The 115,343-nt window shown below is 43.4% G+C and carries 83 protein-coding genes and 1 pseudogene (1 of these 84 cut by a window edge); 36 read left to right on the top strand and 48 right to left on the bottom strand.

The window, feature by feature from the left end; translation table 11 throughout:
* The 5 genes in view from BACINT_RS06135 to BACINT_RS06155 are tightly spaced (at most 47 nt apart) and all read right to left on the bottom strand, a layout consistent with a single transcriptional unit that may run on beyond the window.
* Positions 1-1,596, bottom strand: the 5' portion of a protein-coding gene (locus BACINT_RS06135; protein WP_044154906.1) for a glycosyl hydrolase family 28-related protein. It extends 1,383 nt beyond the left edge of the window; 1,596 of the gene's 2,979 nt are visible here — the first part of the coding sequence; the start codon lies at positions 1,594-1,596; the stop codon falls past the left edge of the window.
* A 10-nt stretch (positions 1,597-1,606) separates the two neighbouring features.
* Positions 1,607-2,656, bottom strand: coding sequence for a DUF4466 family protein (locus tag BACINT_RS06140; protein ID WP_007661429.1), 1,050 nt, complete (start codon positions 2,654-2,656; stop codon positions 1,607-1,609).
* 37 nt (positions 2,657-2,693) lie between these two features.
* A complete protein-coding gene (locus BACINT_RS06145) occupies positions 2,694-3,098 on the bottom strand; it encodes a hypothetical protein (RefSeq protein WP_021967871.1) in 405 nt (134 codons plus the stop codon).
* Between the two features lie 47 nt (positions 3,099-3,145).
* Positions 3,146-4,915 carry a RagB/SusD family nutrient uptake outer membrane protein gene (locus BACINT_RS06150; RefSeq protein WP_007661431.1) on the bottom strand — a complete coding sequence of 590 codons (1,770 nt, stop codon included), beginning with the start codon at positions 4,913-4,915 and terminating at the stop codon, positions 3,146-3,148.
* A gap of 26 nt (positions 4,916-4,941) precedes the next feature.
* Positions 4,942-8,010 carry a SusC/RagA family TonB-linked outer membrane protein gene (locus BACINT_RS06155; protein WP_007661432.1) on the bottom strand — a complete coding sequence of 1,023 codons (3,069 nt, stop codon included), beginning with the start codon at positions 8,008-8,010 and terminating at the stop codon, positions 4,942-4,944.
* Positions 8,011-8,430: 420 nt separating this feature from the next.
* Between BACINT_RS06155 and BACINT_RS06160 the strand changes: the two genes are divergently transcribed.
* Positions 8,431-11,304, top strand: a complete 2,874-nt coding sequence (locus tag BACINT_RS06160; protein WP_007661433.1) for a ligand-binding sensor domain-containing protein — start codon at positions 8,431-8,433, stop codon at positions 11,302-11,304.
* On the opposite strand, the gene BACINT_RS06165 is transcribed toward BACINT_RS06160, so the two are convergent.
* Genes BACINT_RS06165 through dapB form a run of 4 tightly spaced genes read right to left on the bottom strand, consistent with a single transcriptional unit; the run spans position 11,296 to position 15,180 of the window.
* Positions 11,296-11,928, bottom strand: a complete 633-nt coding sequence (locus BACINT_RS06165; protein ID WP_007661434.1) for a WbqC family protein — start codon at positions 11,926-11,928, stop codon at positions 11,296-11,298. The two genes, BACINT_RS06160 and BACINT_RS06165, sit on opposite strands and share 9 nt — an antisense overlap.
* 45 nt (positions 11,929-11,973) lie before the next feature.
* A complete protein-coding gene (lepB, locus tag BACINT_RS06170) occupies positions 11,974-12,909 on the bottom strand; it encodes a signal peptidase I (RefSeq protein WP_007661440.1) in 936 nt (311 codons plus the stop codon).
* Positions 12,910-12,918: 9 nt separating this feature from the next.
* A complete protein-coding gene (gene lepB / locus BACINT_RS06175) occupies positions 12,919-14,391 on the bottom strand; it encodes a signal peptidase I (protein WP_007661441.1) in 1,473 nt (490 codons plus the stop codon).
* Between the two features lie 27 nt (positions 14,392-14,418).
* A complete protein-coding gene (dapB, locus tag BACINT_RS06180; RefSeq protein WP_007661442.1) occupies positions 14,419-15,180 on the bottom strand; it encodes a 4-hydroxy-tetrahydrodipicolinate reductase in 762 nt (253 codons plus the stop codon).
* Positions 15,181-15,276: 96 nt separating this feature from the next.
* Between dapB and BACINT_RS06185 the strand changes: the two genes are divergently transcribed.
* Positions 15,277-16,551, top strand: a complete 1,275-nt coding sequence (locus BACINT_RS06185) for a DUF2851 family protein (protein ID WP_007661443.1) — start codon at positions 15,277-15,279, stop codon at positions 16,549-16,551.
* Between the two features lie 73 nt (positions 16,552-16,624).
* Here BACINT_RS06185 and BACINT_RS06190 read toward each other — a convergent pair whose 3' ends face one another.
* Positions 16,625-17,263, bottom strand: a complete 639-nt coding sequence (locus BACINT_RS06190) for an HU family DNA-binding protein (protein WP_007661444.1) — start codon at positions 17,261-17,263, stop codon at positions 16,625-16,627.
* Between the two features lie 342 nt (positions 17,264-17,605).
* Between BACINT_RS06190 and BACINT_RS06195 the strand changes: the two genes are divergently transcribed.
* On the top strand, positions 17,606-18,943 hold the full coding sequence (locus BACINT_RS06195; RefSeq protein WP_007661446.1) for a VapE domain-containing protein: 1,338 nt from the start codon (positions 17,606-17,608) through the stop codon (positions 18,941-18,943).
* A gap of 260 nt (positions 18,944-19,203) precedes the next feature.
* On the opposite strand, the gene BACINT_RS06200 is transcribed toward BACINT_RS06195, so the two are convergent.
* The 5 genes and pseudogenes from BACINT_RS06200 to BACINT_RS06220 all read right to left on the bottom strand — a co-directional run bounded on the left by BACINT_RS06200 (position 19,204) and on the right by BACINT_RS06220 (position 24,286).
* Complete coding sequence (locus BACINT_RS06200; RefSeq protein ID WP_130069980.1) at positions 19,204-19,719, bottom strand: hypothetical protein; 516 nt, start codon at positions 19,717-19,719, stop codon at positions 19,204-19,206.
* A 7-nt stretch (positions 19,720-19,726) separates the two neighbouring features.
* Entirely contained in the window at positions 19,727-21,271 is a 1,545-nt protein-coding gene (locus BACINT_RS06205) for a hypothetical protein (RefSeq protein ID WP_044154803.1), read from the bottom strand.
* Between the two features lie 11 nt (positions 21,272-21,282).
* A complete protein-coding gene (locus tag BACINT_RS06210) occupies positions 21,283-21,690 on the bottom strand; it encodes a hypothetical protein (RefSeq protein ID WP_157448647.1) in 408 nt (135 codons plus the stop codon).
* A 778-nt stretch (positions 21,691-22,468) separates the two neighbouring features.
* Positions 22,469-23,278: pseudogene (locus BACINT_RS24825) on the bottom strand (O-antigen ligase family protein); the annotation flags it as partial.
* Between the two features lie 3 nt (positions 23,279-23,281).
* A complete protein-coding gene (locus BACINT_RS06220; RefSeq protein ID WP_007661459.1) occupies positions 23,282-24,286 on the bottom strand; it encodes a hypothetical protein in 1,005 nt (334 codons plus the stop codon).
* 229 nt (positions 24,287-24,515) lie between these two features.
* Between BACINT_RS06220 and BACINT_RS06225 the strand changes: the two genes are divergently transcribed.
* The 4 genes from BACINT_RS06225 to BACINT_RS06240 all read left to right on the top strand — a co-directional run bounded on the left by BACINT_RS06225 (position 24,516) and on the right by BACINT_RS06240 (position 30,331).
* Positions 24,516-25,031, top strand: a complete 516-nt coding sequence (locus BACINT_RS06225; RefSeq protein WP_007661463.1) for a hypothetical protein — start codon at positions 24,516-24,518, stop codon at positions 25,029-25,031.
* 103 nt (positions 25,032-25,134) lie between these two features.
* Positions 25,135-25,827, top strand: coding sequence for a DUF6250 domain-containing protein (locus BACINT_RS06230; protein ID WP_007661465.1), 693 nt, complete (start codon positions 25,135-25,137; stop codon positions 25,825-25,827).
* A 42-nt stretch (positions 25,828-25,869) separates the two neighbouring features.
* Positions 25,870-28,935, top strand: a complete 3,066-nt coding sequence (locus BACINT_RS06235) for a chondroitinase family polysaccharide lyase (protein ID WP_085930020.1) — start codon at positions 25,870-25,872, stop codon at positions 28,933-28,935.
* 28 nt (positions 28,936-28,963) lie between these two features.
* Positions 28,964-30,331, top strand: a complete 1,368-nt coding sequence (locus BACINT_RS06240) for a sulfatase family protein (RefSeq protein ID WP_007661467.1) — start codon at positions 28,964-28,966, stop codon at positions 30,329-30,331.
* 9 nt (positions 30,332-30,340) lie between these two features.
* On the opposite strand, the gene BACINT_RS06245 is transcribed toward BACINT_RS06240, so the two are convergent.
* The 6 genes from BACINT_RS06245 to BACINT_RS06270 all read right to left on the bottom strand — a co-directional run bounded on the left by BACINT_RS06245 (position 30,341) and on the right by BACINT_RS06270 (position 45,399).
* On the bottom strand, positions 30,341-31,282 hold the full coding sequence (locus BACINT_RS06245) for a tRNA-dihydrouridine synthase family protein (RefSeq protein ID WP_007661468.1): 942 nt from the start codon (positions 31,280-31,282) through the stop codon (positions 30,341-30,343).
* 236 nt (positions 31,283-31,518) lie between these two features.
* Positions 31,519-34,419, bottom strand: coding sequence for a chondroitinase family polysaccharide lyase (locus BACINT_RS06250; protein ID WP_007661469.1), 2,901 nt, complete (start codon positions 34,417-34,419; stop codon positions 31,519-31,521).
* A gap of 130 nt (positions 34,420-34,549) precedes the next feature.
* Complete coding sequence (locus tag BACINT_RS06255; protein ID WP_007661470.1) at positions 34,550-36,130, bottom strand: RagB/SusD family nutrient uptake outer membrane protein; 1,581 nt, start codon at positions 36,128-36,130, stop codon at positions 34,550-34,552.
* Positions 36,131-36,153: 23 nt separating this feature from the next.
* Entirely contained in the window at positions 36,154-39,333 is a 3,180-nt protein-coding gene (locus tag BACINT_RS06260; protein WP_007661471.1) for a SusC/RagA family TonB-linked outer membrane protein, read from the bottom strand.
* A gap of 165 nt (positions 39,334-39,498) precedes the next feature.
* Positions 39,499-41,058, bottom strand: coding sequence for a sulfatase-like hydrolase/transferase (locus BACINT_RS06265; protein ID WP_007661472.1), 1,560 nt, complete (start codon positions 41,056-41,058; stop codon positions 39,499-39,501).
* A 267-nt stretch (positions 41,059-41,325) separates the two neighbouring features.
* Positions 41,326-45,399 carry a hybrid sensor histidine kinase/response regulator transcription factor gene (locus BACINT_RS06270; RefSeq protein WP_044154805.1) on the bottom strand — a complete coding sequence of 1,358 codons (4,074 nt, stop codon included), beginning with the start codon at positions 45,397-45,399 and terminating at the stop codon, positions 41,326-41,328.
* A 198-nt stretch (positions 45,400-45,597) separates the two neighbouring features.
* On the opposite strand from BACINT_RS06270, the gene BACINT_RS06275 reads away from it, so the two are divergent.
* Positions 45,598-46,683, top strand: a complete 1,086-nt coding sequence (locus BACINT_RS06275) for a phosphotransferase enzyme family protein (protein WP_007661476.1) — start codon at positions 45,598-45,600, stop codon at positions 46,681-46,683.
* A 201-nt stretch (positions 46,684-46,884) separates the two neighbouring features.
* Positions 46,885-47,535, top strand: a complete 651-nt coding sequence (locus BACINT_RS06280; protein WP_394330155.1) for a carbohydrate-binding family 9-like protein — start codon at positions 46,885-46,887, stop codon at positions 47,533-47,535.
* Here BACINT_RS06280 and BACINT_RS06285 read toward each other — a convergent pair whose 3' ends face one another.
* From BACINT_RS06285 to BACINT_RS06305, 5 genes are all read right to left on the bottom strand, one after another.
* The gene (locus BACINT_RS06285; protein WP_007661485.1) at positions 47,536-48,387 is read right to left on the bottom strand and encodes a DNA/RNA non-specific endonuclease; all 852 of its coding nucleotides are present in this window, start codon (positions 48,385-48,387) and stop codon (positions 47,536-47,538) included. It lies immediately after the preceding gene.
* A gap of 82 nt (positions 48,388-48,469) precedes the next feature.
* Positions 48,470-49,237, bottom strand: a complete 768-nt coding sequence (gene lpxA / locus BACINT_RS06290) for an acyl-ACP--UDP-N-acetylglucosamine O-acyltransferase (protein ID WP_007661487.1) — start codon at positions 49,235-49,237, stop codon at positions 48,470-48,472.
* Positions 49,238-49,256: 19 nt separating this feature from the next.
* On the bottom strand, positions 49,257-50,645 hold the full coding sequence (locus BACINT_RS06295) for a TolC family protein (protein WP_007661489.1): 1,389 nt from the start codon (positions 50,643-50,645) through the stop codon (positions 49,257-49,259).
* A 57-nt stretch (positions 50,646-50,702) separates the two neighbouring features.
* Positions 50,703-53,915: an efflux RND transporter permease subunit gene (locus BACINT_RS06300; protein ID WP_007661491.1), complete on the bottom strand. Its 3,213-nt coding sequence runs from the start codon at positions 53,913-53,915 to the stop codon at positions 50,703-50,705.
* 51 nt (positions 53,916-53,966) lie between these two features.
* The gene (locus tag BACINT_RS06305) at positions 53,967-55,139 is read right to left on the bottom strand and encodes an efflux RND transporter periplasmic adaptor subunit (protein ID WP_007661493.1); all 1,173 of its coding nucleotides are present in this window, start codon (positions 55,137-55,139) and stop codon (positions 53,967-53,969) included.
* A 578-nt stretch (positions 55,140-55,717) separates the two neighbouring features.
* On the opposite strand from BACINT_RS06305, the gene BACINT_RS06310 reads away from it, so the two are divergent.
* Both BACINT_RS06310 and BACINT_RS06315 read left to right on the top strand, forming a co-directional pair.
* A complete protein-coding gene (locus tag BACINT_RS06310) occupies positions 55,718-57,640 on the top strand; it encodes an Ig-like domain-containing domain (RefSeq protein WP_007661497.1) in 1,923 nt (640 codons plus the stop codon).
* Positions 57,585-58,463, top strand: coding sequence for a DUF3108 domain-containing protein (locus tag BACINT_RS06315; RefSeq protein ID WP_007661499.1), 879 nt, complete (start codon positions 57,585-57,587; stop codon positions 58,461-58,463). Before BACINT_RS06310 ends, BACINT_RS06315 begins: the two co-directional genes overlap by 56 nt.
* Positions 58,464-58,484: 21 nt before the next feature.
* Here the strand turns inward: BACINT_RS06315 and BACINT_RS06320 are convergent, their stop codons facing one another.
* Positions 58,485-58,889 (bottom strand): PaaI family thioesterase, encoded by a 405-nt coding sequence (locus tag BACINT_RS06320; RefSeq protein WP_007661501.1) that lies wholly within the window; start codon positions 58,887-58,889, stop codon positions 58,485-58,487.
* Positions 58,890-59,044: 155 nt separating this feature from the next.
* On the opposite strand from BACINT_RS06320, the gene BACINT_RS06325 reads away from it, so the two are divergent.
* On the top strand, positions 59,045-60,244 hold the full coding sequence (locus tag BACINT_RS06325; protein ID WP_007661503.1) for a glycoside hydrolase family 88 protein: 1,200 nt from the start codon (positions 59,045-59,047) through the stop codon (positions 60,242-60,244).
* Positions 60,241-61,788 (top strand): sulfatase family protein, encoded by a 1,548-nt coding sequence (locus BACINT_RS06330; protein ID WP_007661504.1) that lies wholly within the window; start codon positions 60,241-60,243, stop codon positions 61,786-61,788. The genes BACINT_RS06325 and BACINT_RS06330 overlap by 4 nt, the downstream gene beginning before the upstream one ends.
* An 80-nt stretch (positions 61,789-61,868) precedes the next feature.
* Here BACINT_RS06330 and cysS read toward each other — a convergent pair whose 3' ends face one another.
* Together cysS and BACINT_RS24715 are read right to left on the bottom strand one after the other, a co-directional pair.
* Entirely contained in the window at positions 61,869-63,344 is a 1,476-nt protein-coding gene (gene cysS / locus BACINT_RS06335) for a cysteine--tRNA ligase (protein WP_007661505.1), read from the bottom strand.
* A 117-nt stretch (positions 63,345-63,461) separates the two neighbouring features.
* Entirely contained in the window at positions 63,462-63,587 is a 126-nt protein-coding gene (locus BACINT_RS24715) for a hypothetical protein (protein WP_007661506.1), read from the bottom strand.
* 68 nt (positions 63,588-63,655) lie between these two features.
* On the opposite strand from BACINT_RS24715, the gene mnmA reads away from it, so the two are divergent.
* Positions 63,656-64,708 (top strand): tRNA 2-thiouridine(34) synthase MnmA, encoded by a 1,053-nt coding sequence (mnmA, locus tag BACINT_RS06340; protein ID WP_007661508.1) that lies wholly within the window; start codon positions 63,656-63,658, stop codon positions 64,706-64,708.
* Positions 64,709-64,804: 96 nt separating this feature from the next.
* Positions 64,805-65,686: a DUF3078 domain-containing protein gene (locus BACINT_RS06345; protein ID WP_007661510.1), complete on the top strand. Its 882-nt coding sequence runs from the start codon at positions 64,805-64,807 to the stop codon at positions 65,684-65,686.
* Between the two features lie 105 nt (positions 65,687-65,791).
* On the opposite strand, the gene BACINT_RS06350 is transcribed toward BACINT_RS06345, so the two are convergent.
* A complete protein-coding gene (locus BACINT_RS06350) occupies positions 65,792-67,303 on the bottom strand; it encodes a GH3 auxin-responsive promoter family protein (RefSeq protein ID WP_007661512.1) in 1,512 nt (503 codons plus the stop codon).
* Positions 67,304-67,495: 192 nt separating this feature from the next.
* Between BACINT_RS06350 and BACINT_RS06355 the strand changes: the two genes are divergently transcribed.
* Positions 67,496-68,506, top strand: a complete 1,011-nt coding sequence (locus BACINT_RS06355; protein WP_007661514.1) for an ATP-dependent 6-phosphofructokinase — start codon at positions 67,496-67,498, stop codon at positions 68,504-68,506.
* A gap of 15 nt (positions 68,507-68,521) precedes the next feature.
* On the opposite strand, the gene rnc is transcribed toward BACINT_RS06355, so the two are convergent.
* Genes rnc through BACINT_RS06370 form a run of 3 tightly spaced genes read right to left on the bottom strand, consistent with a single transcriptional unit; the run spans position 68,522 to position 70,925 of the window.
* Positions 68,522-69,397, bottom strand: a complete 876-nt coding sequence (gene rnc, locus BACINT_RS06360) for a ribonuclease III (RefSeq protein ID WP_007661516.1) — start codon at positions 69,395-69,397, stop codon at positions 68,522-68,524.
* Between the two features lie 6 nt (positions 69,398-69,403).
* On the bottom strand, positions 69,404-70,669 hold the full coding sequence (gene fabF, locus BACINT_RS06365; protein WP_007661518.1) for a beta-ketoacyl-ACP synthase II: 1,266 nt from the start codon (positions 70,667-70,669) through the stop codon (positions 69,404-69,406).
* 19 nt (positions 70,670-70,688) lie between these two features.
* Entirely contained in the window at positions 70,689-70,925 is a 237-nt protein-coding gene (locus tag BACINT_RS06370) for an acyl carrier protein (RefSeq protein WP_004291965.1), read from the bottom strand.
* A 149-nt stretch (positions 70,926-71,074) separates the two neighbouring features.
* Here BACINT_RS06370 and purN point away from each other — a divergent pair, with 149 nt between their 5' ends.
* Positions 71,075-71,650, top strand: a complete 576-nt coding sequence (gene purN, locus BACINT_RS06375) for a phosphoribosylglycinamide formyltransferase (RefSeq protein WP_007661531.1) — start codon at positions 71,075-71,077, stop codon at positions 71,648-71,650.
* A gap of 103 nt (positions 71,651-71,753) precedes the next feature.
* Here the strand turns inward: purN and pdxB are convergent, their stop codons facing one another.
* Positions 71,754-72,797, bottom strand: a complete 1,044-nt coding sequence (gene pdxB, locus BACINT_RS06380) for a 4-phosphoerythronate dehydrogenase PdxB (protein ID WP_007661533.1) — start codon at positions 72,795-72,797, stop codon at positions 71,754-71,756.
* A gap of 145 nt (positions 72,798-72,942) precedes the next feature.
* Here pdxB and BACINT_RS06385 point away from each other — a divergent pair, with 145 nt between their 5' ends.
* Both BACINT_RS06385 and BACINT_RS23595 read left to right on the top strand, forming a co-directional pair.
* Positions 72,943-73,659 (top strand): hypothetical protein, encoded by a 717-nt coding sequence (locus BACINT_RS06385; protein ID WP_007661534.1) that lies wholly within the window; start codon positions 72,943-72,945, stop codon positions 73,657-73,659.
* 7 nt (positions 73,660-73,666) lie between these two features.
* On the top strand, positions 73,667-75,148 hold the full coding sequence (locus BACINT_RS23595; RefSeq protein WP_007661535.1) for a glycosyltransferase: 1,482 nt from the start codon (positions 73,667-73,669) through the stop codon (positions 75,146-75,148).
* Between the two features lie 23 nt (positions 75,149-75,171).
* On the opposite strand, the gene BACINT_RS06395 is transcribed toward BACINT_RS23595, so the two are convergent.
* The 11 genes from BACINT_RS06395 to BACINT_RS06445 form a co-directional block, all read right to left on the bottom strand.
* Positions 75,172-76,041 (bottom strand): capsular polysaccharide synthesis protein, encoded by an 870-nt coding sequence (locus BACINT_RS06395; RefSeq protein WP_232288747.1) that lies wholly within the window; start codon positions 76,039-76,041, stop codon positions 75,172-75,174.
* A gap of 135 nt (positions 76,042-76,176) precedes the next feature.
* Positions 76,177-77,061 carry a beta-1,6-N-acetylglucosaminyltransferase gene (locus BACINT_RS06400; RefSeq protein WP_007661537.1) on the bottom strand — a complete coding sequence of 295 codons (885 nt, stop codon included), beginning with the start codon at positions 77,059-77,061 and terminating at the stop codon, positions 76,177-76,179.
* Between the two features lie 4 nt (positions 77,062-77,065).
* Positions 77,066-77,983 (bottom strand): glycosyltransferase family 2 protein, encoded by a 918-nt coding sequence (locus BACINT_RS06405; RefSeq protein ID WP_007661538.1) that lies wholly within the window; start codon positions 77,981-77,983, stop codon positions 77,066-77,068.
* Between the two features lie 114 nt (positions 77,984-78,097).
* A complete protein-coding gene (locus BACINT_RS06410; RefSeq protein ID WP_007661540.1) occupies positions 78,098-79,003 on the bottom strand; it encodes a glycosyltransferase family 8 protein in 906 nt (301 codons plus the stop codon).
* 115 nt (positions 79,004-79,118) lie between these two features.
* Positions 79,119-80,093 (bottom strand): glycosyltransferase family 2 protein, encoded by a 975-nt coding sequence (locus tag BACINT_RS06415; RefSeq protein WP_007661542.1) that lies wholly within the window; start codon positions 80,091-80,093, stop codon positions 79,119-79,121.
* Positions 80,094-80,104: 11 nt separating this feature from the next.
* Positions 80,105-80,980, bottom strand: coding sequence for a glycosyltransferase family 2 protein (locus BACINT_RS06420; protein WP_007661544.1), 876 nt, complete (start codon positions 80,978-80,980; stop codon positions 80,105-80,107).
* Positions 80,977-82,101: a glycosyltransferase family 4 protein gene (locus BACINT_RS06425; RefSeq protein WP_044154912.1), complete on the bottom strand. Its 1,125-nt coding sequence runs from the start codon at positions 82,099-82,101 to the stop codon at positions 80,977-80,979. The genes BACINT_RS06420 and BACINT_RS06425 overlap by 4 nt, the downstream gene beginning before the upstream one ends.
* Positions 82,102-82,117: 16 nt before the next feature.
* A complete protein-coding gene (locus BACINT_RS06430; protein ID WP_007661548.1) occupies positions 82,118-83,089 on the bottom strand; it encodes a hypothetical protein in 972 nt (323 codons plus the stop codon).
* 127 nt (positions 83,090-83,216) lie between these two features.
* Positions 83,217-84,353, bottom strand: coding sequence for a glycosyltransferase (locus BACINT_RS06435; RefSeq protein WP_007661550.1), 1,137 nt, complete (start codon positions 84,351-84,353; stop codon positions 83,217-83,219).
* Positions 84,325-85,308 (bottom strand): glycosyltransferase, encoded by a 984-nt coding sequence (locus BACINT_RS06440; protein ID WP_007661552.1) that lies wholly within the window; start codon positions 85,306-85,308, stop codon positions 84,325-84,327. Before BACINT_RS06440 ends, BACINT_RS06435 begins: the two co-directional genes overlap by 29 nt.
* Before the next feature lie 195 nt (positions 85,309-85,503).
* Positions 85,504-87,264 (bottom strand): LTA synthase family protein, encoded by a 1,761-nt coding sequence (locus BACINT_RS06445; RefSeq protein WP_044154913.1) that lies wholly within the window; start codon positions 87,262-87,264, stop codon positions 85,504-85,506.
* Positions 87,265-87,459: 195 nt separating this feature from the next.
* Between BACINT_RS06445 and BACINT_RS06450 the strand changes: the two genes are divergently transcribed.
* Positions 87,460-89,301, top strand: a complete 1,842-nt coding sequence (locus tag BACINT_RS06450) for an ABC transporter ATP-binding protein (protein ID WP_007661557.1) — start codon at positions 87,460-87,462, stop codon at positions 89,299-89,301.
* A gap of 160 nt (positions 89,302-89,461) precedes the next feature.
* Here the strand turns inward: BACINT_RS06450 and BACINT_RS06455 are convergent, their stop codons facing one another.
* Positions 89,462-90,097, bottom strand: a complete 636-nt coding sequence (locus tag BACINT_RS06455; RefSeq protein WP_007661559.1) for a ribonuclease H1 domain-containing protein — start codon at positions 90,095-90,097, stop codon at positions 89,462-89,464.
* A 109-nt stretch (positions 90,098-90,206) separates the two neighbouring features.
* Between BACINT_RS06455 and BACINT_RS06460 the strand changes: the two genes are divergently transcribed.
* From BACINT_RS06460 to BACINT_RS06520, 13 genes are all read left to right on the top strand, one after another.
* Positions 90,207-90,815, top strand: a complete 609-nt coding sequence (locus BACINT_RS06460; RefSeq protein WP_007661561.1) for a nitroreductase family protein — start codon at positions 90,207-90,209, stop codon at positions 90,813-90,815.
* Positions 90,816-90,869: 54 nt separating this feature from the next.
* On the top strand, positions 90,870-91,397 hold the full coding sequence (locus BACINT_RS06465; protein WP_007661562.1) for a shikimate kinase: 528 nt from the start codon (positions 90,870-90,872) through the stop codon (positions 91,395-91,397).
* Between the two features lie 107 nt (positions 91,398-91,504).
* Positions 91,505-93,397: a biosynthetic arginine decarboxylase gene (speA, locus tag BACINT_RS06470; protein WP_007661563.1), complete on the top strand. Its 1,893-nt coding sequence runs from the start codon at positions 91,505-91,507 to the stop codon at positions 93,395-93,397.
* Positions 93,398-93,401: 4 nt separating this feature from the next.
* Entirely contained in the window at positions 93,402-94,175 is a 774-nt protein-coding gene (gene argB / locus BACINT_RS06475; RefSeq protein ID WP_007661564.1) for an acetylglutamate kinase, read from the top strand.
* Positions 94,176-94,236: 61 nt separating this feature from the next.
* Positions 94,237-94,746 carry an RNA polymerase sigma factor gene (locus BACINT_RS06480; protein WP_007661565.1) on the top strand — a complete coding sequence of 170 codons (510 nt, stop codon included), beginning with the start codon at positions 94,237-94,239 and terminating at the stop codon, positions 94,744-94,746.
* Positions 94,736-95,218, top strand: coding sequence for a hypothetical protein (locus BACINT_RS06485; RefSeq protein ID WP_021967192.1), 483 nt, complete (start codon positions 94,736-94,738; stop codon positions 95,216-95,218). Before BACINT_RS06480 ends, BACINT_RS06485 begins: the two co-directional genes overlap by 11 nt.
* A 275-nt stretch (positions 95,219-95,493) precedes the next feature.
* Positions 95,494-97,149 carry a DUF6377 domain-containing protein gene (locus BACINT_RS06490; protein WP_007661569.1) on the top strand — a complete coding sequence of 552 codons (1,656 nt, stop codon included), beginning with the start codon at positions 95,494-95,496 and terminating at the stop codon, positions 97,147-97,149.
* Between the two features lie 204 nt (positions 97,150-97,353).
* On the top strand, positions 97,354-100,332 hold the full coding sequence (locus BACINT_RS06495; RefSeq protein WP_044154806.1) for a SusC/RagA family TonB-linked outer membrane protein: 2,979 nt from the start codon (positions 97,354-97,356) through the stop codon (positions 100,330-100,332).
* A gap of 35 nt (positions 100,333-100,367) precedes the next feature.
* Entirely contained in the window at positions 100,368-102,164 is a 1,797-nt protein-coding gene (locus BACINT_RS06500; RefSeq protein WP_007661572.1) for a RagB/SusD family nutrient uptake outer membrane protein, read from the top strand.
* 18 nt (positions 102,165-102,182) lie between these two features.
* Positions 102,183-103,862 carry a starch-binding protein gene (locus BACINT_RS06505; protein WP_007661573.1) on the top strand — a complete coding sequence of 560 codons (1,680 nt, stop codon included), beginning with the start codon at positions 102,183-102,185 and terminating at the stop codon, positions 103,860-103,862.
* A 187-nt stretch (positions 103,863-104,049) separates the two neighbouring features.
* Positions 104,050-105,393 (top strand): alpha-amylase family glycosyl hydrolase, encoded by a 1,344-nt coding sequence (locus tag BACINT_RS06510; RefSeq protein ID WP_007661574.1) that lies wholly within the window; start codon positions 104,050-104,052, stop codon positions 105,391-105,393.
* 1 nt (position 105,394) lies between these two features.
* Positions 105,395-106,720 (top strand): alpha-amylase family glycosyl hydrolase, encoded by a 1,326-nt coding sequence (locus tag BACINT_RS06515; protein ID WP_007661575.1) that lies wholly within the window; start codon positions 105,395-105,397, stop codon positions 106,718-106,720.
* Between the two features lie 49 nt (positions 106,721-106,769).
* Positions 106,770-108,914 (top strand): glycoside hydrolase family 97 protein, encoded by a 2,145-nt coding sequence (locus BACINT_RS06520; protein ID WP_007661576.1) that lies wholly within the window; start codon positions 106,770-106,772, stop codon positions 108,912-108,914.
* A 270-nt stretch (positions 108,915-109,184) separates the two neighbouring features.
* Here BACINT_RS06520 and BACINT_RS06525 read toward each other — a convergent pair whose 3' ends face one another.
* Positions 109,185-110,048: a head GIN domain-containing protein gene (locus BACINT_RS06525; RefSeq protein WP_044154914.1), complete on the bottom strand. Its 864-nt coding sequence runs from the start codon at positions 110,046-110,048 to the stop codon at positions 109,185-109,187.
* A gap of 295 nt (positions 110,049-110,343) precedes the next feature.
* Here BACINT_RS06525 and BACINT_RS06530 point away from each other — a divergent pair, with 295 nt between their 5' ends.
* Positions 110,344-111,048: a YgjP family zinc-dependent metalloprotease gene (locus tag BACINT_RS06530; RefSeq protein WP_044154917.1), complete on the top strand. Its 705-nt coding sequence runs from the start codon at positions 110,344-110,346 to the stop codon at positions 111,046-111,048.
* 105 nt (positions 111,049-111,153) lie between these two features.
* Here the strand turns inward: BACINT_RS06530 and BACINT_RS06535 are convergent, their stop codons facing one another.
* Positions 111,154-111,552, bottom strand: a complete 399-nt coding sequence (locus tag BACINT_RS06535) for a hypothetical protein (protein WP_007661580.1) — start codon at positions 111,550-111,552, stop codon at positions 111,154-111,156.
* Between the two features lie 124 nt (positions 111,553-111,676).
* Between BACINT_RS06535 and BACINT_RS06540 the strand changes: the two genes are divergently transcribed.
* Positions 111,677-112,501: an alpha/beta hydrolase gene (locus BACINT_RS06540; RefSeq protein WP_007661581.1), complete on the top strand. Its 825-nt coding sequence runs from the start codon at positions 111,677-111,679 to the stop codon at positions 112,499-112,501.
* A 38-nt stretch (positions 112,502-112,539) separates the two neighbouring features.
* Positions 112,540-114,876, top strand: a complete 2,337-nt coding sequence (locus BACINT_RS06545) for a glycoside hydrolase family 3 N-terminal domain-containing protein (RefSeq protein ID WP_007661582.1) — start codon at positions 112,540-112,542, stop codon at positions 114,874-114,876.
* Positions 114,877-115,343: the final 467 nt, after the last annotated feature.

Below are 115,343 nucleotides of genomic sequence, written 5' to 3' on the forward strand. Positions count from 1 at the left end.
CAGGTCATGAGTTTCCGGGGTTACAGGCATAGGCTTTTCTAATGGATTGGCTGCACTTTGCCCGTTATAGAAGAAGCGGTTCTTATCATGTCCGCTGAATTTTACATCGTATAAGTACGAACCTTCACCTGCCATCCATTTACAATTTACAGCCCGATAATTATATGCATCAGCGTTGAGGAAGATACCACATACGATATTAGTACCTCCTTTCGGAGTCGTTAACTGTGCCTGAGGTGCGCCAAAGCCACTAAATGCAGGATTACCGCCTAATGTTAGCAGGATGGTGGTTCCGGGGTGTAGCCCGATTATATTTGTATTCGGCTCTAAAACTAATGGATCTTTGACCACATACCAGCCTTGCGGAATATAGATATTCGTATATTTCTTTATGGCTTCCCGGAAGATTTCCGTGTCATCACTAAAACCGTCTCCTTTGGCACCCAAATCCCGGATATTAACCCAATGATTCATTGTGGGAAGCATTGGAGTATCACCGACATCCAGTGGGATGATACTTTCGATAGGTACGATTTCAGCTTCACGTACTATCTGGGGAATATCTTCGAGGCTGTTGGCATTGAAGCCATAAGTGAAACGAGTAATCTGGTAAGCCTTTCCCTTACCGGATACCTGTTCATTTGTAGAACGTTCCAGAGAAAATACCGGAACATTTTTGCACTGTATACCCCGAAGATTGATTTGTGTAGCTGCATTGCCTGCATCCGTCAGAATGAGTCCCGTTCGTTTTACATTTTCAAAGATGCAATCTTCCATAAACAGGCGATCGGGTGCATTTTCTTTAATCTCTACAGCTACGGGTACATTCTTTACTTTCATGCGTACGATAGTCAATCCACCTTCATTAGTCAGGATCGCACTTTTACGCTGTCCTTCAAAATAACTGTTGAGCAACATAATGGGCCATCCCGGGGCTGATTTATCCGTATCAATACCATATTCTCCTCCAAAGACGGATACGTTTTCCAGATGATTACCTGCATCTACAATTCCTGCACGTCCTTTTCCTACGTGAATCGTCACATTGGAGATGGAACAATGCTGGGCAAAATGGGCGCGAATTCCTGAAGCATTCGGATTCCCATCTTCAATACGAATATCTGCATTTAGTAACGAACTATAAAAAGTTCCGGCATTAGCGTCACTCACTGGACGTTCAGAACGGTAGTTCCCGCTGATGAACCAGAAAAGATACTTTCCTTTATTTGTTTCATGCGTCACTTCTTGGAAGCCGGGTGAATTTTTACCAAGGACGAATACCGGACGTTTGGTCCCATATCCAATGAGACGTACCCCTGAAGGTATATATATCGTTTTACTAAGTTTATAAACTCCTTCGGGTACAAAAAGAATACCGCAACCCGATTCTTTATGTTTGGCGGTATTCAGTGCTTCTTGCAGAGCATCAGATACGTCCGTGCTTCCATCTGGTTTGATAGGGAAGTATTCCGGAGTAAAATATACGGCTGCAGAGTCCCCCGGTCGGTCGGTGAAGACCGACCGGGGATTTTGAGCTTGTATTCCTCCTGCGAGGATCACAATTAAAAAGAAAATATGGATTCTGATACGATTCATGTGCATGAGATTACAACGGGTAACGTTTGATGCTAACCGTCATTTTACCACTATCATCAATTTTGTTCACATATACATAAGCGGCATACTTGCCATTTGCTGTTTGCATAAATGCACCGTCATCCTTACTGAATGTCAACGCATAATCAACTGCCGCGCCGAGATCCAAACTCTGGAAGTCAACATCGTCAATGTAAACATTGGGCGCTTCACCTTTCAGCTGTGCGTCACGTACATTGGCACGTTTTTCCATAGGGGTCTTATTGGTGGCTCCGGCAGGAACAATTCCTGCAATAGCAATGTATTTCGGGTCGGTACCTGGCGATACGAATGAATGCTTATAATCGTAGCCATTCAATTTGGCCTGATAAATGTAAATAAAGTCGATTTTGTTTGCCAGACTTTGGGTGGTTACTTCTTCTTTTGTATAAGCTTTCATGTCTTCAATAGAGAAATAACAGGCTCCTTCATTACCCAATTCAATGAGTCGTTTCATGTCCATCTTAGAAACAGGGTAAGACGGGGTACTGTAAGAAGCCTTGGCGCCTGTGCTGGAAGTTGATGAGAAAGTGAAAGAGATATTCTTTCCTTTAGCTTCTGCAGGTACCACGTATGCATAGCGTACAGTAGCAGCGATCAGTGATGCTTGGCTGGTACCGAAAGCCACTGCCGGATTCATATAGTGTTCATCTACTTTATCCATCATAGTGGCAGTAGATGTGGCACCATTCGTGGAAGCGTCCTTTACTGTTTGTACTGGAACATCATCCCCTGCCTGATACGTCACTCCATTTACCACCAGTTTGTTTCTTGCAGTGAACCAGGAGTTGAGCTCAAATCCTGTACCTTCGGCTCCTGAGATAGAAGCCCTTGCTTCGGCTTGACCCAACTGTCCCATCTGGGCACCCATGGCATAAGCGAACTCTATTTTTTCACCTGCGATAGCAGGAGCAACTGTCTTTTTAATCAGATCGTTTCTCAGCGTAGAATCATCGTCATCGCTACATGAAAAACAGGAAAGTGCAATGGCAGACAGCATTACATATTTCAGTAGTTTCATAAATAGTCTCCTTTTTTAAAGTTGATACTGTTTAAAATTATTCTCCCTGTAAAGCTACAGTAATAGTATAAGTCCTCTTCACCTGGCGGTTACCCGAAATAACCGTATATTCACGTGATTGACTAAAGTCGATCCATGAACCCATAGAAGGGGTTACAATGCAATCTTTAGCTACAGAACAGTGAGGTTTAACATGCTTCAGATTGGTTCCGAATTTGGCTACAGCTGTAACTATACCTTTCGTGGCATCTGTTTCTATATCCTGAATATTGGTTTCAACCAATACATTACGATCGTCCGGACCTCTCAACTCGAAGTTGGACATATAGCATTCTTCACTGTCGGTAATCAACAAATTGTTGTCATCCAACGGGGCGTCCCCGCAAGCTTGTATCAGGAGGCATACAAACAAAAGACTTAGTATTCTATATACACTTTTCATAAATGTTCGTTCTTGTTTTAAATAAGTATTGTTTTTCAAGCTGAGTATTAATACCATGGGGTATTTTGAGCCAACTTCGGATTACGGCTTCTTTCACCTTCCGGAATCTGATAAATATAGTATTTCTGGAAGTCGCGTTCGGAAGCATTTTTGAACTCGTCACGGAGTCTGGTTCCTTTAGTGTCATACAGCGTCTGCCCATCACTATTCGGTTCACCCCATATTTCGTTGACTTTTCTCCAGCGGCGGATGTCGAACGGACGATGCCCTTCGGTAGCTAATTCTACGATGCGTTCTTGCTCGATAGCCTTAAAGAACTCTTCTTTATTAGCATACTTACTTTCTTTCAATCCCGGCAGGTTGCCTCTGTTACGGATTTGGTTGATTAATCCTACTAATTCCTGTGATGGACCATCTGTTTCATTTACGGCTTCACAATACATCAGGTAGACGTCAGCAAGACGCATCAGATAGAAATCCTGAGGACCCTGTGTACGTTCGGCAATACCTACTTGGCGTACCCATTTACGGTAGATATAACCAGTCTGACTGCTGGCATCGTTATTGATAAAGCCTTTGGATTCTTCGCCTCTAACTCCAAACATCCAAGTCAGGCTATCACCAATGGACATGCCGTCCAGAGCTACCTTAATCATTTTCTCACCATTCCATAAGATAGTACTTCTCATACGCCAGTCACGATTTTCGTAACTTTTGCGGTTCCATGCGCCGTTTTCCTGATTTTCCTGATTGTTTAAGATTAACTCAGGTAAGAAATCTCCTGTAATAGTCGATTGATAACGGTTTACCAGGCGATTAGTCGGCATAATCCAGCATTGCGCATTGGCTGTAGAACGTGTTCCGAAATCACGTAATAAGCTTTCTCCTTGGCCGTCACCCAAGTTAGGACCTCCATATTGAAGAGAAAATATGATTTCCTGGCAATACTCATTGTCATATTGGAATAACTTCCAATAGTTGGGAGTCTGATACTCTCCCGGGTCACCATTGCCGAAAAGTTTCAGATCATAGTCATAGATCACTTTCTTGAAGTCGGCGGCAGCTCGTTTATAGTATTCCTGAGCTTCGCTTGTGCTTTGCTGGAAATCTTTCAGTTCCGGCCAACCGTTTTTCTTCCAAGATGCCCAGTAAAGCTCTATTTTACCTTTGAAAGCCAAAGCAGCTACTTGAGTTGCCCGTCCGGCCTCGCCACCACTTACGCTTGCAGGCAGTTTCTCGTAAGCATATTGCAAGTCTTGCAGAATATCATCCTTGATGGTTGCAATAGGAATACGTTCCAAAGAACAAGCTTCAGCATCTCCTGAGAGTACATGGCGATAGTAAGGCACATCACCCCAGTTCTCAATCAGGCGGAAGTAAGCTAATGCGCGAAGAAAATAGTTTTCAGCATTGATGCGTTCTAGAGAAGTCCGGGTGGTGGCATTCCCCTCTATTTCAATCATCCGCTCTATGTTCTGGATAGTAAAGTTAGCGCGGTTGATAGTTTTATAGGCATTGTTCCACATAGATGAAAATCCGCTTGTTACCCAGGCGGCAGGACTCCATCCCGTGATACTTCCGATACTTTTGCCACGGGTATTTTGAAATTCACCCTGTCCGTCGTAATAATAATCGGTAGCATACAAGTCACGGATAGCATTGTAGACCCCGTAAGTGGATGACAAAGCATCATCTGTGCTTTTCCAGAAGAGGTCTGAAGATACTTCTGTAGTCGGCTGTCTGTCCAGTAAATCACTTACGCAAGATGACATTGTTCCGACCAGTCCGGCAAATAATATATACTTAATGTATTTCATATTCGTTTTCTAATTTAAGGTGGTTATCAAAATTCAACATTAATACCGATAGAATAGGTTTTAACCAAAGGATAGAGGTCATTGGCATCCGATCTATTGTATTGCTGATTCCAACTACTGATAGATTTCTCCGGGTCAACACCTTTCCACGGGGTTATTGTGAAAACATTTTCTGCAGATAGATAAATACGGGCACGTTCAAATGAAATCTTTTTCAGTAACTTGGTTGGGATTGAATAACCTATCTGCAAGTTTTTCAGACGTACATAATTCATGTTTTCCGCCCAGAAAGTGCTTTCCGTTCTGTTATAGGAGCCTCCGCTACCTGTAACCAGCCTTGGCATGGAAGCATTACGATTATCCAATGACCAGGTGTCATTCCAGTGGAAACTCTGGAAAGCATAACGGTCGGAGGGTACACTTACATTATTAAGATCGTCCAACCACATGTCTGCGCGACCATAACTACCTTGGAACAATGCCTGGATATCGAAACCTTTATATCCTCCTGTCAGAGTGATGCCAAATTGTCCGAGTGGAGTTTCACGATACTTATCTTTCCATGCTTTTTTATCTTTATCATCGATTTGTCCGTCGCCATTCAGGTCTTTAATCAGGATGTCACCGGGTGCGGTATAGTTACCTTGATAGGGAGCATTATAGATCTGGTTCCAAGATTGTACCAATCCGGGGTAGGCCTCATAAATATACAGGAAGTGATAAGGCATGTTTAATGCTGTCCAACCTCTGTCAAGATGATCACCCCATTCTTCCAGTTTGTTCACATTGTAAGAAGCATTCACGTTGATGCTGTAATCCAATTTTCCAACTTTGGAACGCCAAGTAATATTGGCTTCAATACCACGATTGCGCAAGTCGGCGATATTTACACGGGGTGCGTCATATCCGGAAAGGATAGAAGAAATGCTGGAGCCACGAATCATACCGGTGGTGAAACGATCGTACCAATCAAGTTCAGCCGTCAGTTGGTTGTTGAATAAACCAAGGTCCAGACCCACATTGATGACACGTGTTGATTCCCAGGAAAGATCCTGGTTGATCATTTTACTGGCACTGAATCCTTGTACTAGCTTACCATTCATGATGTAATTAGTCGTTTTCATCGTTTCCTTTTGTTCATAACGGCCTACACCGGAGTTATTACCCAATGTACCGTAAGAAGCACGGAACTTGGCATTGCTGATAACTTTCTTCAGTGGTGCGAAGAATGTTTCTTCAGAAATACGCCAGCCGATTGCTCCTGAGGGGAAGAAACCCCACTGATGCCCTTTGGCAAAACGGGAAGAACCATCCGAACGGAAATTGAATTCAAACAAATATTTGTCGAACATTGCGTAATTAACGCGACCGATAAAAGAACGTAAGCCTTCTGATTCGGATCTACCCCAGTTGGTTTGTTGTGCAGCTGAGGCTGCATTCAGTTCTTCGAGGCTTGAATGGAGTCTGTCTTTTCTCCAGGCGCCGAGTTGACGATCAGACCAGAATTCTTCAGCAGCATTGAACATTACAGTGATGTGATGTCCCGGAGCGATTTCACGGTCATAGCTGATTCTACCTTGGAATAATGTTTTATACCCTTCATAATTAGAGTCGGTAATACCATCTCCTCCGTTGTCCGGCATTTCACGGGCTACCGTATTACTCTGGAAATTCCATTGTTTTAAAGGATTCTGAACAGCTTTTGAGAATTGATTGTAATATCTCAATGCATAGCTTACATTCAGTTTCAGGCCTTTCAGAGGTTCCCATTCCGCATAAGCATTTCCATTGAATTCCTTGCGGGAGGTAGTTGTACGGTATGCTTCATATTCGGCAGCTACGTTACCGGCAGCAGAGTTTTCACCATAAGCCATGGCACCACCATATTCGCCCGTTTCAGGATGCTTGTTCAATATACCAGATACTGCATATTTCAAACCGGCATTTTCCAAACCACTTCCACGGGGAGCAGTTGTTTCGGACCATTGGCCGTCTGACTTCATACCGATTTTAAAGTTGTCCCGAATTTTATAATCCAGGTTGAAACGCATATTGTAGCGGCTGTAGTCATTATGAATCTGCAATCCTTTCTGATCCATAATACCGATTGATGCGTAGAAATTCATTTTGTCCGAACCACCTGAAGCCGAAATAGTCTGGTTGAGTGTACCACCTGTGCGGAACATCTCATCAAATTGGTCGGTGTTGGGAAACAGAATAGGGTCCACCATACTCATGGCCATCCATTGCTCCACTGTTCCTTGGCGGAAGTTGGTTGAACTGTTTCCTGTGCCGGCAGCCCGCATGTGCATAGTTAGTGCGCGAGAGTAGTCATTCATGTAGTCGTAGAACTCTACCGGGCTTGCCCAGGCATAAGAACCATTATAAGTAATCTTTGCCTTACTCTGTCCCAGACCGTTTTTGGTGGTAATCAGAATAACACCATTAGCAGCACGCGAACCGTAAACGGCTGATGAAGCAGCATCTTTCAATACGGAAATGCTTTCGATATCATTCATATTGATACGGTTGATGTCAACATCAGGCATACCATCCACTACAATGAGCGGGTCGGAGTTATTGATAGAACCTAAACCGCGCACTTTCAGTGATGCTCCATCGGAACCTGCAAACCCAGTAGATTGGTTTACCACCAATCCCGGCACTAAACCGGAAAGCCCGGAGGATACATTGGAAATGGAACGGCTGGCAATTGCTTCATCAATCTTCACTGCTGATACCGACCCGGTCAGGTTAACCTTTTTCTGGGTACCATAACCAATCACTATAACTTCGTCCAATGCTTGTGAGTCTTCGTTGAGGGTTACAACGATATTTGTTTTGCCTTTCAGGGCAACCTCTTGTGTAGTGTATCCGATGAAGGATATCACAAGAGTGGCATTTGTTGAGGCATCAATGCTAAAATGACCGTCAATGTCTGTGATAGTACCACCTGTACCTCCTTTGATGGTGACATTAGCGCCGATAATCGTTTCTCCTGTGTTATCTTTTACCGTACCGGTAATCTTGGCTTGCTGTGCCGAGACGCTTCCGATACCAATAAAGACTAATAGGAATACCAAAAAATGTTTCATATAGCTTAAATTTAAATGAATAATAAAAGGTTAATTTCATGTAAGAACTGAGGGCTTTTACTTCTTAAGGTGGAAGTGGATTTATATGCCCCTCTTTAAGATGTGTGATTCATAAGTATTACTTCATAGGCGTCCTTTCTCTTTTAATGGTTAATATGCTTTTCTAAATCGTTTTATAAAGTGATGGCAAATATATCGGTCTTTCATACTCGCATTGGAAATATGGCTACATCTTAGCTACATCAGTATTGCTTGCTGACTACATCAATACTTTCTCTGCGTAAAATTAATGTATTGATTATTAATTATATAAATGGATGTTTTGAGTTTAAAAGACTACTTCTCTTTTTCTCAAAGAATAGAGTGTTATTCATCAGAAAGATCTTATCTTTGCTTCTACGAAACCAAAAGTTGACCGCTATGAAACTAAAGACGTATGCTACATTCTTTTTTCTTCTCTTATTGTGCTCATCATTGAGTGCCGGTTGGCAACGGCCGATAACAAACTATACACGCCATGCTTATAAAGCCGGTAATCAGAATTGGGGGTTACACCAACATGAAAATGGCTGGATGTATGTGGCCAATACCAATGGACTGTTGGAGTTTGATGGCGCTGGATGGAATCTTTATCCCATGCATAATGTAAAAGCCCGTGCTATGAAAATAGGAAATGACGGACGGATTTACATCGGTGGAATCGGTCGTTTTGGCTATTTTACTCCGAATCGTTTGGGAGGGTTAGATTATACTTGTCTTTCGGATAGTTTGCCTCCTAACTCTTCTATAGGTGTTATCTGGAATATTCTGCAGGATAAAAACCGAATCTGTTTTCAGTCGGATCGTAGCTTGTTTTATTGGGAAAATGACCATTTGGAGTATCTGGAATGTAGCGGTGAAATATATACTTCTTCTATCGTATACAATAAATTTTATATAGGCGCTGCCGAAGGATTACTCATTCTTGATGGGAAAGACTTCACTGTAGTACCCGGTTCGGAGATATTGGGAAGAATTTCCAGTTTGTTACCTTATAACGGTAAGGTTCTGATAGCTACCCGCTATAACGGACTCTTTACTTATGATGGTAAAAAGATCGAGAAATATACTTGTGCGGCAGATGAGTTCATGAAGAAAAACCGTGTGTTTTGTGCAGCTCTTAATCATTCTTTGTTGGCCATAGGCTCTGTACAAGACGGGGTGTGCTTATTGAATCTTGAAAAAAATGAGATCGATGTCATATCTATTAGTAGCGGATTACAGAATAAAACAGTGCTTAGTATGGCTTTTGATACACAGGAAAATCTTTGGTTAGGACTGGATAATGGAATTGACTATATTCATTTGAATTCTCGTATATCCTCTTTATATGGCAACAAGCCGGTTATAGGTTCGGGATACACTTCTTATCTCTATCGGGATAAACTATATTTAGGAACCAACCAGGGACTGTATTATACCGTGCCTTCTGTAGATTTGAATCAGACGATACCAATGGAGTTTATTCCTGGTACGGGTGGTCAGGTGTGGTCGTTTCTGAATCATGATGATAAGCTGTTCTGTGCTTCGGATAATGGCATTTTTGTAATAGATGGTGCTAATGTGGAACATCTGGATGGCTTGAGGGGGACGCGTCTGCTCGTATCTCTCAGCCACCGACCGGATGTGTTGATTGTGGGAACATATGGCAAATATAGCGGACTACATTTGTTGCAGAAGGAATCCGGAAAGTGGAAAGTAGCCGGCCGGCTTCGGAACTTTACCTATTCTGCAAAAAGTCTTTTGGCTGAGAAAACAGGTAATGTATTATGGATTACTAATAAGGATAGAGGTGTCTGTCGCCTTCAACTGTCTGATGACTTGAAAGAAGTCATAAATTTGAAGAACTATAATAACCATTCTTTTCCTACGGGATATGATGCTTGCCTGGCTCAGATAAACAATGAAACCGTAGTGGTGTCACACTATGGCTTATGGCGTTATAATCAGGTTACGGATAGCTTGGAAGAGTATTCGGAGCTGGAATCTTTATTGGATGGGAAGACTTCCTATACTTATCTTACTACAGATATTTCGCATAATATGTGGTATGTAGTGGGCGGAGCATTGAAACTGTTGCGCTATGATGCCATGAAAAATACTTATTATAAGAATCCTCATGAGTCTTTTCTGAAAGGTTCGTTGATTGAAAATAATGAGAGTGTAAATATATGTGATGATCAGGCGGTAGTAGGCACAGAAGAAGGTTTCTCATTGGTAAGTCTTTCTCCGGTTACTACGGATGTTACGCCATTGTCTTTGCAGATTCGTCGGGTATATCTGACCGGACAACGTGACTCGTTGATCTATGGGCGTAGTTACCGGTATGATGATTCACCGGTGATTATTCCTTATCATCACAACTCTCTTCGTATTCAGTACAATGTGAATACCTATGATCCTTCCCAGGCATCCCTTTATTCATTCCGCCTCAGTAATGGTAGTGATAAAGGTCAATGGAGTGAGTATAGCGAGAATAGCGTGAAGGAATTTACAGGTTTGCACGAAGGGAAATATGTATTTAGTGTAAAGCTGATGACAGATAAAGATCAGGAACCGGTGATTACGAGTTTTGCTTTTGAGGTATTGCCTCCCTGGTATCGTGCATGGTGGAGTTATCTGATCTATGCTGTCATGTTAAGTGGCTTGCTCTACTATATATATTATCGTATTGCCGATAGCCGCAAGCGCTTGCTGATGCAGAAAGAACTGGAACTTTATCGTCAGAAACAAGAGTTTAAGAAAGAAAGCGAACTGAAAGATAAGAAGATAGATATCCTGAAAGAAGAAAACCTGCAGTCAGAATTACGTTATAAATCGGAGGAACTGATTCGTACCACTTTGAATATTGTGCGCAAGAATGAAATCTTATTGGATATCAAGAGGGAAGTGCTGGGTATTTCTCATTCCATCAGTGAGGAGAATCTTGTATCCCTTCGCCGGAAGACACTCCGGTTGTTGGGGCAGATCGATACGAATATTGAGCATGATGACGATTTGCAAGCATTTCAAAGTACTTTCGACTCTGTACATCATGATTTCTTCCGTAAACTGGAAAAGGCATATCCGGAACTGAATAACAAAGATAAGTTGCTTTGTGCTTATATTCAGATGAATTTGCTGTCTAAGGAAATAGCTCCACTCCTGAATATCTCTTTGCGAGGGGTAGAGATTAGCCGTTACCGTTTGCGTAAGAAGCTGGGAGTGGAAGAAGGGGAGAACCTTGCAGAATTCCTACAGAAATTCTCAAAATGAACGTTGCAATATCAGTAAACTCTCCGGTCCCATATTAAACAGTAAATCGACGATGCTGAGATTAGGCAGAAAGCCGATTCGTTCTTGGAAGACCTGATAATAAGGCTGGACAATGAAGTCCGGGTCTTCCTCTTTATAATCTTTCTTCGGATGAATTCGTTCGCGAAAATCATCTTCGTCGGGTGTAAAGTCGATCTTGTACATATTGGTACGCTCCATGTCCGGCTGTATATCTATCAGTGAACAGAGAAGACGGCATAATTCTTCGTTGAAATCGATTAAAAACTCATGTTTCTTCTCATAGAAAGGCTGGAAATCATCTTTGTAGTATTCAAAGAAAGGAGTATGATTGTAAGCGGATGAAAGAGCATTCCAATGCAGGTGCCGCCAGTTACCATGATCGGAGATACGGATGTCTTTTAGTGGACATTTCAAGGTGTCGGGCTTGACGGTAGGGATGGAAAGCACCAATTCACCGTCCGGTGCTGCAATGGTACAGCGGTTGCGGTAGGTCTGTTTCACATAATGGTCGTGCTGCTCGATAAAGACCTTGTCATAAGCCAGTAACTTGGCATAATATTCTATGGGTGCCAGATAGGCGGAAGAAAGATATACGGTTTTCATTTTGAATTCATTCTTTGGTTAGTTCTCTTACGATTTCTCCTTTTTCTATTGTACAGGACTGAAAAAACGTTTCCAGCGATATCCCCCGAACAGCCCGGTGTCGCTCTCCTTGGAAAACCAGATGAGCGAGGCTTTGCCGATAATGTGATCTTTAGGGACAAAGCCAAACAGGCGGGAATCAGAGAGATTGATGGAGTTATTAGCACTTACCCAGTAATAATCCTTGGTAAAGTAGCAATGTTGCACAGGTTTACCTTCTATATATAAGGTATCGTTTTTAATCTCGGCTTGTTTATTCTCATGCAACACCAAGGTATTGCGTAGCAGAGTCCGGTTCCACGGATATACACGTACGGCTTTTCCCTTACCGGGAACAATCAGCGGACGTAAGGCCTCTATGGAGTCTTTTTTATCCAGTAGTTTTATCCAGCAGTTTCCGTTCATGGCTTGTTCCAGCAGATAATATTCGTAACGGCTGAAACTACGTACATTCTTTATGCTATCCTGTCCCATCAGGCAATTATCACAAATGGAAAGAAGAGTGAGTAATGAATCAAGCTGCTTCTCCTTTTTCCGGGGATAGGCGTACAGGAACTTCTGGTCGGGAGCATTCTTCTCCGATGGAATGACGGAAAACAGGGAGTCTATCAGCAACGTATCTCCCGGTACACCGATACAACGGCTGATGAATACCTCACGTCGGGAAATGACAGACTCTGAAAGATTAGCCGGATTGTTGAAGACGATAATGTCTTCCTTTTCTACGGGACTGTCTCCCCAGCGATGATAATTCCACAACGCCATGAGGGGAAGGCGCAGCCCATAGCTCCATTTATTTACCAGAATACGTTCTCCTTGAAACAGGGAGTTCTCCATACCCGATGAGGGAATAAGGTAGGAAGTCATAACGCAACCCCGGAGTAACACTACAACGAGTATTATTCCGATGATTGCTCCCGTTATCTTCCATGCCTTTTTCATTTCAGGCGCTTACTTTACCCACTTAAATATCCGGTTCCAACGGATTTTACCGTCAAACCAGCCGCGATCCTTATCGAGTGACAGCCAAACTACAATCGGCTTGCCTACGATATGATCTTCCGGAACGAATCCCCAGGAACGGGCATCGGCAGAGTTGTGGCGATTATCACCCATCATCCAGTAATAGTCCATCTTGAAGGTATATTCGTCTGTCTTTTTACCATTGATGTAGATACCGTCCTCTTTTACTTCCAGCGTATTGCCTTCGTATGCTCTGATAGGACGTTCGTAGATAGGCAGATTATCCTCGGTCAGTTTGATGGTAGCCCCCTTCTTCGGTATCCAGATTGGACCGTAGTTATTGCGATCCCACTTTGTGTAGAGATTCAGCGGATACATCTGACCGGTGAATATTTCCGGTTCCATGACGATACGGCTGACCAGTTTCTTATTAGCCGATAGCGTTTCAAACATTTTCTTTGTCAACGGCAGATCGTAGGTAGGAGCCAGGCGTCCTTGTGCATCACGGTGAGTTAATCCCATCTCCATCAACAGGCTTTCGTTAGTAACCATTGCCTGATCGTCCTTGCTGATGCCCAGTTCGCGGAACATATCTTCTGTGATGTACGGACCTGTGGTCTGTACCAGATAGTTGAGCTGCATGTCTTCCGGATTTTCAAGAGGCTTCCCGTCGATATAAACTTGGGCATCCCTGATTTCAAGCGTATCTCCCGGCAATCCGACGCAACGCTTTACATAGTTTTCGCGGCGGTCTACAGGGCGGACTACAACGTCACCATACATTTTAGGATTGGAAAGTATCAGGTTTCTTCCGGCATTGTAGTACAAATCGTAAACGGCACGTTGTTGCTTACGCGTCAGACTGTCCATATTTACGGGATTCGGATACATCCGCTGCCCTTCGTTGTAGGCGAGAGAATAAAAGTCCGTTTGCTGATAGTTGGTGGCTACGGTATCTCCCGCAGGGAAATTGAAGACTACGATATCGTTCCGTTTTACTTTACCCAGACCAGGAACACGTTTGTAGTCCCATTGGGGCCACTCTATGTACGATTTAGTATTTACCAGTGGCAGGGTGTGCTGAGCCAGCGGCATGGACAATGGTGTATTGGGCACGCGTGGACCGTAGCTTAATTTGCTGACGTAGAGGTAATCGCCTACCAACAATGATTTCTCCAGTGAAGAAGAAGGTATCTGGTAATTCTGGAATACATAGATATTGACGAAGTAAACAGCTACCAGTGCAAACACGATAGCGTCTATCCAACTCATCACGCTGCGTACAGCCGGGTTCTCTGATTTTTTCCAGAAGCCCCAAGGGATTTTTTTGCTGATGTAAATGTCGAAGATAAAAGGTACGACGATCAATCCCAGCCAGCTTTTCACCCATATCAGGAAAGCGAGGTAAAGTACGGTGACGATTGCGAATTTAACCCATTGGGCGCGAGTTGCTTTTCTCATTTTAGCTTGTTGTTTATGGTCTGTTTATTATTTCAGGAAAGGGAACAAGTCGCTCATTCCCAGATAACCTTCCTTATTGGCAGTAAATTCGGCGGCAAGTACGGCCCCCAGCGCAAAACCTTTGCGGTTCTTGGCATCGTGCGTAAGTATGATGCTGTCTGCTTCCGACTCATAACGGATTACGTGGATACCCGGTACTTCACCTTCGCGGATAGAGCTGACAGGTAGTTCATTGGCGGCACATTCGGCAGAGCCGGAAACACTTCCATCCGGTGCCTGCATGGTTCCTTTCACCCAGCGTTCTTTACGGTCCAGGTTTTCCAGGATCTCTTCGGCAAGCGTGATGGCTGTACCGCTTGGTGCGTCCAGTTTATGGATGTGATGTGTTTCACTCATCGTCACGTCGTAGGCAGGAAACTGGTTCATAATCTTTGCCAGATACTTATTCACGGCAGAGAAGATAGTCACGCCCAAGCTGAAATTGGATGCCCAGAACAGCGTTTTGCCTCCTTGGGTACAAAGTTTTTTGATTTCCTCACCGTGTTTGTCCATCCATCCGGTACTGCCGGAAACCAACTTCACTCCGGCTTCGAAGGTTTTTATATAATTGGAGTAGGCTACCATAGGATTTGTGAATTCTATGGCAACGTCTGCGCTCTTGAAAGCGTCCGAGTTAAAATCCTCCTGGTTGTTTACGTCGATGATGCTGACAATCTCGTGTCCGCGACTGAGGGCAATCTTTTCGATTTCCTTACCCATTTTACCGTAACCGATTAATGCTATTTTCATTTTTTCTTCTGATTAAATTCACTTTATCAACGTTCTATAGGTCGCAAAGATAATCTTTTTCTTACATTTGTTGCGTACATTAACTTCTTGTTAACAATGGAACTACTATTGCATTATGTGTGGAAGCATAAAATCTTTCCGTTAAAGATGCTCCAGACTACTACCGGCGAACCGGTTGAAGTGATAAATGCCGGACTACCGAACACAAACGCAGGCCCCGACTTCTTCAATGCCAAACTAAAAATCGGCGGTACCCTTTGGGTGGGAAACATCGAAGTGCATACATTGGCATCCGACTGGATGAGGCATGGTCACGATAAAGATGCGGCCTATGACAATGTCATTCTGCACGTAGCGGAAACAGTGGATTGTGAGGTGTTTCGCGCAAATGGAGTACCGGTGCCACAACTGCAACTACCCTGTCCTGACCCCGTCCGTCAGCGTTATGATGAACTGAGCCATGCGGAAATCTATCCTCCTTGTTATTCTATATTGTCTTCTCTTCCGAAACTGACAGTCCATTCCTGGCTTTCCGCTTTGCAGGTGGAACGTTTCGAGCAGAAAGCGCGTGTGATTGCCACCCGGTTGGAGCGATGCAATAATCATTGGGAAGATGTGTTCTTTATCACTTTAGCTCGTAACTTTGGTTTCGGTCTGAATGGAGATGCTTTTGAAGCATGGGCCAGCCGTCTGCCTTTTCGTGCGATAGATAAGCACCGGGATGATCTTTTCCAGGTAGAAGCCTTCTTTTTTGGACAAGCCGGATTGCTGGATGAGGAACTACCGGATGCGGACGGGTATTATCTGAAGTTGCAGAAGGAATTTCGCTACTTGCAGCATAAGTTTGAACTATCAGTTCCGATGACCGCCACTCAATGGCGTTTTCTCCGTTTGCGTCCCGGCAATTTTCCCCATGTCCGCCTGGCGCAGTTGGCAAATCTATATTATAAAGAACGGTCTTTATTCTCACGTATTATGGAAGCGGATACGCTGGAGGCTGTCCGGAAACTACTGACTGTCACTACCTCTCCGTATTGGGAAGAGCATTTCAATTTCCGGAAAGTATCTTCCTCCCGTGAAAAGCAAGTGGGGAAGAATGCTCAGAACCTGATTATTATCAATACTGTTATTCCTTTCTTGTACGCCTATGGTCTGCATAAAGCCGATGAGCTGCTTTGCGAACGGGCTACGGGGTTTCTTGAAAGTCTGAAAGCGGAAGATAATCATATCATCCGCCACTGGAGTGGGGCAGGGCTACCTGTATCTACTGCTGCTGATTCGCAGGCTTTGTTGCAGCTTCAGAAAGAGTATTGCGATAAGAAAGACTGTTTGCGCTGCCGCTTTGGGTTTGAGTATCTGAGACAGAAATAAGAGGGTTCTGTTCTTTCAGTTCCTGCTGGAGCTCCTTGTTCATCGGTGCTCCGGCTGAAACTATTTTTTCTTTTCACCGCTTCACCTCTGCATCCCGCGACATGCCGTAATATCCCGGCATGGGGCGGTAGATGGGTTGCGTACGTCGCCCCACGTTTATCAGTTTGCCTTCCTCCTGTAGCCGTTTCAAATGTCCGTTGGCGGTGGTACGTGCCATAGCGCACAGATTCTGGAAATCGTAGCGGATCAGTACGTCATGTTCGGTGAAGTACTCTTTCAGGCGCATGTCTATCTCCACTTCCGAGAGGCGTTGGGAGTGGCGGGTATATTTGCTCCGGGTGGCCGTGATGCCTGTCAGCGCACTTTTCAGATTGACGTCGGGACGGAAGCTGATGCTTTTCAGCCGTACCTTCAGATGCTTGTTCGGTGTGCTGCGGGTTACTTTCTGCGTAGCTTCCAGTGTTGGGGAGAAATACCCCAGACCTTCAATGTGTACCTCACGGCCTTCGCGCAACTCCTCACCGCAAATCTGCGTCAGGCAATCTATCGCATTCATCACATCGCCCGTCGTGAGCGAACTGCGGGCATGCACGCGGGCATACAGTTGTTTCATTGTCACTTTTCCGTTAAGCAACGGGCGGGGATGCAATCCCCTTTCTTCCGGATCACCCTCAGCATTGGGGTTCTCGTACCAATCATATACTATTGACATAAGTCTTATCTCTTTATGCGGTTAATATCCTTACTTTATTGTGCCAAAGGTGTTCGCTTGTAAATGAACCACTCCGGTCGGAAGATCGGACAACTCCAGTCGTTCGGTCGGATAACTCCGGTCGTTCGATCGAATGACTTCGGTCGGTCATTTATAAAGAAGCATGCAAAGATACTAAAATAAGCGGGTTGCACGTATAAAATCCCTATCTTTTTCTGCAAGCGTCTTTGTGACAAAAATAGTAGGGAAAAGCTTGCAAAACCCCTATTCCGCATAGTAACTTCGTAGCATCAAGCTCGACAAGCCGATACTATTAACTATTAAAAGAAAACAAAAAACATCATGAAGAAGAATCGAACGTTATTGCAACAACACCGACTTTTGCGCGAGGCAAGCCAACTACTGACTATTGCTGAAAAGCTGAAAACGGAAAAACCGGAAACAAAACATAAAACATCGAAGCATGCCGCTAATGCGACTTCGCTCCTGACCCGCAATGTAAAGGAATTCCTGACATCCCGTTACGACTTCCGCTACAACCTGCTGACGGATGAGACCGAATTCCGCCCCGCCGGACAACGTACCGTTCCCTTTACTCCAATCGGCAAGCGTGAACTGAACGCCTTATGCATTGAAGCGCATGACGAAGGCATCCCTTGCTGGGACAAGGACCTGAGCCGCTACGTCTACTCTTCCTATATCGCCTCTTATCATCCCTTTCACCTTTATATGGACGAACTGCCCGCCTGGGACGGGCGTGACCGGCTGACCGCACTTGCCCTACGCGTTTCCTGCCGTCCGTTGTGGGTACAAGGCTTCCACACATGGATGCTGGGGCTTGCTTCGCAATGGATGGATCAGTCCGTTCTGCATGCCAATAGCGTGGCGCCCATTCTCGTCAGCCGGGAGCAGGGGCGTCGGAAGAGTACCTTTTGCCGCTCACTGATGCCCGACGTGCTGATGCGTTACTACACCGACAACCTGAAACTCACTTCGCAGGGACAAGCCGAAAGGCTCCTTGCGGAAATGGGACTGCTGAACATGGATGAATTTGATAAATACGCCGAAAACAAGATGCCGTTGCTGAAGAACCTGATGCAGATGTCCGCCCTCAACATCCGCAAGGCCTATCAGCAGAATTTCCGGCAACTGCCCCGCGTGGCCTCATTTATCGGCACAAGCAACCGCTTCGACCTACTCACCGACCCGACGGGCAGCCGCCGTTTCCTATGCGTGGAAGTGAAGCATGATATTGACTGTACCCACATAGAACATGACCAGATTTTTGCCCAACTGAAAGCTGAACTGTCTGCCGGACGACGTAACTGGTTCACCAAGAAAGAAGAGGGAGAATTGCAAAGACATAACGAAAAGTTCTACCGCACCAGCCTTGTTGAAGAGGTACTCGCTTCCCGGTTCCGCACCCCGCTTGCCCATGAAAAGAGCCTTGACTTGACCGCTACCGACATTTTCAGCGAATTGCAGACGGCCAACCCTGCCGCCATGCGAGGCAGTAACCCTATGCGCTTCGGGCAAGTATTGCTTCGGGCGGGACTGAAAAGGAGACATACCGAATACGGCAATGTGTACGAGGTGGTGAGAAGACTGGATGTTTCAGCCGGAAAGCCGATGAATAGGGGGATTCGGGGAGGGCTGAAAGAACTGCAGGAAGAGAAATAGGTTATGGAAAGGTAATGCACGAGTAGGCATTCATGCTTGATAAAGTTGTTTTTCTGTTTTCAATAGTAACAAAGCTGACAATGAACAACTGAAAATAGAAAAACAACTCAAATTTGTCTTGTGCTCCCTAAAACTATATATACTTTTAGTCAAGTTGATATATTTGCTTATATACCGACCCAATGTTATCGTTTGCTATTCATTTTATATATAAAGTCATTGCTATCCACTTTTTTAGTGGACAGCAATGATATAAATTTTTAATCAAATCCTAATCCTTTCCAATACCAAAATTTATCTTTAGAGGTATCTCCATTGTTGTAAAACAATATAAATTCCATATCTTCTATAATGAAATCACGGAGATATCCCCTTATGGCTTTATTTTGATCTACTCTGTTTTTAAATTCGTATTCTGCAATCCCGGCACTATCTGGGTATGGTTCATAAAATTTGATAAAACAACAATATATTGGAAATTTCTTTATAAGATGAAACTTGTCATCTCCCCAATATGATATTTTTATACCTATTATTTCTCCCGAATTTTTCCAATCCTTCCTAGAACTTCCTATATAATAGAATTTTAATTCAAAATCATCTGCAAATATTCCGAACGGTTTATTGATATACTTTTCTATTTTCTTCTCTGTAAAATTAGTTTTTATATATTCTAACGTATCGTTATTGCATTCTTGCAAGGATATATATCTGTCCTGTGCAAAAGCGGATATGGATGCCACCAATAGTGACCAAATGAGAATTAAATTTTTCATAAGTTTGTTATTTACAGTTATACGGTATAATTTTATCATCAATCGTTTGGGTATAGTATAATCCGAAAGAGTTGCTGCTTGAAGGCTCACTTTTCAATATGCGAATCCCTGAATTAGTCTGTTCGGCTAATTCGGCAAGCGACATCATGTGTCTGTCGGTATCGGATAGTCCTTTTAGTTCCTTATAGATACTTTCCCATTTTTTATCTAAATCGGATTCTGCTTTAAACATCTTTGTTTCTGTATCTGAGAGACAGTTCGAATATTTAGAATAAAACAGTTTTGCTTTTTGGACATCTTCAATATATAGTGCATAATTACCATTGGTGGTATAGACATACGTGGTTGAATAAACATTATTATCAGACACCCATTTGGCTGTATTCAAGAAGTCGATTCCGGACGGTGGAGTACCGTTAGGATGATTATGTATGGTAGCCACAGTTGTAGTAAATATAGTGACTTTGACACTGGTTGGAGAATTACCTGTTTTTAACTCCCTTAGTCTATACACCTCTTCATCCGAATAATAAGACAGGCCGATAGAGTTTTCATTATGTCCATTGGTTCTGAGAAGATTCTCAAAATCACTGAAAGCAAATGTTTCGGGACCATCAGGATAGGTATTCTTCATCGTATTATACATAGTGTTCGCACTTGCTTTGATTTTGCCGGAAGCAGGGATTGGATCACAGTTGCTATGGACTTCTTTACAGTGTCTTTTCTCACAAACCGGACATCTTTTTCCATCACATATTGGACAAGAAACACTCGCCCTTGTGGTTATGCCATCCATAATCAGTCCTCCACACTCCGGACATTTGGGACCATTACAGTCATCCGGATTGTCCGGCTCTGTATTTTCATCATCGCAAATGCAAGGATCATTGCCGCAATTAGGACAACAAGTACAGGGAAAATTACGGCAATCCGGACAACAGATGCAAGGATCGTGTCCACAATCGGGGCATTGGGAATAGCAAGTGCAAGGGTCGCTTCCACATACGAAACACACATTGCAAGTACACGGATCATTCCCGCAATAATAGCAACAGTTGCAGTCGTCAACGTTTTGTCCGCATCTGGTACAATACTCAATCAAGACTTCGCATCCGCCACCGTCGTATGTATGATACAAGCCACAAAAGGCACAATAGTAGACATCATTTTCCCAGTCGATAGAATAACTGGAAGCTGATAAGGAACGGTCTACCAGACTGATGGAAAGGAAGTCGTTGTCTTTCGAATAGTCAGATTGTTGCTGGCATCCGGCCCGGAAGATTTTGTGCGTTCTTTTGCCATTGGTATAATAATAGGCCGATTGGATGCGTCCGCTCGGATAAGACTTGTACCATATTCCGGTGAAAGCATGGTTATCGGGAATATGACGCATTGTTTTCATTTTTTTTCCGTGCTTTTTCATATAGTCTTTTTCTCCTATCAGGGTAACCATATAGCAATTTGTCTTTTTCTTCCCGAGCCTCTGTTCAAACACAAGCATGAACTCCGGTCTGACACGTTCAAAGATAGTTTTTTTTCCTTTTCGTTTCATTGTTTTATGGGCTATAATTTCCCGCCACTGATATTCAGAGGTATTTCTATATAGACGGATACTGAATCCGACCATTCTCTGGCTTCATCCCATAGAGGAACAATGTTACTCTCTTGAATATCCGGCAGGCCGCGTGTGTGATGCTTGTGCTGACACGCATCAGTGTGTACGTGGGTACTGTCTTTCGCGGTATCTATGCTATCATTCATTCCATGACCACCGTTTGCCTTGTCTTGTGTCTGTGGCAAAGTCAATAGGGGGATGTGCGAATAATACTTTTTTACTGCGTTGAGGCTTATGGCATCATCCGTTGTTTTCTGATTCCGCTCTTGCCGTCGCGAGTAGGGTAAATCATCAAAGCACGAATTCCATATCACTGCGAATAGGGCTAAGATGAATATTAGTTTTTTCTTTTTCATAACTAATGTATTTTTGTTGATTAATAATACATTCTTTTTTCCGGTTAAAATTCTTTTATTGTCTCTCACCTCCTTCCTTTGTTTTGCTCAAATACTCTTTTACCAAATGTTTCATTTGAAGAGCGGTAGAGCCTTCTTGTTTGAATTTGCTATGAATGATCGTGTGGGCGCTATTCAGTGCCTTATGGGTTTGGCCGGTTTCGGCGTAGTGGCGAAACAGATAGTATTGCGGCAAGACGTGTCCCGGAGCCATGTTGCAGGCGATGGACAGAAACCGTTCTGCTTCCTCGTATTTCTGAAGCCGGTGACAGCAATTGCCTAAGTCGTACAAGATCCTTGAGGAAGGAAATAGCACGGATGCCCGCCGTAACATGACTTCTGCTTTGGGATAGCTTTTATTTTTGTAGAACTGCATAGCGCAGGAAGCAATGTATATATGGTTATTCTTATAGCAAGGATAATATCCGAATAGTTTGTCCTCCAGTCCGGCACCGGGCAAGCACCCGTATTCATGAATCATACTTTTTAATTCCCGTTCTTCGGACTTGAATCGCCATGCTCTGTAACTAAGGAGGCATGACGCCGACAGGCAGATGGTTATCAAGATATATCGGGGATAATAGCAGATGTTTTTTCCCGGATATGATGCCGCCATGACGGTTACCAGCAATATGATGGGCGTGATTTCCAACGGATATGAAAAAAAGGCAAAGATGCAATAGAAAGATAATACGGGGTGGAAAAACGACATGCTTCTGAACAACAAAAATAGCAGAATAAGTCCGATGATTCCATATTCGACTATGATGCGCAGGTATTCGTTGAAGGCATGGCTGTTATCGGACGCTTTGAGTTTGTAGGGAGAGTCCGGATGGTTTGCAAAATACTCGGCTTGTGTATACATGTACCGGGATGCAAAGGTGTTTACGCCCGAACCTGTTAATGGGGAAGTATGAAGAAGCTGTCCGCTGTTTTTCCATATAAACAATCGCGCGTCGGCAGATTCTTTCTTCAGGAAATAGAGGGCTGCCAAGCAAGAAAGGCACAATACCGCTACGGGAAATAGGTGCCGGTATCGGATTTTGCGGTACCTTGCCAATAGGTGTATAAGGGATATGAGCAGAGCTATCCATGCGGCTCGGGAATAGGAGAGGATGATAATTCCCGATATTGAGGCTGCTGCGGGTATCAATAGGGTAAAGATTGTTTTTCTGTTCTCCTTATAGCACAACGACATAAATTCTACGATTAATATCAGGCAGGCACCGATATAACCTGCCAAAGGTACCGGGTTCTTGAAACTGCCTGTAACCGGGAAGTTGTTGTGGTTGGATTCTGCCCAACCACAAAATTGCCCCCATGCGATGAGGGACTGAATAAATCCGGTAATTGCGATTATACCCAATAACTTGTATTGACAGGACCGTGTCAAGCAACGCACTGCTGCATAGCAGAGTGCAACGCAACCCCATATCAGCCAATCATTTTTGTCCATAAGGTTATCGGACGTTCCAACGGTGTGGCAAATAAGGTAAAGCGCGAATGCGCAAGCGTATAAGTCGGTATATGTAAAGGCTTGTTTTATCATTTTTTATCTGAAGATGACTCTGTTTCTTTCAAATGTGAAAATTCTCTCTTCGCGTCCTTTCGTATGGTTTCTGATCCAATACAGCCCGTTGACGGGTACCGAATCGAAATCAATGTATGAATATTCGGCCACTTTCATGCCCAGGCTGTTGAAGCCTTTGTCGTCACCTACCAGTAGCTCGTAAGTCTCACCGGGTACTATATTGTTATCATCCGTCAAAGGCAAGTAATGAATGCGGCTGATGCTGGCCGGAGCGCCCAAATCAATAGCCACCCAATCCTGTATTTCGGCGGAAGTTAATTTGTCCCGGTCGGATAGGGCTGCCTTTTTCTGTTCAAATCCCTTTTCCTTGGGTGATGCGAAAAAGTTCCCTTTTAATGGAACGGTGTCATTACCGGAGAAAAATTCCAGTTCAGCGATTGAGGTCTTTCTTGGAATCAAAATTCTCCAATACCGGTATTTATGCGGATGAGAGATGAAATGATCCGCATAGTTGGAATATGCGTTTTCTGACAAGGTGGATACTTCGACTGAGGGGATGAAAGAGGGGAGATGTGAAGCTTCTATTTTTGCCCCTACCATTTTGTCGCTATTGCGGTTGACCCAATTAACCAGCGGATATTTACGTTTGAGGCGCAGTGTCTGCGTCTGCTTTTTATCGGGGCGCAAATAGTGGGGCTTTCCTGTACTGGTTATTAGAAACGGATAGGATGCGGGAACTATTTCATCATTGATCCAATATCCTGCAATGCAGGCAATGCCGGTTCCTACATTTTCAAATGTTACTGTATTCTCGCTGATCTCTCCGAAATGTATCGGGACCCATTTCTCATTATTAAATGCGCATAGGTAGGCGAATTTCCGTTTTTTTACGGAGTAGTGTAGCAAGACCTTTTCCAGTTCAATATGGTTGTCTCCACTTTGCGATATTGCTTGCTCTAACTGACTTTCTTGTTGGATACATGATGTCAGAATACTAAAAAGCATAAATGATATTATTGTTTTCATAAGTATTGGATATATCGTGTTATTGGTAGTAAAGGAACGGATATAATATGTATCTTCTTTGTAATATTATCTCATATGTTTGAAGATATGGTAACGGATGGATTATTCTTATTTTCTGCGGATAAGATAAACTACACCTTAACAATATTAAATAAGTTTGTTTTGTATCGCTTTCGGATTTTGCATTATCTTTGCGCCTGATTAATAAACCCTTTGACATTGTAACCAGATGAAAGCAATTCACTTTGTATTTTGTCTTTTCGCGGTACTTATGCTGACGACTACGAATAGTCAGGCTGCCGCAGCTAATGAGGACTTCCAGGCATTCCTCAAGAAATTTACTTCCAGTGCTTCTTTCCAGTATTCCCGTATCAAGTTTCCGTTGAAAACTCCCATTGCCCTGTTAGAGGAAGATGGTGAGACGGAGAAAACTTTTCCGTTTACACGTGATAAGTGGGCGTTGCTGGGTGAAGATGCGTTTAAAGAAGAACGCATCACAGACGAAGAGGGCGGAGTTTATGTCTCCCGGTTTACCGTGAACAACCCCAAGCATAAAGAGTTTGAGGCTGGCTATGATGAGTCGGAAGCTTCCCTTCGCGTAGTGTTCGAGCTGATTGATGGAAAGTGGTATGTTACCGATTGCTATACTGATTGGTATAACTTCGATCTTCCTATCAGTGAGTTGCCGGAAACTATCACTACAATAGAAGAGGAGAATAAAGCGTTTGAGGAGATGCATCCTTAAATTACTAAAATATACCTTTTTTGTACGATTTATGTGTCATTTTCTCTAAAAAGTACCGTTTCTTTGCAATGTGGAAATATTGTAAACGAAACTAATACCGGAAATGACACGTTCAACTTTCATACATATTCTGTGGGAATGTATTTTCCTTTTTCTCCCTTGTACTTTATTGGCGCAAGAGCGCGCTTCTTTGGGCCATTGGATTGCCGAAGACCAGTCGGGGATGATGGACTTCACCATCCGTGAAGATACGCTTGAACTTATCGTGCCCGAAGGGCTTACTTTATGGTATAAAGACCGCCTGACCGGTGATTATGAAATCAGTTATCATATCTGCATGGTGATGAATGGCGGAGAACACGATCGTCTTAGCGACATGAACTGCTTCTGGGCTGCAAACGATCCGAAACACCTTGGCAAACTATTAGCTCGCTCCACTTGGCGAAATGGCATCTTCCGTAACTATAATACATTGAATCTGTTCTATGTAGGCTATGGTGGTAATGATAATACCACTACCCGTTTTCGTCGTTACTACGGTCAGTTTTACGATGTAGATGAGGCTCGCATCAAACCTTTGATTAAAGAGTATATCGATCCTGTTCATCTATTGAAGCCGAACCGATGGTATCATATCCGGATTCGTGTTCAGAATAATAGCACAACTTTCTTAGTAGATGGTGAGGAGCTTTTCCGTCTGCCTCTCGAAGCCGGTGCAGGTGATGGGCACTTTGGCCTGCGTCTTCTGCAAAATCATGTTCGTTTCACTAACTTCCATATCGAACGTTTGAATTAATCCCATTAATATTCTCATACCATGATGACGAAACTTAATCTGATGAAATCTACCCTTGTTGCTGCATGTGCTGCACTGTTTTCCTTTAGCCTGTCGGCACAAGTTGTAAAGAATGACCGGTTACTCTCTTTTGAACAACCAGAGCTTCCTGCCGGGCTGAGCGCAACGAAAGCCACACTCGGCATCAGCGACCAACATTATAAAGACGGTACGCACAGTTTACGCTGGACCTTTGAACCCGGTTCTATACTAACCCTTCAGCGTGATCTGAAGTTCGAGAAGAAAGACCCCACCGGAAAGGACCTGTACCTTTCCGCCTTTATTGTCTGGGTGTACAACGCAAAAGCCCAGAATACTACTATTGAGTTTGAATTCCTGAAAGACGGAAAGAAGTGCACTTCTTTTCCTTTCGGTATTAATTTCACAGGTTGGCGTGCTGCCTGGGTCTGCTACGAGCGCGATATGCAAGGTACTCCTGAACCTGGGATGAATGAACTGCGTATCGTTGCACCCGACGTGAAAGGAGAGTTGTTCATTGACCATCTGATAACTGCCAGTAAAGTGGATGCCCGTCAGCAAACTGCTGATGTGCAGGTACCCTTCGTTAATAAAGGAACCACTAATCATTGGCTGGTGATTTATGAACACTCCCTGTGGAAACCGGAAATAGCCCTTACTACGGTTAGTGAGAAGGACAGACAAGATATGCAGTTGATGGAAAAACGTTTCCGCGATATGCTTTATACTCCTTCTAAACTGACAGAAAAAGAGATGGAAGGTATTCGTAAGAAATATGATTTCTATGGGATTACTTATAAGAACGGTGTTGTAAGCGGACTACCCATCTTCATGGTACGACAGGCAGAAGCTTACGAACGTATGTATCCCAACTGGGACAAAGGCATGTTCACTAAGTTAGGGATGGAGATGAGTGAGTATTTCAATCTGATGCGCCGGATAGCCTATGCCTATAACAATGCTTCGGATGCTGTGACAAAGGATGAACTGAAACAGAAGTTTCTGGCCATGTACGACCATATCACTGATCAGGGAGTAGCCTATGGCAGTTGTTGGGGGAATATCCATCATTACGGATACAGCATGCGCGGTTTGTATGTGGCCTACTTCCTGATGAAAGACGTATTGAGGGGAGCCGGAAAGCTGAATGAAGCGGAACGCACCTTGCGTTGGTATGCCATTACTAATGAGGTGTATCCTAAACCCACGGTCAATGGCATTGATATAGATACTTTCAATACACAGACGCAGGGGCGCATGGCAAGTATCCTGATTATGGAAGATACTCCTGAGAAACTTCAATATCTCCGTTCTTTCTCCCGCTGGATAGATTATGGTTGCCGTCCGGCACTCGGATTGGCCGGTTCTTTCAAAAAAGACGGTGCTTGTTTCCATCATCGCAATAACTATCCGGCTTATGCGGTCGGTGGTTTGGATGGTGCTACGAATATGATTTATCTGTTGAGTGGAACAGGATTCAAAGTATCTGAAATAGCGCACGAAACAGTAAAGAATGTATTGCTCACCATGCGTTTCTATTGTAATACCAAACAATGGGCTCTTTCCATGTCAGGGCGCCATCCCAATGGAAAGGGACAATTGATTCCCATACAATATGCTACTTTGGCATTGGCTGGTACTCCCGATGGAAATCAGAAATATGACCCTGAACTGGCTGCTGCTTATCTGCGTCTGGTTTCTTATACGGAAACTCCTGATAAGAATGCTCCTGATTATCTGCCGAAAGCATCTACCGCTTACGAACAAAAGCTAAAACAGCTATTTGAAGCACAGGGATTCCGCCCCGAGCCCAATCCGCAAGGTAATCTGGCGTTAGGGTACGGTTGTGTTTCAGTACAGCGCCGGGATAACTGGGCAGCTGTGGTACGTGGACATTCCCGTTACCTTTGGGCAGCAGAACATTATCTGGATGCCAACTTCTTCGGTCGTTATTTGGCTCACGGCAGCATGCAAATATTAACCGGAAAGCCCGATGAAATGGTTACTTTTACCACCAGTGGCTGGCAAGAAGCAGGATTCGATTGGAACCGTTTCCCCGGTACGACGACTATTCATTTACCATTCGATCAGCTTCGCGCTAAAGTGATGAATGTAGATACTTTCTCCGGCATGGAAGAAATGCTTTATTCCGATGAGGCTTTTGCTGGTGGCTTGTCTCAGGCGAAATTAAATGGTAACTTCGGCATGAAGCTTCATGAGCATGACAAGTACAACGGCTCACACCGTGCCCGCAAGTCTTATCACTTCTTCAATGGAACGATTGTATGTCTGGGTACGGATATTGAGAATACAAATGAAGAGTTCCCGACAGAGACTACCGTTTTCCAATTGGCAGCCACTACTCCCGAAATGCATGATTACTGGGCAGCTTATAAAAGTGACGGACAGACCTATATCGATCCTAACGGAGTAGGTTATTATTTGTCGAAAAACTCGATGAAAGTGGCAAAATATGAAAAGAATTTCCCACAAGTTACCGTAGGTGAACGTAATCCGAAACCTACTTCCGGTGATTGGGTTTCATTGGTATTAGAGCATGGAAAGGCTCCGAAGGGTGCTTCTTATGAATATGCTGTCCTGCCCCGTACGGATGCAGTTTCCTTGAAAGCTTTCGCAAAGAAACCGTCTTACAAGGTATTGCAACAGGATCGCAACGCTCATATCGTTCGTTCTCTGACTGATAAGCTGACCTCATACGTACTTTTTGAAACACCACAGGCATTGCCTGAGGAGGGTTTGCTGCAGAAAGCTGATACTTCCTGTCTCGTCATGATACGTGAAGACAAAGATAAGCTCTTATTGACCGTTTCCCAACCGGATCTGGCACTATATCGGGGGCCGAGCGATGAGGCTTTTGACAAGGATGGCAAACGTATGGAACGCAGCATTTATTCGCGTCCTTGGATTGACAATGATAGTGGTGAGATACCTGTAACCGTTACTCTAAAGGGCGCATGGAAGGTTGCAGAAACTCCCTATTGCAAAGTGATTTCCAAAGATAAGCAGCAAACGGTTCTGCGTTTTACATGCAGAGATGCCGCCAGCTTTGATGTGGAGCTGAAGAAATAATGAAGTTAATCCTTAAAATAGAACTGTGATGAAAGTAAAGAATATAATGTTGTGTGCAACGGCTGTCGCTCCCTCCCTAGTTTGGGCGAAAGAGTTGCCTAATATCATCTATATTGTAACCGATCAACAGACAGCCTCTGCGATGAGTTGCATGGGAAACGATGACTTGCATACTCCGAATATGGATAAGCTGGCAGAGTCAGGTGTCCTGTTCCGTAATGCCTATTGCTCTACGCCTTTGAGTGGACCTGCCAGGGCAGCTATGTTTACAGGCTATACTTCGCACGAAGTAGGACTTGCCCGAAACGGTACACCGATACCGGACTCATTGCGTATCCGGACTTTGGGGACATTGATGCAGGATGCCGGTTATGATTGTATCTATGCCGGTAAATGGCATGTACATACAGCCTCCATGCCGGATAAAGAGTTCGGTTTTACTACTATCCATCCTCATAGTGATAATGGGTTGGCGGAAGCCTGTGTCGACTTTCTGGAACAAAAACATACCAAACCCTTCTTCCTGGTGGCGGGATTCGATAACCCGCATAATATCTGTGAGTACGCACGTAGCCAGAATTTGCCTTGGGGAAATATAGAAGACCTGCCGCAGAATGAGTGGCCGGGACTACCTCTTAATTTCGCTAAGAATCCCTATGACGCTGATGTTATCAGTTATGAGCAGAGCCTGAATTATTCGGCTTATCCTACCCGTAACTACACTCCGGATGATTGGCGCCGTTACCGAAGCCTCTATTACCGTCTGGTTGAAAAGGTGGATGCAGAAATCGGTAAGATTTTGAATGCTATAGATAAACAGGATTTATGGAAGAATACAGTCGTGATATTTACCAGTGATCATGGCGATGGAGTGGGAGCACACCATTGGAACCAGAAATCGGCTTTATATGAAGAGGTGGTAAATATCCCTCTGATTGTAACCTTACCGGGAAAGAAGAATGCCGGCAAGGAGATGCCGCAACTCGTGAATAATGGTGTCGATTTTTTTGCAGCAGTTTGCGACTGGGCAGGCATCCGGCTTCCTGAAGGGTTGCATGGTGTTTCTTTCAGACCGTTGGTAGAGAAAGCCGATCCGTCATTGAAGCACCAGGACTATATCGTAACCGAAACCACTTTCGATAAAGGCGGGAACACACGTGGCTGGGCTTTACGTACCTCTCGCTATAAATATGTGTTGTATGACAAAGGCCGTTATCGTGAGCAACTTTTTGATATGGAAAAAGACCGTGGTGAAATGCGGAATCTCGCCATCGAGGAGAAATACAAAGAGATTCTGTTGCAACACCGGGAGTACCTGCACGATTGGATGAAGCTGCATCATGTAGCGCAGATACGTAAGGATGTACATACGATTCCGGGTGTAAATCCGGAATAAGATTAATGATTATCCCAACAAGCTGCGGACTGCCGCTTGGTAAGTTTCCAGCTTGTTGGACTTATGAATTGCTTTTTTTGCCTTCCGGTCTCCGTCCGGCATTAGATATTCCCAGAAGTTCTTCATTTTCGTCAGCAGTTGCTTGTCTCCCCCTTCCAGAAGATTACCATACTGGGCAAATACGTCAGCATGGAACAATCTGAGTCTCTCCTGCATATCCTTTTCGGAAAGCGGATGTCCCTGTTGATACTCCAAAGCTAAGGCGGGATTGGCAAGCAGTCCACGACCTATCATGATACCTGCCAGTTGTGGGAAACGTTCTCTGATGGCCTGTATATCTTCTATTGTAAGTAAATCGCCGTTATACATAAGCGGATGGCGGCACTCGTTGTAGAAGGTTTCAAAACCTTTTAAGTCTACTTCCCCTTTATATTGTTGTTTTCCCAATCGGGGATGCATGATGATATGTGTCAGTGGCAGTTCATTCAGTAAGGGTAGCAAAGCCAGACATTCTTCCGCGTTTTCCCAACCCAACCTCATCTTAACAGAGAATTGAAGGTCGGGGTGATTCTTTATGGCAGCAGTCAGCAACTCCCGCACCTCTTCGGGATAAGGAAGCATTCCTGAACCATTGTGACGTTTAGCCAAAAGAGGGAAAGGACATCCCAGATTTATGTCCACATTCTTATATCCTTTTTCGATGAATAGGGCTATTATTTGCTCCATTTTGTCCACATCGGGAGCAATGAGTTGTGGAATAAGCTGCACGCCACGGTTGTTTTCCAGAGTAATCTCACGCATATCTTTTTTTCGGATTTCTCCGTGCTCCACACGTACAAAAGGAGTATAATAACTCTCTATACCGCCGAATATACGGGCATGCGCTTGTCGGTAAATAGCCTCGGTGTAACCTTGCAGCGGGGCAAAATGAATGGGGAGGGTATTCTGCATATCAATCAGTTATTCAATATTTCTGCAAAGGTAACTATTTTAGCGGAATAACCATGTTCATTAAAACCATACCTGAACTATACTTGAGCCATACTTGCTCTGTACCAACCCCGTACTTCCTCCGTGTAGAGGTACCTCTGAGTGGAGAATGTACGGAGCAAGTCTGGTCTAAGTATAGCTCAAGTCTGGCTCAGGTATGTAGCCGAGTAATTACTACAAATATTCTTTCGTGATTCTCAATTTTGCTGTAGGCTGAATTCTACAGGTTGTCCATGTTGGCAATGAACAGTGAGAATGGTATTCTCTCCGTCTGCTGTCAGGGTTACCTTTTCATTGGGCGTACTGATTTTCCATTTTCCTTTTAATTCTAGTCTCTTTTCAAGAACGCGGCTGGGATTCTTGGTGGTATATGCCTTTTCCTCAATATTTAGGTTTGGATCGCAAACGCTCATAATGATATTCGCTTTGTCCCTCCTATACATAACCATTGTTTCTGCCGGAATAAGGTTAAGCAGGCTATCCCGTTGCGAGCGATAGGTTTCGAAGACAGCATAGGCGGTAATATCGGTTAATCGGTCGTGTACGATATGTGCACTATCATTCCGTTGTAATACTTCGTATGTTTGCGTAGCCTCATAGTTTTTTAATTCCTGATCGGTTGGCTGTATCCATACGAGGTATTCATACGTTCCATTTTTAGGGGCTTTTCCATGTTCAATCCATGCTGAAGCGAAAGTGCCCTGTGTTACAGCGCGTGTTTTTTCATGACGGGATTCTTGTTTCGTGATCTGTATTTGTACATTACCGTCTTTTACGAAATAATGGTTATTGTAACCGTCCCAGATGGAAAGTAACTTTTCAGTAGTACCGGAAAGTTTCTTTTTGAAGCCAATCTCTTTTTCTTCTTCTCCGTTAACGAGGATGGTGCTTTTTCCTTTTTGGAATGTACTCTGGAAGAGAGTTGTTTCGGTTGGATATTCGTTATTGCTGTTATGAATACCTGTTCCTAAACAGATCATCCTGTTTTCAAAACAGAAGACTGATTTGCGGGCTACGAAATCCGGGGTGAAGTTTTTCAGTTCACGTTCCATCAGTTTCGTTACAAACATGCCGTTTTTTCCTTCCAGTGAACTACTGCCTGAGAAATTTTCTTTGGAATGTGCCATGGTAGTTCCCGGTAGCGGGCTATCCAGCAATTCGAATGGTAAGTGGATGGTTGTAGTTCCCGGTAGGCGATTCCAATCCCAACCGTTCTCATCGTAACCGCTGGAAAGGCGTGAGGGGTATCCCATAATCTGGACAGAACCATAACTCTGATAACGTCCGTAGCGGTTATCTTTCCGGTAAATCTCAGATCCCCAGACGTCAGTGGTATACCCTTTTAAGGTTACCATCCAATCGCTTCTCCGGAAAATACCTGCCGCTCCATAGTTATATACAAAAAAACCTTGTGGGGCAGAGGCGGGAGTGATACCTTGCGTTTTGAAGTAACGCGCTTCGGGGGTATCCTTTTCACAAAGCCGCAGGTAGTCTGCTGCCAGATGATGATCGAAGGCATTACCTTCTCCTGATAAGTCTCCTGACAAGGCAAGATAAGCAAAAGCAGCTACATCATCCGCTTTCATCGAGCCGCCGAAAGGATGTCGTCCGCTGATGCCAACTCCCCACTCATATTTGTTGGAGTAGTTACGCATGGCAATAAAGGCGGATTTCAGTACTTGACGGGCTTCTTCGGTAGGTTCATAGACCGTTTTATTGGTTAAGGAGATGAATTGTCCTACCATGGCTAATACACCTGTGGTATAGGCCGGATAGAAACCGCCATGGTGAAAAGTGGTTCCGTCTACTTTGATACCTCCGATAGTGCCCGGAGTGTATTGAAGAGAAGAGGATACCCAACGGGAAAGGCCTTTCAGTGCGCGTACTCGTTCCCGCTCGTCAGTGAACAGCAGTGCTGAAACTGTTTTAGCCATTAAAAGCGTATGCCAACTGTCCAGCAATTCATCTCTGCCGTATTGATAAGGCTGGCGGGTTTCTTGCAAGGCAGACCAGAAAATGAGGGTAGACAAGATATTATCCCGGTTGGGAGCCTTCCAGATAGCGTCGCGCATTAACCAGGCTGTAGTATATATCTTCCGTACTTGATAGCCGTAATGATGATTGGTTCCCATTCCGCTACCGAAAGAGAATCCTTGATTGATGGCGAAGTCCCAGACAGTGAAGTAATTCTGACGGGAAGATCCGGAATGATTGTAATAAGCATCGTAAGCGAATCCGGAGAGCATTGTTTCCAAGTCATTCCAGGATATTTCTCCTTTAGAACGGTCCAGTTCATCGGGAGTCAGGATAGGAGCACCTGTGAATCCTGTTCCGGAGCGCTGAATATTGGTTTTCTGAAAAACATCGTATGCTTTGGAGACTGCTTCTTTCGGTGCTTTTTGAATATCGAGGGCGGTGGTCAACCGTTGTTCCACTGTGCGCAGTTCCTCTTTTTCTGCTTGAGTGAGGGTGGAAGGTAGTGGGATATCATACTTATATTGTTCCCATTGCCAAACCCGGCACCAATGCCACAGGTCACGATAGGAAAGGGAGTTATTGTAAGGTATCTGCAAGTCGGGGGTAGTGCGGTCGTTCATCTTTTTCACAGGGAAAGTCAAACGGTCCAGAAATATGCGGCCTTTTCGTTCAGGGGCTATCAGTCGATAACTTGCTATTTCTTTGTTTTGTTTATTTCCTTTCATGTGTTGGAAGCCAATCCAGCAAGCGCGCCAGCCAGCCGATGCCAACTGGAAACTGAACCAATAAGACACATCTCCTTGGGGGGAAAGGAACTCAAAACGAATGGAATCTTGCTGGGGGACTTCATTATAAATCCATAAAGTTATTCCGTATGAATTTTCCATTTGTTCATCAAGGGTGAGAAGCTTTTCTAGAGAAATATTGAGTTTGGAACCGGAACGGAAATCCCATTCTAGGCTTTGCCTCCCTTCTTTGTAATACCGGGTGGACAGGGCGATTTTTCCCTTATCGGCTGTTGTAAACTCTTTGGGGATTTCTGTCTCAAAACCTATGAATTGAGCAAAAGATACTTGGCTGCATAGCAACGCAAGGGTGAATAGCAAGTGTTTTCTGGTCATAAGGTATATTGTTTTTTAAAAGTTATAAAAGAGGAGAGGAACCTCACGGTCACTCTCCTCCACACATATCAAATTGATTAAGGTCTATTTGATTTCATTTTAAGGTTAGAAGTTCTGTGTAATTAAATGATTATTTCCAATATTTGTTTTGTTCCAATTTGGTGTTTACACCAAGTTCCTTAGTCGGAATGGGGAGGAACTGGTTCTTTTCAGTTGTATTACTTACATACTGAGCCGCTCCTTTGGCATTGTTGGCAGTAGACCAACGTGCATCATTGACTGCTGCTCCCAAATCCTCTTTGATAGCCTTGTAGTAAATGCCCCAACGTACCAGGTCGTACTTGCGAAGAGACTCAAAGCAAAGTTCACGACCACGTTCATCACGGATCAATTTCTGGAAGTCACCGTATGACAAATCTTTCACTTCGTCAATTCCTGCACGTTTACGTACTTCGTTGATACATGTGTAAGCTAATGCTGTAGGACCTTGGTTTGCTTCGTTTTCAGCTTCAGCGAGCATGAGCAGTACATCGGCATAACGCAGGAGACAATAGTTCTCTTGAGTATAGTTCTTATGCTTAGGGCTGCTGCTCTCCCATTCACGACGGTATTTGCCACAACGACGGTCTACAATCTGATTATCTTTCCAAGCAACCTGTACATCTTTGTTATTGAGTTTGTAAGGTGCCATAGCAAGATCGCGGCGAGCATCTTTTGCATCATACAAATCCCACAGAATCAAACTACCGGCATAGAATGCATACGTATAACCGGCGCCTGTTCCTGCAGAGTTTTCCTGAAGGTTGCCGATTACATTACCGATACGGCTTTCAGTATAACTACCGTCGTCACGTGTTCCAACAAATTCTACTTCCCACATGCTTTCATTGTAGGTAGTTTCATACTGGTCGGAAGCTAAGGCTTTCCACATGGCATATACATCCGGATTCAGCTTATGCTTCTTGGAATCGTACACTGCTTTAGCATACTTGGCAGCTTTTTCATAATATGGCTTTCCACCTTTTGAAGGTTCGCCTGCGCGCCACAAACATACACGAGCCAGAATACCTTCTACTACAGTTTTCTTCACATGTGAAGGGGATGCATCATAGTTGCTGTCATCTACCATATCGAGGCAGTCTTCCATTTCCTGAATGATCCAGTCGAGTGCTTCGGCGTGGGGGGTAGCCTCCAGACTGCTGACGGTAATATCTTTTACTGTTTCTTTACGGATGGGCACTTCATACCAACCTTGTACCAGCAAGAAATGATAATAGGCGCGCAGGAATTTAGCTTCTCCTTTGATGCGTGCTCTTACTTTCTCGTCAGAGATACTGGCTCCATCGATATTGTCGAGCAATACATTGGCATTATTGATTCCTGAGTAAAGTGATTCCCATGTGTACCATAGATCGGTATTACCCGTATTATGTGAATTGGCCACTACCGCACTTGTTTGGTTTTGACGATAGTAATAACTCAAATCGTCAATATTGGACAACATGCAAGAATAACGGTTTCCATACACATGTTCTGCTGCCATTGTCCAGTATACACCGGCTAATGCCATTGTGCAATCAGTTTCATTCTTGTAGAATGTTTCAGGCGCTACAAAATCGTAGGGCTTGGTGTCAAGCATATCGCAACCAGCCATAGAAGTAACTATTGCCAAGATGCAAACTTTCTTGAAGATATTATTGATACTTTTCATATTAGTTTCTTGATTTTAGGTGATTAGAAGGTTATGTTAATACCAAGTGATGCGTTGAATGAACGCGGATAAGCGGACCAGTCGAAACCGGGAGTCAATACACTGTTACGTGTAGAAACCTCAGGATCGGAACCGGAATAACCTGTAATGGTGGCTATATTCTCTGCCGAAACAAAGAGTCTGGCTGCACTGATACCTAAAGAACGCAATGTATTAGGTGTGAAATTGTAACCCAGTGAGATGGTCTTTAACTTCAAGAACGAACCGTCTTCTATATACAGAGAACTGTAGTATTCTGCACCGATAGCTCTTGCACGTGGCATGTTGCTAGCCGGATTCTCAGGACTCCAGCGGTTTGTATAAGAAGCGAACATATTTGTATTCTTCTTGCTTTGAGGATTTTCAAATACCATGCGGTTCGCATTCAAAATATCGTTGCCGTAGCTCCATTGCAGGAAGATATTAAGATCCCAGTTCTTGTAGACAAAGTTATTGCTGAAACCACCTGTATGCTTGGGCTGTCCGTTACCAATAATGGTGCGATCGTCATCAGTGATTTTATTGCCTTCTTTATCACTTAGCTTCTTATATTTCGGATCACCCGGTTGGGCATCGTCTGAAATACGAACTACATCATCTTTCAGTTTGTATATGGTTTTGCCATTAGCATCAACTGAGGTGTTGAAATCTTCATATTTGTAAACACCGTCATAGATGAAACCGTACATACTTCCGGCTGCGTCACCTTTTTTGCTGATATAAGCAGGCATGGTCTTATATTTGTTATCCCAGTTTACGAAACTGATCATGTCATCTTGCCCGTAATTCAGTTCTACAATCTTATTGCTGTTGAAGGCAATGTTAAAGTTAGAAGTCCATGTAAAGTTCTTACCCTTGATGTTTATAGTTTCCAGTGTAAGCTCAAAACCTTTATTGCGTAATTTACCAACATTCAGTGTAGCACTGGAGTATCCGGAACTTGCGGGAACATCTGCACCCAACAACAGATCTTTGGTAGTTTTGATATAATAGTCCATTGTTACATTGATACGCCCATCAAAGAAACCAAGATCCAAACCGAAGTCATATTGTTCGGTAGTTTCCCATTTCAACTTTTCATTGGCCATTGATCCTAATACATATCCGGGATAGAAAGAACTGCCCCAAGGATATTTGTATACATTAGAACTGGTAACCAATTGTGCCATATAGTCGAAGTCACCGATACGGTTGTTACCTGTGAGACCCCAGCTTGCACGTAATTTACCGTTTGACAACCAAGGAAGTGCGTCGGATACGAACTTCTCACGACCGAATGCCCAAGCCAATGAAGCTGATGGGAAGTAACCCCAACGATTGCCGGGGGCAAATTTGGAAGAACCATCGGTACGCATAGATGCTGTAACATAATACTTGGATGCATAGTTGTAGTTGATACGTCCCAGATAAGAAATCATGGCGTTTTCTCCTTGTGATGCTGTGACAACCGGAGTTGCGGAACCTTTGCCGATACCGGACATTCCGAAAGCTTCGTTTGTAATCTGTTCCTGGGTAATGCTGCTAAGATAGCTGGTGTATTTTTGGAAAGTAGCACCGACTAAAGCATTCAGGTTGTGATTGTTCTTTGCATAAACGTATGACAATGTATTTTCGTTCAGGTAGTTTCTTGTCTCCTGTTGTCTCAGGAATGCATTGATGCCTTTGCTTCGTGTATTAGACGGATGTGTATTACCGGTACTAGTTTGGCTTCCGTTGAATTCTTCTCTTTTGATGTCGCGTCCGGTGTATCCGGCAGTAACTTTGAACTTCAGGTTTTTGATAATTTCCCATTCTACACCTAAGTTGGCTTGCAGATGGTTGGTTGTGGTACGACGGAACTCATTCTTTGCAGAGAGTACCGGGTTGAAACGGTAGTCATTACTCATGTCCACATCGCTATCGTACAGTTCGGCCAGAAGGTCGGAACCGGAGGGAGAAACCGGACGATAACCCCATACGCTATACATCAGTGAGTTGGATACTGTTGTTTCTGCGGTGGAAGGATTGGGACCGTTTTGCACGTTGCTTGCAAAGTTTGCATTTGCATTGATCTTTATGCTCTTATTGATTCTTTGGTTGAAGTTGAAACGGCCCTGGTAACGAGAGAGGTCAGAGTTGATGATGACACCCTGTTGGTTGCTGTAAGAGAGTGATGCAGAGTAGTCCATTTTATCGCTGCCACCACTTAAACCTACATAGTGGTTGTGGCTGATAGCTGTACGATAAACTTCGTCCTGCCAATCATAGCTCTTGAAGTTTTTATAATCATCGAGAGTGATACCATCTTTCAGATAGTAGTAAGCAAACTCATCCACTTTTTCTCCATCTACTTCTTTGGTATTTCCTTCCATGATTTCTTTTTGCAGGTTGACGAAATCGTAGCCGTTCATCATGTCCATGGTGTTTCTTACTTTGCTAACACTGACACTACCATTATAAGAGAGAGTTGCTTTTCCGGCTTTACCCTTCTTTGTTGTGATGATAACAACACCATTGGCACCACGAGAACCGTAGATCGCTGTTGCAGAAGCATCTTTCAATACGTCGATGGATTCAATATCGTTCGGGTTGAGGGCGCTCATTCCGGAAGTCTCACTTGGGAAACCGTCAATAACGTACAACGGAGCGGTACTTTGAGTTAAAGAACCGGCACCACGGATTACGATATTAAAGTTGTCGCCCAGACCACCATCTGTGGAAGATACCTGTACACCGGCGATACGTCCACCCAGTGTTTCTGCTACGTTGTTGATAGGGGTTTTGGTCAAGTCGCTCATATTAGCCTTACCGATAGCTCCGGTTAAGTCGCGACGTTTTACGTCACCATAACCAACAGCCACAACGACTACCTCATCCAATGCCTGTGCGTCTTCTTGCAGAGTAACATTGAAAGTCTTTTGGCTGCCAACTTTAATTTCTTGAGTTTTATAACCTACAAAAGAGAATTGCAGGATATCAGAGGATTTAACATTGTCTAATTTAAAACTACCGTCAAGTGCGGTAATAGTTCCATTAGTAGTTCCTTTCACAACGACGCTAACTCCGGGAAGTTCTCCCATAGCATCAACAACTTTACCTGTAACTTGGCTACCTGTCTGTGCTTGTACGCCTAATACGCAGCAGAGAAAAGTTGCCAGTAGCATTAAGGTTACTTTCTGTTTCATAAATATTAAATTAATTAGTTATTAAAAAGGTTGTTCTTTCTCGTTAAACGACTCGAATCACCATGCAAATGTATGTGATTGAATAGAAGGCGACTTTCGCTAATAGTTCGCAAAAAGTACGAATTTGTACATTCTTGATAGAGAAGACCTGTTCTGTACGATTCCCTACCTTATTCCTTGGTTCTTACCTGCTTTCACCTGCTCTAGTAATGCTGAAAGCTCTTTTACCATCTCCGGATGCGTTGCCGCAACATTATCTTTTTCCGATGGATCGATGGAAATATTGTACAGTTGGGGCTCGGGATCGTTTCCTAACTCCATTCTCGTCCAATGTTCGATGGCTGGTTTGTTGCTTGGTTCGATGTATTTCCATGTTCCTTGAATAATTGATAAGGTATTATTCAGATTCTGCTGTACTACATAATCACATCCGGTATTATCTTTCCCTAAGAAAGTAGACAGTTGGTCACGGCTGTCGGGAGCGACGGTTGCAGGTGTAAGCGGGTGATTCAGTAAGGTAGCCAAGGAAGCATACACGTCGATCATAGAGAATAAAGCTTGCTGTTTGCAAGGTTGAATACCGGCAGGCCAACGTACAATGAAGGGAATACGTGTTCCGGCTTCATAAGCACTATACTTACCGCCACGGTATTGTTTCATAGGAGTATGACCGTTCAGCAATTCGAAAGCCTGATCCTGATAGCCGTCGTCAATAACGGGACCATTATCGCTACAGAACACAAAGATAGTGTTATCTGCAAGGTTCAGACTATCCAGAGTATTCATGATCTCGCCTACAGTCCAATCCAGTTGCAGGATTACGTCGCCACGGGTTCCCATACCGCTCTTTCCGGCAAAACGGGCATGAGGTACGCGAGGAACGTGTACGTCTTGTGTACCCATATACATGAAGAAAGGTTCGTCTTTATGTTTTATGATAAAGTCTTTAGCTTTACCGGTGATGACATCTGCAATGTCTTCATCTACCCAAAGAGCCGATTTCCCACCAGTCATCCAGCCGATACGGGGAATACCGTTTACGATTGTATTATTATGACCCTGGCTGGGTTTCAGTTTTACGAGTTCGGGATTTTCCAGTCCGGTAGGCCAGTCACCTACTTTATGGTGGTAATTAACGGTAATGGGGTCGTCGGGGTCTAAACCTACAACGTGTCCGTTTTCTACGAATACGCAAGGTACACGATCCACAGTGGCGGGAATAATGTATTCATAATCAAATCCTATATCCTGGGTATTCGGCTTGATAAGATGGTTGAAGTCTGTGCCTCCTTTAGGACCAAGTCCTAGATGCCATTTACCAACGGCTCCGGTAGCATATCCTTCTGCCTTAAACATGTCGGCCATGGTGACGCAGGCTGTATTGATAATGAGCTCGGAGTTGCCGGGGGCGATTCCTGTATTTTCCTGTCGCCAGGGATACATACCTGTCAGCAGACCGAAGCGGGAGGGGGTACTGGTGGAAGAGGTGGCATAGGCATTAGTGAACTGCACACCTTGTCCGGCAAGGCGGTCGATATTGGGGGTACTTATTTTAGTGGCGCCATAGCAACTCAAGTCACCGATGCCCAGATCGTCGGCAATCAGGTAGATAACATTAGGCTTCTGACGGGTAGTGTCGGCGGTTTCTTTCTTCGACGGATTTCCGCATCCGGCTATCAGGGCTGCGCCCGGAAGAAGGGACCATAAAGGGGAAAAATGTTTCATAGCTTTTTGACTTTAGATTGTTATTTCTGAGGTCAAAGGTAGTGGCTTTTCCGGAATTGAGTGTATAAGGGAGTACAAGGGAAGGACGAAAATGTACATAATGCTAATGAGAACACTGGAATGTACAGAAGAAGATGTTCTCCCTTTATAGAGAATCTTTTCTCAATATGGTGAGAGTTTCTTCTCAATGCGATGAAAATAGATTCTCTGTTTGATGAGAAAAGATTCTCACCATAGCGAGAAAGATGAGAAGACTCATACGGCTTATTAACCTTCTTCGTCTTCTTCATCCTTGCTTCCTGTATCCGCATCCTCTCCTTTGCGATAAGCCAGCGGACTTACATGGTATACATCCTTGAAACACTTTGAGAAGTAGCGGGAAGAGCTGAATCCGATCTTGTCTGAGATTTCGGTAATATTCAGTTCCGGATTGTTCCGCAACATCAAGGCACCTTTCTTCAGGCGAATGGTCAGGATGAAATCATTCGGTGTTTGTCCGGTGATGGCCTTCAGCTTGGTGAACAGGTTGGTACGAGCCATTGCCATTTCACGGGCGAAGATATTGACATTGAATTCCGTATTATCCAGATTCTTCTCGATGATGCTGATGGCACGATCCAGAATTTCCTTATCTATCGGGTTCGTTGCCAGCATCTGGGCATAGGCTTGCGGTTGCTTGCTGAACTTCTCTTGTAGAAGGATGCGTGAGTTTACCAGGTTGTTGCAACGGGAAATCAGCAAGTTCGTATTGAAAGGCTTGGTGATGTAATCATCTGCACCAATACGCAGGCCCTCGATGTTTTGTTCTACGGCGGTTCGGGCTGTAAGCAGCACTACCGGAATGTGGCAGGTATTGAAGTCGTTCTTAACCTGTTTACATAGCTCAGTACCAGACATCTTAGGCATAACCACGTCGCTTACTACGATGTTCGGCATTTCCTTCTGTACCAGTTCCAGGCCTTCTTCCCCGTCTGCGGCAGTCAGTACCTGATAGAATGGGCGGAAGATATTCTCCAGCATTTCACGGATGGAGGCATTGTCTTCTACGATAACCATTTTAACGTCAGGCATGCGTTTTATCGGAGCATTCTCTTCCAACTCAGCTTTGAGTGAAGCATCAATTTCAGAAGTTTGTGCCTGTTCTATTTGTTGTACGGCTTCGGTCTTCTTACTGATTTCTTCCTGACTGAAATGAGCGTTTCCAAGATGGAGACGAATGATGAAGCTGCTGCCTTTGCCGAGTTCACTCTCTACCTTGATAGTGCCGTGGTGCAGTTCGATGATACCTTTCGTGAGGGCCAGTCCGATACCGGTACCAACGCCGGTGGCAAGGCTATCCATTTGTTCGGTCTGATAGAAACGGTCGAATATCTTATCTATCTCTTTGGCGTCGATACCGCTGCCGGTATCAGTCACACGGATGACGGCTTCGTTACCTTCGGTGGTAATACTGAGGGTAATGGTATCCTCTGCCTGAGTGTGCTTGATGGCATTGGACAGGAGGTTGTTAATAACCTTCTGCATCTGTTTCTGGTCGTACCATACTTCAAGGCTTTCGCTGTCTTTCTCGAAGTTGAAACTGATCTGCTTGCTGCTGGCATACTCCATAAAAATCAGATAGTTCTCATAGAGGAAATGTACGATGTTGTGCGGACTGACTTTTACTTTCATATGTCCTTGTTCCTGCTTGCGGAAGTCAAGAAGTTCGGTGATCAGTTCGCGCAACTGGATACTATTCTGGTAGATACTCAATATCTTATTATAGATAGTGGGTGTGAAGTTCTGCAGTTGCATCAGGGTTTCCACCTGCGACACGATAAGGGTAAGCGGGGTGCGGAATTCGTGTGAGATGTTGGTGAAGAAGCGTAACTTGGACTGGTTCAAGGCTTCTACATCTTGTATGTGCTTTTGCTCATATTTCAACGATTCACGTAGTTTGATTCTCGATTTGTACGTTCTTACAAGATACCATAAAAGGATGGCAGTCACTATCAGATAAATAAGATAGGCAAGTGGGGTTTTGTAGTAAGGAGGCAATACGTGAATAGTCAGATGCACCTGCGGGCAAAGGGATTCTTCTTTCCCTTTGGGCTTAATCAGCAGGTTGTACGTTCCGGCATTCAGGTTCGTATAAGTGATGATGGGCTGGCCACGCGTACTGTTCCAGTCGTCGGAGAAGCCTTCCAGTTTGTAAATAATTTCATCTTTATTGGCTGCCACGTAGTTGGAAGTGGCAAATTCAATGCTGAACATGGTCTGGTTTGCGTCCAGGGTGATCTCTTGGGTATGGCATAAAGATTGCGTCAAAATGCCTGTTTCATCGCTGACTTTTACTTCGGAACCGTTTACGATGAGGCGGGAAAGGATGATTTTGTAGGGCTTCGGAGTAAAGTTAAGTTCCAGCTCATTGAACGAAAGCATACCTTGTGTGCCGCCGAGGAATACTTCGCCATCTCGCGTTACACATAGTGCATTCTCATTGACTGCTGTCAACGGGAAGCCGTTTTCTGCACTATAGTTCTGGAACTTCTCTGTTTTCTGGTCGAAAATGGAGAACCCCTGATTAGTGATAAGTATCAGTTTGCCGCTGACCGGGGATTCCTGCGTATCGTAGATACAATCGCTGACGAGTCCGTTCTTATCTTTGTCAAAGTTCTCGAAGTCATTGCTGGCAGGGCGATACAGGTCGAGTCCGCTTCCTGAAGTGGAAAACCAGAGATTACCCTTATTATCTTGCATGATGTTGTTCACATTGTTGTTGCTGAGGCTGTGCGGTTGTGCCACGTCGTGCCGGTAATTGGTCAGCTTGTTGGTATCGAAACGGTAGGAGAAGATACCTTCGCCCGTGGCGGCAATCCAGAGTGTGCCATTGTTATCTACTTCTACATCGGCCACCATTGTTATTTTGCGCCCTTCTTTGGTGTCTTTGAAGAGTTGCCGGCATTTTCCGCTTTGGGGATCAAACAAACATACGCCATTCTGGGTGGCGACAATTAACTGGTCATGATAAGGTGCTATGTCACGAACAATGTTTGATGGAAGCGTTTCCGGATTGCCTTCTTCCATGAGATAGTGGGTGAATGCTCCTGTACGGATATCGAGCTTGTTCAGTCCACCGAGATGAGTACCTATCCAGATGATTTCTTTGGCAGGATCATAATAGAGGGCTTTTACATTGCTGTGGGAGATACTATTATATCCCTTTCCGGCAAGATACCATTTGAACTCACGTGTGCGGCGGTTATAGAAATTGAGTCCGCCACCTTCTGTACCGATCCATAGGTTGCCGTTCTTATCTTCAATGGTACGCCCTACTACAGGACTACTCAGACCTTCTTTCTCGTTTCTGGAGGCTTTATACCGGGTGTAGATTTCATATTCAGGATTGAAGTAATTGACACCACCAAAGTAAGTGCCCAGCCACAGTGTCCCCTGATTATCCTTTACGATGCACCAGATAGAGGAGTGGGTAAGACCTTCATTCTGCATATCGTTGGAAGTGTGGTTCTGGAAAAGTCCTGTTGTCTTGTTATAGCGGTTCAGGCCGTTGAAGGTTCCTATCCAGATATTGCCAAGATTATCTTCGCAACAAGCTCTTACGAAATCAGAAGATATACTGTGCGGATTCTTCGGGTCGTTTCGCAAATTCTCAATAGTTCCGTCTGTTTTTATCCGGAAGAGTCCTTTTTCCCAACTGCCTATCCATAATTCGCCTGAATTGTCCTGGTAGATGCTGGTAATGTTTCCTTTTTCAATGGGATGGGTGACTTGATGTCCGTCTATTTTCAGGTTGAAGACTCCTTCGCTGGTGGTTCCTATCCACATGTGTCCTTTATCCTCGAACATGCAGGAGATCTCGATGTTTTCTCCCGCCATCTGGTAGTAGAGGTCGAAGTTGTCGGTCTGTTCATTGTAGCGGTAGATCTCATTCTTTTTTCCGATGAACAGGCCGTTTTTATAATAGATGCTGTTAATGTTACCTTGAAGGAGAGTCGTAAAGCGTTGTGTTGTCAGATCGAACTGGGCAACGCCTTCGGTACAGAGCAGATAGATTTTACCGTTTTGATCGCCTGCCATGCGCAACACGGTATTGCAGAAAAGGCTGTAAGGGTCGTTTTTGCTCAGTTTATAGGTTTGTATATCATTACCGTTGTAGCGGTTCAAACCTTCACGTGTACCAATCCACAAGATACCGTTCTCGTCAATGTACAGGCTGTTGACGCTAAACTGAGATAAACCGTCATCGGTTGTCAGATGATTGAAAGTAATATTCTGGCTGTGTAGGTTTGCTGTAGCTATGCTTACTAAGACAAGAAACAGCGTTCTGATAAACTTTTGCACTTCTCCTCCGGTATTTTTAAGGTTTCAAACACAAATATAAGGCGTTTTGCTTAAAAGAAAGAAGTTTATTGCCTGATTTCTATGGTTATGTCTGTCTAAATGTATAATTTTGGGCGTTTGTCGGACGAATTTGGACTTTTTCATTGATGAGGAAGACGTATATTTGCATACTAATTTTAAATCTATATATAGAATATCATGAACAACCTTCAATCCATTGTATCCCATTTTAATACGAAGGGTACAGTTAATGAAATCCAGCCTTTAGGCAGCGGGCTGATTAACGACACGTATAAAGTGACTACTCTTGAAGCAGATGCCCCCGACTATGTATTGCAACGTGTGAACCATGCTATTTTCCAGAATGTGGAGATGTTGCAGGCGAACATTGAAGCCGTAACCCGGCATATCCGCAAAAAACTTGTGGAACAAGGTGCGGATGATATAGATCGTAAAGTGCTCTCTTTTATTCCTGCCGATACCGGAAAAACGTATTGGTACGATGGTGAAAACTATTGGCGTATCATGACATTCATTCCTAATGCAAAGACTTATGAGACGGTGGATGCAGAATATTCTTATTATGCCGGTGTAGCTTTTGGTAATTTCCAGGCAATGCTTGCGGATATTCCTGATGAGCTGGGAGAGACTATTCCTGATTTTCACAATATGGAGTTCCGTCTGAAACAACTTCGTGATGCGGTGGCTGCGGATGCGGTTGGCCGGGTGAAAGAAGTGCAGTACTATCTGGATGAGATAGAAAAACGTGCTGAGGAGATGTGCAAAGGTGAACGCTTGTATCGCGAAGGCAAATTGCCAAAACGTGTATGTCATTGCGATACGAAGGTGAATAATATGATGTTTGATGAAGAGGGCAAGGTGCTTTGCGTCATTGATCTTGATACGGTGATGCCTAACTTTATCTTCTCTGATTTCGGCGATTTCCTTCGTTCTGCAGCCAATACAGGTGCCGAGGATGATGAGAATCTGGATAATGTGAATTTCAATATGGAGATATTCAAGGCGTTTGCAAAAGGCTACCTGGAATCTGCGAAAGTCTTCCTGCTTCCGATAGAGGTTGAGAACCTACCGTATGCAGCTGCATTATTCCCCTATATGCAATGCGTTCGTTTCCTAGCGGATTATATTAATGGTGACACTTATTATAAGACTAAATATCCTGAGCATAATCTTGTACGTACAAAAGCGCAGTTCAAACTGTTGCAGAGTGTGGAAGAACATACACCGGAAATGCAGGAGTTTATAAAGTCGTCATTGGTATAATAGTTATAAGCTACAAGCTACAGGCTACGAGTGCCTTTCGGTGCATAGCGTAGCCACTTGTAGCCTGTAGCTTGTAGTTCGTAACTTTATTAAAATATGAACAAAAGAACCCCTGTATGCTTGGTGTTGAAATCTGCAGTCTTGCTAGTAACTCTGCTTTGTGTTTTCCCCTTGTTTGCAACTAACCCCCAAAAGAAAGAAATGAAAGAGTTGAATGTAAAAAAAGTAAGTCTGGCTAATGTAGCAGTAGAGAATATTCCTGCTTTGTTGGATAAAGAAAAGGTGGCTTTTCAGTCGATCAATACGGTGAATTGGAAAGCATTCCCTTATCAGCCGGAGGTGCAGTTCCGTATAGCTCATACGGATGATGCGATTTTGGTTCATTACAAAGTAAAAGAAGCCAGTGTGCGTGCTGTAGCTGCCGGAGATAACGGTGCAGTATGGGAAGATGCTTGTGTAGAGTTCTTTTCTATCCCTGCAGGAGATGGAATTTATTATAACGTAGAATGTAACTGTGCCGGAACTCTCCTGATTGGTGCCGGTGCCGGGCGCGAAAACCGTGAACATGCCCCGCAAGAAGTGATGGACAAAGTGCAACGCTGGTCTTCTTTGGGACGCCAGTCTTTTGAGGAACGGGTGGGAGAGTGTAACTGGGAACTGGCATTGGTTATTCCATATTCTGCTTTTTTCAAGCATCAGATCACCAGTCTTGACGGAAAGACGGTTCGTGCCAATTTCTACAAATGCGGTGATAAACTACAAACGCCTCACTTCCTTTCTTGGAATCCTATTGCTCTGGAAAAGCCTAATTTTCACTGTCCCGAATTCTTCGGCACATTGAACTTTGAGTAATTATTTCCAGTCTTTCAAATTATAACTTGCTTCTACCGTCCTTTCTATATCATCGGGAAGGGCGGGGAAGAAGTCTATCCCTGTGATCCGCTCCACTTCGTCCACAGTGTTTACATAAGAGTCCAGCGGATTGTTCCCTTCATTATTTTTATAAATAAAGCCGATAGCTTTCGGTTTCTTGTGTAGAGCAAGTATCACCTTAAAGAAAGCATCCGGTACGGCAACTTTATGCTCGCCTATGGTCTGTGGCTTCCGGTCATAGAAGATAGGACCGGCTACAATGTAAAGGCAACTGTCTTTTTTCACCCACTTGCGGCATTTCTGTTCCAGCTCGTTCCAGTCGCCCCGGTTTAGATTGTGGTGTTGGGGGCAGATGTTAGTCATGTAGAAGCTCTCTATCATGGCTTCACGGTCCCATTTGTTATCACCTGCCGGACAAAGATGCCCACGATCCCAGCCACTACCTTTATAGTCTTGTGTGGTGACTGCTTTGCTCTTGGGCAGATCAGGGTCGGGACGGAAGTTATTGATTCGCTCGGTATTTTCTTTTAAACGTTCGGGAGTCAGTTTCCAAGCTACCCAGTTTGCTATACGCGTGTTGGAGTTATAGGATACGAGGTATCCGGTGCGCTGCAGAAGTATTTCGGGAGTACTTGGGGCAGTTGTTTGCTTGATGTATATATCGGAATTTTTGGGAGTACTCTGAACGATGATTTCTGTCTGCTCAGGGCCGGCAGTCTTTTCTTTAGAGTTCGTTGTCTGATAAGCGGTAACGATGCCGCATATGATCAGGACAATCAGGAACACCAGTTGTTTCTTGCTATTCGTTTGTTTCTTCTTCTTTTTTCTCATAATTGAACGGGTAAGGTGGTGCAAAGATAACAAAAAAGGCGGACGAGTAAACCCGACCGCCTTCCGAATAAGGAGTATTCTTTTATTTTACAATGCCTTTAGACTCGCGTACGAAGTTAAGGATATTGTGTATTTCGTCACTCATCGGCACTTGGTCTTCAATCTTTTGCAAAGCATCCTGTATGCTGAAGTTACCTTGGTAAATCAGACGGTAAGCATTTACGATATGACGTAGAATACGGTCTGTTACCTGATGCTTGTGCTGTAGCACAACAGCATTAATGCCATGATAACCGGCCGGATTACCATTCATGATCACATAAGGAGGAACGTCTTTCGCAATGCGGCATCCTGACTGGATCAATACCCAGCTTCCGATGTGGCATTGTTGTTGTAAAATGACGTTACTACTCAGAATGGTAAAGTCATTGATACGACAATCACCGGCTACGATAGTCTTAAGTCCTAATACACAATGATTACCTATTTGCACGTCATGGCAAAGGTGTACACCGTCCATCAGAAAGTTCTCGTTCCCGATACGTGTAGCATCTCCTTCATGTGTAGCGCGGCTCACAACTACATTTTCGCGAATGTCGTTCTGGTCACCGATAATTAGCAGACTTTTCTCACCCGTATAGTGGAAATCCTGTGGGGTGGTACCGAGTACGGCGCCATGATGCACTTTATTCTTTTGCCCCATACGCGTACCGTTGAGGATACGTGCACCGGACATGATAATACAGTCATCTCCAATTTCTACATCGCCTTCGATATATGCAAAAGGCTGGACCGTTACATTCTTGCCGAGCTTTGCGGCAGGATCTACAAATGCTAATGGACTTATCATAGTAATTAGTTTTTAGTTATTACTTTCTGCCTCCTCCGAGCGCCTGATACAGACTGATAACGGCTTGCATGCGATCGAAAGTGTCGGATACCTCGGAGATTTGTGCACTGAGGTAAGATTGCTCAGCAGACAGAACTTCCAGATACGTTGACGTGCCTAAGTTAAACAATTCTTTTGTATCTTCCGCAGCTTTACGGGCAGAATTTACTTGAATCTCGCGAGAAATGGCTTTTTCGGAGGTCATTTGGTATTGATACAAAGCATTGCTCACTTCATTTCCAGCTTTCAGCAAAGTGGTCTGGAACTGGATTTTGGATTGTTCTTCTTGTGCTTTGGCCTGTTTCAGACGGGCGATATTAGCACCGCGATAGAACAACGGTTGTGTCAACGATCCTATAGCTGAAGCCAATAATTTGCCCGGATTCACAATTGCAGATCCTGCACTGTTAGTCCATCCTGCCGAACCACTCAATGTAATTTGCGGATAGAAAGCTGCACGTGCGCTGTTAGTATTGTAATAACTTGCAGCAAGAGACATCTCGGCAGCTTTTACATCGGGACGGTTAGACAATAGTTGCAAAGGAATACCGGCTGAGAATTCTGTCGGTAATTGCTGGCTTTCCAACACCCCACGTTCTATTTCCTGTGCCGGTTGATTCAGCATCAGGCAAAGAGCATTTTCTGTTTCGCGGATACTTTGACGCATGCTGGGCAGAGATGCCAATACTTGTGCGTAAGCTGCACGGGTTTGTTCTACTCCGGCAGAAGTCGTATTATATATACCCGCATCCTTCATCGCTTCTACGGTTTCCACATTCTTTTTCAAGATATCGGCTGTGGATTCTGTAATTTGCAACTGGCGGTCGAGCATCAACAATGTGTAGTACATATTGGCTACATTGGCGATCACCTGAGTTTGAACAGCTTGTTCATAGAACTGTGTCTGTTTCAGAGATACTTGTGCACCACGTTTCGGGTTCAGTATCTGGCCGAACAGGTCAATCTGCCAGCTTGCTGTAACAGGAAGTGAATAGGTCTGTGTAGCTTTTCCCTTATCCCAACTGCTGACAGTTCCCTGCGGAGACAATGCCAGCGTGGGAGCATAAGCCAGACGTGCGGACATAAGGGCAGCTTCTGCTTTCTTCACATTCAAAGCGGCACTGCGCAGATCGGGGTTATTAGCAAGTGCTTGTTCGATGAGCGCTTGCAACTGAGGGTCAGTGAATACTTCCCTCCAAGGCAGATTACCGAAGTTTGCTGTATCCGCAACTAGTGTATCGTTCACAGATGTTGTATCACGATACAGTCCGGCAGCCGTAATATCTTCGGGTCTGTCGTATGATTTGTAGATGTGGCAGCTGCTCAGAAGAGCAGTTGCACACATCAAAGTTATAATCTGTTTCTTCATAATCTTTCTATATTAATGAAGAATGATGAACGAAGTTCTCCATTCTTCATTCTTAATTTACTTCGTGTATTGCTCAATTTCAGGTTCTGCGTCAGAGTTATCCACATCTGTCCATTCCATCGGTTTAATCTTCTCCTGCAGGTATTGGAATGCAACGAACAGGGCTGGTACGATAAAGATCTGAAGGATCATACCAATTAACATACCACCGATGGCAGAAGTACCCAGCGTACGGTTACCATTAGCACCTGCGCCGGATGCCAGCATCAACGGAATCAAACCGACAATCATAGCCAATGATGTCATCAGGATAGGACGTAGACGGGCTGCGGCACCCAGTACGGCTGCCCACGTTATACTCATACCCATCTTACGACGGTCGAGAGCAAACTCAATAATCAAGATGGCATTCTTCGCCAACAGACCCATCAACATGATCAATGCAATCTGCATATAAATGTCATTGGACATGGATCCCATTATCATCTTTAGAATGGAGATATTACCGATGGCACTCATACCGTTGACGAACAGGAAGCTACCTAACAGACCGAACGGAATAGACAACAGTACGGCAAGCGGCAGGATGTAACTTTCATACTGTGCACTCAGCAACAGGTAAACGAATACGAAGCAGAGAACGAAGATCAATCCCGTGGTGCTTCCGCTGGTTTCAGCCTCTTCACGTGCCATACCTCCCAATTCGTAAGCGAAACCGGCAGGCAGGTTCTCTTTGGCAACCTCAGCGATAGCGGCCAGTGCCTGACCGGAAGTATATCCGGAAGCAGGAGCAACCATTACTTTCATAGAGGTATACAGGTTGAAACGGCTGATGATATCAGGTCCGTATACCTTCTTGATGGAAACGAACTGAGTAATCGGAGCCATCTCATTGCCGTTACGAACCTTGATGCTGGACAATGATTCCAGATTCTTGGTTGCTTCGGGATCTGCCTGAACCATTACGCGGTACATCTTACCGAAACTGTTGAAGTTAGAAGCGTACAGACCGCCGAAGTATCCCTGCATAGTGCTGAGGATGTCGCTTGGGCTGATACCCGCTTTCTTACAGGCAGCAGCGTCAATATCCAACATATATTGCGGGAAGTTCGGGTTGAAGCTCGTCTTTGCGGAGTTGATTTCCGGACGTGCTTCCAATGCGGCATTGTAATCTTTTACTACGTCGAAGAAGTGGTTCAGGTCACCACCGGTCTTATCCTGCATGTTCAACTCGATATCGCTGGATGCGGAGTAACCTGGGATCATAGGAGGAGCAAAGAACAGTACCTGTGCTTCTTTGATAATCTTTTGTGCACGCATAAAGAGCGTGATGTAAACAATGTTAGAGTTCTGCATTGTGGAACGTTCTTCCCAGTTCTTCAGCTTGATGATGATAGAACCGTAAGAAGGCCCTTGTCCGCCGATGAAGCTATAACCGGAGATTACCGTGCGGGATGCAACGGCAGGTTCGGCTGCTACCAGGCTGTCCACACGGTACAACACTTCTTGTGCGCGTTCCTGTGAAGTACCCGGAGGCAGTGTTACTACACCCATGATGGTACCCGTATCTTCATTAGGCACCATGCCCGTCGGGGTAATTTTCATAAAGAAAATCAGCAATACGATAGAACCTGCTACAAGACCGAAACTCAACCATCTCTTCTGGATAAAGAACAATACATTATTCTTGTATTTTTTCAACATCTTGTCGTAAGCCACATTGAAGCCTGTGTGGAAGCGGCTGATAAATGTCGATTTCTTTTCACCATGTTCATCATGCGGTTTCAGGAAGATAGCACACAATGCCGGACTCAATGTCAATGCGTTCAATGCGGAGAAACCGATGGCGATAGCCATCGTCAGACCGAACTGTCGGTAGAATGTACCTGCCGTACCACCCATGAAACTTACAGGGATAAATACAGACATCATGACTAACGTAATAGAAACGATGGCACCACCCAATTCACTCATGGCGTCGATGGAAGCGGTACGGGCAGATTTATACCCTTGGTCTAACTTCGCATGGACACCCTCGACGACGACTATCGCATCGTCGACGACTATCGCGATGGCGAGCACCATGGCCGAAAGGGTCAGCAAGTTGATACTAAAGCCAATCAGCTTCAGTACGAAGAATGTCGCAATCAATGCTACCGGAATAGCAATAGCGGGGATCAATGTGGAACGGAAATCTTGTAAGAAGATGTATACCACGATGAACACAAGAATAAAGGCCTCGATTAAAGTCTTGATAACCTCATGGATAGAGGCGAACAAGAAGTCGTTGGCACTCTGTGCGATATTGATTTGTAAACCTGAAGGCAGTTTTTCGGAGTAGTCATTCAATAATGCTTCCAAGTCACTGATGGTTTGTGTTGCATTACTTCCTGCCATCTGGAACACGATACAACTGACGGCCTTATGACCGTTTACGGTATTATTGAAGCTATAGGTCAGACGTCCCAGTTCGATTTCTGCAATATCTTTCAAGCGAAGTACTTCTCCGTTTTCCATCGCTTTGATAACGATGTTCTCAAATTCTTCCGGTTGCTGCAGACGTCCTTTATAACGTATTGTATATTGGAATGTCTGATTACCACGTTCACCGAACTGTCCGGGGGCAGCCTCGATATTCTGCTCAGCCAAAACTGCTGCTACGTCATTGGGAATCAGCTTATACTGAGCCATTACGTCGGGCTTCAGCCAGATACGCATGGAGTAGTCAGTACCCAACACCATTGCGTCACCTACACCGGCAACACGTTTTACTTCAGGGATAAGGTTGATGTTGGCATAGTTTTCCAGGAACTCGATGTTGTATTGGTCCGTCTCATCATAAATAGAGAATACCATCAACATGGAAGTCTGTCTCTTTTGTGTTGTTACACCTACCTTAGTTACTTCGGCAGGTAGCAGACCTTGCGCCATGGATACACGGTTCTGTACGTTTACGGCAGCCATATCCGGGTCAGTTCCCTGCTTGAAGTAAACGGAAATATCGGCAGAGCCACTGTTGGTGGCATTGGAAGTCATGTACATCATGTTTTCCACACCGTTGATCTGGTCTTCCAGCGGTGCAATAACGGAGTTCAACACCGTTTGGGCATTGGCACCCGTGTAGGTGGCGCGCACTGATACGGTTGGCGGTGCAATGTCCGGGTATTGGGTGATAGGCAGGGTTGCCAGACCAATAAGACCCAGGATCACTATCAGCACGGAGATTACCGTAGATAGTACCGGACGATTAATAAATCTATCTAATTTCATGTCTCTTTTATTTTAGTTGGCAAGTTGACTCGGTTTCAGAAACGTCAACTCTTAATTAAACGCAGTTTGGATATTACCTTCTTTCTGGTCTTTCAGTGCTTTCTGATATTCAGCTTCTTTTTCAGCAGGAGTGATAGGAGTGATAGATGCCCCGTCTCTCAGGTTTTGCACACCTTCCATTACTACTTTATCACCGGCTTTCAAACCTTCGGTTACGTAGTAGTACTTACCATCATTCAGCTTGAACACCTGGATTTCCGTGTTCTTCAGAGTGTTGTCGGGCTGCACTACGAATACGAACTTCTTGTCCTGTATTTCTGTAGTAGCTGATTGAGGTATCATAATAACATTTGTCATCGGGTTGGGGAATACCACATTACCGGTACTTCCGCTACGCAACACATTGTGTTTGTTGGGGAAGAGGGCACGCATAGTTACCGAACCGGTAGTCTGATCGATAACGCCGCTGATGGTTTCTACACGTCCGCTGTCGGCATACATGGTTCCATCGATAAGCTGTAGCTGTACATCGGGCATTCTTTCCAGAATTTCCTTGATACTACCACCTTCACGGATTTGCGACAGCAATTGTCTTTCGGTCATGGAGAAGTAGGCGTACATCTCAGAGATATCGGCTACGGTAGTCAGTGGGCTGGCAACGGAAGGGCTGACCAAACTACCTACACGGTAGGGGATACTACCCACTACGCCATCGCTGGGGCTGGTTACACTGGTATACGACAGATTGTTCTTGGCGTTTACTAATTGTGCTTCAGCTTGTGCCAATTGTGCTTTTGTTTGTGCCAGTTGATTCTCTGCCATCTGCAAATCGTAGTTGCTGATGATGTTCTTTTTGTTCAGCTCACGCTTGTTGTTTACGGTAAGTTCTTGCGTGTTTACGGCTGCTTTGGCTGTTTCAACAGCAGCTTTGGCTGAGTTTACGGCTGCTTGATACTGTACAGGGTCAATGCTGAACAACACTTGCCCTTTACGTACTACTGCACCTTCGTCTACATGTAACTTGGTGATGAAACCGCTTACCATGGGGCGGATTTCTACATCTTGTTTACCTCTGATCGTAGCTGGATAGCTGTTCGTCAAGTTGGCAGTGGTTGTTTCCACTGTGATCACTGCAAATTCGGGTGCTTTACCCGCAGTTTTGTCACTTTGTCCGCAACTGAACAGTGACAGGCAACATGCCAATAAAATCAATCTACTCTTCATACTTGTAATTATTCTCTGTCTTTTGGTTTATTTTTTTATCTTGGTAAAAAGGTTTTTTATGTTTTGTCATAGTTGGATAATACGGAGGGCAAAGGGGAAAACTAGAAGCACTCTTCGGGTTTTCCGGCTGCAAAATTATCTATTTTTGAACAGGTTGGTTCTATTACTGGCTATTTTTAACTATGTTTTATACATATATTATATAAAGGGGAGGGATGGAGCAGAGTTAAGAGTAGGACTGAAATAGGCTGAGTCCGTAGCTGAAGCAGGATGAATTTCGTACTGAGATAGTCATCAATGCCGATGATGCCCACCATCAATGCCATTGATGCCTATCATCAATGGCATTGATGATATACTCACTCCCGTAAAGAACATATCTCATTTATACCCTCATCCGGGCTTACTTAACGTATCAGCTCCAATGTGTCGATGCGACATCTTTTGCATCCTTTTCTGGCAAAAGCCTTATAATTTAATACCTTCTTGCTCTTTTTTGATTAAAATACTGTAAAGCATACTGCTTATTAAGGGATAACCTTTATTTTTGCAGCATGTTACGTAACAAATATTCAAATATGAAATCTCTTTTCAATCGTTTGGCAGGTGTTGCCATCGTTGCTGCCCTGCTTTATTCCTGCGCCAGCATCGGTCGTCCGGAGGGTGGTGCTATTGATGAAACTCCCCCCCGCTTCGTTGGTAGTACACCTTTGCCGGGTGCGCTCAATAATAGCCGGAAAAAAATAACGATTGAATTCGATGAATTCATCAAGCTTGATAAACCGGGTGAGAAGATTGTGATTTCTCCTCCACAGGTGCAGCAGCCGGAGATAAAATCCAATGGAAAGAAAATTGTGATTACTTTGAAGGATACTCTCAAGCCGAATACTACTTACTCGATAGACTTTTCGGATGCCGTTCAGGACAATAATGAAGGTAATCCGTTGCCTGATTTCGGATTTACTTTCTCTACCGGTTCTGTAATTGACTCAATGGCGGTATCCGGCACCGTACTGAATGCATTCAATCTGGAACCGGTGAAAGGTATGCTGGTAGGTATGCATTCCAATCTGGCGGATTCTGCCTTTACAACGTTACCTTTCGAACGTGTAGGTCGTACCGATAGCCGCGGACGTTTTACGATTCGAGGTGTCGCTCCGGGTGAATACCGTATCTATGGATTGCAGGATGCCGACCAGAACTTCTATTATAGTCAGCCCACCGAGGTGATTGCTTTCGAAGACTCCCTGATTATTCCTTCTATGGATCAGCGGATGCGTTTTGATACACTCTGGAAAGACTCTTTGACGATAGATACGATTATGGAGAAGATGTATACCCACTATTCTCCGGATGATGTTATATTGCGTTGCTTCAAGGAGCTTACTTTATCGCAACGTCTCATAAAGAGTGAGCGCCCTGAACCTCGGAAGTTCTCTTTTTATTTCTCGGCTCCGGCAGATAGCTTACCATTATTGAAGGGACTGAATTTCGATGAAACCGATGCTTTTATCGTGGAGAAGCCTACCGGCCGCATTGATACACTCCAATACTGGATAAGAGATTCTCTGATTTATAAGATGGATACTTTGAAGATGAGTCTTACGTATCTCTATACAGATACACTAAATCAGTTGGTTCCCCGTACGGATACACTGAAACTTGTGTCGAAACTTAGACCTAAATCGGAAAAGGAACTGGAGAAAGAACGCGAGAAGAAAGAGAAAGAGCTTGAAAAGGCCAAAAAGAAAGCTGAAAAGGAAGGCAAGGAGTATGTAGAGCCGACGGTATTCTTACCTGTCGATGTATATGCGCCGGGTACGATGGATATTTATGATTATATTTCCCTTACGTTCACTGAACCGCTGGCAAGTGTTGCTGATAGCACAGTTCATCTGAAACAGAAGATAGACAGCTTGTGGCGTGATGTTCCTTTCGACTTTATTCCGGACTCATTGAACCTAATGCGTTACAATGTATATGCGGATTGGGAACCCGGTGAAAGTTATACCTTTGAGGTGGATTCTACGGCTTTCCAAGGAATATACGGCCTTTTCACCGATAAGGTAAAGAAAGAATTCAAGGTGAAGAAGCCTGAAGAATATGGACAGATATTCTTTGATGTGAGCGGTGCGGACTCACTGGCATTTGTTGATTTGCTGGATGCACAGGACAAGGTAGTGCGTACGGTGCCAGTCGTCAATGGCAGGGCGGATTTTTACTTCCTGAATCCAGGTAAATATAGTGCACGCCTCATTAATGACAGGAATGGAAACGGTGTATGGGACACCGGAAAATATGAAGATAAACGGCAACCGGAAGAAGTGTATTATTACTATCAGGTGTTAGAATTGAAAGCTAATTTTGACTTGACACAGAGTTGGAATATACATGATAGGCCGCTGGATCAACAGAAACCGGGAGAACTCAAAAAACAAAAACCAGATGAAGACAAGAAAAAGAAAAATCAGAATAACCGCAACTCCGGCAATCGCCGGTAAACGCGGATGGGTATTCTGCCTATTGGGGGCTCTGTTACTTGCTATTGCTACACCTGCCAAAGCACAATGTACGGCAGAAAACACCGCATTCCAATCCGGTGAGCATGTGATGTATGATTTATATTTTAACTGGAAGTTTATCTGGAAGAAGGTAGGGCTGGCAAGTCTGACAACCTTCTCCACGACTTATCAGTCGAAACCTGCTTACCGTTTCAATCTGCTTTCGGTGGGTAGCAAAAAGACGGACTTCTTTTTTAAGATGCGTGATACGCTGACATGCTATGTCAGTGAGAAACTGGAACCGCTTTATTTCCGTAAGGCGGCCGAAGAGGGAGACCGCTATACAGTGGATGAGGCGTGGTTCTCTTATAAGGATGGTGTATCTAACGTGAAGCAGAGGCGTATCTGGCACAATCCGGTTCGCGATCCGCAAGAGATGGAATACAGTGACAGCCGTTGTATCTTCGATATGTTGAGTATCCTGGCACAGGCGCGTTCTTACGATCCGGCAGATTATAAAATAGGCGACCGAATTCAGTTCCCTATGGCTACTGGGCGCAAGGTAGAAGAACAAACATTGATTTATCGTGGAAAAGAGGAGGTGAAGGCCAATAATGATACGATTTACCGTTGCCTTGTATTCTCTTTTGTGGAATATAAGAAGGGAAAAGAGAAAGAGGTGATTACTTTCTTTATCTCAGATGATAAGAATCATCTTCCCATCCGTCTGGATATGTATCTTAACTTCGGTTCGGCAAAGGCATTCTTTAAGAGTGTACAGGGGAACCGCTATCCGATGACTTCGGCTGTAAGGAAGAAGTGAGATAGTTCGTAGCTCGTAACTCTATACGCTGAACGGTAGCGGATCGCCTTTTCGGAATACGCTGGACTCAAACGTAGCAATCAGTTTCCCATCTTGGTTGGTGATGTCTATCTGATAATATCCGGTAGTACGTCCGATGTAGCGTTCGCGTGCTTCGGCATACAACGTGTCGCCCGGACCACTGGCACGCAAAAAGGTGATATTGGAAGAAAGGGAGAACGCTAATGAACCATGCGAATTGGCTGCGGCAGCCAGTGCCAGGTCGGCAAGGGTAAAAATAGCGCCTCCTTGTGTACGATGTCCTGCATTGAGGTGATTTTCTGTGATAACAAGGCATGCTTTACTATATCCTTCGCGCACTTCCAGCAATTCTACACCGGTTTGTTCTGCAAAGAGATCTTTTTTGAAGAATTCTTGTGGAGTCATGTTTTTGATAGGTTTAAAAAGTTCAATCTGTATGATTTATGCGCAAATGTAACAATTTTACCCTTTTCCTGTATAATTTAGGAGGGTCTTTTCTGTAAACCTGCGCTACATTTGCTGACGAAAGAATACGAAACTTTAATAAACAAATCATTATTATGAAAACAATCCTCACGACATTGGGAGTATCTCTCCTTGTTCTGGCGGGTTGCACAGGTCAGAAGCAGGCCGAAAGCAACTTTATCCAAGAGAATATTGATAATGCGGTGGCACAGGAGACCATCCAGACCGACATTATTGAGAAATCAGGAAAAATTCTGAATCCAAGAACCATTAACAAAGACGGTAGCATTGTGTATGTACCCATTGATGACTGGTGTTCCGGTTTCTTTCCCGGTAATATTTGGTATACCTATGAACTGACAGGTGACAAGAAATGGTTGCCATTGGCCGAAAAGTATACTGAAGCATTAGACTCTGTACAATACCTGACCTGGCATCATGATGTAGGCTTTATGATTGGTAGCAGTTACTTGAACGGATACCGTTTTGCTAATAAAGAGGAATATAAGCCTGTAATAATCCAGACTGCAAAATCCCTTTCCACTCGTTTCCGTCCGGCAGCAGGAGTACTTCAATCCTGGGATGCAGATAAAGGTTGGCAGGCACAGCGTGGTTGGAAATGTCCGGTTATCATAGATAATATGATGAATCTGGAACTATTATTTGAAGCTTCCAAACTTTCAGGGGATTCTACTTACTATAACATTGCCGTGAAACATGCTGATACAACCATGAAGAATCACTTCCGTGACGATAATAGTTGCTACCATGTAGTGGATTATGATCCTGTAACCGGTGAGGTGCGTAAGAGACAAACTGCACAAGGCTATGCTGATGAGTCAGCTTGGGCGCGCGGACAAGCTTGGGCCATCTACGGATATACCATGTGTTACCGCTATACTCACGATCAGAAGTATCTGGATATGGCTGAGAAGATTTATAACTTTATCTTTAATAATCCGAACTTGCCGGAAGATCTTGTTCCTTATTGGGATTTCGATGCTCCGAATATTCCGAATGAACCGCGTGACGCTTCTGCGGCGGCTTGTACGGCATCTGCTTTGTATGAACTGAGTACATACATTCCCGGCAAGAACTATAAGGAAACCGCAGATAAAATTATGGAAAGCCTTGGTTCTCCGGCTTATCGTGCTGAAGTGGGTACTAATGGCAATTTCATCCTGATGCACTCTGTAGGTAGTATTCCTCATGGTGCTGAAATTGATGTTCCATTGAACTATGCAGACTATTATTTCCTGGAAGGAATCATGCGTAAAAGAGACTTGGAAAAATGATAATCAATCGGTTTAGTTTGTTTTTGGGAGGTTTGGGCCTGTTTGCCTTGCAAGGCTGCAAAACCCAGCAAGAAGAGCAGGCGCAACTTCCAAATGTTATTTATGTCTTCCCCGACCAGTACCGCAATCAGGCAATGGAGTTTTGGGGACAAGAAGGGTTCCGCGACAAGGTAAATTTCCGCAATGACCCGGTGCATACACCTAACCTGAATGGCTTTGCCCGTGAAGCGTTGGTGTTAAGTTCCGCCCAGAGTAACTGTCCGTTGAGTAGTCCTCACCGTGGTATGTTGCTGACGGGTATGTATCCCAATAAGAGTGGGATTCCTTTAAATTGTAATTCAAACCGTCCTATCAGTTCCTTGCGTACTGATGTGGATTGCATAAGCGATGTGTTCAATAAGTCTGGGTACGACTGTGCTTACTTTGGTAAGTTACATGCTGATTTTCCTACTCCAAACGATCCGCAACGTCCTGGTCATTACGTAGAAGACCGTATTCCGGCTTGGGATGCTTATACACCGAAAGAACGGCGCCATGGTTTCAATTACTGGTATTCTTATGGTACTTTCGATGAACATAAGAATCCCCGTTACTGGGATACGGATGGAAATCGTCACGATCCGAAAGAATGGTCACCGCTGCACGAGTCCAAGGTGGTAGTTTCTTATCTGAAGAACGAGGGGAATGTGCGCGATCCGAAGAAACCATTCTTTATAATGGTAGGTATGAATCCACCCCACAGTCCGTACCGTTCATTGGACGATTGCATGGAAGAAGATTTCAACCTGTACAAAGATCAACCTTTGGATAGTCTTCTGATCCGCCCCAATGCAGACAAGAAACGTGAGAAGGCAGAGAGCGTTCGCTATTACTTTGCTTCCGTTACCGGTGTAGACCGTGCCTTTGGTCAAATACTGGAAACGCTGAAAGAGCAGGGGCTGGATAAGAATACGATTGTAATCTTTGCTTCCGATCATGGTGAAACCATGTGTAGCCAGTTTACGGATGATCCGAAGAACTCTCCTTATTCCGAATCTATGAACATACCGTTCCTGGTACGTTATCCCGGTCATGTACAGCCGCGTGTAGATAATCTTCTGATGTCTGCACCGGATATCATGCCGACTATCCTGGGATTGTGCGGTTTGGGGGATTCTATTCCGGCCAATGTGCAAGGACGTAACTGGGCACCACTTTTCTTCGATGAAAAGGCCGAAATTGAACGCCCCGGTGGTGCTTTATATATCCAGAATTTGGATGGAGATAAAGATGCGGACGGTAAAGTACAAACTTACTTCCCTTCTTCAAGAGGATATAAGACAGCACGTTATACTTTGGCTTTCTATATCGATAAGAAAGATCGTAAGTTGCAGAAGAGCCTGCTGTTTGATGATGAAAAAGATCCTTACCAGATGAATAATCTTCCATTGGAAGAAAATAAAGAGATCGTTGCAGAGCTTTGCCGTGAAATGGGCAAGGAATTGAAAGCAATAGACGATCCCTGGTATAAGGAACGTATTCTTTCCGACATGATACCTTACTAAAACTCTCTTTTTTAAATGGAACTGCCTCCCTTGATTTTACAGAATCAGAGGGAGGCAGCTTTTTTATAGGACAGTGGAATTTACTTATTCAGTTTCCACTCAGAACCTTCTTTACCGTCTTTAATTTCAAAGCCGAGGGCTGTAAGTTCATTACGAATCTTGTCAGAGGTAGCCCAGTCCTTATTGGCTTTCGCCATCATGCGCTGTTCCAGCAACATGTCTACTACTTTTCCGAAAGCAACTTCACGTTCTTCATTGGAATCGTTTTCTTCCTTCAATCCCAGAATGTCGAAACAGAAGAGATGGAATGTTTCTTTCAGGTCTTTCAAATCTTCGGCAGTAATGGTATCATTACCTGCAATGATATTGTTAATCATTCTGGCTCCATCGAAAAGGTGAGCAATGACTATCGGAGTATTCAGGTCATCATTCATGGCTTCATAACACTTTTCACGCACTGCTTTCACATCTACGCTGGATGTAGCAGACGGGGTGATTTTTTCCAGCCCGTTTACGGCATCCATCATTCGGCCCAATCCCTTTTCTGCAGCTTGCAGAGCTTCGTTGCTGAAGTCTACCGTACTGCGGTAGTGAGCTTGCAGAATGAAGAAGCGGATGGTCATCGGACTATAAGCCTGTGTCAGCAATTTGTGTGTGCCGTTGAAGAACTCATCCAGATTGATGAAGTTGCCATATGACTTACCCATCTTCTGTCCGTTGATAGTAATCATATTGTTGTGCATCCAGTAGTGTACCATATCATTACCCTGTGATGCTACTGATTGTGCAATCTCACATTCATGATGGGGGAAAATCAGGTCCATACCACCGCCGTGAATGTCGAAATGCTCACCGAGGTATTTCTTACCCATGGCTGTACATTCAGCATGCCATCCCGGGAAACCGTTGCTCCACGGAGAAGGCCAACGCATGATGTGTTCCGGTTGGGCGCATTTCCATAAGGCAAAGTCGGCGGGGTTATGCTTTTCTGCTTGTCCGTCCAGTTCGCGGGTGGTGTTCAGTACATCATCCAGGTTGCGACCGGAAAGCTTTCCGTAATGATAATCCTTGTTATATTTCTCAACGTCGAAGTAAACGGAACCTTCGCTGACATATGCATATCCATTCTTCAGGATTTCTTTCACCAATTCTATTTGCTCGATGATATGTCCTGACGCATGTGGCTCAATGCTGGGAGAAAGTACGTTTAATGCTTCCATAGCCTTGTGGTAGCGGTTGATGTAGTATTGCGCTACTTCCATCGGCTCCAGTTGCTCCAGTCGTGCTTTCTTGGCTATTTTGTCTTCTCCGTCGTCAGCATCATGTTCCAGATGGCCTACATCGGTGATGTTGCGTACATAGCGTACCTTATATCCCAGATGGGTAAGGTAGCGGAAAAGCAAATCGAAAGTAATGGCAGGACGTGCATGTCCCAAATGCGCGTCACCGTAAACGGTAGGACCGCAGACATACATACCTACATGTGGAGCGTGCAATGGCACGAATAGCTCCTTTTTCCTATCTAAGGTGTTGTAAATTGTCAGTTGATGTTCCATAACGTTTGATTTTTAGTTTTTTTAAAAGCACAAAGTTACAACAATTTCATAAGATAATAAGTTCTTTCATTCTTTTTTCTTACTGACAGCTAAGAGGGAAACGGCTATCGGATGAATTTATTCTTTCTCTACGTCTCGTGTCATTTGCCAAAGGTTGGAATAGACACGTTGTCCGTTCATGTCATTTTTTAGTAGTGAGAGGGATTTCTTCCAAGTGATATGATCACAGATGTAGTAGTTCATTAGCGTTGTTGTCTTTTTAAAGATAACAAATGTAGTGATTTTCTTTTTCCTTTGTTATTTTTGCACCCATGAAATCAAAGAAACGTGTATTATTGGGTATGAGTGGAGGTACGGACAGTTCCGTTGCCGCCATGTTATTGCAGGAAGCCGGTTATGAAGTTACTGGTGTGACGTTTCGTTTCTATGATTCGGAAGGCTTTGAGGAGTCTCTGGATGATGCTCGTACTCTTGCTTCCCGCCTGAATATCCCGCATATCATTTATGATGCCCGCGAATTATTCCGTGAACGTATAATCCGTTACTTTATAGGTGAATATCTTTCTGCCCGTACTCCTGTTCCTTGTACGCTTTGTAATAATGAACTGAAATGGCCGTTACTGGCAAAGATAGCCGATGAAATGGGTATTTATTGGATTTCAACCGGACACTATGTTCGCAAGGTCTTTCAAGATAACCATTATTTTATAGCTCCTGCTGCCGATCGGGACAAGGATCAGACTTTCTTTCTTTGGGGGCTTAAACAAGATATTCTGGAACGTATGATCCTTCCGATGGGGGATTGGACTAAAGATGAAGTCCGTACCTATGCTGCCGGACGAGGCTTTGAACGAGCGGCAACAAAGAAGGATAGTCTCGGCGTTTGCTTTTGCCCAATGGATTACCGCTCTTTTCTACAACGTGAAGTTCCGCAGGAACTTTTGCCTGGAAAAGGCAGATTTATCGATGAAAGCGGTACTTTTTTAGGCTGGCATAAAGGATATCCTTTCTACACAATCGGTCAACGTCGAGGGCTGGGTATTCATATGAACCGGGCTGCCTTCGTGAAAGAGATATGTAAAGCATCGAATGAGGTAATACTTGCTCCCCTTGCTTCCCTTTATAAAACAGAAATGTTGCTGAAGGATTGGAACATTGTGGATGCTTCACGCTTACTAAACTCCCCAAATGTTATCGTCAAGATTCGCTATCGTAAACAAGCCAATTATTGTACAGTCGGCATTACAGCGGAGAATCTTCTCCATGTACAACTTCACGAACTGTTGGAGTCTATAGCTTCCGGTCAGGCTGCCGCTTTTTATGATGAGGATGGCCTACTGTTGGGAGGAGGCATTATTATATAATCATTCTTTTATTTGTTCTTGAACAAAAAAATAGTTTACTCTGTTTGAAATAGAAAGACGTCTATTTTTTACGAAACAATTAAAACGAATAACAGTATGAAACGTATATATTTGATGATGCTATTTGCCACCTTGGCAATGATCGTCTCTGCCCAAACGGACGATAAAGGATACAAAGAAGGAGCATGGGTACTGAAAGGTGTGACGGGTGTGAACATGTCCCAAACTGCTATGACAAACTGGTCAGCTGGTGGTGAAAACTCTGTGGCCGGGAATGCTTACCTGAATGGTTCGCTGACGCATAAGAACGGAGACTGGCTGTGGGTAACGAACTTGGTGCTGGATTATGGTTTGTCGAAGACCAAATCTCAGGGGATGAGAAAGAGTACCGATAAGATTGGATTATCTACCCAGTTGGGATATGCAGCTACCAAAGTTTGGTACTATACGCTTATGGCTGACCTGAATACTCAGTTTGCCAAAGGTTATAATTATCCGGATAAGAGCCATTATATATCCAATTTCTTTGCTCCTGCTTATTCCAATGTTGCTTTAGGTATGGAGTATAGACCGAAGAGTAACTATTCTATTTTTCTTTCACCGGCCTCTACTAAGATGACCTTTGTGTGCGATGATTATCTCTCTGATTTAGGTTCCTTTGGAGTTGATCCGGGTGATCACTTTAAGATTGAAGCGGGTGCTTTCCTGAAAGCCCGTGCAGAATTACCAGTCATGGAGAATGTGAACCTGATTACTACGGCTGACTTCTTTACTCCTTATAATAAAGACTTTGGCAATGTAGATGTAAACTGGGATGTACTTATCAGCATGAAGATTAATAAAGTGCTTTCGGCAACTCTGAATATGACTTTGAAGTATGACAATGATGTGAAAACCTTTACTGATGAGGGCGTTGAAAGAGGTCCAAAGGTACAATTCAAAGAGATACTGGGTGTTGGATTGGCTTATAATTTCTGATTGCCTGGGACGATTGTCTGTTTTTCCTGCTGAAATAATAAATAGGAAAGGCCATACTGATTAAAGTTAGTATGGCCTTTCCTACTATAGTATTACTTTATAATTTTATTTGTTCAGTTCTAACATCTCTTCAATATATACTCTTGTATTGCTGAGGCGCGGTACTTTATGTTGTCCGCCCAACTTTCCTTTTTGTGCCAACCAATCATGGAACAAGTCTTTACGGGCAATAATAACTTCCAGGGGTTGCAGGGCAATGTTCTTTTGGCGTTTAGCTTCGTAATCGGAGTTGACTTCTTTCAATGTATCATCCAGTATCTTGGCAAAGTTCTCCACGCTATCCGGCATCTGAGCAAACTCGATCAACCATTGATGGCGGCATTTGGCTTTAGCATCCATAAATACAGGAGCAGCCGAATAATCGGAAATCAATGCTCCGGTCGCTTCACAAGCTTTAGCTAACCCTCTTTCTGCGTTATCCACAATCAATTCTTCGCCGAAGGCATTGATGAAATGCTTGGTACGTCCGGTAATGACGAACTTATATGGGTCTTTCTGTGTGAATTTTACAGTATCTCCAATCATATAGCGCCACAATCCTGCAGATGTAGAGATGACCAGTGCATAATTCTTGTCTACTTCGACTTCCTCCAGACAATAGATGCGGGGATTCTCTTTTCCCACATCTTCCAATGGAATAAATTCGTAGAAAATACCATAGTCAATCATCAGCAGCATAGCCGGATCATTCGGATCGTTCTGTGTCCCGAAATATCCTTCAGAAGCATTGTACGTTTCTACGTAATGCATCTTGGATGAGCGGATTACTTCTTTGTATTGTTCGCGGTAAGGTGTAAAAGCAACGCCCCCATGGAAGAAGACTTCCAGATTGGGCCATATTTCCTCCAGAGATTCTTTGCCGGTCTTTTCAAGAATACGCTTGATGAGTACCAACATCCACGAAGGAACGCCGGAGAGGCTGGTTACATTCTTCGAAACAGCACTGTTGGCAATGGCTTCTATTTTCTTTTCAAAGTCGCTCATGAGAGCGATCTTCTTGCTTGGAACGCGAACACAGTTTACTAATGGATGTATATTTTGAATCAGAATAGCAGAAAGGTCGCCCACGAGCCCATGTCTGGAATTGAGGTTGGGGCTATGGCTTCCACCTAAAATGAGACCTTGTCCGGAGAAGAAACGGCTGTCGGGGTTCTGTGCCAGATAAAGAGTAACTGCATCTTTGCCACCTTGGTAGTGTGTATCGTTCAGGGACTCTTTGCTGACGGGCAGGAATTTGCTTTTATCGTTTGTGGTACCCGAAGATTTGGCAAACCAGCGTATCTCTGATGACCAGAGCAGGTTTTGTTCTCCTGCACGCAGGCGTTCCACATACGGCTTTACCTCTTCGTAAGTCTGTATGGGCAGTCTGTTTCTAAAGTCTTCATAAGTATGAATGCTTTTATAATCATATTTCTTTCCCCATTCTGTATTCTCGGCCATGCGCACCAGACGGTTCAACACTTGGTGTTGCAGCTCTTCTGCACGGTTGGCATATAAATCGATTTTTTTCAGGCGAGGGGTAAAATACACCTTATTCAGCAATGTTGTGATATTCATCTCTCTTAGCTAAAACTATTTTGTAGCGCAAAAATAATCTTATTTATTGGCTTCTCTATCTTTTTTCTCTTTTTTTTCTATCTTTACGGACGTATTCAGTTGACAAGTTAACAAGTTGACCAGTTAGCAAGACAAAAAGACAAGTTTACCTGTACCTGATACCCTTCAACTTGTTCCCTAAAAAAGGTAGTTATGAGAATCGGAATTTTGACTTCGGGAGGCGATTGTCCCGGCATTAATGCCACCATTCGTGGAGTATGCAAGACTGCAATCAATCATTATGGAATGGAAGTAATAGGTATTCATAGCGGCTTTCAAGGATTGCTGACTAAAGATGTGGAGTCGTTTACCGATAAATCTTTGTCCGGTTTATTGAATCAGGGCGGGACGATGCTGGGCACTTCCCGTGAAAAGCCTTTCAAGAAGAATGGTGTGATGTCCGATGTGAATAAACCGGCACTTATTGAACAGAACGTGAAAGAATTAGGGCTGGATTGCGTGGTCTGTATCGGTGGTAATGGTACGCAGAAAACTGCTGCGAAACTGGCTGCCATGGGACTGAATATTGTTTCCGTACCCAAGACGATTGATAATGATATTTGGGGAACCGATTTCTCTTTCGGATTTGATTCTGCTGTGAGCATTGCTACGGATGCCATCGATCGGTTGCACTCTACTGCCAGTTCGCACAAACGGGTGATGGTGATTGAAGTGATGGGACATAAGGCTGGCTGGATTGCACTTTATTCCGGTATGGCAGGTGGTGGAGATGTGATCCTGATACCCGAAATCCCTTATAATATCCATAATATAGGAGAGACGATCCTGAACCGTTTAAAGAAAGGGAAACCTTATTCCATTGTAGTGGTTGCCGAAGGTATACAGACGGATGGACGAAAACGTGCTGCCGAGTACATTGCTCAGGAGATAGAGTACGAGACGGGTATAGAAACCCGTGAAACGGTGCTTGGTTATATTCAACGTGGAGGTTCACCTACGCCTTTCGACCGGAATCTGTCTACCCGCATGGGCGGACATGCCACAGAACTAATAGCTACAGAGCAATTCGGTAGAATGATTACATTGAAAGGGGATGAAATTTCTTCTGCACCTCTGGATGAGATAGCCGGAAAGCTGAAGTTGGTAACGGAAGATAACGACCTTGTGGTTCAAGGGCGACGGATGGGAATCTGCTTTGGTTGAAATACGGGCGAATGATTATTCGCTCACCTCGTGTTCAGTTACTGAAGTAACTTCCTGATTCTCTTCAATCAGGGCACTCTCAATAATTTCTTCAGCTTCTTCCGTATTTTCCTGCTGATGGTTTTGCGCTTTAGTTGCCTCAATCTGTTCTTTGAAGGCGGCATCATTCTTTATTTTCTTTAAAGCAGCCTGCGCAGCATTTTGTTGGGACTCTTTTTTAGAATATCCTGTTCCTTTTCCTGCTGGTATGCCTTCGATGCGTATTTCGGTGTGGAACATAGGATTGTAGTCTTCGTCAAGGAATTGTTCGATAAGTTCAAATGAAACTTCAACTTTGCTCTTTTGGCTCCATTCAATCAGCTTCGATTTAAAATTCACCTCTTTGCGTGACATCTTATCGAGGTCGATGTAATTCTTGAATATCTTTTCTTCCATGAACCGCTTACAGCGTTTGTACCCCTGGTCTAAGTAGATAGCGCCGATAAATGCTTCGAAAGCATTTCCGTACATATAGCTGTTGTGCGAGGAAGAACGGGCGGAGTATTTTACCAGTTTGTCCAAACCGATTTCTACCGCCAGTTTATTGAGTGTCTCCCGTTGTACGATTTTGGAACGTGTATTTGTGAGGAAGCCCTCGCGGCGGCCTTCAAAATGCTTGTAGACAATATCTCCCACGATGGCGTCAAGAATGGCGTCACCCAGGAACTCCAGTCGCTCATTATTTAAAGGGCGGCCTTTCTCCGAACGGATGGAGGTAGATTTGTGCAGCAATGCCTGCTGATATAGCTGGATGTTGCGGGGATAGAATCCCAGTATCTTATAAAAACAAAGATAAGACTCTTTGTCCTTACGGAATAAGAGCCTTATCTTGTCTATTTGATTACGTAACACGACTGATTATTCTGCGTATTTTTTGAAAATAACACATGCGTTATGACCACCAAATCCAAATGTATTGGATAGAGCTACGTTCACTTCGCGCTTTTGAGCCTTGTTGAACGTAAGGTTCAGGTCATAGTCGATGTTTTCGTCGTTATCACCCTCTTCGTGGTTGATAGTCGGAGGTACAATGCCATTCTTGATCGCAAGAATACTTGCGATGGCTTCTACCGCACCGGCGGCACCCAGCAAGTGACCGGTCATGGATTTTGTTGAACTGATGTTCAAGTCAAATGCATGTTGACCAAATACCTCTTTAATAGCTTTAGCTTCCGATATATCACCTACAGGAGTAGAAGTACCGTGAACATTGATATAATCTACTTCTTCGGGTTTCATTTCGGCATCTTCCAACGCGTTTCTCATCACTAACTTGGCTCCTAGTCCTTCCGGATGTGAAGCGGTCAGATGGTGAGCGTCGGCAGACATTCCTACACCGGCAACTTCTGCATAAATCTTAGCACCACGTGCTTTGGCATGTTCCAGTTCTTCAAGAACCAGACAGCCACCACCTTCACCCATCACGAAACCGTCGCGACTTGCGCTGAACGGACGGGATGCTGTTGTGGGAGATTCATTGCGGGTTGATAATGCATGCATGGCATTGAAACCGCCTACACCGCCAACGGTGATTGCAGCTTCCGAACCACCACTTACAATAACATTGGCCTTGCCTAAACGAATCAGGTTGAAGGCATCAGCGATAGCATTTGTGGAAGTAGCGCATGCAGAGCAAGTTGCGTAGTTGGGCCCGTGAAAACCGTACATAATAGAAATCTGCCCTGCAGCAATATCCGAAATCATCTTGGGGATGAAGAACGGATTGAACTTAGGACCGTTTTCTTTACCGGTCAAGGCATAATTACCTACCTCTTCTTCGAATGTACGGATTCCACCGATACCGGCGCCAAAGATGACACCGATTCTGTTTAAGTCCTCATTTTCGACGTCAAGACCAGAATCATTAACCGCTTCTTTAGCTACAGCAATGGCATATTGTGTATACAAGTCCATTTTGCGGGCTTCTTTGCGGTCGATATAGTTGGTTGCATCGAAGTTCTTCACTTCGCAGGCAAATTGAGTCTTGAAAAGGGAAGCATCGAAATGAGTAATAGGTCCAGCTCCACTAACCCCATTCACAAGGTTCTCCCAAAATTCGGGAACGCTGTTGCCAATGGGAGTAATGGCGCCAAGACCTGTTACTACAACTCTTTTTAATTCCATATTAAATTGATGGATAGAATTACTTAGCGTGTTCTTCGATGTAAGAAACGGCGTCGCCTACAGTACCAATCTTTTCAGCTTGGTCATCCGGAATTGAGATACCGAATTCCTTTTCGAATTCCATGATAAGTTCTACAGTGTCAAGAGAATCAGCTCCTAAATCGTTAGTGAAGCTAGCTTCGTTAGTAACTTCTGATTCTTCAACGCCTAATTTGTCGACGATAATCGCTTTCACTCTTGATGCAATTTCAGACATAACTTTAAGTTTTTAATTAATAATTAGTTTTATTTCTTTAAATTTGCGGGGCAAAGGAATAAATATTTATCGTCACTCGCAAATATTTGGGGAATTAAATGCAATGTTTTGCACATTTTTCACGGTTTTGTGCACTAAAAGGAAGATTTATGAGGAAAAAGATCGCTGTTTTAGCATCGGGAAACGGAACGAATGCCGAAAATATCATTCGTTATTTCCAGGAAAAAAGTTTGGCTTGTGTAGCCCTGGTTTTGACTAATCGTCAGAGTGCGTTTGTTTTAGAGCGCTCACGCGGGCTTGGAGTGCCTTGCTTTTATTTTTCCAAGGGTGATTGGGAGAACGGAGAGCCGGTTTTATCGGTGTTGCAGGAGCACAATATTGATTTTGTAGTGCTGGCCGGATTTCTGGCTCGTATACCAGACTCTATTTTGCATGCTTATCCCAATAAAATGATAAATATACATCCTTCATTGTTGCCAAAGTTCGGTGGAAAGGGAATGTATGGCGACCGCGTACACGAAGCTGTGATTGCTGCGGGTGAAAAAGAGAGTGGTATTACTATACACTATACGAATGAGCATTATGATGAAGGTGCCATTATTTGCCAGGTGAAATGTCCGGTGTTGCCGGAAGATACTCCCGATGAACTGGCACAACGTATTCATGTGCTGGAATATGATACTTATCCCAAAGTAATAGAAAAATTACTGGAATCCGAGGTCTAAGACTCTGTTCAAGGACTTACCTGAACTGTATCAAGTCCGTATCATCTCCGTATCTATACGCTTGGAGTTGGTACGGACTTGACACGGACTTGGTATGAAGTTGCTATGAAATCACTACGCGGAAGGCTGTTTTCTCTCTTCTCAGCGGATAATCTCCTCTTAATTTCTCAAATAATTCCGGATGCTGTTTTAAGGCTTCACTGTCCCTTCTTGGATCATACATCTGTAGGTAGGCTTCTGTTTCGGTAGTTGCAGTGATCATCGGGTTCTCCGGTTCAGGTGGAACAATTCGGTAATCGGCCTGTATGTCAAAGTGCTGGCAAAGAGAATCCAACGACATGCGGGTGGCGTTTGCTTTTCCATCTGCTGAATATCCGGCAATATGCGGTGTCCCGATGAATACCTTATTTAATAAGGTGAGATTAATATCCGGTTCGTTTTCCCATACATCAATGACGGCATCTGAGATTAATCCGTTTTTGAGAGCCTTCAATAAAGCATTCGTTTCAATAACTTCCCCTCGGGAAGTGTTGATGATGATGGGGGAGCGCTTCAGTGAGCGGAAGAATGACTGGTCTGCCAGATGGAAAGTCTTATATTTCCCTTCCTTATATAAAGGTACGTGGAATGTGAGGACGTCGCACTCTTCGGCAAGGAATTGTAGGGAACTGAAGCCGGCACTTCCTTCTTCATCTTCTCGTGGCAAGTCATTCAGTAATACTCGCATGCCCAGTTCACGAGCCACCTCCGCTACTTTACTGCCTACGTTACCTACTCCGACAATGCCTATAGCCATTTCGGATAGCTTCTTTCCTTTCAGGAGTTCTGTTAGCAAAAGTGTGGATTGCAGGTATTGGGCTACGGATGCGGAGTTACAGCCTGGTGCATTCTTCCATACGATGCCTGCCTGATGACAATATTCTGTGTCTATATGATCGAAGCCGATTGTGGCTGTGGCAATGAACCGAACCCGACTCCCTTCTAATAATTCCCGGTTGCAATGGGTGCGTGTGCGAATGATCAACGCGTCTGCATCTTTCACTAAGGAAGCCGTGAAGTCCTTTCCGGGGACATATATTACTTCATCCGCTATCTTTTCGATAGCTTCCTTTATAAAAGGTATTTTATTGTCGACAATGACTTTCATTTCTGTATTTTTTTTCTATATTTGTTGCAGGCAAAGTTAGTCATAAAAGCGGTAAACTGTTTGGTTGTGTGCTAAATAATACATAACTTTGTCAACTTGTACAAATATTAGGATTTGTAGAATAAAGATAAAACAGTTATAAGGAATGAAGTGTATCCATATCATTACGCCTGTAAAGGATTCCATTGAGTTGACTTTACAGACGGTAGATGCTATTATGGCATCTGACGTGAAGACTCCTTTTACATATACCGTTTACAATGATTTCAGTACGGAGGAGAATACGGCCAGGTTGCGGGAAGCATCCGGGAGACTGGGTTTCGAATTGGTAAACCTTGCGGATGTCACAAGCCACCCTTCGCCTAACTATCTTCTGATTCTGCAAATGTCACAAGAACGTGCTATTGCGGAAGAAGCCGGATTGGTAATTGTGGAATCTGATGTGGTGGTAAAGAAAGATACTTTGCAATCTTTGTTCGATGGCGCTTTGGAAAGAAAAGATTGTGGAATTGCTGCTGCTGTCACCGTAGATGAGAAAGGTGATATAAACTATCCTTATTTGTTTGCAAAAGGGCGAGAGAATCAGGTGTTTCCCGAAAAGAAACATTGCAGCTTCTGTTGCTCGTTACTGACGTTGAATTTCCTCCGTTCGTTTGATTTTCATCAGCTGAGTCTTGAAAAGAATTGGCACGATGTAACAATTTCCCATCAATCATTGAAAGAGGGATTCAAAAACTATCTGTTTACTACGCTTCCGGTGTGGCATCGTCCGCATGGTAGCCGTCCGTGGAAGCAATTAAAGTATAAAAATCCATTGAAGTATTACTGGTTAAAGTATACCAAAGGACTGGATAAAATTTGAAAATATTATGGAGTATCGATTGGTTTCTATTATTATACCTATTTATAATATGGCAAAGTATCTGCACGAGACTTTGGATTCGGTGCTTGCTTCAGATTATCCTAATTTTGAAGTAATACTGATGGATGACGGCTCGACAGATAATTCTTTGGACATTGCCAAAGAGTATGCGGAAAAAGATACACGGGTAAGTGTACATACCCAGTCGAATAGTGGTCCGTGTGTTGCCCGTAATAATGCTATATCATTGTCTCATGGCGAATACATATTGCCGGTAGACGCGGATAACCGGATCAGTCCGACATTCATAAGCCATGCTGTAGTAGAATTGGAACGAGACCCGGATGTTAAAGTGGTCTGTCCGCGAGCCGAATTTATAGGCGACCGTAGTGGTGAATGGAAGTTACCACCCTTCTCTTTGAAGCTGTTGGCACGTAAGAATATGATTGATACCTGTGCACTCTACAGAAAAACAGAATGGGAAAGAGTAGGTGGATACTGCGAAGAGATCATTGCACGTGAGGATTGGGAATTCTGGATATCTGTACTGAAAGATGGTGGCAAAGTGGTCCGTTTGCCTCAGATAGAATTGTATTATCGCGTACGTGCCGGGTCCAAAAGAATTGTAGACCGTTCGTTGAAGCCACATGTTACGAAAGTGCTTAACAAGCGTCATGCTGAATTTTTTGAACGGGAGTTAGGAGGAAAGTTGCGTTCTGTACGTTCCTGGTCCAGGTGGATCAATCGTATTGAGCGTTTTTTTCGTCCACGGTGCATGGCTGTAGCTCCTGATTATTCAAATATGAGTGACTTTGTGAAAGTGCTTCCGGTTATTTTTGAAGATCGGGGTACTGTTATTTATAAAGGAAGAAATGAATTGAGGGAGTTTGATATAGCAGGGCAGAAAGTGGTGGTTAAATCTTTCCAGATACCTCACCTGCTGAATCGGATTATTTATAATTTTTTCCGGGAATCTAAGGCACGGCGTTCATTTCGCTATGCGGCCATGTTGCGGCAGTTTAATATAGGATCGCCCGCACCCATTGGTTTCTGCTCGGTTTCCAGTTGGTTCTTGTTCGGAAAGAGTTATTTTGTATCGTTAAGGTCGGAATGCCCTTATACTTACCGGGATCTTCCACAACGTCCTTTTGAGGAACAGGAAAAAATACTTCGCGCCATAGCCCGTACCACTGCTGTTTTGCATGAACATGGAATTTTGCATAAGGATTATTCGGCAGGGAATATCTTATTTGCAGAAAAGCCGGAGGGCGTCTCCGTAGAGATCATTGATTTGAACCGGATGCGCTTTGGTAAGGTATCTTTGGAAGAAGGGTGCAAGAATTTTGAAAGACTACCTGGTACTGATGAGATGTTTGCTGTGTTAGCGGATGAATATGCCAAATCTCGTGGCTTTGACAAGAAAAAGTGTTTGCAGTTGATAGAGAAAGCTCATAAATCTTCTTCGTCTTTTTCTTCTAAGGCTTCTTGATGTCTGACTTTTGAAGGTAGTTTCTATGTTTGGTCTGCATCTATCCCATGGGTAGAATTATGTAGTAGGTGGGCATAGATTGTTTCTTTCCCTTCGGGGGTGAGCATATTGAATTGCTTCTTATAGGTTAATTTGTGGAAACCATAGTTTGCACTAAATTCCTCCATAGATTTTTCATTAAATGGCATGTTGAGGCATTTGGACAGGTTGCTGATTCTTTGCAGAGGGACGCTGTCGACCATTTCCGTAATAGCTGGGATATTTTCATAGGCTATGCTAACGAGATAATCGAAGAATAAGTAAGTGACGATTTGTTGATGATTCTTCCAATAACTATAGAACATGTCCAGTAGGAAAGCGGGTAGAATATTGTCTTTACCACATGCTATAAAAAAGACTGTCCACTTGCCGTTTGCCACATTGGTGTTTTTTGCCGTATGATGGCAAGTGTAGAAATCGGTATCGGGATTCATTATTGAGTCTACATCTCTGGTAAAAAGTAGGGTGCTGTCAGCCCATATTCCTCCATGTTCTTTAAGCAGATTAATCCTTAGCATGTCACTGAAATGGGTGAGACTTATTTCGTGGTTTTTCACTTTTTGCAAGATATAATCCGGCATTGTAGCGTATTCCTGATAGTTTTGCTCTGTGATTAATATGACAGGATGTTGACCTGCATGATGTTTTGCAGAGGCGTAACAGACTTTAACGATATCAGGCATGTTCGCTTCTCCTTGCCACCAGCATGTCCAGATGGGGCATGTCTTGTCAATCGGACTTTTTCCGGTACTTGCTTCTTTGTATTTCTTTATAATATTTTTTGCACCGGACTTCTGAGAAATTACAGTTTTGAAGTATAAGTGTTTACTGTGCTTCAAAAGCTTCTTCTCCACTGATTTGAAAAAGGATTTGACGGGGTTGATATCTGGATTTGTAGAGTTCATGCTTCTGTATTATAACTGATTACTGGTACAAAGATATAGGTTTAGAGGGAATGTCACTTCCTTTTTTGAAAAATCTATTTCTTTTTATTTGTTAGCATATGTGGTTTTTATTTGCTCAATCAGTTCTTTTTCTTTGGAACTGAATTTACGGGCAAATAATCTGTCTGAAGCGATTAGTTCATTATAGTCCTGAGATTGCCATGTATAAGGGTTTCCTCTGTTCCAGTCAATCAGTCGCATGTTTCCTGCATCATCTTCATTAGCTTTGTATATGTTCTCTTTAAAAGGAGAATTCCATAATATGGTTTGAAGAAAAATTTCATCGGGACACAACGTGTATTTGAAGCGTTGAAGTACAAAGGATTTCTTTTCTATCAGATGCTGACAGAAGCCTTGAGTAATACTGAACCAATTGGGACCCTTTTTAAATTCGACTTCTTGTTTTCTGTGAAATCGAATAAGTTTTTGTACAATGAGTGCAAGGTTGTGGCATGGTGCAGTTATGATGTGCCATTTACTGTTGCTACGCTTGAGGCTCTTTGTGAAAAAGTAGTATCGGGAGATTTTACGATTCAAATCTTTCTGGTGTTTATCTCCCAACCAATAACTGACAAATTCCTTACCAGAATTGGCTTGAAAGAAAGAATGGATATAATCTTGTGTTTGTATAGGCAGGTCTACACCTGAAAGCAAGTGGTAGTAGTCATAAGTGCTATGCTTGGCGGCAGTTTCAAGTAACAGATATTCTGTTTCTACTTGGCTGATGTCTCCCCAGTATACTTTATTGCGGGTAGGTAATAGAAATAATCGGGCTTTCTGTGTACATAGAAGACAGGCTCTTTTATACAGTTCTGTTGAGCGGCGGTCGATATGTAGATAAATATCATTTCGCTCGTCATCAATCATGGATAAAAGCGTTTCTAACACCGAATATTCGTTGTGGACGATGATTAGATAAGCATGTTTCATTACACTATTTGTTGAAGTGTTGTTTGAAGAAATCGGGAATAGTATTGTCAGTTTTGATATATCCGTCGCGTTGCAACTGATCATAAGAGTTTGCTCCGATGATCTTATCATATTCTATTTCTAATTGCTGATTCTTATACAACTGATAGAAATAGCGCCAATGCATGCCTATATGTCTGTGGGGATTTTGTTCCAGTTGTTTGCCACCGTTAATCATTTTCTCAAGAAAACGTTCTTTACCACGAATGGAATAGTGGTAAATGCAAATATTACTTTTTCTAAGGCGTTTAGGGAACATGAGCACCTTGTGATTTCCTGTGGAAATCTGAAGGTACGAGGTGGTGCGATGAAGAACTTTTCCTCTTTGTGGTATATAAAGAGAATAGCGCGAAAGATTATAAAAATTGTACTTTAGCGGGTTAATAATTGGAATGATAGCTTGATTCCATTTCCAAAACTGTTTACCTGCTTCCGGATACATATATCTCATGGAACATTTTAGTACATTAGCTCTGGTGGTGGCTAATTCAGTCTTTAGACTGCCGGTAGGAGAGTACCATAACTCATCGGCATCAGCATTGATGACCCAGTCTGCATGAAGTTGCTTTTTGGCAATCTTGATCATGCGGTCTACCCATACTTTTTGATTATAATTAGTTGCTTTTTCTATGATAGCTTCTTTTATCCATCCTTCCTTCTGATATTTTTGGATGATTTCAATTGTACCGTCTGTGGAGTTATTATCAGTAATGATAAACCCGTCTACTCCCATAGCCTTATGGAAACACAGATTTTCTTCCAATATATCTTCTTCATTTTTGACCAATAATGTCATAATGAGCTTTGGATTGGATGTACGTCTGAAGGTCTGCGGGACTTCTTCGAGAACATTAGCTATTTTGTTTAAAAGAGGCATTAGCATTAACTTAAAATCATTGTTTAGGTTGCGATTTTACAAAGATATACTATATTTTGATACAATGATTTATTCTTGGTGAATAAATCAATGAACACTTTTAGAATGTTGTTAGTTCAGTTATTTGATTTTTATAGTTTTCTTCTTGTTGATTACTTTATATAGAATCTTACGGAAGAAATAGTGAATGGCATTCTTATTATTAATAACATGCCATCCTTGTTGTTTGGCAAACCGGATGTATTGATCACGGAAAGGACTGTCGCAGTTGTACATCCATGGTTTGCGTTTTCCTGTGAAATGGATAATAGCAGGAGATTTTAAAGCATCATCCCAATCTTTTTTCCTCTCCGGTTGTACCTCAGGGCTTGCATATAAAAAGAAATCCATCAGATTCCAGCGAATAGAAATAAATTGTTTTTCTTTATAAAGCAATGCGTTCAAAACATCCTGGTCGTGCAATTTTATATTTTCATAATTGGATGCGATATAGCTTTTGCATGCCTCTACAAATTTTTTCTCTCTCCATTTCTGAAGATTTATCAACATTACTCCCGAGTTGAAGTAAGAGTACTCAACGGGATATTTCAGTGTGACAGGTGATTCGGTATCGAATGGTGACCTTTCTTCAACGGCAGCTACGGCAATATTATCGATATTTTTCTCCCATAATTCTTTAATAGAGTCGACAACGATCAAGTCACAATCCAGATATAGAATTTTGTTTATATTACTGGGTATAAGCTCTGACATGAAAAGCCTTAAGTAGGCGGCGAGAGACAGGTGATCCTGTTTCCTAATAGGGAAATCCTTAATGAGTGAATAGTCTACGTCATAAAAATAAACTTCAGCTTGATGTTTTTCGCAAAAAACTTTCAGCCTTTTTTTTCCAGCCTTTTCGACCTTACTGCTACAAATGATGTGTACGCGGAATTTCTCATCTGGAGTATGTACGAACAGGCTTGCTAACATTACACCACAATATTCAATGTAGTTTTCGTCTATGCTACAAACAATATCTATCATAGTTCTTTAGGTTATTATAGTCTATATAAGTATGCAAAGGTACGTATTATAGCAGAAAAAATGTAGATTATAGATATATTTTTTTCATGCGACGAGGATTATCTTCTTCATATTGCTACTTGGAATGATGGCGCTTTAAATATTTGTGGCGATAATAAGCGATAAATAATACTGGAAAATACTTATATAAGAAGGCATAACGACCTTCTCTCTTCGTATGTACGAGTGGGGTTAATCCTGCCTTTTTCATTTGCTTTACCATTTTTCCCTGAGCTTTGCTTTTGATGGCAAAACTATTATTTAGATTTTCCATTAGCCTTAAAGATATATGCTCGCTCAAGGTAAAGGCTACGTCTTCTTCTTTCACGTATTTTTGGGTGAACTGATTGAGATTGTCCATTGCCTTTATTTTATCGAAAAGACCATACTCTTTATAGTTTTGCATGAATGAAGATTCATTTTGTACATAATTATAGCAGATCAATGGCAGATGCATGATTTTTTCTGCAAAGTAGAATACGCGGGGAATAAATTCTTCATCTTCATGTCGTATATTGATGAATTTGAAATTCATTTTCAGCATATATTCTCTACGATAGGCAAGCATCCAGACTGCAGCGGGCATATAACCGGTTTTTATGAATGACTTGCCAGAGACGATGCCCCGTGGGCAAAACTTACGTGCATCATAATCAAAACCTTTCAAAAGTTTATTTTGATTCCCCCAATGATTATAGTCGAATAGAAGAATGTCTAAGTCGTTCTTTAATATTGCTTCATAGATTTTTGCTATTGAGTTTGTGCAGAAATAATCGTCAGCATCGGCAAATAATATAATTTCTCCTTGAGCGATATCCATGCCGAGATTTCTTGCCGCACTTACCCCTTGGTTGGTAGTCGTGATACTTTTTATAGTAGGGTACTCCCTAGATAATTCTTGTATAATACCAGCTGTCTGGTCTGTGGAGCCATCATTGATTACGATGATTTCGTATTCATTGTGCGAGATATCTTGTTGTAATGCTGATAACACACATTTTCTGATTTGCTTTTCCGCATTGTATGCAGGAATAATGATAGAAATCTTCATGGCTCTTATTATTATTTGTTTAAAAAAGGACGATATAATATACTGTTGTATACATCTTCTGTATGATCGTGCCGGGAGGAAAAAAGAGTATTTAGTTTCAATAAATAGCGAACTAACCTATATGCTCTTTTTTGAAATTTCTTTGTATGGTTCATGGTTGGAATAATGGTCTTGAAATCCGACTTTTTATATTCCAATATATCAATGTATGTAGAATAAAGCTGCGGTGAGAGGTTTTCCTGGAGCCACTTTAATCGTTCAGTTTGTACATCGATGTAGTTGGAACTGATTCCTGTAGCATCACACTCAGCGATAGTTAGGGGGATGTGTTTGTAGCTGCACCTTTCCATGATGATAGACTGGAAACTATGTCCCCAATCTGCAATTATTTTATATTGGGTGTCATATAATTTATTGATAAAAAGAGAATGATGAATAAAGCACGCTTGATGTGCTAACGCATTATAAAAAAAGAAAACTAAGTCGGGATAATCAGGTCCCGCTTCTTTTCTCTGTTCATGATCGTTTACTAAGACCATGTCTCCATAGATATATTTTGTCCCATCAAATGGAATATCTTTGAGAATGTTTCCTTGTAAGCAGTCTCCTGAATTTAGGAAATAAAGATATTCTCCTTTGGCTTGCCTGATTCCTTTATTCATTCCATCATAGATTCCTTTGTCTTTCTCAGAAACCCAGTAAGTCAGGTGGGTATTTTTTTCTGAATATTTCTTGATGGTTTCCTGGCTTCCATCATTGGAATCAGCATCTATGATGATATGTTCATAGCTGGTGTATGATTGCACTTCGATGCTGCGCAATGTTTTCTTAAGTCCTTCATTGTTATTGAAGTTGACTGTGATGATACTGATAGTCGGAGTTCTCATTTAATGGACGTTTTTGGATTTAGAGTTTCATTTAAGACTTTTTGATATACTTTCTCTGTTTCTCGGGTTGCTTTTTCCCAGGAGTATAATTGTAACCGCTCTATTCCTGCTGCTACTAAAGAAGCACGTTTTTCGCTATCACCTATGATTTCTGTCAGTGTTTGAACCATTGATTCTATAGAGTAAGGATCAAAGTAGGCACCGGCATTGCCGGCTATTTCGGGGAAACAGCTGGTGTTACTTAAGACTACAGGACATTTACAGGCATAAGCTTCCAGGACTGGGATGCCAAAGCCTTCGTATAGTGATGGAAATACAAAGAGGAGTGCCCTGCCGTATAATTCATTCAGGTTTCTATCGTTTATTGAAATTTGTATGATCTTGTCTGTGATATTCAATTTATCTATCAACTTCTTTTCTTCCCAGTTGAATGGATGCCCTGTACAAAGCAAATATAAATCTTGGTCTGTTTTGTGGATGATTGCAAGAGCTTCTAATAAACGTTGGAAATTTTTGTAAAGAGTTCGGTCTCCTACAAATAAAATATAGCGATTAGGGAGTGACAATTCATCTTTCCCATGATGGGACTTTATACTTGTTCCATGATAGATAACGTCAATTTTTTGAGGATCAATATTTAATATATTAACGATATCTTTCTTTGTATTTTCACTAATTGCAATAATCCGGCTGGCTTTTGTAATCACTTCTTTTTTCTGCGCCATGACCTCTTTAGCATCATGGAAATATTCGGGAAACAGTTCATGAATCATGTCATGCACTGTTATTACATAGGGGTGGTCACCAATATGCTCGAGGAAAGAAGGATTGTAGTAGGTCGGGTGAAAAAGATAAGGAGATGACGTTTGAAGTAACCTGTTTGTTAACTTTTGGTTTTCAAGCAAAAGCCGCTTTTTATAATGTTTGAAAAAGAAATGTGGAGCATGGATACGGTGCCTGGCAAGTTTGGCTTGCGCTAAATAATGATTTTCGGTAAAGCGAACAGAAATGTCATATGCCATACCCAGTTTGGATATGATTTCACAAAAATATCGTGAGATTCCACCGAATTTTTGTAGATCGAAGATTTGAGAATCATATAAAATATGAGGTTGTTCCATATTTGTCATTGTCGCATTACCAATAACATCCTTCTTCTACCTGTTGGGCTTTAGAGGGAGTTTCTGTTGCGGAGGGCTTTACCCAAAATTCATTCATTAGTTTTGAATAATTATAAGTTGCGTTATAATTACTGTTTTCCCATCTGGCACCTCTAATCCCGAATAATAGTTGCAAACTGCCTCCTAAGTGTACAGCCTTTTTTCCGGAACGCTTCACGTGTGCTGCCAACGGCATTCCATACGCTCCACATCCCAACAAACAGACATCATAATCCATTTTGTCAATTTCGTTTTTCATGAATTCGAGAGCGTCAAACCATGTTTCGAATCTACCGTCGCCTTGATTGCCAATAGTTTGAATGGCTTTGATTGTTTGCAAGTCGAAAGTAGGCAGAACTCTCGGGTCTTTGTGAATTAGTTCTTTTCGAAGGTATTGCTTTTGTATCGTTTCTGCAAAAGGATGTACTACCAATACCTTTTTATTTTCTAAGGCAGCAGTCCATGGTACATCACTCCAAAAAGGGTTATAAGGCTCAAAATCTATTTTATACGCATTCTGTAATTCTTTAGAGAAATATTCTTCTTCAAATCTCCAGGAAGCAAGTATGTCAATGAGAGGCATATCTTCAATCATCATTTCCGAAAAACGCTTTAATAGTTCAGGGGTTGCTGAAAAGAATCCGGCATTATTCCTCATCGGGTACATTGTTTCTTCTTCCCACCACCAGGGAAATGCCTCCCCTTTGATGTATTTGATAATTTTTCTTTTTTGATGATAGATGCCTAAGTAATTGACTACACATCCTATTTCTACAGCACCAAATCTTGAGAGCATGCAAGGTTCTGGTGATAATAATTTTTCCCTAATATGGCTTGATATAATATCAGGGTCCATCTCTTTGTTAAGGGGACGAGGTTGTGGCAAATCGTGGCGTTCAATATAACGTCGACGTAGCTTTTTTAATAGCTTTATAAATTTCTTCTGCATTGAATTAAGAAAGAGTATAGTAATATTTATACAATGATACGAATTTTATAGGATACGATCCCTTGTCTATGTGTTAAAAGATGTATTAATGTATCTTCCCTTGTAGTGATATGGCATATATCGCTTTCTATTTGTTCTTTCTTTCTTTTGTTTTTATTGTTTCTTTCAGTGTAGAGCGAAATTCATTTTCAAATTGTTCAAGATTCCACGTTTGAGTTGAATAATATATATTTTCCCTTATTAATTTGTGAAATTTGTCCTGGGGTAACATGCTGGCCCATTCTACTCCCTTACCTATTGCTTCAACAGATAATTCCGGTAACAGATAGCCATAATGCTCGATGTTGTCTATTGCTCCCCATCGAGAAGTAATGGGAATAACTCCCATTTGCATCATAGTTATAACGGAACCGGGACATCCTTCGCTGCCGGATGGAAAGATATTGAATGCACAGAGATAGGCTAAGTTCATGAACAACTCAGAATTGGTGTCAAGAAAACCATATAATGTGATGTTCCGGCACTCGTCTATTTGTTTTTGATAGATGTCTATAAACCCTTCGTCAAGAGAGCCGATTACGTGTAAGTTGTATTGTGGATGGCTGATAAAAAAATCTAAAACTAAATCTAATCCTTTTAATATACTACCGCTGGAGCCAAACCATAGGAAGTCTTTTATGGAAACACTTTGAAGTTTATGTTGCAAATTGCATTCCTGACTAAAGTTGCTGGATTGGTTAATTATCTTGATTTTATTTTGTAATTCCGGGGGGTATGTCTGGATGGTAAACGAACTTCCTATCTGGAAAATAATATCTGCTATTTCACAGCTATTGTGTGCATCTACTGAACGGGAGTATGGCAAGTGTGTTCCATGCTTTTTGTTGAATGAATCGATTCTGTTTTTTACTATTGAGTATTGGTGTTTCCAGTAAGCGCCTGTTGCATAATATATTTTTAGGGCTTGAGGATTTTTCTGACTCATTGTTACAAAGTTGGGATCTAAACCAAAAATAATATCATAGTGACGGTCGTCACACTCTTTGGGGGCATTGCAGCGTGCGACTTTAACATTATAACCCAAAGAATAAAATATTTCTCCAATGATTAATGCCTCTCTCTTGTTTTGATGAGTACGCATATAAACTTTGTCTTTTTTATGGTAATATACTTCAGGTATATATGAAATATATGCCCATTTCCTGTTTAGTAGCGAATAGAGAGTGTATTGATCTTTATTTTTTTTGAATAGATTGAACTTCATTGCTACTCAATATATTGTTAAATTCATGATTAAATAGGCCAAAATATGAGTTCTCAACCTCTTCAGCATCCCACTTATTGTGCCAATGATATGCGAATGCCCCCGGAAAGAAGTTTCTATAACTATTGATATTGGGGTCTTTATCATAACCTTCGCCGAATTCCTTGAAAAAGTCAGCAAATTCTTTAAAAGGCATTCCATCACAATATCCTCCCCAGAGAGGATCAAAGAAAGTACAAGGGTAATTTCTCAAATTTTCTAATTTCTTATCTTTGTAATCGAATAGTACCCAAGGCATTGCTGCCTTTCTTCTTTGTAATTTCTTTGCTAAGTAATTAGTTATATAGCTATTCTTACGTAAATATAGAATGGCACTGTTGGCATATGATTGGTATTCCCATGCATAGACAAACTCATGACCTTTTAGTAGAGGGGTAAAGTCTTTTAAAAACATAACATCAAGATCGAAATATAGACCTCCATATTTGTAGAGAGAGATAATCCGGAAATCGTCACCTTTGGCTGCAAGATTCTTGGGTGCATTGATATATGTCTTAATTTTGCAAAAGGGAGTATTGCTAATTTCATTTTCAACGTTCCAGGACAATATTTTTATATGGCCTTTTAGTTCTTGTAGGTGTGGATTACTTTCTATTTGTGCATACCCATTTTCAGAGTCTAACCATAGCCATATTTCTATACTTTCCATATTTTGTGTACACAACAGACTCTTAATTGAGAAAGCTTGCTTGAGGCCAAAGGTGCCATGCCAGTAAGCGTGGAAAATTGTTTTCTCAGTAAGTAACTGAGATGATTGTTCTCTTTGGATATCTGATACTTTACTCAGATATAGATCTTTACATTTTAAGATGTTCCAATTTGTATAACTGGGTTCCAAATTTTCAGTATAGAACTCATTCTTCTTTTCGAAATAATGTTTTAAGCTTCGAATCATATTTTTTATGTGAAAATACTTGTCTTAATGCGATGGTTCTTAGTTGGTGACAGAATTTATAAGTTTGGAAATAAGATATTTGCATAGTTGCTTTATGAATAATCCAAATCATATATTAGTTACGTGTACAAAGGTAAGGTATTTGTGGGTATAGTTGATGAATATGGCTTAAAAAAGATATTTAAATACAGATATTTATTTTTTGAAGTAGTTGAATCGTATCATCTCATCCGATATATCATAAGCTTCTTTTGCTAAGTCCACCTCCTCCGGTGTATAGCCTTCTCCTTCCACATTCATCTGTGAACCTACGGCAAAACCTTTCTTGTTGGGGGTGAGAATGCTTTCTCCAAGTCCGGTCCAGTAGTAATCGTCAAGCTGGAGCAGGTTCAGCAGGGTGGGATACATGTCTATTTGTCCCATGACCTTATCATAGCGCATGCTTACAGGAGAATTGACAACGATGAAAGGAGTAAAAGGTTTGTCGGATACAATATCTTTGCCGCCGGGGCTTTCGCATAATTCCGTTCGATAATATGCCAGACCTTCGTGGTCACCCGTTATTACAATTAGTGTTTCTTTATATTGCGGAAGAGTTTTCAGATATTCTACGAATTTGCCGATTGCTTTATCTGTATAACGGGCAGTCGTCATATAGTCACCCATTTTTTCCGGAATGCCGGAAGAGAATGAAACTTCTCTCAATTGTTTCGGTAATATGAATGGAGCATGGCCGGAATAAGTAATGAGTTGCATATATGCATTTTCTCCTTTTTTCCATATCTCCCCCTTTTCTATTTTTTCTTGGCATTGTGCAAAGAACGAACCGTCTCCGGTGCGTTTGTGTGTGCCGAAAGCTTCAGTCAATTTAAAGTCATGATAAGCGATGATGGTATCTATGCCGAAACTTTGGGCTATGGGGCCTTGATTCCAGGTTGACAATTTATCAATGGTTAACAGGTAGTTGCGTGAATGATTCTTTTCGCGCATGGCTTTCTGTAATGACGGATAAATATGATTGGGATATTGGCTGCTGTAAGTACCGCTATTGATGGGCAGTAATCCGGTGCAAAGCATGAGCTGTGCATCAATGGAACGTCCGCCTTTTACCTGAGTCAGTACGTGTGGAGCATAGAGAGTGGTAGAGTCTTTCAATAGTTTATTCATATAGGGGGTGATCTCCTGTCCCTCCACTTCTTTTTCTAACACCCAGCTTTCTAATGATTCTGCTAAAATAACGATACAATTGGTGCGACGATTGGTACTATCGCTGATTAATGCGGCTTCATGTTTCGGCTTTGCACTTAACCATTCTTGTATTTTGGCTTCCAATTCGGGAGTCAACTGTTGTTGCGGTCCTATCAAGTCATAACATAGACTACCGAAAATCGTATAAATAGAAGGGCCGCTTGAACATAAATAGGCTTTATCACGATACTTCCCGTAAGCCTTTGAGAATCCGCCTTTCATAAGGGTTACTGTTCCAAAAATACAGATAATAACTACAAGTATTCCTACATAAGGAAGAGCCCGAACCGGGCGTTTCAGATGTGATGTTTTGGTGCGTAGGTGAATTATAGCTGCTATAAGGGTGGATAATGGGAAAAGTGAATCATACCACCGGAGAGAGTCAATCACGCTACCTGTGAAATCGGCTAAGTTTCCTGATAGTCCATAACTGTTCAATGGTATAGCTGTATAGTAGGTCCTGAAATACATAAGGTTAGCTATCAACAGAAAGTCTAGTAAAAGCATGATGAAAGTTTCCGTTTTCCACATTCGGAAAAAGGCATAGGGGATAAGTAATATAAACGTGGCTATCAGTTTGGTTGTATAACATTCAACTGTAGAAAGAGAGGCAAACGTTGTGGGAATACACCACAGAATGTCGAATAATATGAATTTAAGAAAAATAGTAACTCCAAATGTCAGTATGGACTTATCAATCTTTGTCATAATAAAGCGTATATTGATATCTGGGCGCAAAGGTACAATATATTTTTTCGAAATCATTCTGTAATTCATATAAATGACTCACAGTGTCCATTAATTGAGGGTTGCATAGATAAATCTCGTTAATATTAATTTTATCTTCTTCTTCTTAAAGATATTTCTTGTATCTTTGTGCCCCTAATTCATTAATACCAAGCAATGAGGGAATTTCTGCAACTGATGCGACGTTTTGTGTCGCCTTATAAAAAGTATATAGGATGGGCAGTCCTGCTCAATGTTTTATCGGCTGTTTTCAACGTTTTTTCATTTACGTTATTGATTCCAATTCTGAATATCCTGTTTAAGACGGGTGATGGTTCACAGGTTTACCACTATATGGAGTGGGGAAGTGACAGCTTGAAAGATGTGGCGATTAATAACTTCTATTACTTTGTCACCCGATTGATTGAAACGCACGGACCAACAATGACGCTTCTGTTCATGGGGCTTTTCTTGGCCTTTATGACTATGCTGAAAACCTCTTGTTACTTCGGTTCTTCCGCCATCATGATTCCTTTGCGTACAGGAGTTGTTCGCGATATCCGTATCATGGTTTATTCCAAAGTAATGCATTTGCCGCTTGGCTTTTTCTCGCAGGAGCGGAAAGGAGATATCATTGCCCGTATGAGTGGTGACGTGGGTGAGATTGAAAACTCTATTACCAGTTCGCTGGACCTGTTGCTGAAGAATCCTATTCTGATTCTACTTTATTTCTCGACACTTATTATCACCAGTTGGCAGCTGACCTTGTTTACTGTAGTGGTGCTTCCCGGAATGGGTTGGTTGATGGGGAAAGTCGGCAAAAAACTGAAACGTCAGTCTTTGGAAGCTCAGGGCAAATGGAGTGATACAATGTCGCAACTGGAAGAGACTCTGGGAGGTTTACGAATCATCAAAGCCTTTATTGCTGAGGATAAGATGGTGGACCGTTTTACCAAGTGCAGTAATGAGTTGCGTGATGCGACTAATAGGGTAGCTATCCGTCAGGCTTTGGCTCACCCGATGAGTGAGTTCTTGGGAACACTTCTTATCGTATTGGTACTGTGGTTTGGTGGTATATTAATTTTGGGTAATGATCACTCTTCGCTGGAAGCTCCTACATTCATCTTCTACATGGTTATCCTTTATAGTATCATCAACCCGTTGAAAGAATTTGCGAAAGCAGGATATAACATCCCGAAAGGTTTGGCTTCTATGGAGCGTGTGGATAAGATTCTGAAAGCAGAGAATCCTATTAAAGAACCTGCAAACCCGAAGCCTTTGCATGGAATGAATCATGAGATTGAGTTTAAAGATGTTTCTTTCAGCTATGATGGAAAGAGGGAAGTTCTGAAACATATAAATCTGGTTGTGCCTAAGGGACAGACCATTGCATTGGTAGGTCAGTCTGGTTCAGGTAAGTCTACCTTAGTTGATTTGTTGCCACGTTATCACGATATACACTTCGGTGAAATCAGGATTGATGGCGTTAATATTAAAGATTTCCGAATTCATGATTTGCGTGGTTTGATAGGGAATGTAAATCAGGAGGCTATCCTGTTTAATGATACATTCTTCAATAATATCGCTTTCGGTGTAGAAAATGCTACCATGGAGCAGGTTGTTGAGGCAGCGAAGATTGCAAATGCTCACGACTTCATCATGGAAACAGAACACGGGTACGATACAAGTATCGGTGACCGTGGTGGCAAACTTTCCGGAGGACAACGCCAACGTGTCAGCATAGCCCGTGCCATCTTGAAGAATCCGCCTATCCTTATTCTTGATGAAGCTACTTCTGCTCTTGATACAGAATCTGAACGTCTGGTGCAGGAGGCTTTGGAACGTCTGATGAAAACGCGTACCACAATTGCTATTGCCCACCGTCTTTCTACAATTAAGAATGCAGATGAAATTTGTGTGCTTTATGAAGGAGAAATTGTGGAAAGAGGTAAGCATGAGGAACTGCTGGAGAAAGACGGATATTATAAACGGTTGAATGATATGCAGTCTCTGTCTTAAATAGGAAACTCTGAACTTAAGAGGCTAATAATTTCGATTTTGTCAGCACAAAGGATAAATAAATCCAGAATGCTTGGGATATGCTCGTTCTCACTGCCGGAAGCGGGTATCAGTCCTTGTTTTGTAGACTTTAATAAACAAAGGAAAAGAGAATGAAGGCTTATTTTCTTCCGAAATCAGCAGGTATTTCTCCCCACTGCTTGGTTTCCCATTTTAGAATTTTGGTAGTATACGTATTTTCGCGTAACCACTTCTCAGCACGTTCTATTAGTTTGAAAAGTTCTTCTGTCTTAGGTTCACGTGGTAGTTTCGTTTTGCATTTCTTCTGCTTGATCCAACTGATAGCATTCACGCTGTCACTGTAAATGGGCATATCGAAGCCTTTCTGTTTTAGTAGGGCAAGTCCGTGGACGATAGCAAGAAACTCACCGATATTATTTGTACCATATACCGGACCGAAATGAAATATTTCTTGTCGGCTAGCCACGTGTACGCCACGATATTCCATAGCTCCGGGATTGCCGCTACAGGCAGCATCTACGGCAAGGCTATTCTCTACGACAGATGAGGGAAGAGGGGCATTCACATCTTTCTTTTGGGCGGGAACAGTCGGAGAGGATCGTTTGATATATTCATACGGAGAAGATGCAAAGGCCTTTTCCGCTTCTTCGCGTGTCTCGAACGACTTGTATTTCGCTCCTTCGTAGCCTTTGGTTTGTAACTGACAGTCCGTCCAGGAAGTATAAATACCCGGATTGACGCCTGACCATACAACGTAAAACTTCTCTTTACTCATAATTGGGTGCAAAGGTACAAATATATTCTATAACTTCGAACAACTTCACTCTTTCACTTGTTTCATTATATAAGACAAAAGTGATAATTACGAAAAGAAAGGATTAAATATGATCAGAGAACGGACATTTGCCGAAGCATTGGAGCATCGGCGCAGTTATTATTCTATCAGTAACGACTCTCCGGTTCAGGACGAGGAAATTGTACACATCATCCGTACAGCAGTGAAGTATGTGCCTTCGGCATTTAATTCGCAGACCACACGAGTAGTGCTGTTACTGGGTGATGAACACCAGAAACTATGGAGAATTGTGAAGGATCAGTTGGAAGAACGCTTGTCCGAAGAACAATATCGCCAGTCGGAAAAGAAGATCGATACTTCGTTCTCTTGCGGATATGGCACGATACTCTTCTTTGAAGACCGCTCCATTGTGGAAGGATTACAAAAACAATTCCCTACCTATCAGGATAATTTCCCGACGTGGTCTCAACAAACTTCTGCCATGCATCAGCTGGCCATCTGGACTATGCTCGAAGATAAAGGTCTGGGTGCTTCCCTGCAACATTATAACCCGTTGATTGACGAAGACGTACGCAGTACGTGGCATCTTCCTGAGGCTTGGCAACTGATTGCACAGATGCCTTTCGGTACTCCTGTTGCCGAACCGGGCGAGAAAGAATTTAATGATTTGAGCGAACGCATTAAAATTTTTATCTGATAGTAAATCTCTCAGAATAGAATTGCTTACCTTTGTACGCAAAGGTAAGCGCTTATGATACGTATTTTTTTAACCGGTTACATGGGAGCCGGTAAAACAACTTTAGGAAAGGCTTTTGCCCGCGAACTGAATATACCGTTCATCGATTTGGACTGGTATATCGAAGAACGTTTTCACAAATCCATACGTGAATTGTTCATAGAGCGGGGGGAGGCCTCTTTTCGTGAACTGGAGCGAACCATGCTACATGAAGTGGCTGAGTTTGAAAACGTCATTATCTCGACCGGAGGCGGTACTCCTTGCTTCTTCGATAATATGGAGTACATGAACGATAACGGACAGACTGTTTTTCTGGATGTTCATCCTGACGTTCTGTTCCGTCGATTGCGAGTGGCTACGCAGCAACGTCCCATTCTGCAAGGAAAAACGGACGAAGAATTGCGGGCTTTCATAATAGAAGCCTTGGAAAAACGTGCGCCGCACTATGGTAAGGCAAGGTATCGTTTTGATGCCGGACAATTGGAAAGCCGTCGGCAAATTGCGGATTCTGTGCAGCAGTTACGTAGCTTGCTGGGCATTTAACCGCTTGTAAATGTGCAATTTTAGGAGGAAAACGCAATAAATATCGAGAATTATCGTATTTTTGTCGCCCTATTAAAATCAAAAAACAAACATCTGAGTTACAAAAAATGAGAAAATGGCGTATTGAAGATTCAGAAGAGCTTTATAACATTACAGGTTGGGGCACTTCGTACTTTGGTATCAATGACAAAGGTCATGTAGTGGTGACACCTCGTAAAAACGGTGTCGGCGTCGATTTGAAAGAATTGGTGGATGAGTTGCAATTGCGAGACGTGGCGGCTCCTATGCTGATACGTTTTCCCGATATTCTGGATAATCGGATTGAGAAGACTTCTTCGTGTTTTAGACAGGCCGCTGAGGAATACGGCTATAAAGCGCAGAACTTTATTATCTATCCTATTAAGGTTAATCAGATGCGCCCTGTGGTTGAGGAGATTATCAGCCATGGAAAGAAATTCAATCTCGGGTTGGAAGCCGGGTCGAAGCCTGAACTTCATGCTGTGATTGCGATAAACTCAGATTCTGACTCGTTGATTATCTGCAACGGCTACAAGGATGAGAGCTATATAGAGCTGGCTTTGCTTGCCCAGAAGATGGGAAAGCGCATTTTTCTTGTAGTAGAAAAAATGAACGAGCTAAAGCTGATAGCCAAGATGGCGAAGCAGCTGAATGTTATGCCTAATATCGGTATTCGTATTAAATTGGCTTCTTCAGGAAGTGGCAAGTGGGAAGATTCTGGCGGTGATGCAAGCAAATTTGGACTCAGTTCCAGTGAATTGCTCGAAGCACTCGATTTTTTGGAGTCAAAAGGACTGAAAGATTGTCTAAAATTGATACATTTCCATATCGGAAGCCAGGTTACAAAAATTCGTCGCATTAAGACAGCCTTGCGCGAAGCATCCCAATTCTATGTGCAGCTTCACGCTATGGGATTCAAAGTAGAATTTGTTGATATCGGTGGAGGTTTGGGCGTAGATTACGATGGAACACGCTCGTCCAGCAGCGAAAGCAGCGTCAATTATTCCATTCAGGAATATGTGAATGATTCTATTTCTACTTTGGTGGATGCCAGTGATAAAAATGGCATTCCCCATCCCAATATTATTACGGAAAGCGGACGTGCACTGACTGCCCATCATTCCGTACTTATTTTTGAAGTGCTAGAAACCACCACTTTGCCCGAATGGGATGATGATGAAGAAGTGACTGAGGAAGACCATGAATTGGTACAGGAACTTTATGGCATTTGGGACACGTTGAATCAAAATAGGATGCTGGAAGCTTGGCACGATGCGCAACAAATCCGTGAAGAAGCGCTCGACCTGTTCAGTCATGGAATCGTGGATTTGAAAACACGTGCACAGATTGAGCGTCTGTACTGGTCTGTCATGCGTGAGGTGAACCAGATTGCAGGCGGGTTGAAGCATGCTCCCGATGAACTTCGCGGATTGCCGAAACTGTTGGCGGATAAATATTTCTGTAACTTCTCGCTGTTCCAGTCCCTGCCGGATTCCTGGGCTATCGACCAAATATTCCCGATTATGCCCATTCAGCGTTTGGACGAACGTCCCGACCGTGCGGCAACCTTACAGGACATTACTTGTGATTCGGATGGAAAGATAGCTAACTTTATCTCGACTAAGAATGTGGCACACTATCTGCCCACTCATTCTTTAAAGAGCAAGGAGCCTTATTATATGGGTGTGTTTCTGGTAGGTGCCTATCAGGAGATTCTGGGCGATATGCATAATCTTTTCGGCGATACGAATGCTGTGCATGTATCTGTTAATGAGAAAGGATATACCATCGAACAGGTGATTGATGGTGAAACTGTGGCGGAAGTGCTTGACTATGTTCAATATAGTCCCAAGAAGCTGGTGCGTACATTGGAGACTTGGGTGACTCAATCAGTAAAAGAGGGACGTATCTCATTGGAGGAAGGTAAAGAGTTCCTTTCCAATTATCGTTCCGGTCTGTACGGATATACCTATTTGGAATAAGAATATGAGAGAAAAACTAACAGTAATAAAGGTGGGTGGCAAAATCGTGGAGGAAGAAGCTACCCTCCATAAGTTGTTGGATGACTTTGCAGCTATCGAGGGCTACAAAGTCCTGGTACACGGAGGTGGCCGTTCGGCCACAAAATTGGCTGCCCAACTGGGTATCGAGAGCCAGATGGTGAACGGGCGTCGTATCACGGATGCCGAAACACTGAAAGTAGTGATGATGGTGTACGGCGGACTGGTAAACAAGAATATTGTGGCCGGACTCCAGGCGCGTGGTGCCAATGCATTGGGATTGACAGGTGCGGATATGGATGTAATCCGTTCCGTGAAACGCCCGGTGAAAGACGTTGACTATGGTTTTGTGGGTGATGTAAAGCAAGTGAATGCAGAGTTTTTGGGTGATTTGATTCATAAAGGAGTAGTTCCCGTAATGGCTCCGCTGACGCACGACGGTGCAGGCAATCTACTGAATACAAATGCCGATACTATTGCAGGAGAGACTGCAAAGGCCCTTGCTGCTTTGTTCGATGTGACATTGGTATTCTGTTTTGAGAAGAAGGGTGTGCTTCGTGACGAGAACGATGACGATAGCGTGATACCTCAGATCACTCCTGCCGAATTCAAACAATACGTAGCGGATGGTGTTATTCAAGGAGGTATGATACCCAAGCTGGAGAATTCTTTTGAAGCTTTGAATGCGGGAGTGACAGAAGTGGTAATTACCTTAGCGTCAGCAATTAACGAGAATAACGGAACCTACATCAAAAAATAATTCAAAAAGAGTAGTGATCAACTGTAACTTTCCATATACTTAACCGTCATTATTAATAGAGATGCAAGAAATCAGTTTTCGGAATGACATTCTCCCTCTGAAAGACAAACTCTTTCGGTTGGCTCTCCGGATTACTTTCGACAGAGCAGAGGCAGAAGACGTTGTGCAAGAAACACTGATAAGAGTCTGGAACAAGCGTGATGAGTGGACGCAATTCGGTTCTATTGAGGCTTATTGCCTGACAGTGGCAAAGAATCTGGCAATAGACCGTAGCGAAAGAAAAGACGCTCAGACCGTGGAACTGACACCTGAAATGGATCGGGCTTCCGGAGCATCCAACCCTTATGATCATCTGGTGGATAAAGAGCAAATGACCCTTATCCATCGCTTGGTCAATGAGCTTCCCGATAAACAAAGGCTGATCATGCAGCTTCGGGATATAGAGGGTAAGAGTTATAAAGAAATCGCGGTCGTCCTGCATTTAACAGAGGAACAGGTAAAAGTAAACCTCTTCAGGGCAAGGCAAAAAGTGAAACAACGGTATTTAGATATAGATGGTTATGGACTGTAAATATATAGGACAGCTTTTAGAACGTTACTGGCAGTGTGAGACTTCCCTTGAGGAAGAAGCGCAGTTGCGTGCTTTCTTTAATGGAAGCGCAGTTCCGGAGCATTTGCTTCGTTACAAAGACTTGTTCGTATATCAGCAACTGCAACAGGAAGTGGGATTGGGAGCAGATTTCGATGCCCGCGTGCTTGCAGAAGTGGAGATTCCGGTGGTAAAGGCAAAACGCTTGACCCTTACCGCACGTTTCGTTCCACTGTTCAAGGCCGCCGCAGTAGTGGCAGTGGTACTTTCATTAGGGAATGTGATGCAACATTCATTCTATAGTGATATAAAAGAAGTGGCCGCAGTCGATACGATAGGCAAACAAATTACCGCACCTTCGGTAGCTCTCTCGGGAGATGTGACGATTACCCATGAACAACAGATTCTGGATAGTTTGCAACGGGTAGACAAGAAGGTGGAACTGAAAAAGTAACGTTTTCATTTGCTTTTAAGAATAACATTTTCATTTGCTTTAAACATAAATATAGTTAGTGTGCTTTATTAAAACAACAAATTGAGGCTGTGAAGTTTCAATTCTCTCAAATTCTTATAAAAACTAACTAAGATAGATGGGACGCCGCGAGATGCAGCGTCCCTTTTATGTATATATGCTCTTCTAAGCTGAGACGATTTATTAAAAACGGATTGGTAAGATGGTTATTATAGTAGGATTTTATATCTTTGTCCTGTTCGTAAACGTTTGTAAGCATGAAAGATCGGTACCTGCTTTTTGTAATCTCTTTGCTGTTCTGTTGCCTTCTGCAAGCGCAGGAGAAAATAGATTCTTTACTGGTAGTGCTGGACAGGACAATTGAGAATACCGCTCAATATGAGCAGGCCAGGCTGAAACGCATTGATCAGATTAAAGAATATTTCCGGACTCGTAAGAGTACTTCTCCTTCCGAGGAATACCATATCAATCAACAACTTTTTGATGAATATGAAGCGTATATTTGCGATTCTGCAAGATACTACATCAATCGCAATATCGAGATTGCCCTTCAGAATAATAATCAAGACTGGCTGAATGAAGCCAAACTGAAGAAAGCAAGCATCTTGGGAAAAACGGGTCTGTATGCGGAAGGCGTGGCATTATTGAAGTCTATAGACAGCAAACAACTCTCCAGAGAACAACTCATTGAATATTACATCACTTTTGAGGATATTTATCTCTATCATGCAGAGTATGCGATGGACGATGAATATCAGATTGAATATCTGAATAACCTGTATACTTACCGCGACTCTGTATTGCAGATGGTAGAAGAGGGATCTTATCAGTATGTCATAGCTTATACTCCCGAACTTCTGCAACAAGGAAGAGGTGAGGAAGCCATCGAAATGTTAGAAGCTTATCATCAGAAACTTTCGCCGGATACGCGAGATTATGCGGTAGTAACTTCTATTCTTGCCTTTATCTATCAGAGTACAGGACATCGAGAAAAGCAAAAAGAGTACTTGATAAAGAGTGCAATTGCTGATATTCGTGGTGTGGTGAAAGAGAATAATTCCTTGCGTGCATTGGCGGAACTGTTATATGAAGAGGGACAATTGCAACGGGCGGATGTTTATATGAAACGCAGTATGGAAGATGCCAATTTCTACAATGCCCGTCTCCGGAATGTGCAGGCTTCAAGGATGCTTCCCGTCATAGACCATGCCTATCAAGTGGAAAAACAGAAACATCAGCAAGTGTTGCAGATATTTCTGGTCGTTACCAGTTTACTGACACTGTTTTTGGCATGTGCGGTCTGGTATGTAATTCGTCAGGTGAAGAAACTGGCCCGTGCGCGGCAGGATTTGCTGGCTGTGAATGAAGAATTGAAACTTCTCAATGAAAGATTGATTGAAGTAAATCAGAGACAGCACGAAACGAATGATTCGCTGACGGAGGCTAATCATATTAAAGAGGAGTACGTCGGTCGGTTTATGGGATTGTGTTCCACATACATTGACAAGTTGGAGGGATACCGCCGGATGCTTAACAAACAAGCTGCTTCGGGAAAGGTGGAAGAACTCTACAAAACGTTGAAATCGTCCCGTTTCATCGATGAGGAGCTGAAAGAATTCTATCAGAACTTCGATAATTCGTTTCTTAGTATTTTCCCTGATTTTGTGAAACGCTTTAATGAGTTGTTGCCGGAAGAAGAAAGAATTATTCCTAAACAAGATGAACGGCTGACAACAGAGCTTCGTATATTCGCCCTGATTCGTTTGGGCATTACGGATAGTGCCAAGATTGCAGGATTCCTGCGTTATTCCATTACTACCATTTATACCTATCGTTCCAAATTGAAGAATCGCTCTCTTTGCCGTGATAATTTTGAAGAAGAGGTGATGAAAATAGGTTCTTTTGCAGGATAATGAGATGTCTTTTTCTTTGTTTTCATTTAGTTTTTTAACGTCCTTTATTTGTTTTATCTTTCTGATATATAATGTTTTGCTTCTTTTGCTAATCTAGATTTTCTTTAGTTCCCTTTTTCTTCCCCCTTCTTTTTACAGACATTTGCACTGTCGCCTCAACCTGTGGAGGTGAACAGAATGATTGTTAATCTAAAAACTAATAGTATGAATGTAAAAAGAACAAAGTTATGTTTGTGCCGGTCTCTCCTTCTCATGGCCGGATTACTTTTTGCAGTGGCATCCTTTGCCCAGGATTTAACCGTGAAAGGAAAAGTAACGGATACCACGGGCGAAACTGTAATCGGTGCCAACGTAACCGTGAAAGGTACAACTAATGGTATCATTACCGATATTGACGGTAACTATACTTTGTCGGGCGTGAAGCCTTCTTCCGTCCTTGTTTTCTCCTTTATTGGTTACAAAACACAAGAGATCCCCTGTAGTGGACGTAAAGAAATCAATGTAGTGTTGTCAGAAGACGCTCAGGCACTGGATGAAGTTGTTGTAGTGGGCTACGGTTCATTGAGCAAGAAAGAACTTTCCAGTTCCATTGTGCAGGTAGACAGATCGAAGTTCCTGCAAGGTTCCATGAACAATCCGATGGAGATGCTGACCGGTAAAGTTGCCGGTTTGACCGTAAACAATACGGCGGCAGCCAATCCGAATGCAAGTTCCTCTCTTCAGATTCGCGGTGCAACATCTATTTCGGCATCTAATGACCCGTTAGTGGTAATTGATGGTGTGGCAGGTGGTGATATCCGCAACTTGGCAGCACAGGATATTGAGTCGATGACCGTACTGAAAGATGCCGCTTCCGCTGCTATCTACGGAACACGCGGTGCCAATGGTGTAATCCTGATCACCACCCGTAAGGGAGTCGGAGAAGCCGGACGTGTCCAAGTGACTTACGACAGTTGGTTTGGTGTGAATCTGGCAAAGAGCGGTCCGGATATTTTAAGCGCAGATGAATTCCGTCGTTCCCGCCGTGCAACGGATTATGGGTATTCTACTGATTGGTATGACCTCTTGCTGCGTGATTTCTCTTATGATAACAACCAATATCTTTCTATCGACGGCAGTACCAAGAACGGATACTATGGCGCTTCTTTCAATTATAAGAAAGCAACCGGCCTCGATCTGAACAGTAGCCGTGAGGAATTCGGCGGACGCTTTGTCCTGAACCAGCGTATGATGGATGGAATCATAGAACTGAACGGTTCACTCAACGCCCGTCGCGTGAATGAAGTATGGGGTAACGATGGTATGTTCGATACTGCCCTGAGCATGAACCCTACCATGCCTTTGTATAACGAGGATGGAACTTACTTCCAGCCTACTTCTCCTACCGGAGCACGCAATCCGGTGCAGGAACTGAAAGAGATCGACAATAACGGTCAGCGCGTTTACCTGCTGGGTACTGCTGAGGTAAAAGTCAACCTGATCCGTTCGGAAAAGCAAATGCTGAATACTTCATTGAGCTATTCTTTGCACTACAACGATCTGAAGCAGCACTATTATACCCCTTCCACCGCTGGTGAATCTTACTGGAACGGCTATAACGGACGTGCAGAAGTTACTTACCAGAAGTGGTACACTTCCCGTCTGGAGTGGTTGGGTAACTACTCGTTGGATCTAGGTGACCACAACTTCAAGGCAATGGTAGGTTACAACTATGAGCAAACCACTTGGGAACGCCTGCAGGCCGGAAACAGTGACTTCAACTTCGACGACATTCTCTGGAATAACCTTGGAAGCGGTTCTTACCTTGCCAAAGGAAAAGCAAGCATGGGTACCGGTAAATCTCTTGCCAAATTGATCGGTGTCTTCGGGCGTATCAACTATAATTGGAAGAATCTGTTGATTGCTTCCGCCTCCATCCGCTACGAAGGTTCTACGAAATTCGGTGCGGATCAGAAATGGGGTGCTTTCCCGTCCCTTTCCCTTGCCTGGGAAATGGCGAATATGGGTTTCCTGAAAGACCACCAAAACATCGTTCAGAGTTTGAAACCCCGTGTTTCTTATGGAGTAACAGGTCGTTCGGACTTCGATTGCTACCAGTCATTGGCCACTTACGGTTCTCATAAAAATGCCCAGCTGAATGTTACGGATACCTATCTGATGGACGGTGCCTGGGTAACAGGTTATGCTCCTTCAGTGAATGCCAACTCTAAACTGGGCTGGGAGAAAAGTGTCAGTATGAACATCGGTGTTGACTTTGCCTTGTGGAACAGATTGCGCGGTTCTGTTGAATGGTTCGACCGCCAGTCACGCGACTTGCTTTACAACTATACGGCTCCACAGCCTCCCTACATCTACTCTACAATTCTGGTAAACGTAGGAACCACTGTGAACCGTGGTATCGAAGTTTCTCTGGAAGGAGATGCTTTCAAAGGAACTCCCGTAGAATGGACAACGGGTGTCAACTACTCTTACGGCACTACGAAACTGGATAAACTCTCCAACAGCCTGTACAAAGCTTCTTATGTGGAACTGTATCAGAAGCCGGGTGTAGGTACGAGCGAATACTTCTTCCGCGTGGAAGAGGGCAGCAAGATCGGCCAGTTCTATGGTTACGAGTATGCGGGTGTAGAGAATGGCGATATGATGATTTATACTGATGAAGGCGAAAAAGTTCCCGTATCCAAGGCAGATGTGAAGTACAAACGCCATATCGGTAATGGTACGCCGACCTCTTATCTTTCTTGGAGCAATACGCTCCGTTATAAGAACTTCGACCTGAGCCTGATGTTCAACGGTGCTTTCGGTTTTGAAATCTTCAATATGCGTCGTTACGGAATGGGTCTGAAAGGTTGCGGTACGGACAATGTGTTGCGCGATGCTTATGGAAAAGATGCAGATATTACAACCGGTGGCGGTGTTATCTCTTCCTTCTTCCTTGAAAAGGGTGATTACTTTAAGCTGGATAACCTGACTCTGGGATATACCATCACCCCGAAAGAAAATAAGTTCATCAGGGGTATGAGGGTTTATCTGACAGCTAAGAACCTGTTTACGCTGACCGGTTATTCCGGTAACGATCCCTCAGCCGTTGCCATCAACGGACTGACTCCGGGTGTAGATACAAACAGTGCCTATCCTTCGGCTACTCAGTTGAGCGTAGGCTTGAATATCCGTTTCAAATAAGGCTATCGTTTTAATCATTAATACAGAAAAGAATTATGAAATATCTGAAATATAAATGTCTGTTGGCAATCATTCTGGGTTGTTCATTGAGCGGTTGCTTCGACCTTACGGAAGAAGTATTCGACCGTGTAGACTCCGGCGTCTATTATCAGGACGAGAATAGTGTGAAGAGTGCGGTAGCTACTATTTATTCCACAGGTGCTACCAGTTATGCCGAATATTTCTGGTACATGCAAGAATTTCCTGCCGATCAGGTGACCTGGCGTGTATGGAATGGCGGTCAGTGGGGATATGATGAAGGCGAAAAGTTTATCTTCTCCATCCAGAACTGGACTCCCGATGCCAAGATTATCCGCAGTGCCTGGGAAAATGCATGGACCACTATCGGTCTTTGTAATACTTTATTGGCTGATATGGGGAAGTTAACTTCTGCTGACCTGAAGATGACCGATGAGAAACTGAAAGCTTATGAAGGCGAAGTACGTACACTTCGTGCCTGGGCTTATTACAATATCTTCGAAATCTGGGGTGGTGCATTGCCGCTGAATATTGAACCGGCCACCGTAGACGGTGAATTGCCACCCACTGCCGATCCGGACTTTGATACATGTTGCAAGAAGATTTATAACTTCATTGCTACCGAGCTGGATGATTGCTACGAAGGAATGGTTGAAAATCAGGTGAACCGCATGAACAAGGCTGTGAACCGTATAATCAAAGCCCGTCTGTTGCTGAATGCTGAAGTGTTCATCAAAGAAAGCCACTATACCGAATGTGCCGAACTGTGTCGTGAAATAATCAGCGGTAAATATGGTAACTATGAATTGGCAAAGGATTACCGCGATATTTACTCTATCAATAATACGGAATGTCCCGAAGTCATCATGGCTTTTGCTTGTGAAGACGGTAAACTGAATATGGGATGGATGCGCATGACTTTCTATCCTTATAATATCTGGGATTATTTCGGAGGTACTTATAGCCAGAGCGGTTGGAACTGTACTTGTCTGGTTCCTTCGTATGACAATGCGGGTACGGTGAATGAATTGGGAGGTACACAGGGAGCCACCTGTTTCCTCGATGCGGCTTACGGTGATAAACTGGGTGCAGTCTACGAACGCTTCGACGACCGCGACATCCGTAAAAAGAACTATAATTATGATAAGAAGAACGGCTACAGCGGTATCTTCCTGAAAGGTACCATAAAAGCTAACTATGGTAAGGGTGAGGCCTTGAAAGCCGATGCCGACCGTGACGGACAAGACTTGGCGTATGTAGACCAGGTAGGTACGTTTATGAACCTCGGACGCAACTTGGAAACCGTCATGTCACCGCGTTGGGGTGAGACGAACTCCGGCCTCCGTCTGGTGAAATACCCGGTATATCCTACTTCCGCAGCCATTGACTTTCAGAACATCGATGAAGTGGAATTCCGCCTGAGCGAAGTGTACTATATGCTGGCAGAGTGTGAAATGCGTGCCGGACAAGCCGACAAGGCCAAAGAACTGGTGAACGAAGTACGTAAACGTTACTTCAGTGCCGGTGACTGGGCAGATGTGAAAGACAAACCGGGCCGTGGCTTCACCGCTTTCGATATGGACTGGATGTTGAGTCAGTGGGGTGTTGAGTTCCTGAATGAAGGTCGCCGTCGTCGTACAGACTTGCGTCGTTTCGACAAATTCACGCAAGGCCAGTGGTGGTTCTTCGGCCGTGCCACAGACAATGGTCAACTTTATCCCGTCAAGCGCGATCGTAAATATGAGTGGTATCCGTTGCCTGCTTCTGCATTGCTTGTCAATCAAGGACTGATACAGAACCCGAATTATAAATAACTCAAAAACAGAAAATCCATGAAAAAGATAGTTTATTGGCTGTTTATGTTGCCGTTGTTTGCTCTGCTCAACGGGTGCGACGATACAGATACGATTATATTCGATGACGAACTGCCTCAGTTCGAAATCAAGGCGAACGCCATATTGCTGGAAGTTATCATGCCGAAAGGCAGTGCTGCCGATGACGAATACTACATTGTGGGCGACTTTAATGGAGGAGCCGAAGCTGCTGTGGGTAATCTGGAATGGCAATTGGAGAAAGCTACCGGAAGTGAATCCAAGTGGGGAATCTATCTGCTACCTTCCACTTTTAAAGATGGAAAAACACTGGCAGACGGCTTCTACTTCGTATCGGCCTCGAAAGGTGAAGAACGTTCGGTGAAGAATGAGGCTGTGGTGCATCAGTTGGATGTAAAGGTAGGAACCCGTACCAATGTATGGGTGGACCGCTGGAAAGCTTATTTTGAAACTGAAGAAGAAGGACATGATGGCTTTGTGGTTTATGTGGCTGATAAATCCGGTTGGGATAATCTTTACTTGTACGGTTGGGCTGGTGCCGGTGATGTAACACCTGCTTGGCCGGGTATTGCGGTGAAAGGTACGGAAGTGATCAATGGAGTTACTTATAAATACTTCGATATGGGGAAAGCTCTGGATGGCTATGAAGGTGTGAATCTTATTTTCAATAATAATGATGGAAAGCAGTTTGACGGTCCGGCGGTGACACTCAACAGAAACTTCTATTTCCGCATTACCGATAAGGGTTACGAAGAGATCGATCCGGAAGCAAGCTACTTTATCTATGTGGACGACCAGTCCGGTTGGGGAGATCTGGCACTTTATATCTCCGGGGCAGGTGATAACAATGAAGACTGGCCGGGACTTGAACCTGCCGGAACAAAGGAAATCAACGGAGTGGTTTATAAATACTTTGAAACCGATGTGGAACTGATGAATCAAAGTTTGAAGCTGACATTTAATAACAACAAACAGGAAGACGACCCGGGACTCGTGCTGTCTTTCGTGAAGAACATCACTTTCAGCCGCGATTTCTATTTCAGTATTACTCCTGATAAGTGTGAGGAGATAGATCCCGCAACACATGGTACGAGCTATTCTCTTTATGTGGAAGATAATACCGGTTGGGGGGTGTTGGCGCTTTACAGCTATGGAGATGTGGAACTTGGTGGCGGATGGCCCGGCATACAGGTATCGGAGACGAAGGAAATTAACGGTACAACGTATAAGTGTTTCCATCTGACACCAGCTTGCACAAATAAGAATGTCAACCTGATATTCAATAATAACAATGGTGGAAGTCAGTTGAAGGACTATAACCTGACGATAGATCGTGATTACTATCTCCGCATCTCGGAAGCGGGTTGTAATGAAATAAAAGATTGTACCGTGTATGTACAGGATAACTCCGGTTGGGAAGCTTTGACTCTCTATGGTTGGGGTGACGCTGAACTGGGTGGCGGCTGGCCGGGCATGCAGGTCACCGGAACGAAGGAAGTTAATGGCATGACTTATAAATACTTTGACTTATCGGAACACATTGGCAAGAATGTGAATCTGATTTTCAATAACAATGGAGGCGGACAGCAAATAGAAGATGGCGGGCTGTACACAGCATTGATAGGAGATATCTACTTCTCCATCACAGCTACTTCTTATGAAAAACTGCCCAAGCCCTAAGATGCTTTGAGTTTCAAGATGGGAAACCGTTTGTTTCATGCCTTGAAACAAGTAGTTTCATTACTTGAAACTCTCTGTTTCACAACGAGAAACTCTTAGTTTCAAGCAATGAAACTAAGAGTTCCACCAGCTGAAAAATAAGCTGAAACTCTTTTATCAGATAATTAATAGGTATAACATTATAGATATGAGACTAAAAGATATCCTTAAGATTTTGTGCTCCAGTCTTTTGCTGTTGAGCTTTACCGGATGCAGTTCGGATGATGATCCTGATATGCCGCCTCCCGCAGGTGACGTAACTACAGACGGAATGGTGATTTATGAAGCCAATCCGGCACTCTTCGGTGAAGCGCAAGCACTGAATGGACTGACTGCCCAACTGCCGCGTATCAAAAAGCTGGAAGCCAATGTTCTTTGGCTCATGCCCATTTTCCAGCAAGGTGAAAAGAATGCTGTCGGTTCTCCGTATTGTGTGAAAGACTATCGGGCTATTAATCCTGCTTATGGAACACTGTCCGATCTGAAAGCATTAGTCACGAAAGCCCATGCCGAAGGTATACTGGTCATCCTGGACTGGGTAGCTAACCATACCGCCTGGGATCATGCCTGGACTACGGAACATAAGGACTGGTATACGCAGGACGCCAACGGTAATATTGTTTCTCCTCCTGGAATGGGTTGGGACGATGTGGCTGATCTGAACTATGACAACACAGCCATGCGTGCCGCCATGCAGGAAGCTATGCTTTACTGGCTGACCGAAGCTGACATAGACGGATTCCGTTGCGACCATGCCGAAGGTGTACCCAATGATTTTTGGAAGGAAACTATCACGAAGCTTCGTGCCGCCAAAAGTACCTTGCTGATGCTGGCCGAAGGTTCACAAACCGCACTCTACGATGCAGGTTTTGATATGCTGTATGCCTGGAACTTCGCTTATAAACTACAGGATGTATATGCAGGAAGCGCTTCTGTGGCAAATCTGTATGACACACATCGTAGTGAGCTTGCTTCGGTAACAGATAAACGGTTACTTATGCGTTATTCCACCAACCATGATATGGCTTCCGAGAAATCGCCCGTGCAGGCTTATCAAACCAAGGAAGGTGCTTTCTCTGCTTTTGTGGCCTCTATTTCTATGGGTGGCTGTCCTATGATCTATAGTTCGCAGGAACTGGCTTATGACAAAGCCCTCTCTTTCTTTGGTTATCAGCCGATGGACTGGGACTCTAATGCCGATTATCAGGCGGATTATACCAAACTGATGCAGTTGTATCGCAACTCTCCCGCTTTACAGAATGGAGAGATCAAACTTTATCAGACGAGTAAAGCGATATGCTCTTATCGCATTTCTTCTACGGAAAAGATATTGGTACTGATAAATACCAGTGGCAATCAGGAAAGATTGAATCTGCCTATGGAGCGGGTAGGGGATAGTGCGAAGAATCTCTGGACCGGTGAAAGCACCGTGTTGCCAAGAACGATTACGTTGGAGCCCTATCAATATTACATCTGGAAAATAGAAGGATAATATGAAGAAATATATATTTGTTGTAAGCCTGCTGTGCCTGCTTGCTGCCTGTACAGGTAAGCGGCAGGGCGAAGCGGCGGCGGAAGTTGCGGCATTGCCTGCTGTGGAAGATGTGGTGATGTATCAGGTCAATCCGCGAGTGTTTGCTCCTGAGAAGTCATTCAAGGCGGTGGAACGTCGCTTAGATTCCATTCAGACATTGGGAATCAACGTGGTGTGGTTTATGCCGATCAATGAAGTAGGGCAGGAGAAATCAGTGAATTCCCCCTATTGTGTGAAGGACTATAAAGGAGTGAATCCGGAGTTCGGAACACTGGATGAGTTTAAGGCCTTGGTTGCCACTTGCCATCAGAAGGGGATGAATGTGATTATCGACTGGGTAGCCAATCATACTTCCTGGGACAATGCTTGGATTGCCAACAAGGAATGGTATACGCAGGATGAGGCCGGAAACATAATCTTTCCTGCCGGAACCGGTTGGAAGGATGTGGCTGACCTAAACTTTGATAATCAGGAGATGCGCCTGGCAATGATTGAAGCCATGAAGTTTTGGGTTACTGAAATCGGCATCGATGGTTTCCGTTGCGATGCGGCGGACTTTGTTCCCTTCGACTTCTGGAAACAGGCGCTCGACTCTTTGCGTGCCATCCCCGAGCGTTCGTTGCTGATGCTGGCTGAAGGGAAAAGACGCGACCACTTTGATGCTGGTTTTGATATGAATTATTCCTGGGACTTTCTGGATTCACTTCGCGATGTATTCGTAAAAGATGCTCCGGCACAGGAACTGTTTGCTACGGATAAAGCGGAGTATGACACTATCCCCGTAGGAAAAGTGAAACTGCGTTTTACCACCAATCATGATGAGTCGGCAAAGATGTCGCCTACTAAAGAATTCGGAGATGTGCGCGGTTCTATGGCAGCTTTCGTACTGACTACTTATCTGCATGGAGGAGCGTTGATTTATGGTTCACAAGAGGCGGGTTATCCCGAAGCTATCAACTTCTTTACGTATGTTCCGGTGGATTGGACCGGGAACAGTGAACTGTATCAGGAATACTGCCGTCTGATGGCTCTTTACAACGAGTATCCGGCTATTCGTAAAGGGGGATTGAAGACATATCCGCAACCCGATGTGCTGCTATTTGAAAAACAGGATGGTAAAGACCGTGTGTTGGTTGCTGTAAATGTACGTAATCGTGAAGTAAATGTGACGCTTCCGCAAGAGTGGAACGGACATCCAAGTAGAGATATGTATAGCGGAACAGAAAAGAAGCTGGAAGCAGAACTGAGCCTGTGTCCTTATCAGTATCGAATCTTTAAGTATTGATGAGATGATATTAGTGTTTAAAAGTATCATACTAAAACCATAATAGAATATGAAACATTCTCTTTTTATTGCCTTTTTCCTTTGCCTCGGTTCGTTCGCCTCGGCCCAGCAACTCACTTCTCCTGACGGTAACCTGTCATTGGAGTTTATGGAGCAGGCAGACGGTGTTCCGACATACCGGCTGGACTATAAAGGCAAACCCGTTTTAACTTCCGGTCGTTTAGGTCTCTTGACGGAAGAAGCCGACCTGACCCGCGGATTCAAGCAGACTAACCTCGAACGTGCTTCTGTTGATAACTACTGGAATCCCGTCTGGGGTGAGTACAACCGGGTACGGAATCATTATAACGAAATGACCGTCACCCTGGAACAACCGGAAACAGGACGTATCCTAAATATCCGTTTCCGCCTGTTCGATGATGGCCTGGGCTTTCGCTACGAACTGCCTTTGCAACGCAAGATGAACTACCTCACCGTAAAAGATGAAGTAACCGAATTCAATCTCACGGGAAATCACAAAGCCTTTTGCATTCCCGGCGATTATGATACCAATGAGTTTGCCTATACCACTGCCCCTCTATCGGAAATAGCAGTGGATATGGAGAAAAGAATTGCCAAGAAATCTTATGAATCTAAAGCCGAAGGCGGCCTGACAGTGCAAACCCCGTTAATGATGAAAAGCGAAGACGGCATCTACCTGAATATCCATGAAGCCGCTTTAGTGGATTATGCCGGTATGTTGCTGAATGTAGATGATAAGCAGTTTAAACTGAGCGCCCACCTGACTCCTGATAAATTGGGTAAGAAAGGCTATTTGCAACTACCCGTGTTGTCTCCCTGGCGTACCGTTATTGTTAGCGATGATGCCCGCGACATTCTTGCTTCTCAGTTGATTTATAATCTGAACGAACCTTGCCAATATGAAGATACCTCCTGGATTCGTCCGATGAAATTCGTCGGCGTGTGGTGGGAAATGTTCACAGGCGAAGGAAAGACCTGGGCGTATAGTGATTTCTATCAGGCCAAGCCCGGCATCACAGATTATACCAAACTGAAACCTAACGGCCATCACCCCGCCAATACCGCCCATGTGAAGGAATATATCGACTTCGCCTCCGCCCATGGCATCGACGGAATACTAGTAGAAGGCTGGAACGAAGGTTGGGAAGATTGGGCTTCCTACCGGAAAGACCGTCAGTTCCTCTTCAACAAAGCTTATCCCGACTTCGACGTCAAAGAGCTGCAACGTTATGCCAAAGAAAAAGGCGTGCAAATGGTGATGCACCACGAAACAGCCGCGAATGCTGCCGACTACGAACGCCAATTGGATGAGGCCTTCCAGTTCATGGTAGACAATGGCTATCATGCCGTGAAAACCGGCTACGTAGGTTACATCATCCCCCGTAATGAATATCACTCTTCCCAATGGATGAACAACCATTACATCCATGTAGCCCGTCGTGCTGCTGATTATAAAGTAATGGTTAATAGCCACGAGGCAGTACGCCCCACCGGTTTGTGCCGTACTTATCCTAACTGGCTGGCCCAGGAATCTGCTCGTGGCGGAGAGTTCGAAACAATGGGCGGCAATGATCCCGATCATACCTGTATCCTGCCTTTTACCCGCCTGAAAGGTGGTCCGATGGACTATACTCCGGGTATTTTCGAGACAAGACTGTCTTATTACAACGGTGAGAAACCCAACGAACGTGTGCATACCACTTTGGTGAAGCAAATGGCACTCTACATGACCATGCCTTCTCCTATTCAGATGGTAGCCGACCTGCCTTCCAATTACGCCCGTTTCCCGGATGCCTTCCGCTTCATTGAAGATGTTGCGGTAGACTGGGACAATAGCTGGTATCTGGAAGCCGAACCGGGAGATTACATCACCGTAGCCCGCAAGGCAAAAGGCGAAGACGAATGGTTTGTTGGCGGCATTACTGATGAGAACAGTCGTACGGCAACGATTCCTTTCTCCTGGCTTCCAGAAGGAAAACAATATATCGCTACCATTTACGAAGATGGTAAGGATGCAGATTGGGATACCAATCCCCAAAGCTATCGTATACGTAAGGTAGTAGTGACACCTAAGAGTGTACTGAAACAGAAATTAGCCGCCAGTGGCGGCGTTGCCATTAGCATCAAAGAGGCTGATAAAGCGGAGATGAAAGGCTTGAAAACCATCCGCTAAGGCATAAAGGCATTAAATGGAGATATACTCTGCATTTAATATTAAAGTTAACAATACGAATAGGGAGGCCGGGAGGTTCCCCTATTTTTTTGTGCCTTTGGGAACTATTCATCTCCCTTTATACGGGATTACTCTCTCCGATAGTGGAGGTACCGTAAGAGGTGGGATAAGAGGAGAGGCTTAAAAACAACGAAGGGCTTCCTCACGGAAACCCTTGCGTTTTGTGTGTTAGAAAAAACTTTTTTCCTATAGTAGTTGTAAGAGAGAATTTTAAAGTTTGTACAAGCTCTTCTTCGGGTAATCCAATTCAGGATTTCCTTTGTAACCTACCTTACCGCTACCGCTGGTGCGTACTTTCAGAAATTCGGTAGCAAAGCATTTGATACTGCCCGAACCGGCTACACTGGCGGAAACGCGCTGGGCTTCATAACCTTCTGTAAGGAGGTCGCCCGAACCGGCTACACTGTAAGAAGCGGTTTGAGTAGTTCCGGTAATGGTAGCTGAACCTGATCCGGCAACGCTTGCTTCCGTGCCTGTGGCGGTTACATTCTTCAATATCATGTCACCCGATCCGGCTACAGAAACTTTCAGATTGTTGCAAGTGATGTTATTTGCATTGATATCACCTGAACCGGCTACAGATACCTTCATATCATTACATTTAATGCCACTACCCTTGATGTCTCCCGAACCTGCAACATTGATTGTCAGGTTATCATCGGTTTGAAGTCCATTCTTCAGGAAAATATCACCTGAACCTGCAACAGAAATGCCATTCAACGTTTCAGCAGATACGCGTACATCCAACTTTTTATAAGATACATTGACGTTCTTCTTGAAACCGATATATAAGGTGTTATCCTTTACCTTAATATCCAGTAAGTCTATAATGTTGTCTGAAGTGTAGACCTCCACTTCAGGATGTCCCGATTTTTGGGTAAACGTAACATCCGGACTGCCGGCTACGCTGATTTTCTTGAAATTGTCTACCTTGATGTCCTTGGTTACGTAAGTATTGCTGGCTACTACTTTCTTATTGCTCCAGTTACCGGAACTGTAGTTCTTGCTTTGTGAACACGCTGTTGTACTGATGATTAAACAGATACATGTGATAAGACTTGCTAACTTTCTCATAACTTCTTTAGTTTTATAATTATTCATATATATTATTCCTGTTTACCTATTAGACGTAAGTTACTTAAAAAAGGTTGCATGTTTTTTTCTCTTTTTTTCAGAAACTTTTTAGTGAACGTCCGGTCATGTTATATAAGTCAATATTCATGCCAAATCTATAAAGTGTTGATATATAGAATGTCTTCTTTTGAAGCATGTGTTCATTTTCGGACACTTGTCCGTTTTTGGTTGCCCGATCACTTGTATATTCGGATGATATTTCGTTCATTTGTCTGTTTATTCATTGGGAGATTTTATTGTTTTGGAAAATGTATTGGAAGATAATGAACTTGGGCGTTTCCTTATTAAGGTGAATACCCGTGCCCGGCGCCTGACTTTCCGTACGCGGGAAGATGCCGTCTATGTAACCGTTTCGCCCGGAACTACGATGAAAGAGGTGAAGGATGCAATAGAACAGTTGCGTCCTCGTCTGCGGATAGCCCGTAAAAAACATACCCGTCCTTTGATAGACTTGAACTTCCGGATAGATACGGAGTTCTTCAAGCTAAGTCTTGTAAGCGGACAGCGTGAACGCTTTCTTTCGCGTTCCGAACTGGGCGAGATGCAGATTATTTGTCCTCCGGGAGCCGATTTCTCGGATGAAGGATTACAGGCATGGTTGCGTAAAGTCATTGAAGAAGCCTTGCGGCGTAATGCGAAGATTATTCTTCCACCCCGTCTGTATATGCTTTCGCAAAAGCATAACCTGCCTTATCAAAGTGTAAAAATCAATTCCAGCAGTGGGCGTTGGGGCAGTTGCTCGGCACGGCGTAACATAAATCTTTCTTTCTATCTGGTCTTACTTCCGAAGCACCTGATAGACTATGTGCTCTTACATGAATTGTCTCATACTCGCGAAATGAATCATGGAGAGCGTTTCTGGGCACTTCTCGACGAACTGACGGAAGGAAAAGCCCAGGCATTGCGGAAAGAGCTGAAAGAATACCGCACGGAAATATAGGATCGTTTTACCCACTCCCTACCTACTCCTTACTATAGAACAGGGAGAAGGTGGGGAGCAGATGAGAGGTCGGTGAGACTTAGTAATACAGTGGGTATAGTCTATCTATTTCTGTGATAACTGTTTTACTTCCTCATTTTCTTTTTCAAAACGATAGGTTCCCCCTCTTTCGCTTAGTTCGAACAAGGAAAGTTTTTCGGTTTCATTATCCACAATAAGCAGTGCGCTCTGTTCGGCAAAACGTTTCACGTCAATGCTGAATGGCTCTTCTGTTATTTTTTTATTCACCAGTACGCTGTCATTAATCATTAGTGATAAGGAGTCTCCTACAAATCCTTTCGTTAATGTAATGGTATATGTTTCAATGAAATTCCGGTCTTCATCTTTCTTTTTATCCAGACGCAGACTCATGTAAACGAAGATGACTACTACGAAAATAACAGCAAAAGCCAGGATGCCGTTGCCTACCATAAACTGTTTGTTAGTATTCAGACGATGTGCCATAAAGTTTGAAGTTTTAAGAAAGGTACAAATGTAACGAATAGATGCTATATTTCAGTACCTGAAGAGTAACTTTCTTAGATAAATTGCCTAATATTGCAGTTGCAAAACTTTAAATGAAGATGCCATGAAAAGGAAAGTGACTCTCCTGTTGCTATTATTCTGTATATTTACCCTGCATGCACAAGGAGTGTATAAAACGGATAAAGACCTTTCTTATGTTTCCGATGAGGAAACTGATGCCTATCGAAAAGAACGTTGTAAACTGGATGTCTACTATCCGGTGGACAAGAAAGATTTCCCTACCATTGTATGGTTTCATGGTGGGGGACTGGAAGGTGGCGGTAAGCATATTCCACAAGAATTGATGAATAGAGGCTTTGCTGTAGTAGCGGTGAATTATCGCTTGAGTCCCAAAGCCCAAAATCCTGCTTATATTGAAGATGCTGCCGCGGCTGTGGCGTGGACATTCAGCCATATAGAAGAATTCGGTGGTAGTAAAGATAAGATATTTGTTTCCGGTCATTCGGCAGGAGGTTATCTTTCATTAATGCTGGCTATGGATAAAAAGTATATGGAAGCTTATGGTGCGGATGCCGATAAAGTAGCCGCTTATCTTCCTGTTAGCGGGCAGACCGTAACCCACTTCACTATTCGCAAAGAACGGGGATTGCCGAATGGTATTCCTGTTATTGATGAGTATGCCCCTGTGAATCGTGTACGCAAAGATACCCCTCCCATAATACTGATTACTGGTGACCGTAACCTGGAAATGGCGGATCGTTGGGAAGAAAATGCATTGCTTGCTTCGGTGCTAAAGAATATCGGGAACAAGAAGTCTGCTTTGTACGAACTGCAAGGTTTTAATCACGGCACAGTGCTTGAACCGGCTTGTTTCCTGATTATAAACTATATCCGTGACTACTGTAGAAGCATGGCAGGTCAGAAATAAGTAAGATAAAACTATCTTATTAAATAAAAAACAAAACCATGAGTAGAAAATTGATCTTATTTGTAGCCCTCTCCGGGCTGGTGTCAACTGCTATGGCACAAACTACGGTAGCGCCCGCTATTCCAAGAGACGAGAATATTGAGAAAAAGGTGGAGGCACTGCTCGAAAAGATGACCCTCGAAGAGAAGATTGGCCAAATGACGGAACTTACCATTGATGTCATTACTAAACGTGATAATCCGACTAAAGAGTTCCAGATAGACGATGCATTGCTGGATACTGTTATCGGCAAGTATAAAGTAGGCTCTATCCTGAATGTTCCCCAGGGCATTGCCCAATCCAAAGAGAAATGGGAGGAAATTATTAAGAAGATACAGGATAAATCCATGAAGACCATGGGTATCCCTTGTATTTATGGAGTAGACCAGATACATGGGACCACCTATACGTTGGGCGGTACTTTCTTCCCCCAAGGTATCAATATGGCGGCTACTTTCAACCGGGAACTGGTTCGTGAAGGGGCCCGTATTTCCGCTTACGAAACTAAAGCCGGTAGTATCCCCTGGACATACGCTCCCGTGCTCGACCTGGCTCGCGATGCCCGCTGGCCCCGTCATTGGGAAAATTATGGCGAGGATTGCTATGTGAATGCAGAGATGGGACGCGAAGCTGTCCTCGGTTTCCAGGGCGGTGATCCTAATAATATAGGAAAGCAACAAGTAGCAGCTTGTATCAAGCATTATATGGGATATGGTGTTCCGGTATCGGGTAAAGATCGTACACCTTCATCTATTACTGTGCAGGACATGCGCGAGAAGCATTTTGCTCCGTTCCTCGAAGGTATCAAGGCGGGGGCTTTGTCTGTCATGGTGAACTCTGCCATGAATAATGGACTTCCTTTCCATGCCAACTATGAGCTGTTGACGCAGTGGCTGAAAGAAGACTTGAACTGGGACGGTATGATTGTGACTGACTGGGCGGATATCAACAACCTCTATACCCGCGATAAGATTGTCGGAAGCAAGAAAGAAGCAATTAAAGTGGCTATTAATGCTGGTATCGATATGTCTATGGTTCCTTATGAATGGAGTTTCTGTATCTATCTGAAAGAATTGGTGGAAGAAGGTGAAGTTCCTATGAGCCGTATTGATGATGCAGTGCGCCGTGTGCTACGTATGAAATATCGTTTGGGCTTGTTCGATACGCCTGCTTACAGGCATCAGGATTTTCCGTTGTTCGGTGGAGAGGAACATGCAACTGCTGCTTTGCGGGCTGCCGAAGAGTCTGTGGTATTGCTGAAAAATACAGAAGGTATCTTGCCGTTGGTTTCCGGTAAGAAAATACTGCTGACAGGACCTAATGTGAACTCCATGCGTACGCTCAATGGCGGCTGGTCCTACACTTGGCAAGGTGATAGAGCTGATGAATGTGCTACTGATTACAATACTATTCTTGAATCGTTTACTAATAAGTTCGGTACTTCCAATATCATCTACGAACCGGGTGTCACTTACAAAAAAGGTGGTGCTTGGTGGGAAGAAAATATCCCTGAAATAGATAAGGCTGTAGCAGCAGCGGCTAATGCCGATTATATCGTTGCCTGTATCGGTGAGAACTCCTATTGTGAAACTCCGGGTAACTTGTCGAATCTTTTCCTTTCCAAGAACCAGCTTGATCTGGTGAAAGCATTAGCTACGACCGGAAAGCCGATTATCCTTGTTCTGAATGAAGGCCGTCCACGCATTATCAACGAAATAGAGCCATTAGCAAAAGCCGTTATCAACGCTATGCTTCCGGGTAACTATGGTGGTGACGCTTTGGCAAACCTCGTGGCAGGTGATGCTAATTTCAGCGGAAAGATGCCTTATACCTATCCGAAAGAAATCAACTCGTTATTCACTTATGACTATAAGCCGTGTGAGGACCTTGAGAAGATGCAGGGTGCTTATGATTATGATGCCGTGATGTCCGTACAGTGGGCTTTCGGTTACGGATTGAGTTATACTACCTATGCTTATAGCAACCTCAAAGTAGACAAGTCCAACTTTACAGCCGATGATATACTTACTTTTACGGTTGACGTAAAGAATACAGGTAACCGTATTGGCAAAGAAAGTGTCCTGCTATTCAGCAGTGACCTGATAGCTTCGTTGACTCCCGATGTTCGCCGCCTGCGTGCTTTTGAGAAAGTAGAACTGAGGCCGGGTGAAGGTAAGACCGTAACGTTGAAAGTAAAAGGTTCCGATTTCGCTTTCGTAGGTTATGACGGTAAATGGATTTTGGAAAAAGGTGATTTCCGCATCCAGACGGGTAACCAGACGTTGAATATCAGTTGTACGGATACAAAGAAGTGGGATACGCCGAATAAAGAGTGATAGGGCGATAGGGGATAAAGTAGTTCCGCTTATTACAGTGTGTTATTTATTACTATTTGTATTAATTTATTAATGTGAAATCTGCTATTTCTAAACGGTTGATTATCAGGTGTGTTATAATGATGATATCTCAGTATCATACTGAGGCCCTTTAAGTATGCGACTAATCCTGCAAATGTTTTGATTTATAAGTATTTATTGTTTGTATTGGAGACGTCTATCACACCGAATCATCGTTTTGCTTAAAACGGAAAAAAATGAACTAAATGCAATAGCTAACTCCGTTCTTAGGCATTCCTATACTTTTTCCCTTCCAACGGTTAGCCTTTTCCATCCGAACATTTATTCTTTCCACCGTGGAGTTTCTTTCTTTCCACCATGGTGGAAAGAAAGTTTCCCCGTGATGGAAAGCAACTTTCTCCATGGTGGAAAGAATAAGTATCTACTACAATTTTCCTTAACCGTCG

Source organism: Bacteroides intestinalis DSM 17393, from assembly GCF_000172175.1.
Classification (GTDB): Bacteria; Bacteroidota; Bacteroidia; order Bacteroidales; family Bacteroidaceae; genus Bacteroides; species Bacteroides intestinalis.

Bases quoted from the DNA above. Each gene is read 5' to 3' on its own strand.
- BACINT_RS06425 (WP_044154912.1), bottom strand. From the start codon at position 82,101: ATGGAACAACCTCATATTTTATATGATTCTCAAATCTTCGATCTACAA.
- BACINT_RS06235 (WP_085930020.1), top strand. From the start codon at position 25,870: ATGAAATCTACCCTTGTTGCTGCATGTGCTGCACTGTTTTCCTTTAGC.
- BACINT_RS06345 (WP_007661510.1), top strand. From the start codon at position 64,805: ATGAAACGTATATATTTGATGATGCTATTTGCCACCTTGGCAATGATC.
- BACINT_RS06190 (WP_007661444.1), bottom strand. From the start codon at position 17,263: ATGTCAATAGTATATGATTGGTACGAGAACCCCAATGCTGAGGGTGAT.
- BACINT_RS06525 (WP_044154914.1), bottom strand. From the start codon at position 110,048: ATGAGAAAGTTAGCAAGTCTTATCACATGTATCTGTTTAATCATCAGT.
- BACINT_RS06265 (WP_007661472.1), bottom strand. From the start codon at position 41,058: ATGAAACATTTTTCCCCTTTATGGTCCCTTCTTCCGGGCGCAGCCCTG.
- lepB (WP_007661440.1), bottom strand. From the start codon at position 12,909: ATGAAAAAGGCATGGAAGATAACGGGAGCAATCATCGGAATAATACTC.
- BACINT_RS06420 (WP_007661544.1), bottom strand. From the start codon at position 80,980: ATGAGAACTCCGACTATCAGTATCATCACAGTCAACTTCAATAACAAT.
- BACINT_RS06220 (WP_007661459.1), bottom strand. From the start codon at position 24,286: ATGAAAACAATAATATCATTTATGCTTTTTAGTATTCTGACATCATGT.
- purN (WP_007661531.1), top strand. From the start codon at position 71,075: ATGAGGAAAAAGATCGCTGTTTTAGCATCGGGAAACGGAACGAATGCC.
- BACINT_RS06225 (WP_007661463.1), top strand. From the start codon at position 24,516: ATGAAAGCAATTCACTTTGTATTTTGTCTTTTCGCGGTACTTATGCTG.
- BACINT_RS06440 (WP_007661552.1), bottom strand. From the start codon at position 85,308: ATGATTCGAAGCTTAAAACATTATTTCGAAAAGAAGAATGAGTTCTAT.
- BACINT_RS06140 (WP_007661429.1), bottom strand. From the start codon at position 2,656: ATGAAACTACTGAAATATGTAATGCTGTCTGCCATTGCACTTTCCTGT.
- BACINT_RS06295 (WP_007661489.1), bottom strand. From the start codon at position 50,645: ATGAAGAAACAGATTATAACTTTGATGTGTGCAACTGCTCTTCTGAGC.
- BACINT_RS06310 (WP_007661497.1), top strand. From the start codon at position 55,718: ATGAAATCTCTTTTCAATCGTTTGGCAGGTGTTGCCATCGTTGCTGCC.
- BACINT_RS06245 (WP_007661468.1), bottom strand. From the start codon at position 31,282: ATGCAGAATACCCTCCCCATTCATTTTGCCCCGCTGCAAGGTTACACC.
- BACINT_RS06505 (WP_007661573.1), top strand. From the start codon at position 102,183: ATGAAAAAGATAGTTTATTGGCTGTTTATGTTGCCGTTGTTTGCTCTG.
- BACINT_RS06510 (WP_007661574.1), top strand. From the start codon at position 104,050: ATGAGACTAAAAGATATCCTTAAGATTTTGTGCTCCAGTCTTTTGCTG.
- BACINT_RS06445 (WP_044154913.1), bottom strand. From the start codon at position 87,264: ATGACAAAGATTGATAAGTCCATACTGACATTTGGAGTTACTATTTTT.
- BACINT_RS06460 (WP_007661561.1), top strand. From the start codon at position 90,207: ATGATCAGAGAACGGACATTTGCCGAAGCATTGGAGCATCGGCGCAGT.
- BACINT_RS06535 (WP_007661580.1), bottom strand. From the start codon at position 111,552: ATGGCACATCGTCTGAATACTAACAAACAGTTTATGGTAGGCAACGGC.
- BACINT_RS06350 (WP_007661512.1), bottom strand. From the start codon at position 67,303: ATGAATATCACAACATTGCTGAATAAGGTGTATTTTACCCCTCGCCTG.
- BACINT_RS06370 (WP_004291965.1), bottom strand. From the start codon at position 70,925: ATGTCTGAAATTGCATCAAGAGTGAAAGCGATTATCGTCGACAAATTA.
- BACINT_RS06275 (WP_007661476.1), top strand. From the start codon at position 45,598: ATGAACAACCTTCAATCCATTGTATCCCATTTTAATACGAAGGGTACA.
- BACINT_RS06315 (WP_007661499.1), top strand. From the start codon at position 57,585: ATGAAGACAAGAAAAAGAAAAATCAGAATAACCGCAACTCCGGCAATC.
- BACINT_RS06305 (WP_007661493.1), bottom strand. From the start codon at position 55,139: ATGAAGAGTAGATTGATTTTATTGGCATGTTGCCTGTCACTGTTCAGT.
- BACINT_RS06255 (WP_007661470.1), bottom strand. From the start codon at position 36,130: ATGAAAAGTATCAATAATATCTTCAAGAAAGTTTGCATCTTGGCAATA.
- BACINT_RS06165 (WP_007661434.1), bottom strand. From the start codon at position 11,928: ATGAAAACCGTATATCTTTCTTCCGCCTATCTGGCACCCATAGAATAT.
- BACINT_RS06160 (WP_007661433.1), top strand. From the start codon at position 8,431: ATGAAACTAAAGACGTATGCTACATTCTTTTTTCTTCTCTTATTGTGC.
- BACINT_RS06515 (WP_007661575.1), top strand. From the start codon at position 105,395: ATGAAGAAATATATATTTGTTGTAAGCCTGCTGTGCCTGCTTGCTGCC.
- BACINT_RS06410 (WP_007661540.1), bottom strand. From the start codon at position 79,003: ATGATAGATATTGTTTGTAGCATAGACGAAAACTACATTGAATATTGT.
- BACINT_RS06300 (WP_007661491.1), bottom strand. From the start codon at position 53,915: ATGAAATTAGATAGATTTATTAATCGTCCGGTACTATCTACGGTAATC.
- cysS (WP_007661505.1), bottom strand. From the start codon at position 63,344: ATGGAACATCAACTGACAATTTACAACACCTTAGATAGGAAAAAGGAG.
- BACINT_RS06260 (WP_007661471.1), bottom strand. From the start codon at position 39,333: ATGAAACAGAAAGTAACCTTAATGCTACTGGCAACTTTTCTCTGCTGC.
- mnmA (WP_007661508.1), top strand. From the start codon at position 63,656: ATGAAATCAAAGAAACGTGTATTATTGGGTATGAGTGGAGGTACGGAC.
- BACINT_RS06480 (WP_007661565.1), top strand. From the start codon at position 94,237: ATGCAAGAAATCAGTTTTCGGAATGACATTCTCCCTCTGAAAGACAAA.
- BACINT_RS06240 (WP_007661467.1), top strand. From the start codon at position 28,964: ATGAAAGTAAAGAATATAATGTTGTGTGCAACGGCTGTCGCTCCCTCC.
- BACINT_RS06465 (WP_007661562.1), top strand. From the start codon at position 90,870: ATGATACGTATTTTTTTAACCGGTTACATGGGAGCCGGTAAAACAACT.
- BACINT_RS06495 (WP_044154806.1), top strand. From the start codon at position 97,354: ATGAATGTAAAAAGAACAAAGTTATGTTTGTGCCGGTCTCTCCTTCTC.
- dapB (WP_007661442.1), bottom strand. From the start codon at position 15,180: ATGAAAATAGCATTAATCGGTTACGGTAAAATGGGTAAGGAAATCGAA.
- BACINT_RS06540 (WP_007661581.1), top strand. From the start codon at position 111,677: ATGAAAAGGAAAGTGACTCTCCTGTTGCTATTATTCTGTATATTTACC.
- BACINT_RS06280 (WP_394330155.1), top strand. From the start codon at position 46,885: ATGAAAGAGTTGAATGTAAAAAAAGTAAGTCTGGCTAATGTAGCAGTA.
- BACINT_RS06285 (WP_007661485.1), bottom strand. From the start codon at position 48,387: ATGAGAAAAAAGAAGAAGAAACAAACGAATAGCAAGAAACAACTGGTG.
- BACINT_RS06185 (WP_007661443.1), top strand. From the start codon at position 15,277: ATGGAACTACTATTGCATTATGTGTGGAAGCATAAAATCTTTCCGTTA.
- lepB (WP_007661441.1), bottom strand. From the start codon at position 14,391: ATGAGAAAAGCAACTCGCGCCCAATGGGTTAAATTCGCAATCGTCACC.
- speA (WP_007661563.1), top strand. From the start codon at position 91,505: ATGAGAAAATGGCGTATTGAAGATTCAGAAGAGCTTTATAACATTACA.
- BACINT_RS06205 (WP_044154803.1), bottom strand. From the start codon at position 21,271: ATGAAACGAAAAGGAAAAAAAACTATCTTTGAACGTGTCAGACCGGAG.
- BACINT_RS06330 (WP_007661504.1), top strand. From the start codon at position 60,241: ATGATAATCAATCGGTTTAGTTTGTTTTTGGGAGGTTTGGGCCTGTTT.
- BACINT_RS06150 (WP_007661431.1), bottom strand. From the start codon at position 4,915: ATGAAATACATTAAGTATATATTATTTGCCGGACTGGTCGGAACAATG.
- BACINT_RS06355 (WP_007661514.1), top strand. From the start codon at position 67,496: ATGAGAATCGGAATTTTGACTTCGGGAGGCGATTGTCCCGGCATTAAT.
- BACINT_RS06490 (WP_007661569.1), top strand. From the start codon at position 95,494: ATGAAAGATCGGTACCTGCTTTTTGTAATCTCTTTGCTGTTCTGTTGC.
- BACINT_RS06320 (WP_007661501.1), bottom strand. From the start codon at position 58,889: ATGACTCCACAAGAATTCTTCAAAAAAGATCTCTTTGCAGAACAAACC.
- BACINT_RS06250 (WP_007661469.1), bottom strand. From the start codon at position 34,419: ATGACCAGAAAACACTTGCTATTCACCCTTGCGTTGCTATGCAGCCAA.
- BACINT_RS06230 (WP_007661465.1), top strand. From the start codon at position 25,135: ATGACACGTTCAACTTTCATACATATTCTGTGGGAATGTATTTTCCTT.
- BACINT_RS06435 (WP_007661550.1), bottom strand. From the start codon at position 84,353: ATGAAGTTCAATCTATTCAAAAAAAATAAAGATCAATACACTCTCTAT.
- BACINT_RS06210 (WP_157448647.1), bottom strand. From the start codon at position 21,690: ATGAAAAAGAAAAAACTAATATTCATCTTAGCCCTATTCGCAGTGATA.
- argB (WP_007661564.1), top strand. From the start codon at position 93,402: ATGAGAGAAAAACTAACAGTAATAAAGGTGGGTGGCAAAATCGTGGAG.
- BACINT_RS06155 (WP_007661432.1), bottom strand. From the start codon at position 8,010: ATGAAACATTTTTTGGTATTCCTATTAGTCTTTATTGGTATCGGAAGC.
- BACINT_RS06450 (WP_007661557.1), top strand. From the start codon at position 87,460: ATGAGGGAATTTCTGCAACTGATGCGACGTTTTGTGTCGCCTTATAAA.
- BACINT_RS06385 (WP_007661534.1), top strand. From the start codon at position 72,943: ATGAAGTGTATCCATATCATTACGCCTGTAAAGGATTCCATTGAGTTG.
- BACINT_RS24715 (WP_007661506.1), bottom strand. From the start codon at position 63,587: ATGAACTACTACATCTGTGATCATATCACTTGGAAGAAATCCCTCTCA.
- BACINT_RS06455 (WP_007661559.1), bottom strand. From the start codon at position 90,097: ATGAGTAAAGAGAAGTTTTACGTTGTATGGTCAGGCGTCAATCCGGGT.
- BACINT_RS06415 (WP_007661542.1), bottom strand. From the start codon at position 80,093: ATGAAGATTTCTATCATTATTCCTGCATACAATGCGGAAAAGCAAATC.
- BACINT_RS06195 (WP_007661446.1), top strand. From the start codon at position 17,606: ATGAAGAAGAATCGAACGTTATTGCAACAACACCGACTTTTGCGCGAG.
- pdxB (WP_007661533.1), bottom strand. From the start codon at position 72,797: ATGAAAGTCATTGTCGACAATAAAATACCTTTTATAAAGGAAGCTATC.
- BACINT_RS06545 (WP_007661582.1), top strand. From the start codon at position 112,540: ATGAGTAGAAAATTGATCTTATTTGTAGCCCTCTCCGGGCTGGTGTCA.
- BACINT_RS06520 (WP_007661576.1), top strand. From the start codon at position 106,770: ATGAAACATTCTCTTTTTATTGCCTTTTTCCTTTGCCTCGGTTCGTTC.
- BACINT_RS06485 (WP_021967192.1), top strand. From the start codon at position 94,736: ATGGACTGTAAATATATAGGACAGCTTTTAGAACGTTACTGGCAGTGT.
- BACINT_RS06430 (WP_007661548.1), bottom strand. From the start codon at position 83,089: ATGCAGAAGAAATTTATAAAGCTATTAAAAAAGCTACGTCGACGTTAT.
- BACINT_RS06500 (WP_007661572.1), top strand. From the start codon at position 100,368: ATGAAATATCTGAAATATAAATGTCTGTTGGCAATCATTCTGGGTTGT.
- BACINT_RS06400 (WP_007661537.1), bottom strand. From the start codon at position 77,061: ATGAAACATGCTTATCTAATCATCGTCCACAACGAATATTCGGTGTTA.
- fabF (WP_007661518.1), bottom strand. From the start codon at position 70,669: ATGGAATTAAAAAGAGTTGTAGTAACAGGTCTTGGCGCCATTACTCCC.
- BACINT_RS06325 (WP_007661503.1), top strand. From the start codon at position 59,045: ATGAAAACAATCCTCACGACATTGGGAGTATCTCTCCTTGTTCTGGCG.
- BACINT_RS23595 (WP_007661535.1), top strand. From the start codon at position 73,667: ATGGAGTATCGATTGGTTTCTATTATTATACCTATTTATAATATGGCA.
- BACINT_RS06200 (WP_130069980.1), bottom strand. From the start codon at position 19,719: ATGAAAAATTTAATTCTCATTTGGTCACTATTGGTGGCATCCATATCC.
- lpxA (WP_007661487.1), bottom strand. From the start codon at position 49,237: ATGATAAGTCCATTAGCATTTGTAGATCCTGCCGCAAAGCTCGGCAAG.
- BACINT_RS06145 (WP_021967871.1), bottom strand. From the start codon at position 3,098: ATGAAAAGTGTATATAGAATACTAAGTCTTTTGTTTGTATGCCTCCTG.
- BACINT_RS06405 (WP_007661538.1), bottom strand. From the start codon at position 77,983: ATGCTAATGCCTCTTTTAAACAAAATAGCTAATGTTCTCGAAGAAGTC.